The sequence below is a fragment of the Mesorhizobium newzealandense genome, assembly GCF_042682145.1.
Taxonomy (GTDB): Bacteria; Pseudomonadota; Alphaproteobacteria; order Rhizobiales; family Rhizobiaceae; genus Mesorhizobium; species Mesorhizobium newzealandense.
Genome location: NZ_JBHUGZ010000014.1, coordinates 1 through 112,782 on the forward strand (window position 1 = coordinate 1; position 112,782 = coordinate 112,782).

The 112,782-nt window shown below is 63.1% G+C and carries 102 protein-coding genes, 2 pseudogenes and 1 riboswitch (1 of these 105 only partly in view); of the genes and pseudogenes, 47 read left to right on the forward strand and 57 right to left on the reverse strand.

All coding sequences use genetic code 11. The features are described 5' to 3' along the window. Positions 1 to 1,450 precede the first annotated feature (1,450 nt). A complete protein-coding gene (locus tag ACFSOZ_RS20705; RefSeq protein ID WP_379101026.1) occupies positions 1,451 to 2,026 on the forward strand; it encodes a hypothetical protein in 576 nt (191 codons plus the stop codon). Positions 2,027 to 6,383: 4,357 nt separating this feature from the next. On the opposite strand, the pseudogene ACFSOZ_RS20710 reads toward ACFSOZ_RS20705, so the two are convergent. From ACFSOZ_RS20710 to ACFSOZ_RS20720, 3 genes and pseudogenes are all read right to left on the reverse strand, one after another. After that, a pseudogene (locus ACFSOZ_RS20710) lies at positions 6,384 to 7,157 on the reverse strand (ABC transporter permease); the annotation flags it as partial. A 98-nt stretch (positions 7,158 to 7,255) separates the two neighbouring features. After that, entirely contained in the window at positions 7,256 to 8,197 is a 942-nt protein-coding gene (locus tag ACFSOZ_RS20715) for a sugar ABC transporter substrate-binding protein (protein ID WP_379101028.1), read from the reverse strand. A gap of 345 nt (positions 8,198 to 8,542) precedes the next feature. Beyond that, a complete protein-coding gene (locus ACFSOZ_RS20720) occupies positions 8,543 to 9,574 on the reverse strand; it encodes a LacI family DNA-binding transcriptional regulator (protein WP_379101031.1) in 1,032 nt (343 codons plus the stop codon). A 167-nt stretch (positions 9,575 to 9,741) separates the two neighbouring features. Here ACFSOZ_RS20720 and ACFSOZ_RS20725 point away from each other — a divergent pair, with 167 nt between their 5' ends. From ACFSOZ_RS20725 to ACFSOZ_RS20735, 3 genes are read left to right on the forward strand one after another with little or no spacing between them, the layout of a single operon-like run. Beyond that, positions 9,742 to 10,833 carry a fatty acid desaturase family protein gene (locus tag ACFSOZ_RS20725; RefSeq protein WP_379101033.1) on the forward strand — a complete coding sequence of 364 codons (1,092 nt, stop codon included), beginning with the start codon at positions 9,742 to 9,744 and terminating at the stop codon, positions 10,831 to 10,833. A gap of 37 nt (positions 10,834 to 10,870) precedes the next feature. Beyond that, the gene (locus ACFSOZ_RS20730; protein WP_379101036.1) at positions 10,871 to 11,185 is read left to right on the forward strand and encodes a MocE family 2Fe-2S type ferredoxin; all 315 of its coding nucleotides are present in this window, start codon (positions 10,871 to 10,873) and stop codon (positions 11,183 to 11,185) included. After that, a complete protein-coding gene (locus tag ACFSOZ_RS20735) occupies positions 11,182 to 12,420 on the forward strand; it encodes an NAD(P)/FAD-dependent oxidoreductase (RefSeq protein WP_379101039.1) in 1,239 nt (412 codons plus the stop codon). Before ACFSOZ_RS20730 ends, ACFSOZ_RS20735 begins: the two co-directional genes overlap by 4 nt. A 70-nt stretch (positions 12,421 to 12,490) precedes the next feature. On the opposite strand, the gene ACFSOZ_RS20740 is transcribed toward ACFSOZ_RS20735, so the two are convergent. The 6 genes from ACFSOZ_RS20740 to hslV all read right to left on the reverse strand — a co-directional run bounded on the left by ACFSOZ_RS20740 (position 12,491) and on the right by hslV (position 17,861). Beyond that, positions 12,491 to 13,450: a DUF1402 family protein gene (locus tag ACFSOZ_RS20740; RefSeq protein WP_379101042.1), complete on the reverse strand. Its 960-nt coding sequence runs from the start codon at positions 13,448 to 13,450 to the stop codon at positions 12,491 to 12,493. A gap of 230 nt (positions 13,451 to 13,680) precedes the next feature. Continuing rightward, the gene (hslU, locus tag ACFSOZ_RS20745; protein WP_379101045.1) at positions 13,681 to 14,994 is read right to left on the reverse strand and encodes an ATP-dependent protease ATPase subunit HslU; all 1,314 of its coding nucleotides are present in this window, start codon (positions 14,992 to 14,994) and stop codon (positions 13,681 to 13,683) included. Positions 14,995 to 14,998: 4 nt separating this feature from the next. After that, positions 14,999 to 15,598 carry a DUF2585 domain-containing protein gene (locus ACFSOZ_RS20750; RefSeq protein WP_379101048.1) on the reverse strand — a complete coding sequence of 200 codons (600 nt, stop codon included), beginning with the start codon at positions 15,596 to 15,598 and terminating at the stop codon, positions 14,999 to 15,001. A gap of 49 nt (positions 15,599 to 15,647) precedes the next feature. Then, on the reverse strand, positions 15,648 to 16,808 hold the full coding sequence (locus ACFSOZ_RS20755) for a hypothetical protein (RefSeq protein ID WP_379101051.1): 1,161 nt from the start codon (positions 16,806 to 16,808) through the stop codon (positions 15,648 to 15,650). Then, entirely contained in the window at positions 16,805 to 17,320 is a 516-nt protein-coding gene (locus ACFSOZ_RS20760; RefSeq protein WP_379101054.1) for a GNAT family N-acetyltransferase, read from the reverse strand. The genes ACFSOZ_RS20755 and ACFSOZ_RS20760 overlap by 4 nt, the downstream gene beginning before the upstream one ends. Continuing rightward, positions 17,310 to 17,861, reverse strand: coding sequence for an ATP-dependent protease subunit HslV (gene hslV, locus ACFSOZ_RS20765; protein ID WP_111545071.1), 552 nt, complete (start codon positions 17,859 to 17,861; stop codon positions 17,310 to 17,312). Before hslV ends, ACFSOZ_RS20760 begins: the two co-directional genes overlap by 11 nt. Before the next feature lie 215 nt (positions 17,862 to 18,076). Between hslV and hisB the strand changes: the two genes are divergently transcribed. The 9 genes from hisB to coaA all read left to right on the forward strand — a co-directional run bounded on the left by hisB (position 18,077) and on the right by coaA (position 23,855). Beyond that, positions 18,077 to 18,676 (forward strand): imidazoleglycerol-phosphate dehydratase HisB, encoded by a 600-nt coding sequence (gene hisB, locus ACFSOZ_RS20770; protein ID WP_379101056.1) that lies wholly within the window; start codon positions 18,077 to 18,079, stop codon positions 18,674 to 18,676. A gap of 3 nt (positions 18,677 to 18,679) precedes the next feature. After that, positions 18,680 to 19,156: a DUF2628 domain-containing protein gene (locus ACFSOZ_RS20775; RefSeq protein WP_379101059.1), complete on the forward strand. Its 477-nt coding sequence runs from the start codon at positions 18,680 to 18,682 to the stop codon at positions 19,154 to 19,156. Position 19,157: 1 nt separating this feature from the next. After that, a complete protein-coding gene (hisH, locus tag ACFSOZ_RS20780) occupies positions 19,158 to 19,808 on the forward strand; it encodes an imidazole glycerol phosphate synthase subunit HisH (RefSeq protein WP_379101062.1) in 651 nt (216 codons plus the stop codon). Between the two features lie 6 nt (positions 19,809 to 19,814). After that, entirely contained in the window at positions 19,815 to 20,105 is a 291-nt protein-coding gene (locus tag ACFSOZ_RS20785) for a DUF1330 domain-containing protein (protein ID WP_379101065.1), read from the forward strand. A 4-nt stretch (positions 20,106 to 20,109) separates the two neighbouring features. Beyond that, positions 20,110 to 20,853: a 1-(5-phosphoribosyl)-5-[(5-phosphoribosylamino)methylideneamino]imidazole-4-carboxamide isomerase gene (gene hisA, locus ACFSOZ_RS20790; protein ID WP_379101068.1), complete on the forward strand. Its 744-nt coding sequence runs from the start codon at positions 20,110 to 20,112 to the stop codon at positions 20,851 to 20,853. Beyond that, entirely contained in the window at positions 20,850 to 21,686 is an 837-nt protein-coding gene (locus ACFSOZ_RS20795; RefSeq protein ID WP_379101071.1) for an arginase family protein, read from the forward strand. The genes hisA and ACFSOZ_RS20795 overlap by 4 nt, the downstream gene beginning before the upstream one ends. After that, positions 21,683 to 22,477, forward strand: a complete 795-nt coding sequence (hisF, locus tag ACFSOZ_RS20800) for an imidazole glycerol phosphate synthase subunit HisF (RefSeq protein ID WP_379101074.1) — start codon at positions 21,683 to 21,685, stop codon at positions 22,475 to 22,477. Before ACFSOZ_RS20795 ends, hisF begins: the two co-directional genes overlap by 4 nt. 70 nt (positions 22,478 to 22,547) lie before the next feature. After that, the gene (locus tag ACFSOZ_RS20805) at positions 22,548 to 22,871 is read left to right on the forward strand and encodes a phosphoribosyl-ATP diphosphatase (protein WP_379101076.1); all 324 of its coding nucleotides are present in this window, start codon (positions 22,548 to 22,550) and stop codon (positions 22,869 to 22,871) included. A 24-nt stretch (positions 22,872 to 22,895) separates the two neighbouring features. Beyond that, positions 22,896 to 23,855, forward strand: a complete 960-nt coding sequence (coaA, locus tag ACFSOZ_RS20810; protein WP_379101078.1) for a type I pantothenate kinase — start codon at positions 22,896 to 22,898, stop codon at positions 23,853 to 23,855. Between the two features lie 6 nt (positions 23,856 to 23,861). Here the strand turns inward: coaA and ACFSOZ_RS20815 are convergent, their stop codons facing one another. The 3 genes from ACFSOZ_RS20815 to ACFSOZ_RS20825 form a co-directional block, all read right to left on the reverse strand. Next, positions 23,862 to 24,512: an alpha-ketoglutarate-dependent dioxygenase AlkB family protein gene (locus ACFSOZ_RS20815; RefSeq protein WP_379101665.1), complete on the reverse strand. Its 651-nt coding sequence runs from the start codon at positions 24,510 to 24,512 to the stop codon at positions 23,862 to 23,864. A 92-nt stretch (positions 24,513 to 24,604) separates the two neighbouring features. Beyond that, complete coding sequence (gene arfB, locus ACFSOZ_RS20820; protein WP_379101080.1) at positions 24,605 to 25,042, reverse strand: alternative ribosome rescue aminoacyl-tRNA hydrolase ArfB; 438 nt, start codon at positions 25,040 to 25,042, stop codon at positions 24,605 to 24,607. Positions 25,043 to 25,128: 86 nt separating this feature from the next. Beyond that, positions 25,129 to 26,739, reverse strand: coding sequence for a phosphoenolpyruvate carboxykinase (locus ACFSOZ_RS20825; protein WP_379101082.1), 1,611 nt, complete (start codon positions 26,737 to 26,739; stop codon positions 25,129 to 25,131). A 341-nt stretch (positions 26,740 to 27,080) separates the two neighbouring features. On the opposite strand from ACFSOZ_RS20825, the gene ACFSOZ_RS20830 reads away from it, so the two are divergent. The 13 genes from ACFSOZ_RS20830 to ACFSOZ_RS20890 all read left to right on the forward strand — a co-directional run bounded on the left by ACFSOZ_RS20830 (position 27,081) and on the right by ACFSOZ_RS20890 (position 45,068). Then, positions 27,081 to 27,782 carry a response regulator transcription factor gene (locus tag ACFSOZ_RS20830; RefSeq protein ID WP_013528337.1) on the forward strand — a complete coding sequence of 234 codons (702 nt, stop codon included), beginning with the start codon at positions 27,081 to 27,083 and terminating at the stop codon, positions 27,780 to 27,782. A gap of 84 nt (positions 27,783 to 27,866) precedes the next feature. After that, on the forward strand, positions 27,867 to 29,651 hold the full coding sequence (locus ACFSOZ_RS20835; RefSeq protein ID WP_379101084.1) for a stimulus-sensing domain-containing protein: 1,785 nt from the start codon (positions 27,867 to 27,869) through the stop codon (positions 29,649 to 29,651). Between the two features lie 35 nt (positions 29,652 to 29,686). After that, entirely contained in the window at positions 29,687 to 30,175 is a 489-nt protein-coding gene (locus ACFSOZ_RS20840; RefSeq protein ID WP_379101086.1) for an HPr kinase/phosphorylase, read from the forward strand. Positions 30,176 to 30,339: 164 nt separating this feature from the next. After that, a complete protein-coding gene (locus ACFSOZ_RS20845) occupies positions 30,340 to 30,741 on the forward strand; it encodes a PTS sugar transporter subunit IIA (RefSeq protein ID WP_056589309.1) in 402 nt (133 codons plus the stop codon). Next, a complete protein-coding gene (locus ACFSOZ_RS20850; RefSeq protein WP_379101088.1) occupies positions 30,738 to 31,034 on the forward strand; it encodes an HPr family phosphocarrier protein in 297 nt (98 codons plus the stop codon). Before ACFSOZ_RS20845 ends, ACFSOZ_RS20850 begins: the two co-directional genes overlap by 4 nt. A 181-nt stretch (positions 31,035 to 31,215) precedes the next feature. Beyond that, on the forward strand, positions 31,216 to 32,616 hold the full coding sequence (ahcY, locus tag ACFSOZ_RS20855) for an adenosylhomocysteinase (protein ID WP_379101090.1): 1,401 nt from the start codon (positions 31,216 to 31,218) through the stop codon (positions 32,614 to 32,616). 198 nt (positions 32,617 to 32,814) lie between these two features. Next, positions 32,815 to 35,370, forward strand: a complete 2,556-nt coding sequence (locus ACFSOZ_RS20860) for a sensor histidine kinase (protein ID WP_379101092.1) — start codon at positions 32,815 to 32,817, stop codon at positions 35,368 to 35,370. A gap of 8 nt (positions 35,371 to 35,378) precedes the next feature. Beyond that, positions 35,379 to 36,890, forward strand: a complete 1,512-nt coding sequence (gene tsaE / locus ACFSOZ_RS20865) for a tRNA (adenosine(37)-N6)-threonylcarbamoyltransferase complex ATPase subunit type 1 TsaE (protein ID WP_379101094.1) — start codon at positions 35,379 to 35,381, stop codon at positions 36,888 to 36,890. Further along, positions 36,887 to 37,615: a nucleotidyltransferase family protein gene (locus tag ACFSOZ_RS20870; protein ID WP_379101096.1), complete on the forward strand. Its 729-nt coding sequence runs from the start codon at positions 36,887 to 36,889 to the stop codon at positions 37,613 to 37,615. The genes tsaE and ACFSOZ_RS20870 overlap by 4 nt, the downstream gene beginning before the upstream one ends. Further along, on the forward strand, positions 37,612 to 40,746 hold the full coding sequence (addB, locus tag ACFSOZ_RS20875) for a double-strand break repair protein AddB (protein ID WP_379101098.1): 3,135 nt from the start codon (positions 37,612 to 37,614) through the stop codon (positions 40,744 to 40,746). Before ACFSOZ_RS20870 ends, addB begins: the two co-directional genes overlap by 4 nt. Beyond that, a complete protein-coding gene (addA, locus tag ACFSOZ_RS20880; RefSeq protein ID WP_379101100.1) occupies positions 40,743 to 44,255 on the forward strand; it encodes a double-strand break repair helicase AddA in 3,513 nt (1,170 codons plus the stop codon). Before addB ends, addA begins: the two co-directional genes overlap by 4 nt. A 75-nt stretch (positions 44,256 to 44,330) precedes the next feature. Beyond that, entirely contained in the window at positions 44,331 to 44,654 is a 324-nt protein-coding gene (trxA, locus tag ACFSOZ_RS20885; RefSeq protein ID WP_111545430.1) for a thioredoxin, read from the forward strand. Between the two features lie 132 nt (positions 44,655 to 44,786). After that, positions 44,787 to 45,068 (forward strand): cupin domain-containing protein, encoded by a 282-nt coding sequence (locus ACFSOZ_RS20890; protein ID WP_095083181.1) that lies wholly within the window; start codon positions 44,787 to 44,789, stop codon positions 45,066 to 45,068. Between the two features lie 30 nt (positions 45,069 to 45,098). Here ACFSOZ_RS20890 and ACFSOZ_RS20895 read toward each other — a convergent pair whose 3' ends face one another. The 6 genes from ACFSOZ_RS20895 to ACFSOZ_RS20920 form a co-directional block, all read right to left on the reverse strand. Continuing rightward, positions 45,099 to 45,518: a VOC family protein gene (locus ACFSOZ_RS20895; protein ID WP_379101102.1), complete on the reverse strand. Its 420-nt coding sequence runs from the start codon at positions 45,516 to 45,518 to the stop codon at positions 45,099 to 45,101. 34 nt (positions 45,519 to 45,552) lie between these two features. Next, a complete protein-coding gene (locus ACFSOZ_RS20900) occupies positions 45,553 to 46,878 on the reverse strand; it encodes a bifunctional folylpolyglutamate synthase/dihydrofolate synthase (RefSeq protein WP_379101104.1) in 1,326 nt (441 codons plus the stop codon). A 124-nt stretch (positions 46,879 to 47,002) separates the two neighbouring features. Then, a complete protein-coding gene (gene accD, locus ACFSOZ_RS20905; RefSeq protein ID WP_379101106.1) occupies positions 47,003 to 47,929 on the reverse strand; it encodes an acetyl-CoA carboxylase, carboxyltransferase subunit beta in 927 nt (308 codons plus the stop codon). Between the two features lie 47 nt (positions 47,930 to 47,976). Further along, entirely contained in the window at positions 47,977 to 48,816 is an 840-nt protein-coding gene (trpA, locus tag ACFSOZ_RS20910) for a tryptophan synthase subunit alpha (RefSeq protein WP_379101108.1), read from the reverse strand. A gap of 2 nt (positions 48,817 to 48,818) precedes the next feature. Continuing rightward, positions 48,819 to 50,069, reverse strand: a complete 1,251-nt coding sequence (trpB, locus tag ACFSOZ_RS20915; RefSeq protein WP_379101110.1) for a tryptophan synthase subunit beta — start codon at positions 50,067 to 50,069, stop codon at positions 48,819 to 48,821. Positions 50,070 to 50,156: 87 nt separating this feature from the next. Continuing rightward, positions 50,157 to 50,816, reverse strand: coding sequence for a phosphoribosylanthranilate isomerase (locus ACFSOZ_RS20920; protein WP_379101112.1), 660 nt, complete (start codon positions 50,814 to 50,816; stop codon positions 50,157 to 50,159). 112 nt (positions 50,817 to 50,928) lie between these two features. On the opposite strand from ACFSOZ_RS20920, the gene ACFSOZ_RS20925 reads away from it, so the two are divergent. Next, the gene (locus tag ACFSOZ_RS20925) at positions 50,929 to 51,147 is read left to right on the forward strand and encodes a hypothetical protein (protein ID WP_379101114.1); all 219 of its coding nucleotides are present in this window, start codon (positions 50,929 to 50,931) and stop codon (positions 51,145 to 51,147) included. Positions 51,148 to 51,168: 21 nt separating this feature from the next. Here the strand turns inward: ACFSOZ_RS20925 and ACFSOZ_RS20930 are convergent, their stop codons facing one another. The 4 genes from ACFSOZ_RS20930 to ACFSOZ_RS20945 form a co-directional block, all read right to left on the reverse strand. Then, positions 51,169 to 51,636 (reverse strand): hypothetical protein, encoded by a 468-nt coding sequence (locus tag ACFSOZ_RS20930; protein WP_379101116.1) that lies wholly within the window; start codon positions 51,634 to 51,636, stop codon positions 51,169 to 51,171. Between the two features lie 3 nt (positions 51,637 to 51,639). Next, positions 51,640 to 52,398, reverse strand: coding sequence for a M48 family metallopeptidase (locus tag ACFSOZ_RS20935; RefSeq protein WP_379101119.1), 759 nt, complete (start codon positions 52,396 to 52,398; stop codon positions 51,640 to 51,642). 98 nt (positions 52,399 to 52,496) lie between these two features. Beyond that, positions 52,497 to 52,979 carry a DUF2852 domain-containing protein gene (locus ACFSOZ_RS20940; RefSeq protein WP_379101120.1) on the reverse strand — a complete coding sequence of 161 codons (483 nt, stop codon included), beginning with the start codon at positions 52,977 to 52,979 and terminating at the stop codon, positions 52,497 to 52,499. A gap of 226 nt (positions 52,980 to 53,205) precedes the next feature. Continuing rightward, positions 53,206 to 53,670: an Lrp/AsnC ligand binding domain-containing protein gene (locus ACFSOZ_RS20945; RefSeq protein ID WP_379101122.1), complete on the reverse strand. Its 465-nt coding sequence runs from the start codon at positions 53,668 to 53,670 to the stop codon at positions 53,206 to 53,208. Positions 53,671 to 53,832: 162 nt separating this feature from the next. Between ACFSOZ_RS20945 and ACFSOZ_RS20950 the strand changes: the two genes are divergently transcribed. After that, entirely contained in the window at positions 53,833 to 54,846 is a 1,014-nt protein-coding gene (locus ACFSOZ_RS20950; protein ID WP_379101124.1) for a 1-aminocyclopropane-1-carboxylate deaminase, read from the forward strand. Positions 54,847 to 54,934: 88 nt separating this feature from the next. Here ACFSOZ_RS20950 and ACFSOZ_RS20955 read toward each other — a convergent pair whose 3' ends face one another. Then, positions 54,935 to 56,119 (reverse strand): benzoate/H(+) symporter BenE family transporter, encoded by a 1,185-nt coding sequence (locus tag ACFSOZ_RS20955; protein WP_379101125.1) that lies wholly within the window; start codon positions 56,117 to 56,119, stop codon positions 54,935 to 54,937. A gap of 5 nt (positions 56,120 to 56,124) precedes the next feature. Then, positions 56,125 to 56,889, reverse strand: a complete 765-nt coding sequence (locus tag ACFSOZ_RS20960; RefSeq protein WP_379101127.1) for an alpha/beta hydrolase — start codon at positions 56,887 to 56,889, stop codon at positions 56,125 to 56,127. A 223-nt stretch (positions 56,890 to 57,112) separates the two neighbouring features. On the opposite strand from ACFSOZ_RS20960, the gene infC reads away from it, so the two are divergent. Further along, positions 57,113 to 57,649, forward strand: a complete 537-nt coding sequence (infC, locus tag ACFSOZ_RS20965; RefSeq protein ID WP_010912915.1) for a translation initiation factor IF-3 — start codon at positions 57,113 to 57,115, stop codon at positions 57,647 to 57,649. Positions 57,650 to 57,789: 140 nt separating this feature from the next. Further along, complete coding sequence (locus tag ACFSOZ_RS20970) at positions 57,790 to 58,416, forward strand: methyltransferase family protein (protein ID WP_379101129.1); 627 nt, start codon at positions 57,790 to 57,792, stop codon at positions 58,414 to 58,416. 303 nt (positions 58,417 to 58,719) lie between these two features. Here ACFSOZ_RS20970 and ACFSOZ_RS20975 read toward each other — a convergent pair whose 3' ends face one another. The 3 genes from ACFSOZ_RS20975 to ACFSOZ_RS20985 all read right to left on the reverse strand — a co-directional run bounded on the left by ACFSOZ_RS20975 (position 58,720) and on the right by ACFSOZ_RS20985 (position 60,904). Continuing rightward, on the reverse strand, positions 58,720 to 59,295 hold the full coding sequence (locus ACFSOZ_RS20975; RefSeq protein WP_379101131.1) for a YceI family protein: 576 nt from the start codon (positions 59,293 to 59,295) through the stop codon (positions 58,720 to 58,722). A 72-nt stretch (positions 59,296 to 59,367) separates the two neighbouring features. Beyond that, positions 59,368 to 59,940: a cytochrome b gene (locus tag ACFSOZ_RS20980; RefSeq protein ID WP_379101133.1), complete on the reverse strand. Its 573-nt coding sequence runs from the start codon at positions 59,938 to 59,940 to the stop codon at positions 59,368 to 59,370. 73 nt (positions 59,941 to 60,013) lie between these two features. Next, the gene (locus ACFSOZ_RS20985) at positions 60,014 to 60,904 is read right to left on the reverse strand and encodes a LysR family transcriptional regulator (protein WP_379101135.1); all 891 of its coding nucleotides are present in this window, start codon (positions 60,902 to 60,904) and stop codon (positions 60,014 to 60,016) included. 96 nt (positions 60,905 to 61,000) lie between these two features. On the opposite strand from ACFSOZ_RS20985, the gene ACFSOZ_RS20990 reads away from it, so the two are divergent. Then, the gene (locus ACFSOZ_RS20990) at positions 61,001 to 61,996 is read left to right on the forward strand and encodes an aldo/keto reductase (protein ID WP_379101137.1); all 996 of its coding nucleotides are present in this window, start codon (positions 61,001 to 61,003) and stop codon (positions 61,994 to 61,996) included. Positions 61,997 to 62,161: 165 nt separating this feature from the next. On the opposite strand, the gene ACFSOZ_RS20995 is transcribed toward ACFSOZ_RS20990, so the two are convergent. The 6 genes from ACFSOZ_RS20995 to rpmI form a co-directional block, all read right to left on the reverse strand. Then, positions 62,162 to 62,764: a nucleotidyltransferase family protein gene (locus tag ACFSOZ_RS20995; RefSeq protein WP_379101138.1), complete on the reverse strand. Its 603-nt coding sequence runs from the start codon at positions 62,762 to 62,764 to the stop codon at positions 62,162 to 62,164. A 39-nt stretch (positions 62,765 to 62,803) separates the two neighbouring features. After that, the gene (pheT, locus tag ACFSOZ_RS21000) at positions 62,804 to 65,212 is read right to left on the reverse strand and encodes a phenylalanine--tRNA ligase subunit beta (RefSeq protein ID WP_379101140.1); all 2,409 of its coding nucleotides are present in this window, start codon (positions 65,210 to 65,212) and stop codon (positions 62,804 to 62,806) included. Then, a complete protein-coding gene (locus ACFSOZ_RS21005; RefSeq protein ID WP_379101142.1) occupies positions 65,209 to 65,631 on the reverse strand; it encodes a GFA family protein in 423 nt (140 codons plus the stop codon). Before ACFSOZ_RS21005 ends, pheT begins: the two co-directional genes overlap by 4 nt. Next, on the reverse strand, positions 65,628 to 66,725 hold the full coding sequence (gene pheS / locus ACFSOZ_RS21010) for a phenylalanine--tRNA ligase subunit alpha (RefSeq protein WP_379101144.1): 1,098 nt from the start codon (positions 66,723 to 66,725) through the stop codon (positions 65,628 to 65,630). The genes ACFSOZ_RS21005 and pheS overlap by 4 nt, the downstream gene beginning before the upstream one ends. A gap of 144 nt (positions 66,726 to 66,869) precedes the next feature. After that, on the reverse strand, positions 66,870 to 67,271 hold the full coding sequence (rplT, locus tag ACFSOZ_RS21015) for a 50S ribosomal protein L20 (RefSeq protein ID WP_379101146.1): 402 nt from the start codon (positions 67,269 to 67,271) through the stop codon (positions 66,870 to 66,872). Between the two features lie 37 nt (positions 67,272 to 67,308). Further along, a complete protein-coding gene (rpmI, locus tag ACFSOZ_RS21020) occupies positions 67,309 to 67,512 on the reverse strand; it encodes a 50S ribosomal protein L35 (protein ID WP_006201248.1) in 204 nt (67 codons plus the stop codon). 263 nt (positions 67,513 to 67,775) lie between these two features. On the opposite strand from rpmI, the gene ACFSOZ_RS21025 reads away from it, so the two are divergent. Then, a complete protein-coding gene (locus tag ACFSOZ_RS21025; RefSeq protein ID WP_379101148.1) occupies positions 67,776 to 68,762 on the forward strand; it encodes a Gfo/Idh/MocA family protein in 987 nt (328 codons plus the stop codon). Positions 68,763 to 68,846: 84 nt separating this feature from the next. After that, on the forward strand, positions 68,847 to 70,505 hold the full coding sequence (locus tag ACFSOZ_RS21030; protein ID WP_379101150.1) for an FAD-binding dehydrogenase: 1,659 nt from the start codon (positions 68,847 to 68,849) through the stop codon (positions 70,503 to 70,505). Positions 70,506 to 70,536: 31 nt separating this feature from the next. Here ACFSOZ_RS21030 and ACFSOZ_RS21035 read toward each other — a convergent pair whose 3' ends face one another. From ACFSOZ_RS21035 to bcoG, 7 genes are all read right to left on the reverse strand, one after another. Continuing rightward, positions 70,537 to 71,472 (reverse strand): alpha/beta hydrolase, encoded by a 936-nt coding sequence (locus ACFSOZ_RS21035; protein ID WP_379101152.1) that lies wholly within the window; start codon positions 71,470 to 71,472, stop codon positions 70,537 to 70,539. 16 nt (positions 71,473 to 71,488) lie between these two features. Further along, a complete protein-coding gene (locus tag ACFSOZ_RS21040) occupies positions 71,489 to 72,271 on the reverse strand; it encodes a carnitinyl-CoA dehydratase (protein WP_379101154.1) in 783 nt (260 codons plus the stop codon). Beyond that, a complete protein-coding gene (locus ACFSOZ_RS21045) occupies positions 72,264 to 74,342 on the reverse strand; it encodes an acetate--CoA ligase family protein (protein ID WP_379101156.1) in 2,079 nt (692 codons plus the stop codon). The genes ACFSOZ_RS21040 and ACFSOZ_RS21045 overlap by 8 nt, the downstream gene beginning before the upstream one ends. 63 nt (positions 74,343 to 74,405) lie before the next feature. Then, positions 74,406 to 75,569 carry an acyl-CoA dehydrogenase family protein gene (locus ACFSOZ_RS21050; protein WP_379101158.1) on the reverse strand — a complete coding sequence of 388 codons (1,164 nt, stop codon included), beginning with the start codon at positions 75,567 to 75,569 and terminating at the stop codon, positions 74,406 to 74,408. Positions 75,570 to 75,573: 4 nt separating this feature from the next. After that, complete coding sequence (locus tag ACFSOZ_RS21055) at positions 75,574 to 76,677, reverse strand: carnitine 3-dehydrogenase (protein ID WP_379101160.1); 1,104 nt, start codon at positions 76,675 to 76,677, stop codon at positions 75,574 to 75,576. Next, positions 76,674 to 77,303 carry an HD domain-containing protein gene (locus ACFSOZ_RS21060; RefSeq protein ID WP_379101162.1) on the reverse strand — a complete coding sequence of 210 codons (630 nt, stop codon included), beginning with the start codon at positions 77,301 to 77,303 and terminating at the stop codon, positions 76,674 to 76,676. Before ACFSOZ_RS21060 ends, ACFSOZ_RS21055 begins: the two co-directional genes overlap by 4 nt. Positions 77,304 to 77,325: 22 nt before the next feature. Beyond that, complete coding sequence (gene bcoG / locus ACFSOZ_RS21065) at positions 77,326 to 78,243, reverse strand: 3-dehydrocarnitine:acetyl-CoA trimethylamine transferase BcoG (RefSeq protein ID WP_379101163.1); 918 nt, start codon at positions 78,241 to 78,243, stop codon at positions 77,326 to 77,328. 133 nt (positions 78,244 to 78,376) lie between these two features. Between bcoG and ACFSOZ_RS21070 the strand changes: the two genes are divergently transcribed. Continuing rightward, positions 78,377 to 79,357: a GlxA family transcriptional regulator gene (locus ACFSOZ_RS21070; RefSeq protein ID WP_379101165.1), complete on the forward strand. Its 981-nt coding sequence runs from the start codon at positions 78,377 to 78,379 to the stop codon at positions 79,355 to 79,357. Here the strand turns inward: ACFSOZ_RS21070 and ACFSOZ_RS21075 are convergent. From ACFSOZ_RS21075 to xylA, 4 genes are all read right to left on the reverse strand, one after another. Further along, positions 79,338 to 80,114, reverse strand: coding sequence for a TIGR01458 family HAD-type hydrolase (locus ACFSOZ_RS21075; RefSeq protein WP_379101167.1), 777 nt, complete (start codon positions 80,112 to 80,114; stop codon positions 79,338 to 79,340). The genes ACFSOZ_RS21070 and ACFSOZ_RS21075 overlap by 20 nt on opposite strands. A gap of 48 nt (positions 80,115 to 80,162) precedes the next feature. Next, positions 80,163 to 80,366, reverse strand: a complete 204-nt coding sequence (locus tag ACFSOZ_RS21080) for a hypothetical protein (protein ID WP_095083103.1) — start codon at positions 80,364 to 80,366, stop codon at positions 80,163 to 80,165. A gap of 173 nt (positions 80,367 to 80,539) precedes the next feature. Further along, positions 80,540 to 81,016, reverse strand: coding sequence for a GNAT family N-acetyltransferase (locus tag ACFSOZ_RS21085; protein ID WP_379101169.1), 477 nt, complete (start codon positions 81,014 to 81,016; stop codon positions 80,540 to 80,542). A 172-nt stretch (positions 81,017 to 81,188) separates the two neighbouring features. Beyond that, positions 81,189 to 82,514, reverse strand: coding sequence for a xylose isomerase (xylA, locus tag ACFSOZ_RS21090; protein WP_379101171.1), 1,326 nt, complete (start codon positions 82,512 to 82,514; stop codon positions 81,189 to 81,191). A gap of 113 nt (positions 82,515 to 82,627) precedes the next feature. On the opposite strand from xylA, the gene ACFSOZ_RS21095 reads away from it, so the two are divergent. Beyond that, the gene (locus tag ACFSOZ_RS21095) at positions 82,628 to 82,990 is read left to right on the forward strand and encodes a nuclear transport factor 2 family protein (RefSeq protein ID WP_379101173.1); all 363 of its coding nucleotides are present in this window, start codon (positions 82,628 to 82,630) and stop codon (positions 82,988 to 82,990) included. Positions 82,991 to 83,028: 38 nt separating this feature from the next. Here the strand turns inward: ACFSOZ_RS21095 and xylB are convergent, their stop codons facing one another. Together xylB and ACFSOZ_RS21105 are read right to left on the reverse strand one after the other, a co-directional pair. Next, complete coding sequence (gene xylB / locus ACFSOZ_RS21100; protein ID WP_379101175.1) at positions 83,029 to 84,483, reverse strand: xylulokinase; 1,455 nt, start codon at positions 84,481 to 84,483, stop codon at positions 83,029 to 83,031. An 82-nt stretch (positions 84,484 to 84,565) separates the two neighbouring features. Beyond that, complete coding sequence (locus ACFSOZ_RS21105) at positions 84,566 to 85,891, reverse strand: tetratricopeptide repeat protein (RefSeq protein WP_379101177.1); 1,326 nt, start codon at positions 85,889 to 85,891, stop codon at positions 84,566 to 84,568. A gap of 226 nt (positions 85,892 to 86,117) precedes the next feature. Between ACFSOZ_RS21105 and ACFSOZ_RS21110 the strand changes: the two are divergent. Further along, positions 86,118 to 88,984, forward strand: a pseudogene (locus ACFSOZ_RS21110) (autotransporter family protein). A gap of 249 nt (positions 88,985 to 89,233) precedes the next feature. Here the strand turns inward: ACFSOZ_RS21110 and ACFSOZ_RS21115 are convergent. Next, positions 89,234 to 89,857, reverse strand: a complete 624-nt coding sequence (locus ACFSOZ_RS21115; RefSeq protein ID WP_111545008.1) for a LysE family translocator — start codon at positions 89,855 to 89,857, stop codon at positions 89,234 to 89,236. Between the two features lie 460 nt (positions 89,858 to 90,317). Here ACFSOZ_RS21115 and ACFSOZ_RS21120 point away from each other — a divergent pair, with 460 nt between their 5' ends. From ACFSOZ_RS21120 to ACFSOZ_RS21145, 6 genes are all read left to right on the forward strand, one after another. After that, on the forward strand, positions 90,318 to 91,085 hold the full coding sequence (locus tag ACFSOZ_RS21120) for a L,D-transpeptidase (protein ID WP_379101179.1): 768 nt from the start codon (positions 90,318 to 90,320) through the stop codon (positions 91,083 to 91,085). A 157-nt stretch (positions 91,086 to 91,242) separates the two neighbouring features. Then, positions 91,243 to 92,409 (forward strand): diphosphate--fructose-6-phosphate 1-phosphotransferase, encoded by a 1,167-nt coding sequence (locus ACFSOZ_RS21125; protein ID WP_379101181.1) that lies wholly within the window; start codon positions 91,243 to 91,245, stop codon positions 92,407 to 92,409. Positions 92,410 to 92,443: 34 nt separating this feature from the next. After that, the gene (locus tag ACFSOZ_RS21130) at positions 92,444 to 93,163 is read left to right on the forward strand and encodes an MBL fold metallo-hydrolase (RefSeq protein WP_379101667.1); all 720 of its coding nucleotides are present in this window, start codon (positions 92,444 to 92,446) and stop codon (positions 93,161 to 93,163) included. Between the two features lie 257 nt (positions 93,164 to 93,420). Beyond that, positions 93,421 to 94,947 carry a DegQ family serine endoprotease gene (locus ACFSOZ_RS21135; RefSeq protein ID WP_379101183.1) on the forward strand — a complete coding sequence of 509 codons (1,527 nt, stop codon included), beginning with the start codon at positions 93,421 to 93,423 and terminating at the stop codon, positions 94,945 to 94,947. 151 nt (positions 94,948 to 95,098) lie between these two features. Next, a complete protein-coding gene (locus tag ACFSOZ_RS21140) occupies positions 95,099 to 95,710 on the forward strand; it encodes a molybdopterin-dependent oxidoreductase (RefSeq protein ID WP_379101185.1) in 612 nt (203 codons plus the stop codon). Next, on the forward strand, positions 95,707 to 96,453 hold the full coding sequence (locus ACFSOZ_RS21145) for an FAD-binding oxidoreductase (RefSeq protein ID WP_379101187.1): 747 nt from the start codon (positions 95,707 to 95,709) through the stop codon (positions 96,451 to 96,453). The genes ACFSOZ_RS21140 and ACFSOZ_RS21145 overlap by 4 nt, the downstream gene beginning before the upstream one ends. A 65-nt stretch (positions 96,454 to 96,518) precedes the next feature. On the opposite strand, the gene ACFSOZ_RS21150 is transcribed toward ACFSOZ_RS21145, so the two are convergent. Then, entirely contained in the window at positions 96,519 to 97,619 is a 1,101-nt protein-coding gene (locus ACFSOZ_RS21150; protein WP_379101189.1) for an FAD-binding oxidoreductase, read from the reverse strand. A 180-nt stretch (positions 97,620 to 97,799) separates the two neighbouring features. After that, positions 97,800 to 99,047: an aromatic ring-hydroxylating oxygenase subunit alpha gene (locus ACFSOZ_RS21155; RefSeq protein WP_379101191.1), complete on the reverse strand. Its 1,248-nt coding sequence runs from the start codon at positions 99,045 to 99,047 to the stop codon at positions 97,800 to 97,802. Positions 99,048 to 99,161: 114 nt separating this feature from the next. Beyond that, positions 99,162 to 99,362, reverse strand: a riboswitch (cobalamin riboswitch). A 505-nt stretch (positions 99,363 to 99,867) separates the two neighbouring features. Here ACFSOZ_RS21155 and ACFSOZ_RS21160 point away from each other — a divergent pair. The 3 genes from ACFSOZ_RS21160 to ACFSOZ_RS21170 all read left to right on the forward strand — a co-directional run bounded on the left by ACFSOZ_RS21160 (position 99,868) and on the right by ACFSOZ_RS21170 (position 100,662). Continuing rightward, on the forward strand, positions 99,868 to 100,065 hold the full coding sequence (locus ACFSOZ_RS21160) for a DUF680 domain-containing protein (protein WP_379101192.1): 198 nt from the start codon (positions 99,868 to 99,870) through the stop codon (positions 100,063 to 100,065). A gap of 76 nt (positions 100,066 to 100,141) precedes the next feature. Next, positions 100,142 to 100,348 (forward strand): DUF680 domain-containing protein, encoded by a 207-nt coding sequence (locus ACFSOZ_RS21165; RefSeq protein ID WP_379101193.1) that lies wholly within the window; start codon positions 100,142 to 100,144, stop codon positions 100,346 to 100,348. Positions 100,349 to 100,425: 77 nt separating this feature from the next. After that, positions 100,426 to 100,662, forward strand: a complete 237-nt coding sequence (locus ACFSOZ_RS21170) for a DUF680 domain-containing protein (RefSeq protein WP_379101195.1) — start codon at positions 100,426 to 100,428, stop codon at positions 100,660 to 100,662. An 87-nt stretch (positions 100,663 to 100,749) separates the two neighbouring features. Here the strand turns inward: ACFSOZ_RS21170 and ACFSOZ_RS21175 are convergent, their stop codons facing one another. The 5 genes from ACFSOZ_RS21175 to ACFSOZ_RS21195 all read right to left on the reverse strand — a co-directional run bounded on the left by ACFSOZ_RS21175 (position 100,750) and on the right by ACFSOZ_RS21195 (position 107,326). Next, entirely contained in the window at positions 100,750 to 101,862 is a 1,113-nt protein-coding gene (locus ACFSOZ_RS21175) for an ABC transporter ATP-binding protein (protein ID WP_379101197.1), read from the reverse strand. Positions 101,863 to 101,888: 26 nt separating this feature from the next. Further along, entirely contained in the window at positions 101,889 to 103,553 is a 1,665-nt protein-coding gene (gene bglA / locus ACFSOZ_RS21180; RefSeq protein ID WP_379101199.1) for a beta-galactosidase BglA, read from the reverse strand. Between the two features lie 4 nt (positions 103,554 to 103,557). After that, positions 103,558 to 104,712 carry a carbohydrate ABC transporter permease gene (locus ACFSOZ_RS21185; protein WP_379101201.1) on the reverse strand — a complete coding sequence of 385 codons (1,155 nt, stop codon included), beginning with the start codon at positions 104,710 to 104,712 and terminating at the stop codon, positions 103,558 to 103,560. Position 104,713: 1 nt separating this feature from the next. Next, entirely contained in the window at positions 104,714 to 105,727 is a 1,014-nt protein-coding gene (locus ACFSOZ_RS21190; RefSeq protein ID WP_056589496.1) for a carbohydrate ABC transporter permease, read from the reverse strand. Between the two features lie 243 nt (positions 105,728 to 105,970). Continuing rightward, the gene (locus ACFSOZ_RS21195; RefSeq protein ID WP_379101203.1) at positions 105,971 to 107,326 is read right to left on the reverse strand and encodes an ABC transporter substrate-binding protein; all 1,356 of its coding nucleotides are present in this window, start codon (positions 107,324 to 107,326) and stop codon (positions 105,971 to 105,973) included. A 363-nt stretch (positions 107,327 to 107,689) separates the two neighbouring features. Here ACFSOZ_RS21195 and ACFSOZ_RS21200 point away from each other — a divergent pair, with 363 nt between their 5' ends. Next, positions 107,690 to 108,727 carry a substrate-binding domain-containing protein gene (locus tag ACFSOZ_RS21200; protein ID WP_379101205.1) on the forward strand — a complete coding sequence of 346 codons (1,038 nt, stop codon included), beginning with the start codon at positions 107,690 to 107,692 and terminating at the stop codon, positions 108,725 to 108,727. A gap of 252 nt (positions 108,728 to 108,979) precedes the next feature. Here ACFSOZ_RS21200 and ACFSOZ_RS21205 read toward each other — a convergent pair whose 3' ends face one another. Together ACFSOZ_RS21205 and ACFSOZ_RS21210 are read right to left on the reverse strand one after the other, a co-directional pair. Next, positions 108,980 to 110,224: a flavin-containing monooxygenase gene (locus tag ACFSOZ_RS21205; protein WP_379101669.1), complete on the reverse strand. Its 1,245-nt coding sequence runs from the start codon at positions 110,222 to 110,224 to the stop codon at positions 108,980 to 108,982. 256 nt (positions 110,225 to 110,480) lie between these two features. Continuing rightward, positions 110,481 to 111,389 (reverse strand): LysR family transcriptional regulator, encoded by a 909-nt coding sequence (locus tag ACFSOZ_RS21210; protein ID WP_379101207.1) that lies wholly within the window; start codon positions 111,387 to 111,389, stop codon positions 110,481 to 110,483. Between the two features lie 201 nt (positions 111,390 to 111,590). Here ACFSOZ_RS21210 and ACFSOZ_RS21215 point away from each other — a divergent pair, with 201 nt between their 5' ends. Next, positions 111,591 to 112,085 carry a hypothetical protein gene (locus ACFSOZ_RS21215; protein ID WP_379101209.1) on the forward strand — a complete coding sequence of 165 codons (495 nt, stop codon included), beginning with the start codon at positions 111,591 to 111,593 and terminating at the stop codon, positions 112,083 to 112,085. A 12-nt stretch (positions 112,086 to 112,097) separates the two neighbouring features. Here ACFSOZ_RS21215 and ACFSOZ_RS21220 read toward each other — a convergent pair whose 3' ends face one another. Next, positions 112,098 to 112,782: the end of a S8 family serine peptidase gene (locus ACFSOZ_RS21220; protein WP_379101211.1), read on the reverse strand. Its footprint extends 761 nt past the window's final position; 685 of the gene's 1,446 nt are visible here — the last part of the coding sequence; the start codon falls outside the window, past its right edge; the stop codon is at positions 112,098 to 112,100.

The following is a 112,782-nucleotide window of genomic DNA, read 5'->3' on the forward strand; positions in this document are numbered from 1 at the left end:
GCCGTTGGCGAGCGGCACGCAAGTGCATATTTGAAAGTAGGGTGAAGTCGCCACGCGCGGGATTTGCCAGCTATTACAGTCAAGACCAGTAGTGCTCGACAAGGCAGACGTGCCGAACCTGGCAACCCGACGAGGGACGCAGTAACCGCTGATGACGCAACTGGGCTGTCGGAACTACGCGAAAAGCCGTCGAGATGCACGTTGCGTTCCAGTGCCTAACACTGACGAAAAGACCAGCCCTCGCCGCGGAGTGGCGCCATCCAGGTCGTGATGACCTAAGGTCCAGGCCAACATTCACATGAAGATCGGATCAGGGTTGGGGTCGGCGGTGGCCGTCTTCTACGATGCCACCCAGGACGCGTCAGATTAATCTGGTCCGCGATTTGCACCGGCTCGGACGACCTAATGACCGGACCTATACCCGTTTGTTCCAGGGAGACTTGTGCCGGCCGGCCCACGGGCCTGCGGGCAGCGCTGAAAGTTGGAGCTTGTGCGCGTGCACCATGAACTTGTCCCAAGGCGATGAAGGTCGAAACACAAGGTCTAGTCCCTTTTCCAGAAAACCTTCCATGGTGAACGCCGGGCGAACATCGACAAGTCGTCCTGGAGTAACGCAACTGCAACGGGCGGAACTATAGCGGGCGAGGCGGCGCAACAATAGCCCGCGCTCCCTCTTTTCCCTCTCGAAAAAGAGGGCCGGCCTCGCGCAAGGCGTGCGAAGGGGCGACCTTCGGCTTGACGGAGGATAGAAGATTTTGGCTAGCGTGTACATCTCATGGCGTCGCAAGCCTGGGGGTGCCGGCTATGACTGCGAAGAACGCGCGCCAATGGCCTGCCGAAATACGACAAGCGATCTTTCCGTGGCCGGCTGGGTAATCCATCGTCGTCTTTCTTCGAACTGATTCCGATGGCCGGATCATTTTCTCGGACGACAGCTTCCTGTTCATAGCACCCGCAGGACGTCAGGCTGGCGATCCTTCAACGTGAGGCGGCGCGCTCTTCAGCTAGATCTATCCATCCTGCAGGTGTCGGTGTCGTACCTGCTATCATCGAAACTATCGCGTCACGTCAACTGCATACATCAACCGCGATGCGTGAAGTCCGGCCAATCGCACACTGTCCTCTGGATGTTCTCTCGTGAATTCGTCGGGCGCGTACTACTTCAGCGATGATCGCCATGAGAGCTTACGCCCAGGGTGGCGATACCCTCCATCGGACAACGCCTCCAATACCCCCAGGCGGAATTGTTCCTGAAAGCGCAAGGCTAGAACCGGTCTGCCCGTTCCTTCTGTGCCGGTGCTGGTAGGCGATCCCGCTGCCGTTGCTCGTTCGCCGGCCTGGTCCAAGTCGGCGCTTGATTGACCTACACCCAGCATCCCAAGGTGCACTTTCTCAATGCGCCACGCTCCCCCGGCACTGATGGTCACCCGCGCGCCGGCATCGCCTCAACATGGTGGTCAACAGGGTCAGGCTGTATTTACGCTTTGGCCCCACCGAAGGTTTGCGCGCGCAATCGGCAAAGGCTGATCGGCTCTCATACATTTTTTCTTCCTGTTCTCGCTGCGGTGCTGTCCAGTTGACAATGCACCTAGCAACACCGGTGTTAATGGCAAGCCTGTTTTCGCGATCGGCTTCCAACGATGACTGCCGCGCGTCATGTCCAGCATTCAACTACATCTGCACAACCACTAAGTATCCTCTCTATGTCATCGGCCCGGCCGCTGTGACTGTGGGGCATGCACTCGGCCAGCCCTTGGTGCTGATTCCGAAGAAACCTCAAGCCGCGCAATCGGGACAAATGGGCGTGATGTACGAACTCGATGCGATCCCGCTCATGGTCGGTCATCGGCGGGTCTCTTTGTCGGGCGGGCTGTCGGCTCGGATCGTCCCGTGCACGGTGATATCTGGCTCGCTGGATCTTGCGGCGCATCATCTCCGGATTTCACACCCTTCCTGCGGCCTCGGACGCTCTCTACCAGGATATGGTCAGGGCGTGATCATCGGTCGGCGCAGTCGTTTTCTCTGATCCAGTGGCAGTCAGCCTGCGGGGCAATGGAGGCTTGATCATGGCATACATGTTTCTGAAGACCGTCGAAAACCTGAAGCCCCCCCAACGCGTCTAGTGGCGCTGTGCATGTCTCGCTGGAGTGCGCGAATCATTTACGTAGCTGCTCTAAGGGCGTTTTCTTACTGTTCCAAAGATGACGTTCGCCTCCGGCTTCACACGTCCGCCGGCGACTTGGGCCTTGACGGATTCTGTGAAGGCCTCCGAGCCGTCAACCACATGTGGGCCGCATGGCGAAGCCCATGGTCCTCCTTCGCTGACGTGCCTTTCGACGCAGTTCCTTGACGATGTCCCGCCTCGACGCCCTGGCGCGCCAGGCTGCAGGCCGATCGACAGGCCGGTCCAGAACTGTCTAGCACCCTGACGGCGCAGCGACCATTCGGGACATCCTCCACCTTCCTTTGACGATTGCAGCCAGCGGGCACGCCCCAGTCGCCGGACACGTCCGATGATTCGTCACCGGTCCCAGCGATATACCAACCGCCGTCAGGCGTATCGGATATATTTATCAACCATATTCTGCATCGCCTTGCGAGGCGATGAGCTTGAACATTTGGATCAACGTCCTCGTGTACGGACGTAAAGGCCGCCTTCGTAAAGCGCATTTCCTCGCCATAACGCGCGATGATACCTGGCGGCGCCACTCCTGGATGAAGTACTCGCCGGCGAACAGATGAGGTGCTGTTGCGGCGCGGACGTTCACGCCAGCGGCTCGGTCCATTGCCCTTGACCGCCGGTTCCCTCGTCGCGTCACATAGCATTCTCTGACCTCTCGTGGTCGAATGAACTCCATTTGCGGCGCTTCGATCAGGCCGAATCGGCATAGACTTGAAGGATTGGTAGTTGTTCGGTCCCCTTCGGGAGCTGAAGCCAGATGACAGCCTTTCTGCCACGGTCCTATGGTTCCGTTGACGCGACTTGTCGAAATAGTCAGCGCCGCGCCGCGCGTACGCTCGTAGGCAGCCGAAGCCGAGAAGTATTCGTTTGAGTGTAGATCTCGAGAATGCGATTCCTTGGGATAGGCCTGCTCCGAAATGCGGATAGAGCAGACGGATCATCTCCTGGATCTTGCGCTCGAATATGGTCTGGTCCGAGGGACAACTAGGAAGTTCTCGCCCACCTGGCTGGTGTAATCTGTCGAGGCGCGCGCACTTGGCGGCTTGCCCGATCCAAATTCTGCAGGTTGACGATGATGGTCGCGGCCAAGGCCGGTCACGTCCGATGCCGGGTGGTTGTAGAGAGTTCTTTGGGTTCTTCATACGACCGACAGGAAGGCCCGCTCGCCTTGACGGCGATCCGGTATGGCCCTGGATCGGCAGATAAAGGCGGCGTTCACGGGCATATTCGGCCATCAGCGGCGCCGACATCACTATGTAATAGGATCTCTCTTCACAACAACAACTTACGGGTATTGAGCGATAAGGGGAGGAGGAGGGAAAATGAGAGCAATAGAATCTATATCATAGTGAGTGTCCTGGCGCTGCTGATGGCCGAATATGAGCCACGTATCTAACGTTGGTGACTCCGCCTGGTATCTGCCGATCCAGGCCATGACCGGAATCGCGTCAAGGCGGCCTTCCTGTCTGCTGTAGTAACAGAACTTCTACAGACTCACCCCGTGGCATCGTAGTGATCCGGCCTTTCTTAGGCCTCGCGTCAGTCAGCGTCAACCGCAGAATTCTTGGCTTCGGGCATAGCTAGCCAATCGGGCGCGTCTCTCAAGACTATCTACCCAGCAGGTGGAGAAAGAACCTTTCCTGTTTGTCACTCATGCATCCCGGTAGCGCCTAATGAGGCGCAAGATCAATGTGAGATGATCCTCAGCCCTTGCACCCGCTATCGTGAGCGTTGGCCTATCCCAAGGATCGCTTTCCTCTGAGGATCTCTACCTCACATCTACCTAAATCTTCTTCGTTGCTTTCGGGCCTACGAGCGTCGCCGTGCGACGGCGCTTGAACCTATTTCGTGACAAGTCGGCTTCCATAACGAACTGACCGTGTGGGGCCAGGCTAGGCCTATCTGCTCCAGTCGCTCGGTAGAATCCGACGGGATAATCAGGACTGCGAACAACTACCCATCGGGTGCGCTTCACAACAGGCCATCGGCGCGCGAGTACGAGCGCCAGGTCGCAGACTGGGTCAATCGAGACCAGTACATGGTCTAGAGAATGTCGATGAGGTGAGTCGCGCGAGGAAAGGCGGCGGTGGCGCCGAAGTTGGTCACGAGTAGCAAGTACCGCGTGGGCGTGACGTCGCGCCGGTCGCAACGGCACCTTGTCTTTTGTCGGCCCGGCAAGTACTCACCTCGAGGGAGGTAGCGCCGCCAGTATTCATCTGCGGCCGCCGTATAGTGGCGAGTAATGCGCTTTATAAGGCTATTCATGCGATATACGGCGCCTTTTCTGTCACGTACGAGGGATGGTGAGTACCTTAACGCAATTTATGATCCAAAGGCCTTTCAAGACTCTACGCAAACGGCAAGGCGATGCGAAACCTGAGTAGTTGTAAAATATACGACTCAACCATACTGCTGCGCGGCTTATCGGCGGCTCGTGACGAAACAATCGACGTGTCCGTTCGAGACGTGGGGGCGTGGCCAGCTGGCGCATGATCGGAGTTCGAACATATGTCAAGGGGCTGAGAGGATGTCCCCGAATGTGTTCCGGCATCGGCACGCACAAAAGCCGTCGTGCTCGCAGTTTCGGAGACCGGCCTGGTGGTGGGCGATAATCGCTCCAGATGCGAGCCGGCGCGACTCTAGGCGTCGGGCGACACAAGATCGTCAAGGATACCAACCGTCTCAAGGACCGTCGCAAGCGGACCGTCATCAAGAGACAATGTGGCTTCCCGCAGAAATTTTGCACGCGCTTAGACCAATAAACCTGTGCGTAATCTGTGTTTGTTGTTTATTATGTACAAGCATTAACATATTACCATTTCACAAGTGACAACTAAAATGCCGAGCCGCAAATATAAGAACCATTCGTGTCGGTCGCAATTGTGATTCAATGGACTCTTCTTTTTCGTCTATAAATTAGTGTGTAGATCTCCCCTCAGTCATGCGTTACTACTTCTCATTAGTCCGTGTTTAATTGTATGGTATCTTCTTGTTTAGTCCTAGTGTAATACTCATTTTTTATTGCACATGTGACCTGTTTTTTGTTGTTCATTTCTGCGTATCCGAGCTCATGTGTTGCTACACCAGTTCATTAATGAGCCTAAAAAGACGGTATGACCTTGGACTTTATAATGTTTACGTCATTCGATAGGTTTGTTTGTGGTGTTTTAACTGCTTACTTCCAGGTAGTTGTCTGCAGATTTCTCTAGGAACTTATATGAATGGCGACTAAGATTGTCAATCATGTATTTACTTTCGTTGTACTATTATAACACTCCATCCTTCTAATTGCGACTTCACTACTGTATGTTTAAATACCGCTTGCCGTGTGCCGATGGAACTTCCGGACAATCTGCTCACGTACCTATCTATCTTTCCTCGCTCATGCCTGGTGCACAGGTAAGACCCATACATATCACATAAAAGTCCGTTTTTGATCAGAGACGTACCAAACCATAAGTTCCGGCTGACTCTTGTGGTGTCTAATCCATCTTGATCAATGCCGCAAAACAATTCATTTATACTCATCTACAGGGGTTTTATATATCTCCTCATCTGCAGTTTGCTGAGCTACCTCCTTCACTGTTCCTCATTAACGCACGCCGCCACTATCGCCCTTTGGTCCCTAGTTTTTCGCTCTTCATGAGAAATCTGATGTCTTACCATTATACAATCCCTCTTTTGCCTTCTTAGTCCCGCATAGGGCAGGCGCGTTGGACGTTAGATCTATCTCGCCCTGTAATAAGCCACTGGTCGAGAACGGTACTTGCGGCCGTAACGATGCATCACTTTGTAAATTGCCCCATTTTAATGGACCAATACTCCATGCGTAGTGACTCAGGCGTCGTGAGACGCAGGATATGTTGTATAGTCCTCCGGGAGATGATGACGCCGAAGATCAGGCGAGCAAAGATAAAGATCCTAGAATTCACTATGTGCCTGATCGTACTACTCGAGCCCGCGGATCCACTGGTTATCGCCCGACAAGAGACTGGTATTAGATCACTGCCCGCCGAATGAGCCCCATGGGCGATCGCATTTTCTGAGTATGGTTCGTAATTCTCTGCCAGCCCAATGCGTCCGATTATGCGACGAACATTGGCGTTTCTTTCGAACTCAGTCACCCAACGGCGGGTCCTGTGCTGACAATATTCACTACATCAAAAAAGTATTGTCAATTGGAGGACCTTCTTCATGTCGTACCGGCGATGACATAGACGAGGATCTTGTGGTTGGCGATCTTGATGCCGGACATGCGCGCGGCGTCCTCGTTGGAGCCGATCGCGTAACAGTGCTTGCCATACCGTGTGTAGGTCATGATCAACTGGAACAGCACCGCCAGCGACAGGAAGATGATGACCGGCATCAGGCCTTTGCCGATTGCCGCGAAACCTTCGGTGGGAAACGAAATCGGCTGACCCTTTGACCACCATTTGGCGATGCCGCGCGCGGTGACCATCATGCCGAGCGTGGCGATGAATGGCGGGATGCGGGTGTAGGCAATCAAGGCGCCGTTGACCAGGCCGGCGAACAGCCCGCAGCCGATCGCCACCAGCACCGGCACGATGACGGGCAGATCGGTCCAGCCTTGCGCCAGGAACATCGCCTTGGGGTTGGGGTTGCCGTTGACGGTCGCCACCTGGGCGAAGCTCATGGCGATCATCGCGGTCGCGCCGACGATCGAACCCGAGGACAGGTCGATGCCGCCGGTGATGATCACTTGCGTGACGCCGATGGCGATGATGCCGACGATCGACACCTGCAGGATGATGATCTGCAGGCGCGCCTCGTTGAAGATCGCGCTGACGTCGCTGCGGGTGTTGAACAGGAAGCTGTCGCCGAGAAAGATCCGGCCGATCAGTTCGAAGACGACGACGAGGATTACAAGCGCCAGGAAGACGTTGATTTCGGCAGGCCATGCGCGCTTCTTCGCGTCATAGCCGACCCCGCCGACGCCATGAGATGTCTGTGCCAAATCTTCTATCCTCCGTCAGCCGCGGTCGCCCCTCGCCGCCTTGCCGGCGCTGAGGGAAAGGGAGCGGCGCTCTTGGCGCCGCTCCGTATGTCCGCCGTTCAGTTCTTCTTCAGGAACTTGTCGATGTTCGCCGGCGTCACCAGTTGGAAGGGCACATAGACCTTGTGTTCGACCTTCTCGCCCTTGGACAGTTTCAGTGCCGCATCCAGCGCGCCCGCGCCCTGGCCGGCCGCGTCCTGGAACACGGTTGCGTCAAGGTCGCCGGCCTGCATCGCGGCAAGCGCGTCCTGGGTGGCGTCGACGCCGCCGACCACGACCGACTTCATGTCGATGTTGGCGGCCTTCATCGCCTGGATGGCGCCGATGGCGCTTTCGTCATTGTTGGCAATGACGCCATCGAACGGCTTGCCGGTCGACAGCCAGTTGGTCATCAGGTTCTGCGCCTCGTCGCGGTTCCAGTTCGACGTCTGCTTGTCGATGATCTTGATGAAGCTGCAATCCGGCGTGGCGATCACCTCTTCAATATCCTTGGTGCGCTGCACGGCGGCCTGGTTGGAAAGTTCGCCCATGATCACATAGACGTTGGCTTCCTTCTTGCCGGCTTCCTTGAACAGGCGGCAGACTTCCTTGGTCTCGAGCGTGCCGGAATCGGCCTCGTTCGAAGCGACGAAGGCCTGGTTGTCCGGCAGTGTGTCGACATTGACCGGTTCGCGATTGACGTAGACCAGCGGGATCTTGGCGGCCGCGGCAGCGTCCGACATGGCCTGCGTGGCCGAGGTATCGACCGGATTGACGATGATCGCATCGACGCCCGAGGCGGCGAAGTTCTTGATCTGGTCGAGCTGCTTGGCGACGTCGTTCTGCGCGTCCTCGACCTGCAACTCCACGCCGCTCATGCCCTTGGCCTGCTCGATCATGCCGTTGCGCAGCACGGTCAGGAAGTTGTCGTCGAACTTGGCCATCGACACACCGACCTTGGCGGCCATGGCGGATGAACTCATCAGCGCCGCGAAAGCGACGCCCAAAATCAGTTTCTTCATTGTGTTTCTCCTCCACATATTGGTGTCCGGTTGCACCGATCTATCCGGAATCCCCGATCTCCCCGGGGAATCTCTCCCGATTGTCATTTCTGTTCCATGTGGCGTTTCCCGTTTGCTGGAACGCCAAACCCTCTGTTTGAAACAGATGTTCCGGAACGAAAGAACCAAAATACACAGTTGGTGAAATATTTATTCCATTTTGCCTCGGGGCGTCAAGGGAGATTCCAAAACCGGATGCGCGATTTTCGGATGATGAGCGCTTGCTGTGTTTCTCCGGCGCCGACGATCAGCCGGGGCCTTCGGGGCATCGACGAAGGCGCTTCGGCCGACGCGAAGGTCGAGAGCCTAGATGTTCTCAGGCAGATAGATGTCGAACGGCAGGAACGTCTGGCCGGGCGCGTTCGCGGCGCCGGTTTCGATGGCATGTGCCATCAGGGCGACCAGTTCACGGCAAAGTGCTGCCAGCGGCGTCGAGATCACCATCGTCAGGACGCCGTCCGCCAGGGCGGAGCGCGATACCGCCGTGATCTCGTTGCAGATGACCGCGGGCATCTCGGCCGGCTTTGCTTGCCTGAGCGCCGCGACCGCGCCCTCCATGCCGCCGCCGGCGACATAGCAGCCGACGAGATCAGGGTGGTGGCCGAGGAGGTCGACGAGCGTGTCCTGCGTGATCTGGTTGGCTTCGAGATTGACCAATGTCTCAAGCAAGGTGAATTCCGGCGCCTGTTCGCGAAAGAAGGAGCGAAAGCCGATCTCGCGCAGCTCATGTCCGTGAAAGCGGTGGCTGCCGACGAACAGCGCGACCTTGCCCGGCCGCCTGGCGGCCTTCGAAATCATCCAGGCCGCGGTGCGGCCGACCTTGCGGTTGTCGAGGCCGACATAGCCTTCGCGAATGCCCGCCGCGAAGTCGGACAGCAGGGAAAACACCGGCAGCCCTTTCGCCTTCATCTCCTCGACGGCGACCGTCAGCGTCGGGTGATCCGGGCCCACCAGGGCGACGGCCCTGCATTTGGCTGCCAGCCTGCGCGCGCGCTCGACGATTTCATCGGGGGCCAGCGAGTCCGCGAAGTCGATGATGGCGACACCGCGGAAACGCGGCGATCGCGACACGGCGAGCTCAAGCTCGCGGGCGAATTCGCTGTAGAAGACATAATTGCCCTTGAGCAGCAGGAAACCGAGCCGGTACTCGGGCAATTCGTGGCGCATCCGCTGCTTGATCAGCCCGGCGGCGTGATAGCCGATCTCGGTCGCTGCCTCGTAGACGCGGCGCGCGGTGTCTTCGCGCACCGGCAGGCGGCTGTTGAGGACGCGGTCCACCGTGGCAACGCTGACCCCGGAGATGCGCGCCAGGTCGGTGATGGTCGGCCGTTTCGCCATGCTTGCCTCATCGGATTGCTTGGCCTCTTCTTACATCATTCTGATAGGAAATGATAGAAACTATCTTTGTGATGTTGAGTCTATCATGCGTCGGCGTTATTTTCAGGCTCGAAGCCGAGGGATATCGGGCATTCGCCTGGCGAATGCCTTTGCCAAGGGAGGCAACCATGCGTACTGCGCCGTCCCGGCGTGACTACAGCCTGATCGGCCGCGACGCCAAGCTCGCCGTCGAGACCGGCCTGTCGGCGGCCGAGTGGTATCATACCGACATCCCGCGCAAGCAGATGAAGGAGCTGATGCAGCGCTCCGACGCACCGGCGATCCGCGACACCATCATCTGGCTCGCCGCCCTGACCGTCAGTGGCGCCGGCGGCGCCTGGTTCTGGGGCACATGGTGGTGCGTGCCGTTCTTCTTCGTCTATGGCGTCCTCTACGGCTCATCCACCGATTCACGCTGGCACGAATGCGGCCACGGCACCGCATTCCGGACGCAATGGATGAATGACGCGATCTATCAGATCGCCTGCTTCATGATCATGCGCAATCCGGTGACCTGGCGCTGGAGCCACACGCGCCATCACACCGACACCATCATTGTTGGCCGCGACCCGGAAATCTCGGTCATGCGGCCGCCGGATCTGCTGCGCGTCGTCCTGGCCTTTGTCGGCGTGCTCGACGCCTGGCATGCGATGAGCGACATGCTGCGCAACGCCGTCGGCAACATCAGCGCGGCGGAAAAGACCTTCATTCTCGAGCAGGAGCAGCCGAAGGCGATCCGCATTGCCCGCATCTGGACAGCGATCTATGCCGCCACCATCGCGCTGGCGCTCTATACCGGTTCGTTCCTGCCTTTGATGCTGGTCGGCCTGCCCAGGCTCTATGGCGCCTGGCATCACGTCATGGTCGGGCTGCTGCAACATGGCGGCCTGGCCGACAACGTCACCGATCATCGCCTCAACAGCCGCACCGTCTACATGAACCCGATCAGCCGTTTCATCTATTGGAACATGAACTACCATGTCGAGCATCACATGTTCCCGATGGTGCCCTATCATGCGCTGCCGAGGCTGCATGCGCTGATCAAGCACGACCTGCCGGCGCCGACCCCGTCGATCCTGGCCGGCTATCGCGAAATGATCCCGGCCTTCCTGCGCCAGTTGCGCAACGAGGACTATTTCCTCAAGCGTGAGTTGCCGGCGACCGCCAGGCCATACCGCGACGAATTCCACAACGATGCAGTCGCCGCTGCCGCGGAATGACCGCGCGCTGGCTATCCGATTTCCACGGGAGGACCGAATGAGCGACTGGGTCGAGGCGTGTGCCGCCGGCGATATCGATGAAGAGGATGTGATGCGCTTCGACCATGGCGGCCGCACCTTCGCCATCTATCGCAGCCCCGATGATGACTATTTCGCCACCGATGGTCTCTGCACCCACGAAAAGGTGCATCTCGCAGACGGGCTGGTGATGGACGACATCATCGAATGCCCCAAGCACAATGGCCGCTTCAACTACAAGTCGGGGGACGCCCGTGGCGCGCCGGTCTGCGTCAACCTCAGGACCTATCCGGTCAAGGTCGACGCCGGCAAAGTCCTGATACAGATCGGATGACCGATATGACGCAAGGGATGGTCATCATAGGGGCCGGCGAATGCGGCGGACGGGCGGCATTGGCGTTGCGCGATCTCGGCTATGAGGGGCCGGTGACGCTGGTCGGCGACGAACCGCATCTGCCCTATGAACGGCCGCCTCTGTCCAAGGAGGCGATGACCAGCGATGCGCCCGAAATCAAGGCGATCGCCAGCGACGAGATGCTGGCCGTGAGGTCGATCCGGCATATCCATTCCGTTCAGGCCGTTGCGATCGATCGCGCGGCGCATACGGTGCGTCTGTCGGACGGTTCGGTCTTGCCCTACGACAAGCTCCTGCTGGCGACCGGTTCGACCCCGCGCAAACTGCCGATGCCCGGATTGGGTTCGCGCTGCGTCTATCTCCGCACCTTCGCCGATGCGCTGGCCATTCGCGCCCATCTCAGCGCGGGCAACCGTATCGCCATTGTCGGCGGTGGCTTCATCGGCCTCGAACTTGCCGCTGCGGCCCGCAACCTCGGCGCGGCGGTCACCGTCATCGAGGCGCAGCCACGCATTTTGATGCGTGGCGTACCGGCCGAGATCGCCGAAATCATCCATGATGCGCATGTTGCCGAGGGCGTGAATATCCTGTGCGGCGACGGCATCGCGTCCATCGCCGACGACGGCAAGGAGGTGCGCATCGCGCTTGCCGGCGGGCAGGAGATATCAGCCGATCTCGCCGTCATCGGCATCGGCGCCGTGCCGGTGACCGGACTTGCGGCCGAATCCGGACTGACGATCGACAACGGCATCGCTGTCGATGCCGAACTGCGCAGCAGCGATCCCGACATCTTCGCCGCCGGCGATTGCTGCTCGTTTCCGCTCACAGTCTATGATGGCCGCCGCGTGCGGCTGGAAGCCTGGCGTAACGCCCAGGAGCAGGGCGCACTGGCGGCGAAAAACATGCTCGGCGCCGGTGAGGCGCATGCGGCGGTGCCGTGGTTCTGGTCGGATCAATATGGTCTGTCCCTGCAGATCGCCGGGCTTTCCGACGAGGGCCGCAGTGTCGTGCGCCGCGATCTCGGCGACGGGGCTTTCATTCTCTTCCATCTGGCCGAAGACGGCAGGCTGGTGGCGGCCAGCGGCATCGGTCCCGGCAACGCGGTCGCCCGCGACATCCGACTGGCCGAAATGCTGATCGGCAAGCGGGCGAAGCCGGCGCCGGAAGCGCTGGGATCCCAGGCCGTCAAGCTGAAGTCGCTGCTGGCGGCCTGAGCCGTCATGCCGATTGTCGAAGTCGACGGCGACGAATTCAATATCGGCGCTGCTCGGCTCTCAACGTGCCCTAGAACAGCGCCTTCAGCTCCGTCAGCTTGTCGTTGACCAGCCAGCCGTAGTAATTCTCCTCGGGCAGCTTCTCCGGCTCGCCGGCAGCGCTGCGCCTGTCGTTCTCCGCCTTCAGCGCTTCGGCGCGCTGCTCCGGATTGCCGACATTGTAGAGCGTGGCGGTCAGCCCCGGATTGTCCGAAATGTCGAAACCGGCAATGTTCTTGTAGGCGTCGATCGATTTCCGGATCGTCGCGGCGACGTAAGGCAGCGTCAGGTCCGGATCCATGATGGTCTTGTAGACCGAATTGGGATCGGCGACGTCGAGCTTCGGCAGGCCCGAAACCTTGTGCACGAGATCGCTCATCTGCAAGGCCGTCAGCGGGTTCAACTGGCCGAGGCCGAAGGTCTGGCCGGCATAATAGGGCTGGAAGAAGGTGGCGCCGAAGCGGTCGTCGGGGAAACTCTCGCCACCGACGCTTTTGCCGCGAAACGAATGGTTCCACACCTGCTCGCGGCATTCCCACAGATCGTAGCTGTCCGACACCCCAGCGCATTTCTTGAATTCCGGCCGCTGCACGAAATCGGTGATGTCCTCGTCGTCATAGGCGAAGGACAACTTGCTCGAGAGATAGGAGATCGCCTTGACGTAGTAGGTCTGCAGCCGGTCATAGGCGTCGACATTGTAGGTGTGCTCGCCGACGATGGCGCCGACGATGTGCAGGGGATCGATGCCGTAGGCGGCCGCCGCCTTCTTGATCTTGCCGCGCAGATCGGCGTCGTTCTGCAGCAAGGCATAGACCTTGCGATACTTCGCCTGGAAGGTGGTGTTGGTGGCTTGCGTGCGCCGGCTCGAGGCGCCGGGTATATCGGGCTGCTCGGCATTGTGGTTTCCCGGCGGCACCAATGTCGCCGCGTCGGCGGCGAACAGCGTCGCCGCCAGCGTCAAGCCGAGAATGACCAGGATCAGTTTTTTCATGCGCCGCCGCCTGCAGATATTGCCGCGCAAACTAGGTAGTGCTCTTGGTCGAGTCGAGAGCGCCCCATCCACCGGCAAGACGAAAGGTGGCCAGATGGTGCCATCTGGCCACACATGATCTGTTTGCCGGACTGTGTTGCAACGCATCGGCCTAAAAATCGGAATCGATTTTTGGAAAGCACGCTGCTTCACTTTGAAGAGCCGGCGCCGGAATGACCCGGCGCCGTCGTTTAAAGGATGAATCGCGACAAATCTGTGTTTCTGGAGAGGTCGCCGACATGCTTTTCCACATAGGCGGCGTCGATGGTGACCGCCGTACCGTTGCGGTCGGGCGCGTCGTAGGAGATCTCGTCCAGCACCCGCTCCATCACCGTCTGCAGCCGCCGGGCGCCGATGTTCTCGACGCTGTCGTTGAGGTCGACGGCGATGCCGGCCAGCGAATCGATGGCGTCGTCGGTGAAGGTCAGGTCGACGCCCTCGGTCTTCATCAGCGCGATATACTGCTTGATCAGACTGGCTTCCGTCTCGGTCAAGATACGGACGAAATCGTCCTTCTCAAGCGCCCGCAATTCGACGCGGATCGGCAGGCGGCCCTGCAGCTCCGGCAGCAGGTCGGAAGGCTTCGAGACATGGAACGCACCGGAGGCGATGAACAGGATATGGTCGGTCTTCACCGGCCCATATTTGGTCGCAACCGTGGTGCCTTCGATCAGCGGCAGCAGGTCGCGCTGCACGCCTTCGCGAGAAACGCCGGCGCCCATGCCGCCTTCACGCGAGGCGATCTTGTCGATCTCGTCGAGGAAGACGATGCCGTCATTTTCCGTCGCATCGAGCGCCTGGCGCACCACCTCGTCCTGGTCGAGCAGCTTGTCGGACTCGTCGTTGACCAGCAGAGCGTAGGATTCCTTCACCGTCGTCTTGCGCGACTTGGTCTTCTTGCCGCCCATCGCTTTCGACAGCATGTCGTTGATGTTCAGCACGCCGATATTGGCGCCCGGCATGCCGGGAATCTCGAAGCCGGGCATGCCGCCACTGCCGGTGTCGGCCACTTCGATCTCGATCTCCTTGTCATCGAGTTCGCCGTCGCGCAGTTTCTTGCGGAAACTGTCGCGCGTCGCCGGGCTCGCCGTCTTGCCGACCAGCGCTTCCAGCACGCGTTCCTCGGCGTTGATGTGGGCGCGCGCCTTGACGTCCTCGCGCAACTTCTCGCGCACCAGGCCGATGGCGATCTCGACCAGGTCGCGGATGATCTGTTCGACATCGCGGCCGACATAGCCGACTTCGGTGAACTTGGTCGCCTCGACCTTGACGAAAGGCGCGCCGGCGAGGCGCGCCAGGCGGCGCGAGATCTCGGTCTTGCCGACGCCCGTCGGCCCGATCATCAGGATGTTCTTCGGCATCACCTCTTCGCGCATCTGGCCTTCCAGCTGCTGGCGGCGCCAGCGGTTGCGCAAGGCGATGGCCACGGCGCGTTTGGCGTCCTTCTGGCCGATGATGAAACGGTCGAGTTCCGAAACGATTTCGCGGGGAGAAAATGTGCTCATATCACTAAATTCCACTTTGCCACTGCTTGATGGCCTCGAACGGATGCAGCAGCATGATCACGTTGAGTGTCAGATTGTCCCGGATGAGATAGCCGGTACCCAGTTCGAACAGGATGGCGAGGCTGACGATCACCCATATAGGTAGCCTTCGCGCCATCACAAATCCCAGCACCATGGCCAGTGTGTCGGACACCGAATTGATGATGCTGTCGCCGTAGTAGTCGAGCGAGATGGTGCCGGCGCGGTAGCGGTCGATGATGAACGGGCTGTTTTCCAGCAGTTCCCAGCCGCCCTCGACGAGGACCGCGAATGCCAGCCTCAAGCCGATCGGCGAACGCGGGAACAGGAACCTCGCCAGCGCGTAGAACAGGAAGCCGTGGATGATGTGAGAGAACGTGTACCAGTCCGAAATGTGCTGGGAATTCTCGGAACTCTGCACGACACCATGCCAGAGCTTCACATAACCGCAGGTGCAGATAGGTGTCCGGCCCATCAGGTAGAGCGTCACGGCCTGGACAAGGATCAGGCCAAGCACGATCAGTAGCCCCATCCGCCAGCTGTTTTCATAGGCCGAGAGGTTTTTATCCTCGACAGATGCGATCATGCCCTATTGCCCCTCTTCCGCGTCGCCGTCTCGACCATCACAAAGCCCGTCACGCCTTCAGCGGCGGTAGCCGGCGGATCACGGCCGCCGGCAAAGTGGGTTTGACAACAATCCGCCGGATACGCTGCCAGCCAGCCCCGAACAGAATAATCAGCGCGCCGACAACGACCAGGATCAAGGCAAAAGGCGGGATACCCGTCGAATCGGAGGCGGAATTCACCAGATAATAGATGCCCAGCGAGCCGAAGTAAGCCAATGTAGGAACCAGAAGCGAACGGCGGTCTATGACGAGCGCGACATAGAGGAAGCCAAGGATCAGGATCGTCAGCATAATGGTTGCATTGGCGTCCGGCGCGATATGTCCGAATACGACGTTCTGGCCGGTTGCCATGATAAAGAGCGGATGCACCAGCATAGGTGCCGAGACGACATGCAGCCAGAAAGCGCAATCGGACCAGATCTTGCGTCGATCCCTATCGTAAATGTCAAAAGCTACACCCGTTGCGAACACGATCAGGCCGCAGATCAGCGGCATGTAGAGTGCCGCGCGGAGCAATTCGGGAACATCCTCAAGGCGCGGCGGCGCAATCGCGCCCGTTGTCACACTGTCATACAGGATTATCGCCGTTTGCAGGAAGGCAAGCAGTGTGAAGGCGATGGCGATAGCCCCGGCAATGATGGGGACGCGAAAGCGCCAGAAATAGATCGCCGCCGCAATTATTCCTCCGCCCAGGAACAGATATCCGGCCCGGGACGCCGGCTGGCGCAACGCCAATAGCTGCCAGATAGTCTCTGGCTTGCGTATGCCGAAGCTGGCCTCCACTTGTAGCGCCAGAGCGACCAGAATGGCGGCCATGAAAATCAGGGCAAGCACGGACGACGATAATTTCATCCGGTGCTGACGCGTGACAATTTCGGCGAGCCCCCAGGTGAAAACCGCGAGGATGCCAGCGATCCAGAATGTCTGGCCTGGAAGCAAGGTGGTGAGGACAAAGAAGAAGCCGGCGCTGAGCAGAACCGTTCCCACAGTGACAAACAGATCGTTGCCGCCGCCGACCAGCCGCAGGTTTTCCTCGTCACCCTCGTCATCGGCGCGCCTGGCCTCGGGGGCGAGAGCGACCGCGCGTTCCATGGCCTCCAACTGATCGCGCAGGGTCTGCGAGATCAAACCTTTCGCGACTGCCTTGTCGAGTGTTTCGGCGCTGATCAATTGGGCTCCTGCGGCGCGTCGCGCGCCATCATCAAGGCCGGCCCGTACTCCGATGTTCTGGTATCAAAGGCAACAAAGCCAGCCTTCTCATAGGCGCGGATGGCGCGACCGTTGGATGGATCCGGGTCGATGATGACGCGCGGCACGCCTTCCTCGAACAGTTGTTCGACGAACTGCCGCACGATCGCCGAGCCGTGGCCGAGGCCGACCAGCTCCGGCCGGCCGATCGACAGGTCGATGCCCAGCGTGCCGAACGGCTGGTCGGCATAGGGGTGGTCGTCTTCCAGATGCGGGTCGTAGCTCTGCAGATAGGCGATCGGCTTGCCGTCGAGCTCGACGATCGACGGCTCGACGGAAATGCTGTCGATATGGTCGCGAATCCCGGCGATTTCCGTCTCGGGGTCATCCCACCATTGCGCGACATGCGGCTCGGCGAGCCAGCCGGCGATCATCGGCAGGTCTTTTTCGGTCACCGGCCGAAAATCATACAGCACCGCCGGGTCAACCGGCATCGAGCGTTTCGATGACGAAGTTGTTGTTGGTGTAGACGCAGATGTCCGACGCGATCTGCATCGCCTTGCGGGCGATCTCTTCGGCATCCTTGTCGGTGTCCATCAGCGCGCGTGCGGCGGCCAGTGCGTAATTGCCGCCGGAACCGATGGCCATCACGCCATGTTCGGGTTCGAGCACGTCGCCGGTGCCGGTCAGCGCCAGCGAGATCGACTTGTCGGCAACCAGCATCATCGCCTCCAGCCGGCGCAGATAGCGGTCGGTGCGCCAGTCCTTGGCGAGTTCGACGCAGGCGCGCGTCAACTGGTCGGGATATTGTTCGAGCTTGGCTTCGAGCCGTTCCAGCAGCGTGAACGCGTCGGCGGTGGCGCCGGCGAAACCGGCAATCACATTGCCGCCCTTGCCGATGCGGCGCACTTTCCTGGCGTTGCCCTTCATGATGGTCTGGCCAAGGCTGACCTGGCCGTCGCCGGCAATGACCACCTTGTTGCCCTTGCGCACCGTCACGATGGTCGTGGCGTGCATGGTCAGTTCATTAGACATTTCCTGGCTCCGATTCGCGCGATCCCTTCAAAAGGCGATTGGCGCGGTACGAGTGACGTGACCGGCCATATGTATGCACAGGCCCGGTGATTGCAAACGGCTCGATACCGATCGGGATGGCAACTGGCAATCGCTGGATCATGCTGCTAGAAGGCTCTCGTTTTCAAGCCGGTGAAGGCTTGGAACGCGTGAAACCCTGGGACAAGGACAAGGTCATGTCGCCCCGTTCCGCCGAAGCAAGCCGCAAGACCAAGGAAACCGATATCGCCGTGTCGGTCCATGTCGACGGCTCGGGCAAGTCAGACATTTCGACGGGCGTCGGTTTCTTCGACCATATGCTGGACCAGCTGTCGCGCCATTCCTTGATCGACATGACGGTCAGGGCCAAGGGCGATCTGCACATCGACGACCACCACACCGTCGAGGACACCGGCATCGCGCTCGGCCAGGCGCTGGCCAAGGCACTCGGTGAACGGCGCGGCATCATGCGCTATGCCTCGATCGACCTTGCCATGGACGAGACGCTGACGCGCGCGGCGATCGACGTGTCCGGCCGGCCGTTCCTGGTCTGGAACGTTTCGTTCTCGTCGCCGAAGATCGGCACATTCGACACCGAACTGGTGCGTGAATTCTTCCAGGCGCTGGCACAGAACGCCGGGATCACGCTGCATGTCACCAATCACTATGGCGCCAACAACCACCATATCGCCGAGACCTGTTTCAAGGCGGTGGCGCGTGCGCTGCGCGCGGCGCTCGAACGCGACCCGCGCCAGCCGGACGCGGTTCCCTCCACCAAGGGATCGTTGAAGGGGTAAGTTATGGCCATCTATGTCGTGATGGAGCCACCCGGCCGCGGCGAGAAGGTCGACGCAACGGCCTTTGTCCGCGATGGCTTCGCCTGGCTGGGTTTTCTGGTGCCGCCACTATGGTTCGCCTGGCATCGGCTGTGGATCGAGGCGGGGCTCGCCTTCGTCCTCATGGGCCTGCTTTCGATGCTTGGCGAAAAGCTCGGCCTTGGGCTGGCCGGCTCCCTGTTGTCGCTGCTCGTCTCACTTTATGTCGGGTTGGAGGGGCAGGGGCTGCGGATCGCGGCGCTCCGCCGGCGCGGTTGGCATGAATGGGGCGTGGTCGAGGCTGGTTGGCTCGATGAAGCCGAGATGCGCTATGCGTTGGAAGCCGAGGCGCTTTCCGATCAAGCCGCACCGGCGCCGCGGATCGTCCCGGACGCCGCCCTCGCACGGCCCTCGCAGCCGGGCATGGCGCTGGGGCTGACCCACATTCCGGGAAGACCCTGACATGCGGGTTGCGATCATCGATTACGGCTCGGGCAATCTGCGCTCGGCCACCAAGGCCTTCGAGCGCGCCGCGCGTGAAGCCGGCATATCAGCTGACATCGACCTGACCGCCGACGCGGAACGGGTCCGCACCGCCGACCGCATCGTCCTGCCCGGTGTCGGCGCCTATGCCGACTGCGCGGCCGGCTTGCACGCCGTCGACGGCATGTGGGAAGCGGTGGAAGAAGTCGCCAACGTCAAGGGTCGGCCTTTCCTGGGCATCTGTGTCGGCATGCAGCTGATGTCCGAGCGCGGCCTGGAAAAGACCGTTACCAACGGTTTTGGCTGGATCGCCGGCGACGTCAAGGAGATCACGCCGGCCGATCCGGGGCTGAAGATCCCGCAGATCGGCTGGAACACGATCGAACTCAAGCGTGAGCATCCACTGTTTTCCGGTATCCCGACCGGGCCGGACGGTTTGCATGCCTATTTCGTCCACTCCTACCATCTCGATGCGCGCAAGCCCGACGAGGTTCTGGCGGTCGCCGACTATGGTGGCCCGGTGACGGCTACTGTCGCCCGCGACAATCTCGTCGGCACGCAGTTCCATCCCGAAAAGAGCCAGGCGCTGGGCCTGGCGTTGATCACCAATTTCCTGCGCTGGAGGCCTTGAGGCATCATGAGCAAGAAGGGCTACTGGATGGCGATGATCGATGTCCGCGATGCCGATGTGTACAAGCAATACATCGAGGCGAATGCCGTCGCCTTTGCAAAATATGGCGCAAAATTCCCCGTCCGGGCCGGCCGCTACGAGAATCCGGAAGGACCGACCGGAAACCGCCACGTGCTGGTCGAGTTCGAATCCTTCGACAAGGCGGTCGAATGCTATCACTCGCCCGAATATCAGCATGCCTCGAAGTTTCGGCTTGCCGCCTCTACCGGCCATTTCGTCATCGTTGAAGGCGCCTGAACGGATGATCCTGTTTCCAGCCATCGATCTCAAGGACGGCCAATGCGTGCGCCTGAAGCACGGCGACATGGCGACCGCGACCATTTACAATGACGACCCGGCCGCCCAGGCAAAAGCCTTCGAGCAACAGGGCTTCGAATGGCTCCATGTCGTCGACCTCAATGGCGCCTTCAAGGGCCAGAGCGTCAACAGCGCTGCGGTTGGCGCCATCCTCAAGGCGACGAAGAACCCGGTGCAGCTTGGCGGCGGTATCCGTACGCTGGAGCAGATCGAAGATTGGCTCGATCGCGGGCTGGCCCGCGTCATCCTCGGCACGGTTGCGGTGCGCGACCCCGATCTGGTCAAGCAGGCCTGCAAGGCGTTCCCGGGCAAAGTGGCCGTCGGAATCGATGCCAAGGGCGGCAAGGTGGCCGTCGAGGGCTGGGCCGAGGCATCGAGCCTCGGTGTCATCGAACTGGCTAAGAAATTCGAGGGCGCCGGCGTCGCCGCCATCATCTACACCGACATCGACCGCGACGGAGTGCTGACCGGCATCAACTGGGACGCCACCATCGACCTCGCCGAGGCCGTGTCTATCCCCGTCATCGCGTCCGGCGGGCTCGCCTCGATCGCCGACATAGTGCGCATGACCATGCCCGATGCGCAAAAGCTCGAAGGCGCGATCTCCGGCCGGGCGCTCTATGACGGCCGCATCGATCCGGCCGAGGCTCTGGCGATCCTGCAAGGCAGGCCGGAGACGCGGCCGTGAAGATCTCCATCATCCTGGCCCCCTATGACAGTGGTCATTACCATGGCGGCATGGGCCAAGGACCGGACGCGCTGATATCGGGCGGTCTCGTCGATGCCTTGACCATGGCCGGTCACGACGTCGCGGTCGAGGAGATCGGCAGGGTCGGAGATGCCCAGGAGCGCGAGATCGCCACCGGCTTTGCCGTCTGCAACGCGGTCGCGGCCGAGGTTCGCCTTGCCCGTGACAGCGGTCGCTTTCCCATTGTTCTCGCCGGAAATTGCCTGACCAGCGCCGGCGCCGTCGCCGGCGAGGGTGCCGATGCGATCATCTGGGCCGACCAGCACGGCGACCTCAACACGCCCGAGACATCCATATATGGCTTTCTCGACGGCATGGCGCTGGCGACTGTGCTCGGCCTGTGCTGGCGTCCGATGGCGGCAGCCATTCCCGGCTTCCAGCCGATCGATCCGTCGCGTTGCGTGCTCGTCAACGCACGCGATCTCGACCCGACGGAAAAACAGCTTCTCAAGACATTGCCGATCATTCGAACGGAGTGTCCCGGCGTGGCCCAGGCGACCGAAAGACTGAAGGCCGCCGGCGCCAAACGCGCGCACATGCATCTCGATCTGGACGTGCACAATCCGGAGGACCTGCAGGCGAACCGCTACATCAGCTCCGGCGGGCCGAGCCCGGAACAGTTGCGCGACGCGGCTTGTGCCATGGCGCTTGCGGTGCCGGTGGTCGGCATCACCGTTTCCGCCTACGATCCGGCTTTCGATGCGCAGGCCGATGTTCCGCCGCTGGTCGGCCTGTTGCTCAACGATCTCATCGCAACGATAGAGGGAAGGTGATGCTGAAAGCCCGTGTCATCCCCTGCCTCGACGTCAAGAACGGCCGTGTCGTCAAGGGCGTCAACTTCGTCGATCTCATCGACGCCGGCGATCCGGTCGAGGCGGCCAAGGCCTATGACGCTGCCGGCGCCGACGAACTCTGCTTCCTCGACATCACCGCTTCATCGGACAATCGCGAGACCATCTTCGACGTCGTCGCCCGCACCGCCGAACAATGTTTCATGCCGCTGACCGTCGGCGGCGGTGTGCGCCAGGTCACCGACATCAGGAAGCTGCTGCTGGCCGGCGCCGACAAGGTGTCGATCAACACGGCGGCGGTGAAGAACCCGGATTTCGTCGCCGAGGCAGCCGACAAGTTCGGCAACCAGTGCATCGTCGTCGCCATCGACGCCAAGAAAGTGTCCGGCGCCGGCGAAGCCGATCGCTGGGAGATCTTCACCCATGGCGGGCGCGAGAAGACCGGCATCGACGCGGTCGAATTCGCTCAGCTGATGGTCGATCGCGGCGCCGGTGAGATCCTGCTGACCTCGATGGACCGTGACGGCACCAAGGCCGGTTACGACATCGCGCTGACCCGCGCGATATCGGACGCGGTGCGCGCGCCGGTCATCGCTTCCGGCGGTGTCGGCACGCTCGATCACATGGTCGAAGGCATCCGCGACGGCCATGCCGGCGCGGTGTTGGCGGCCTCCATCTTCCATTTCGGCACCTACACGATAGGGCAGGCTAAGGCGCATATGGCCCAGGCCGGGCTGCCGATGCGGCTGGACTCCGCGAATAATCGGACCTAAAGCATGATCCCGAAAAGTGGGAACCGGTTTTCGGGAAAGATCATGCTTAAACAAGCAGATAGATGACGGCATGACCGATTTTTCGCTCTCTGATCTGGAAAAAATCGTCCGGGAACGCGCCCATTCCGATGATCCGGACTCGTGGACGGCGAAGCTGTTCGCGCGCGGCATCGACAAGGCGGCGCAGAAGCTCGGCGAAGAGGCGGTCGAGACGGTGATTGCCGCCGTCAAGGGCGACAAACAGGCCCTCGTTTCGGAAAGTGCCGATCTTATATATCATTGGCTCGTCGTTCTCGGCCTTTCAGGGGTTCCGCTGAGCGATGTGTTCAAGGAACTCGAAAGCCGCACCGGGCGTTCGGGCATTGCCGAGAAGGCGTCACGGCCCAAGGGCTGACCGCGAGGGAGGGCAGGTATCTCGATGGATCAGCTCGCGCCAACCGAGAAATATTCCCCCTTTCGTTTCTTCTCCGCCGAGCAATGGTCGCAATTCCGCGCCGACACGCCGCTGACGCTGAGCGAGGATGAATTCCGCCGCCTGCGTTCGCTCAACGATCCGGTCGACCTCGAAGAGGTCAAGCGCATCTATCTGTCGCTGTCGCGGCTCTTGTCCGCGCATGTCGAAGCAAGCCAGCTGCTGTTCAGGCAACGCCAGGCCTTCTTCAACGCGGTGGACGTGGTCAAGACGCCGTTCATCATCGGCATTGCCGGCTCGGTCGCGGTCGGCAAGTCGACCACCGCTCGCGTGTTGAAGGAGTTGCTGGCGCGCTGGCCGTCGAGCCCGAAGGTCGATCTCATCACCACCGACGGTTTTCTGCTGCCCAACGAGGTCCTGCGCCGCGAAAACCTTATGGAGCGCAAGGGCTTTCCCGACAGCTACGATGTCGGCGCGCTGCTGCGCTTCCTGTCGGGCATCAAGTCGGCGCAGCGCAATGTCCGCGCGCCGGTCTATTCGCACCTGACCTATGACGTCATTCCCGGCGAATTCGTTACCATCGACCGGCCGGACATCCTGATCTTCGAAGGCATCAATGTCCTGCAGCCGGGCAAGCTGCCGCAGGATGGCAAGATCGTGCCGTTCCTGTCGGACTTCTTCGACTTCGCCATCTATATCGATGCCGACGAGAAGCTGATCCACCAGTGGTACACCGCGCGCTTCATGCGGCTGCGCGAGACCGCCTTCCGCAATCCGGATTCCTTCTTCCACCGCTATTCGCAGCTCTCGGAGGATTCGGCCCGCGCCATCGCCGAAGGCCTGTGGACCAACATCAATCTGAAGAATTTGCGCGAGAACATCCTGCCGACGCGCGCCCGCGCCGACCTCATCCTGCGCAAGGGCGCCGACCACCTGATCGAGGAAGTGGCGCTCAGGAAGCTGTGAGGAGGTCTATCGGCCTTCCCCGGAGACTTCGTTCGGCGCGGGGATTGGTTTCGTCACCCGCCGCAGCGTCAGATTGATGCGCCCGCCGTTCGTCAGAAGCGACGAGGTCGAGGGGTAGATGCGGTCGACGCCGTGAAAGCTGAGGCGCCCTTCGCCGCCGAGCACCACGACGTCGCCGCTTTTCAGCCTGAACGACTTCGTGCCGCCCTCGCGCGTCGTCTGGCCGACCCTGAACAGGCAGTCGTCGCCCAGCGAAACGGAAACCACCGGCGCCGAAAAATCGGCCTCGTCGCGATCCTGATGCAGGCCCATTTTTGCTTCCGGCGTATAGAAATTGACCAGGCACGCTTGGGGCGGGTGCGGGTAGCCCGATACCTGCCGCCACAGGTCGAGCAGCCCGTCCGGAATTGGCGGCCATGGCGATCCGGTCACCGGGTGTGTCGGCTGGTAGCGGTAGCCGCCTTCCTTGTCGGTGACCCAGCCGAGCGGGCCGCAATTGGTCATGCGCACGCTCATCTCCTTGCCGGTGCGCGGCATGGCCGGTACGAACAGCGGCGCCTGCTGCACGATGCTTCTCACATCCTCGACCAGCGCTTCCTGTACGGTGCGTGACAGGTAGGCCGGTATGTGGCGGACGCCTTTGGGCAGGACGAGCATGAGGTCGGTCGACAATCCGGATTGATGCTTTGATCGCGAAGACTGCCATACAGGAGTGCTGATAACGACCCGAAAACGTTTTGGCGGGCGACTCAGTCGTCGCCGACGCGGCCGCGCAGTTTCTTGATCGTGCCGCGTCCGGCCTTGCTTTTCAGCCGCCGCTCCACCGCGCCTTTCGACGGCCGCGTCTTCTTGCGCGGCGGCGGCGGCGGTTCGGCGGCCTTGGCGACCAGTGCAGTGAGCCTTGCCCGGGCGTCCGCCCGGTTCTGCTCCTGGGTGCGGAAGCGGCCTGCCTCGATGACGATGACGCCGTCCTTGGTGGCACGCTGGCCGGCAAGCTTGATCGTCCGCTCGCGCACGCGCTCCGACAAGCCCGTTGCGTTGGCCGCGTCGAAGCGCAGCTGCACCGCCGTCGCCACCTTGTTGACGTTCTGGCCGCCAGGACCGGACGAGCGGATGAAGTCCTCGTGCAGGTCGCCCGGGTGGATCACCGCATCGTCGGCAATGATGATGTTGTCGTCGCTCGCCATGCCGCAGTCATGGCGCGGCGGACTGAAAAAGAAAAGGCCCGATCGAAACCGGGCCTTTCAACGACAGGCTGAGCTCAGCGGCGTGATTACTCCGCCGCTTCCTGCATGCGCGGCGCCGCACCCAGCACCACGGCGTCGACATGGCTTTCGAATTTCTCGAAGTTGACGGCGAACATGCCGACCAGCCTTGCTGCCTGCCGGTCATAACCAGCCTTGTCGGCCCAGGTTGACCGCGGGTCGAGAATGGCCCTGTCGACGCCCGGGACAGCCACCGGCACCTCGAAGCCGAAATTGGCGTCGGTGCGGAACTCGGTTGCCTTCAGCGAGCCGTCGAGTGCAGAGGCAAGCAATGCCCGCGTCGCCTTGATCGGCATCCGCTTGCCGGTGCCGTAGGCGCCGCCGGTCCAGCCGGTGTTGACCAGCCAGCAATCGGCGTCATGGCGGGCTATCAGCTCGCGCAGCAAATTGCCGTATTCCGATGGATGGCGCGGCATGAACGGCGCGCCGAAACAGGTCGAAAACGTCGCTTCGGGTTCGGTCACGCCCTTTTCGGTTCCGGCCACCTTGGCGGTATAGCCGGACAGGAAATGATACATCGCCTGCGCCGGGGTCAGTCGCGCGATCGGCGGCATCACGCCGAAGGCATCGGCGGTCAGCATGATGATGTTGTTCGGATGATTGGCGCGTCCCGTCTTGCTGGCATTGGGGATGAAGTGCAGCGGGTAGGCGCAACGCGTGTTTTCGGTGAGCCTTCCGTCGTTGAAATCCGGCACGCGGTTGGCGTCCAGCACGACATTCTCCAGCACCGTGCCGAAGCGTTGCGTGGTGGCGAAGATTTCCGGCTCGGCTTCCGCCGACAGCTTGATCGTCTTGGCGTAGCAGCCGCCTTCGAAATTGAAGATGCCGTGCGGCCCCCAGCCATGCTCGTCGTCGCCGATCAACGTGCGCGACGGATCGGCCGAAAGTGTCGTCTTGCCGGTTCCCGACAGTCCGAAGAAGACGGCTGCGTCGCCGGTCGGCCCTTCATTGGCCGAGCAATGCATCGGCATGACGCCCTTCGCCGGCAGCAGATAGTTGAGCATGGTGAAAACCGACTTCTTCATCTCGCCGGCATAGGAGGTGCCGCCGATCAGCACGATCTTGCGCGTCAGGTCGACGGCGATCACCGTTTCGGTGCGGCTGCCGTGACGGACGGGATCGGCGCGGAACGACGGCAGGTCGATGATCGTCATCTCGGGCACGAACTGCTCGAGTTCGGCGGCGTCCGGGCGGATGAGCAGATTGCGGATGAACAGCGAGTGCCAGGCAAATTCGGTGATCACCCGGGCAGGCAGCTTCAGCTCCTCATCGGCGCCGCCAACCAGGTCCTGCACGTAAAGATCCTTGTCCGCGGCATGGGTGCGGAAATCGGCAAGCAGCGTATCGAACTGGGCAGGCGAGATCGCCTTGTTGTTGTCCCACCAGACATGCGGCTCGGTGGCGCCGTCTCTGACGACGAACTTGTCCTTCGGCGAGCGGCCGGTGTGCTGGCCGGTCTCGGCGACCAGCGCGCCATGCGCAGTGAGCCGGGCTTCGCCGCGCCGGATCGATTCCTCATAAAGGGCAGCCGCACCGAAATTATAGCGCACCACGCCGGTGGTTTTCAGGCCGATATGATCGATCGCGCAGGCAGAATTGCGTTTGCCGACTTCCGACATCAGGTGTCCCTCTTCGATTTCCGCATCTTTGCCGGCAGGTTTCCGGCATGCTACGACGCAGGCTGAGATCGTCAGAACCAGAAAAGCCAAATGATATCAAATCATTAATCGATTTAAATATTTTGAAAGTTGTTTAAATCGTTTATATGTGCAAAAAGTTTCGCGGTTGCCCAAAGGATTGGCGGTGTTCGTTCGTCCAATCCATATCGAGGTAGGATTGTGGCCGCCGGCATGCCGCGCGTGACAGCGGACAAGGCCTATGCCACATTTTGTACCTAATTTGTCCTGCAAAAGCCCCTTCTCTACGAAAGAAGGGACAGCTCATGAGGGAGCCGCTTGAAATGGCAACAATCGCGCTTGTCGATGACGACCGCAACATTCTGACATCGGTGTCGATCGCCCTCGAATCCGAGGGTTATCGCGTCGAGACCTACACGGATGGTGCGTCTGCGCTGGAGGGGCTGGCGGCGCGCCCGCCGAATCTTGCCATCCTCGACATCAAGATGCCGCGCATGGACGGCATGGAACTGCTGCGCCGCATGCGCCAGAAGTCAGACCTTCCGGTCATCTTCCTGACCTCCAAGGATGACGAGATCGACGAATTGTTCGGCCTCAAGATGGGCGCCGACGATTTCATCCGCAAACCGTTCTCGCAGCGTCTGCTGGTCGAGCGCGTGCGCGCCGTGCTGCGCCGGGCCAGTGCCCGCGAGGCCGCGGCCAAGACGCCCAGCCAGCAGGCCCGTTCGCTCGAACGCGGCCAGCTTGTCATGGACCAGGAGCGCCACACCTGCACCTGGAAGGGCGAGCCGGTGACGCTGACTGTCACCGAGTTCCTGATCCTGCATTCGCTGGCGCAGCGTCCCGGTGTCGTAAAAAGCCGTGATGCGCTGATGGATTCGGCCTATGATGAACAGGTCTATGTCGACGACCGCACGATCGACAGCCACATCAAGCGGCTGCGCAAGAAGTTCAAGGCCGTCGACGACGACTTCGAGATGATCGAAACCCTTTACGGAGTCGGATATCGGTTCCGCGAAGCGTAAGCTGATGCATGTCGCCCAAAAGTGGTCCCGGTTTTGGGACAACGACATGCATCAAAGCAAAGACTAGGCGGGAGCTGCTATTCGATGGCAGTGGAAGCACAGCGAAGCAGACCGGCGGGCGCTGCCAGGCGGCCGTCGCGCATCATGCCGTCATTCGTGTCGAAAATCACGGTGCCGATGCGCCGCTTCCTCGGCCATCATATCTTTTCCAGCCTGACGCGGCGCATCCTCTTCCTAAACCTCGCCGGGCTGGCCGTCCTGGTCACCGGCATTCTCTATCTCAACACCTTCCGTGACGGGCTGATCGACGCCCGCGTCGAAAGCCTGATGACCCAGGGCGAGATCATCGCCGGCGCGATCGCCGCATCGGCGACGGTCGAGACGGATTCGATCAGCATCGACCCGGAAAAGCTGCTGGAGCTGCAGGCAGGCGAAAGCCTCGGGCCGGGCTCGGACCAGCTCGATAATCTCGACTTCCCGATCAACCCGGAGCGTGTCGCGCCGGTCCTGAGAAGGCTGATCTCGCCGACCCGGACCCGCGCCCGCATCTATGACCGCGACGCCAATCTGCTGCTCGATTCGCGCCATCTCTATTCGCGCGGCCAGATCCTGCGCTACGACCTGCCGCCGGTCGAAGAGGAAGAGCCCGACCTGGTCGAGCGTATCCAGAAGTTCGTCTTCGATTTCTTCCGCAACACCGAGCTGCCGGTCTATCACGAACAGCCGGGCGGCAATGGCGCCGCTTTCCCGGAAGTCGTCAAGGCGCTCACCGGCAGCCCGTCGACCATCGTGCGCGTCTCGGAACAGGGCGAGCAGATCGTTTCGGTGGCGGTGCCGATCCAGCGCTTCCGTGCCGTTCTCGGCGTGCTGATGCTGTCGACGGAAGGTGGCGATATCGACAAGATCGTCGCCGCCGAGCGCAAGGCGATCCTGCGCGTCTTCGGCATCGCGGCCCTCGTCACCGCCATCCTGTCTATGCTGCTGGCCTCCACCATCGCCAACCCGCTGCGCCGGCTGTCGGCGGCGGCGGTGCGGGTGCGGCGCGGCGTCAAGAGCCGCGAGGAAATCCCCGACTTTTCCGACCGCCAGGATGAGATCGGCAATCTGTCGATCGCCATACGCGACATGACCAACGCGCTCTACGCCCGCATCGAGGCGATCGAAAGCTTTGCCGCTGACGTCTCGCACGAATTGAAGAACCCGCTGACGTCGCTGCGCAGCGCGGTGGAAACCTTGCCGCTGGCCAAGAACGACAATTCGCGCGGCCGGCTGATGGACATCATCCAGCACGATGTCAGGCGGCTGGACCGGCTCATCACCGACATTTCCGACGCCTCCCGCCTCGATGCCGAACTGGCGCGTGAAGACGCAGGCACGGTCGACCTGAAGAAATTCATCACCGATCTCGTCGCCGTTTCGCGTGAAGCCACGCGCAACAAGAAGGCCGTCGAGATCGAATTCAAGGTCGCCAAGCTGCCGCAGGGCGTCAAAGGCTATGTGGTCGTCGGCCATGATCTGCGCATCGGTCAGGTCATCACCAACCTGATCGAGAACGCCCGCTCCTTCGTTCCCGAAGACCATGGCCATATCAGCCTGTCGCTGGCGCGCGCCGGCAAGTTCAACATCGTCACCGTTGACGACAACGGTCCCGGCATCCGCGCCGACAACATCGACCGCATCTTCGAACGCTTCTACACCGATCGGCCGGCCGGCGAGGCGTTCGGCCAGAATTCGGGCCTTGGCCTGTCGATATCCAGGCAGATCGTCGAGGCCCATGGCGGCACGCTGACGGCCGAAAACATCGCCGGCACCAAGCCCGGCGAAATCAAAGGTGCGCGCTTCGTCGTGACGCTGCCGGCCGAAGCATGATCCCGAAAAGTGGGAACCGGTTTTCGGACAGGACCATGCTTCATGCAAAAAGCATGATCGGCAAGCCTGATCCAGTTGCGCAGCCTGAAAACATTCACGGAAGCGCGATCCTGATCGGCGAGCGTGGCGTCCTTATCACCGGGTCGTCCGGCGCCGGCAAGACGACGCTGGCACTGACACTCTTGGACCATTGCCGCGCGCGCGGGCTGTTCTCGCGGCTGATCGGCGACGACAGGCTGCTTGCCGCTGCCCGCGCCGGGCGGCTGATCTGTCGCGTGCCGGCGACCATCGCCGGTCTCGCCGAAGTGCCTGGATTCATGCCGCGCCTGCTGCCGTTCGAGCCGGGGGGAGTGATCGACCTGCATGTGAGGCTGGTGCCAAAGGCAGACATGGCCCGTTTCCAGGAGGAAATCAGCGAGCCGGTCGCAGGCTGCCCGGTGCCGCGTATCGACCTTGCCGAGCGCAACGCCGCCACAGCCTTGCCCGCCGTGATGGCGCGGCTGTCGATCGCGCCTTTTCTATGATCCGCCCCGGATTTTTTGCTGCAATGCGTCAAAATGGCATGGGCCGGCGCAATTTTGGGCTTGTCAACGGGCCGCGCGTCGACAAGATAGCGCTCCCGCCGCCTGGAATGGCTGGCGAGCATAATATGCGCCTGTGAAGCGGCGATGACGGGAGCCACCAAAGAATGATCGGACTCGTGCTTGTAACGCACGGTCAACTGGCCGCCGAGTTCCGACATGCCGTGGAACATGTCGTCGGGCCACAAGACAATTTCGAAACCGTGGCGATCGGCGCCGATGACGATATGGAGCAGCGTCGCCGCGACATCGTCGACGCGGTTGCCCGTGTCGACACCGGAACGGGCGTCATCGTGCTGACCGACATGTTCGGCGGCACGCCCTCCAACCTTGCCATTTCGGTGATGGAGTCCGGCCGCACCGAGGTGATCGCCGGCATGAACCTGCCGATGCTGATCAAGCTCTCCTCGATCCGCAAGGGCGACAACATGGCGGCCGCACTCGACGAGGCGCAGGCGGCCGGCCGCAAGTACATCAACGTCGCCAGTCAGCTTTTGAGCAGCAAATGAACGCGCTGTCCCCGGAACAGGATCAGATCGTCCGGGACTTCCCCATCATCAACCAGCGCGGCCTGCACGCGCGCGCCTCGGCGAAGTTCGTCCAACTGGCCAGCGGCTTCGATGCCTCGGTGCATGTCGAGAAGGACGGCGTCAAGGTCGGCGGCACCTCGATCATGGGCCTGATGATGCTGGCGGCAAGCCCCGGCTACTCGATCCGTGTCACCGCCAGCGGGCCGGAGGCACTGCAGGTCATTGACGCGCTGGAGCAGCTGGTGGCGTCCCGTTTCGGCGAGGAAAGCTGATCCTCGCGTGCAGCGAACAAGCTCGCCGGGACATGCACGGATAAAGATTTCTTTATATCCCATTGTCGTCCAAGCGCCGATCTGCTAGTCAGGCCGGCAATTCGCGCCCTTCGACGCGCCGACCGGCGTGGGCGCATCCGCAACCAATTCGCAGCACAACCATTCGCATCGGAGCACTGCCATGACGGGTAGCAAGGACTATGTGGTCGCCGACATCTCGCTTGCCGGCTGGGGCCGCAAGGAAATCGAGATCGCCGAAACCGAAATGCCGGGCCTGATGGCCAGCCGCGAGGAATTCGGCGACAAGAAGCCGCTGAAGGGCGCGCGCATCACCGGCTCGTTGCACATGACCATCCAGACGGCGGTGCTGATCGAGACGCTGAAGGCGCTCGGCGCCGACATCCGCTGGGCTTCCTGCAACATCTTCTCGACCCAGGACCATGCGGCCGCGGCCATCGCCGAGTCCGGTATCCCGGTGTTCGCCGTCAAGGGCGAGTCGCTCGAGGAGTACTGGGACTACACCGACAAGATCTTCCAGTGGGCCGACGGCGGAACCTCCAACATGATCCTCGATGATGGTGGCGACGCCACCATGTACATCCTGATCGGCGCCCGCGCCGAGGCTGGCGAGGACGTGCTGTCCAACCCGCAGAGCGAGGAAGAGGAATATTTCTACGCCCAGGTCAAGAAGCGCCTGAAGGCTTCGCCCGGCTTCTTCACCAAGCAGAAGGCGGCGATCCGCGGCGTCACCGAAGAGACGACCACTGGCGTCAACCGGCTTTACCAGCTGCAGAAGAAGGGCTTGCTGCCCTTCCCAGCCATCAACGTCAATGACTCGGTCACCAAGTCGAAGTTCGACAACAAATACGGCTGCAAGGAATCGCTGGTCGACGGCATCCGTCGTGGCACCGACACCATGATGGCCGGCAAGGTCGCGGTCGTTTGCGGCTATGGCGACGTGGGCAAGGGCTCGTCGGCTTCGCTCAAGGGCGCCGGCGCCCGCGTCAAGGTCACCGAGGTCGATCCGATCTGCGCCCTGCAGGCGGCGATGGACGGTTTTGAAGTCGTCACCCTGGAAGATGCGGCACCCACCGCCGACATCGTCATCACCACCACCGGCAACAAGGATGTCGTCACCCTCGACCACATGCGCTCGATGAAGGACATGGTGATCGTCGGCAACATCGGTCACTTCGACAACGAGATCCAGGTGGCCTCGCTGCGCAACCTGAAATGGACCAACGTCAAGCCGCAGGTCGACATGATCACCTTCCCGGATGGCAAGCGGATGATCCTGCTGTCGGAAGGCCGGCTGCTCAATCTCGGCAACGCCACCGGCCACCCGAGCTTCGTCATGTCGGCTTCCTTCACCAACCAGGTGCTGGCCCAGATCGAGCTGTACACCAAGCCCGGCCAGTACGAGAACCAGGTCTATGTGCTGCCCAAGCATCTCGATGAAAAGGTCGCGCGCCTGCATCTCGACAAGCTTGGCGCCCGTCTGACCGAACTATCGGGCGAACAGGCCGCTTATATCGGCGTGACCCAGCAGGGGCCGTTCAAGCCGGAACACTACCGCTATTAACCAAAGCTAAAATTACTACCAGATATTGACGCCGGGCGATTGACTTTTCGCCCGGCTTTATTTTTGCGCGCCATCGCCTTCACGCCGATTCGGCGAGGGTTTATTGTCAGGTGATTCGCGACGCTTCCGGCCCGAGAGGGGATCAGAGAGGCACGCATCAGGGCGGTCTTGCATTCAGGCGGCGGAGAGGACCAAGACATGCCGGGGCAACACCCGCACAGAGCGGGACGGGCCGTTTCCGGCGGCCAAGACGATTCGGGGGTCACTGGCTCCGCCTTGCAAGGCGGAGGCCTGTCATTGCGCGCCCGCGCGGGGCTGTTTCTTGCCACGTCCGCGTTTACCGGCCCCCTGGCCAATGCGGTCGCGCATGCCGAAGCCGCTGGCGTGGCCACGGCCGGGTTGTCGATCAGCACGATCGAGGTCATGCAGCTTGCCGTGTTTGTCGGCGTGACCGGTGCCGCACTTCTGTCGGCCATCGTTCTCATCCGCGAAAGAGCCCGCACCTCGGCAGAAAATGTCGAACTCAGGAGCCGCCTCGCCGACATCAACGCGGCCCTGCGCCGCTCGGAGGCGCTGCTCAATCTGCGCGACCAGCGCGTGGTCGTCTGGGCCGCGGAAAACAAGAAGCCCGAACTCATCGGCACATTGCCCGTCGAAAGCGGCGCTCCCGAGGATCGCGCCGCCTTCCTCGCTTTCGGCCGCTGGCTGATGCCGCGTTCGGCGGCGGCGCTCGAACATGCCGTTGCGGGATTGCGCGAAAAGGCGAAACACTTCGACCTCGTCATCGAATCGCAGGCCGGCGCACCGCTCGAAGTGCATGGCCGCAAGAGCGCGGCACATGTGCTCGTGCGGTTCGTCTCGCTCTCGGAGACGCAGCGCAGCCAGGCCAGGCTGAAGATCGAGAACCAGCGGCTGGCCGCCGACCATGACACGATGATAGGCCTGCTCGACGCGCTGAACATGCCGACATGGCTTCGCAGCGAGGATGGGCGGCTGAAGTGGGTCAACCGGGCTTATGCCGATGCGGTCGAAGCCGAAAATGCCGAAGCCGCGGTTCGGGAGGCAAAGGAGTTCCTCGGCGGCCAGGCACGCGATGCGATTGCCGCCCAGCACAAGACGCATCCGGTCTTCGAGCAGTCGCTTTCCACAGTGATCGAAGGCGACCGCCGTGTGTTCGCGGTCACCGATTTCGCCGGCGCCGATGGCTCGGCCGGCCTGGCCTGCGACACCAGCGCCATCGAGACCGTCCGCGGCGAGTACGAACGTACCGTCAGGAGCCACGCCGACACGCTCGATCAACTCAATACGGCGGTCGCCATTTTCGACACTGACGAGAAGCTACGGTTCTTCAACCAGGCTTTCCAGAAACTATGGGGTCTCGACAGCGGCTTCCTGCACAGCGCTCCCGACAATGCCTTGCTGCTCGACCGGCTGCGCAGCTCGGGCAAGATCGCCGAGCAGCCGGAATGGCGCCGCTGGAAGGAAGGCCTGCTCGGCGCCTACCGCGCCGTCGAATCGCAGGAACATTGGTGGCATCTGCCGGACGGCAAGACCATCCGCGTTGTTGCCAACCCGCAGCCCAAGGGCGGCGTGACCTGGGTGTTCGAGAACCTGACCGAGAAGATGGACCTCGAAAGCCGCTACCAGACAGCGGTGCGGGTGCAGGGCGAGACGCTCGACAATCTTGCCGAAGGCGTGGCGGTGTTCGGCCCCGATGGCAGGCTTCGGCTGTCGAACCCTGCCTTTGCCAAGCTCTGGGGTTTGAGCGGCGAAGCGGCCAAGTCCAATGTGCACGTTTCCGCGATCCGCGACCTTTGCGATGGGCAGGCGGCGAACAGTCCCTGGCCGGGCTTCGTGGCCGCCATCACCGGGTTCGACGACGAGCGCCGCGACCGCCACGGCCAGACCGAACTCAACAACGGCAATGTGCTGAGCTACGCCATGATCCCGTTGCCCAACGGGCAGGTGATGATGACCTTCGTCGACGTCACCGACAGCGTCAACGTCGAGCGGGCGCTGAAGGACAAGAACGAGGCGCTGCAAAAATCCGACCAGCTCAAGAACGAATTCGTCCAGCACGTCTCCTACGAATTGCGCTCGCCGCTGACCAACATCATCGGCTTCACCGAGCTGCTGTCGCTGCCGACGACCGGCCCGCTGACGCAGAAGCAGCGCGAATATGTCGAGCATGTCAGCTCGTCCTCCTCGGTCCTGCTCACCATCGTCAACGACATCCTCGACCTGGCGACGGTGGACGCCGGCATCATGCAGCTCGACATTTCCGAGGTGCAGGTCGGTCGCACCATTGCGGCCGCGGCCGAACTGGTGGCCGACCGGCTGGAAGAGCATTCGATCAGGCTCGAGGTCGACGCCGCCGCGGCGCCGAAGACGTTCCATGGCGACGAGATCCGCGTCCGCCAGATCCTCTACAATCTGCTCAGCAACGCCGCCAACTACGCGCCGGAAGCCAGCACCATCCGGCTCACTTGCCGCCATCTGGCGGACGGGGTGGAATTCTCGGTTCATGACGACGGCCCCGGCATGCCGCCGGACCTGCTCGATTCGGTGTTCCGCCGTTTTGAGCCGCGCGCCAATGGCGGCCGACGGCGCGGCGCCGGTCTCGGCCTGTCGATCGTCAAGAGCTTTGTCGAGCTGCATGGCGGCAGCGTTCGCATCGAAACCGGCAAGGACAAGGGCACGACCGTCATCTGCACCTTCCCCGACATGCCGGGCATCCGCGCCGCGGCCGAGTAGCGCGCTCGATGACGGGATTGGTGCTGGAGCGTTTACTCGCCGACGAGACCCAGACAGCACGGCTGGGCGAGGATCTGGCGTTGTCATTGCGTCCAGGTGACGTCCTGGCGCTCAAGGGCGACCTCGGCGCCGGCAAGTCCACCTTGGCGCGGGCGTTGATCCGGGCTTTGGCCGACGATGCCGGTCTCGACGTTCCGAGCCCGACCTTCACGCTGGTGCAGAGCTACGACACCCGCGTCCCGGTCCATCATTTCGATCTCTACCGTCTGTCCTCGGCAGCTGAAATCGATGAGCTGGGTTTTGATGAAGCCCTGGCGCAAGGCGCTGCCCTGGTCGAATGGCCGGAACGGGCGGAAAGCTATCTGCCGAAAACCTCGGTTCTGATCGAACTGGTCCAGCATGGCGAGGGCCGGCTGGCCCAGCTGTCGGGCGAAGGTGCTGCCTTCGACCGCGCGGCGCGCTCGCTGGCCATGCGCGCCTTTCTCGAAAGTGCCGGCTGGGGCGAAGCAAGGCGGCGCCATTTCATCGGCGATGCCTCGGCCCGCTCCTACGAGATCGTCTCGCTTGAGGGCGCGGAGCCGCGTGTGCTGATGAATTCGCCGCGGCTGGTGCTCGGTCCGCCGGTCCGCGACGGCAGGCCCTATGCCGAGATCGCCCACCTGGCGCAATCCGTTACAGCCTTCGTCGCCATCGACCGCGCCTTGCTGGCTCAAGGTGTCAGCGTGCCCGTGATCCACGCCAAGGACCTCGAACAAGGTTTCCTGCTCACCGAGCATCTGGGTTCAGAGAGCTTTCTCGACAGCGATGGCCTGCCGGTGGCCAAACGCTACGCGGCTGCGGCCGAGCTGCTGGCCATGATGCATGGCAAGGCATGGCCGGAGCGGATTGAGGCAGCGCCCGGCGTCTTCCACGACGTGCCACCCTTCGACCGCGATGCCATGATGATCGAGGCCAGTCTTTTGGTCGACTGGTATGTGCCGATGATTACCGGAAAGCCGGCAAGCGAAGTCTTGCGGGTTGGCTATGACAGGGAATGGAACGCGCTCCTCGACCGGTTGAAGGGCCGCGAATACACGCTGATGCTGCGCGATTTCCATTCGCCCAACATCATCTGGCGTGGCGACCGCGCCAAGCATGATCGGCTGGGCATCGTCGATATCCAGGACGCACTGATCGGGCCGTCCGCCTATGATGTCGCCTCCCTCGCCATGGACGCGCGTGTGACGATATCGCCCGAGATCGAGAGAGAGACGCTCGACGCCTATGTCGCGGCGCGCCACGCAGCCGGCACCTTCGACGAAGCAAGCTTCCTGGAATCCTACGCAATCATGGCGGCGCAGCGAAATTCCAAGATCCTCGGTATCTTCGTCCGCCTCGAAAAGCGCGACGGCAAGCCCTATTATCTGAAGCACCTGCCGCGCATTCGTGACTATCTGCGCCGGGCGCTGTCTCATCCGGCGCTGGCCAGCCTGCGGGAGTTCTACAACGCCAACGGTTTGCTGGAGGAGCGGGCACTGTGACAGCAAGACCGGACACTGCGATCGTGCTCGCCGCCGGGCTTGGCAAGCGCATGCGGCCAATCACCGACACCATTCCCAAGCCGCTGGTCAAGATCGCCGGCAAGACGTTGCTCGACTGGGGCCTCGACAGCCTGGCCGCCGCCGGTGTCGGCAAGGCCGTGGTCAACGTCCATTATCTTCCCGAACAGATCATCGCCCATGTCGCCGCGCGCCGCGCGCCACGGATCACCATTTCCGACGAGAGCGAAAAACTGCTCGATTCTGCCGGCGGCATCGTCAAGGCGTTGCCGGAGCTGGGCGAGCGGCCCTTCTACATCCTCAACGCCGACACCTTCTGGATCGACCAGGGTCCACTCAATCTCGGCCGCCTTGCCCTTGCATGGGACGCGGCGAAAATGGATATTCTGCTGATGTTGGCGGATCTCCATCAGGCGACCGGACACTGCGGCAGCACCGATTTCCTGGTGGCGCCGGACGGCGCCTTGCGGCGCTCGAAGGGTGATCCGGCGGGCCTGATCTATGCCGGGGCGGCGATCGTCCATCCGCGGCTGTTCGAGAAGGCACCGGCCGGGCCGCACTCGCTCAATGCCTATTTCGACACAGCCATTGCTGCCGGCCGCCTGTTCGGCATGCCGATGCATGGCCATTGGATCACCGTCGGCACGCCCGATGCCATTCCGCTCGCGGAAGCGGCGGTCGCCGACGCGTTAACCGAGTCGCAATGAGCGGCTCGAGCCGCGTTTTCTCAATTCCCTCCGGAGCGCCGTTTCTGCCGACGCTTGCCGAGGCGCTGCTTGCCGGCCGTCTCGTTCCGGGGTTTCGATTCGATGGCGACCCGCTCGCTCTGGCCGATGTCACCATCTATGTGCCGACGCGCCGCGCGGCGCGCGCCTTGCGGGGTGTCTTCGTCGACAGCCTCGCGGCACGTGGCGGCGGCGGTTCGGCGATCCTGCCGGTCATCCGGCCACTCGGCGAATTCGACGAGGATGAGGCCGCTTTCGAGACCGAGGCGTCGGCGGCAATCGACCTTGCGCCGCCGATCGCGGCAACTGAACGCCTGTTGCTGCTGGCGCCACTGGTGCGCGCCTGGAAACGCCAGTTGCCAGCGCATGTCGCGGCACTGTTCGCCGAGGAGATTGTCATCCCGGCCTCTACCGCCGATGCGATCTGGCTGGCACGCGATCTTGCCCGGCTGATGGATGAAATCGAGACGGAAGGCACGGACTGGGCCAAGCTCACCGACCTGGTGACCGGCAACCTTGCCGGATGGTGGCAGGTGACGCTCGAATTCCTCGGCATCGTCACCGACGCCTGGCCGAAATTCCTTGCGGAGCGCGATCGCTCCAACCCGGCCGCGCATCGCAGCGCGCTGATCCGCGCCGAGGCCGCGCGGCTGCAACGCAATCCGCCTGCCGGGCCGGTCATCGCGGCGGGCTCGACTGGCTCTATACCCGCCACGGCCGAGCTGCTTGCCACGATCGCCCGCTTGCCCGGCGGCGCCATCGTGCTGCCCAGTCTCGACCGGACGCTGGACGAAGCGTCCTTCCAGGCAATCGCCGCGCCCGGCGCGCGTCCGGCCGTGCTCGGCCACCCGCAATACGGTCTCGCCAGGCTGATCGGCAAGATCGGCGTGCTGCGCGGCGATGTCGAGGAGATCGGCGCGGCCGAGCCGCAACTGGCCCTCCGCGCCACCCTTGTCGGTGAAGCGCTACGCCCTGCTGAAACCACAGAGCTGTGGGCCGAGACACGTGCCGGATTCTCAGTGCCCGATATCGCAGGCGCCTTCGGCGACGTGACCCTGCTCGAAGCGGCCAGCGAACGCGATGAAGCCGTCGCCATCGCCGTCGCGCTCAAGCGCGCGGTCGAAGAGCCCGGCCGGAGGGCGGCTCTCGTCACCGGCGATCGTGCACTGGCGCGCCGCGTTTCGGTCGAGCTCAAGCGCTTCGGCGTCGTCGCCGATGATTCCGGTGGCACGCCGCTCGCCAACACCCCGGCGGCCAGCCTGCTCAGGCTGGCGCTCGAGGCGGTGTTCCGCCCAGGCGATCCGGTTGGCCTGCTGTCGCTGCTCAAGCATCCGCTGCTCGGCCTCGGCCTGGAACGCGCTGATGTGCGCCATGCGGCGGAGCTGGTCGAACTGGTGGCGCTGCGCGGCGGCACTGGCCGCCCGGATATCGTTTCGCTGCCGGAACTGTTCGAAACCCGCCTCACCGGCCTGGGCAGCGACAGCCGGCGGCCCTTCTGGTTTTCCCGGCTGACCGTGCGCTCCATCGAAGGCGCGAAGAATTTGCTCGAACGTCTTGCCCAAGCGCTGGCGCCGCTCGCGGCGTTTCGCGGCCAGGGTGACGCCGACCTTGCCGCGCTGGTCAGGGCCAGCGTTGAGGCGCTCGAAAATCTCGGCCGTACCGCCGATGGCGGCCTTGGCGCGCTCTATGCGGGTGACGCCGGCGAAAAGCTTGCCGAACTGCTGCGCGGGCTGGTCGCGGCTTCGGCATCGCTGTCCTTCGCCGCCGGCGAGTGGCCTGACGTGATGGCGGCGCTGATCGCGCCTGAAACGGTCAAGCCGGCACAAGGCACCGACAGGAACATCGCCATTTGGGGCGCCCTGGAGGCACGATTGCAGGATGTCGACACGCTGGTCATTGGCGGGCTCAACGAAGGCGTGTGGCCGCGCAAGCCGGAGAGCGACCGCTTCATGTCGCGGCTGATGAAGACCGCCATCGATCTCGAGCCGCCGGAACGGCGCATCGGCCTTGCCGCGCACGACTTCCAGATGGCGATGGGCGCGAAGAAGGTGGTGCTGGCCCGCTCGGCGCGTGCCGGCGACGCACCGGCCGTGCCGTCACGCTGGCTGCAGCGCCTGCTCACCTTCATCGGCAACGATCAGGCGGCTGAACTGCGCCGACGCGGCGACGAGCTGCTCGCCTGGGCACGCGCGCTCGATACCGGCCCGAGGCAGGATTTCGCGCCACGGCCGCAGCCGAAGCCGCCTTTGTCGGTGCGCCCAAGCCATTTCTCGGTCACTGAGATCGAGACCCTGCGCCGCGATCCATACGCTGTCTATGCACGAAAAATCCTCGGCCTGATGCCGCTCGATCCGGTCATCCGCGACCCCGGTGCCGCCGAGCGCGGCACGCTGTTTCATGCCATCCTGCACCTGTTCTCGGCGCGCGTTGCCGATCCGCGCGCACCCGACGCGCTCGCCGGCCTCATCGCCGCCGGCCGCGCCTGTTTTGCCGAAGCATCACTTCCGGCCGATGTCGAGGCCGTGTGGTGGCCGCGTTTCGAAAAGCTCGCCGCCAACATCATCGAGTGGGAGCGCACGCGCGCCGACGCGGTGATGCGGCGTCATGCCGAGGAGCGCGCCGGCAAGACCGTCGTCGGCCAGTCCGGCGTGACACTGTCCGGCTACGCCGACCGGGTCGACCTGCTGGCCGGCGGCATGGCCGACATACTGGACTACAAGACAGGCTCCTCGCCGTCCAAGGCGCAGGCGCACACGCTGCTTGCGCCGCAACTGGCGCTGGAAGGCGCGCTGCTCAGGCGCGGCGCCTTCAAGGATCTGGGCGTACGCGAACCCTCGCAACTGGCCTTCGTGCGGCTGAAGCCGAATGGCGAAGTGTTCGAGGAATCCATCCTCGAACACAACCGCCAGCCGAAAACCGCGACCGATCTTGCCGAAGACGCCTGGGCGAGGCTGGAAAAGCTTCTGATCCACTATGCCGATCCGGCGACCGGTTATCTGTCGCGCGCGCTGCCGTTTCGCGAAGGCGAGACCGACGGCGACTACGACCATCTCGCCCGCGTGCTCGAATGGTCGGCCGGCGGCGACGCCGGCGACGAGGGAGGGGAGGCGTGAAGAAAGCCTATCCCATCCCCAGCGACACCGCGTCCAGCCAGGCCCGCGCCGCTGATCCCGGGAATTCCGCCTGGGTGTCGGCCAATGCCGGCTCCGGCAAGACCCATGTCCTGGCCCAGCGTGTCATCCGGCTGCTGCTGCGCGGCACCGATCCGTCGAAGATCCTGTGCCTGACCTATACGCGCGCCGCGGCCGCCAACATGTCGAACCGGGTCTTTTCGACACTGTCGGAATGGACGACGCTGGGTGATACGGATCTGGCCTCCAAGGTCGAGGCGCTGGAAGGGCGTCGGCCCGATCTTGAGACCATGCGCCGGGCGCGGCGCCTGTTCGCCGAGGCGTTGGAAACGCCCGGCGGGCTGAAGATCCAGACCATCCACGCCTTCTGCGAATCGGTGCTTCACCAATTCCCGCTGGAGGCCAACATCCCCGCCCATTTCGAATTGCTCGATCCGCAGATGGAAGCGTCGCTGTTTGCCGCCGCGCGCCGCGACATGATTTCCGGCACGGCCGCCGGCGACATGGATCTGGCCGAGGCCTTTGCCACCATTCTCGATCGTGGCGGCGAGGCCGGGCTCGACGCCTTGCTGGGCGAGATCGTGCGCAAGCGCGACGGCTTGCGCAATTTCATCGACGCCGTCGGACGCGACGGCACGCGGTTCCAGGCGCTGTTCGACGAATTCCATTTCCGCCCTGGCCAGACCACCGAAGGGATAGCGGCATCGGTCTGGCCGCTGCCGGGCTTCCTGCCCGACTATTTTGCCGGCTTTGCCCAGGCCGCCGATACCACCGACGCCAGGACGGTGCTGAACAACATCCTGCCCTATGCTCGTCAGGCTTTCGCTGAGGCCGACCCGGTTCGTCGGCTGCAACTGCTTGCGAGGGCCTTCCTCAAGACCGATGGCGATGCCTACGATCCGGCAAAGGCCTTCAAGAAGGCGCTGGTCGACCGGCTGCCGGATCTGGCGGAACGCTACCTTTCGGCGGCCAAGGCCATCGTCGAAACCGTCGACAGGTTGGCCCTGTTCCGTATGCTGGAAGGCACACGCGCCGCGCTAACCATCGCCGACTGGCTGATCGCCCGCTACGAAGTGCTGAAGCGCAGCCGCGGCTTCCTCGATTTCAACGACCTGATCACCCGCACGGTCAACCTGCTGGCGCGCCCCGATGCCGGCCCCTGGGTGCAATACAAGCTCGACCAGGGCATCGACCACATCCTGCTCGATGAGGCGCAGGACACCAGCCCGGATCAATGGGAGGTGGTGAAGCGGCTGGCGGAAGAATTCTTTGCCGGCTTCGGCGCCCGCGACAGGGTCCATCGCACGGTCTTTGCCGTCGGTGACGAGAAGCAGTCGATCTATTCCTTTCAGGGTGCCGCCCCGGACTCCTTCGCCGACAGCCGGCTGTTGTTTGCCGGACGGGTGCGCGACGCCGAGGCATCCTTCGCCGACCTCAAGCTGACCTGGTCGTTTCGCTCGACTGACGACGTTCTGACCGCGGTCGACCGCGTCTTTGCCGATCCCATCGTGCGGCGCGGCATCAGCCATGATCCCGATCCGCTGCGTCACCAGGCGATCCGCACCGACGCGCCGGGCTATGTCGAGGTGTGGCCGTCGGTCGGCGCCGACGTCGTCGACGAGCCCGATGACTGGACTCAGGCCATCGACCATGCCCATGCGCCGGCGGTGCGCGTTGCCGAGAATGTCGCGGCCACCATTGCCGGCTGGATCAGCAATGGCGAGATCATCGAGGGCCGCGGCAAGCGGCTGCGGCCGGGCGACGTGCTGGTGCTGGTGCGCAAGCGCGACCGCTTCGTCCACGCGCTGACCCGGGCGCTCAAACGCCGTGACATTCCGGTCGCCGGCGCCGACCGGCTGAGCCTGCCCGGCCACATCGCGGTCAAGGACCTGATCGCGCTCGGCCATCTCCTCATCCAGCCGCAGGACGATCTGTCGCTCGCCGCCGTCCTGCGCAGCCCGATCTTCGATCTGTCGGAGGAGACGCTGTTCACGCTCGCCGCGGACAGGCCGCTCGGCCTGTCGCTGATCGCGTCGCTGCGCGCCCACGCCGGCGAAAGCGAGGCCTTGGCGGCGATTATCGCCCAGCTCGATTCCTGGGCGAACGAGGCCGCCTTCAAGCCGGTGTTCGAGTTCTATGCCGGGCTGCTGGCGCGCGATGGCGTGCGCCGGAAGATGATCGCGCGGCTCGGGCCCGAAGCCGGCGATATTCTCGATGAATTCCTGAGTTTCTGCCTGGCTGAGGAACGAACCGGCCTGCCGGGGCTGGAAGCCTTCCTGTCGACGCTGGAGAATGCCGGCCCCGAGATCAAGCGTGAGATGGACCAGACGCGCGACGAGGTTCGCGTCATGACCGTGCATGCCGCCAAGGGCCTGGAAGCGCCGGTCGTGTTCCTGGTCGATGGCGGCTCGGCGCCATTCAGCGACCAGCATCTGCCGCGCCTGATGCCTTTCGACGGCTCAGGCTGGGATGGCAAGGGCTACCTCTGGCGCTCGGCCAGCGATGTCGCCAACGGCTTTTCCAAGGCTGCGGCGATGCGGGCCCGAGAGCTTGCCGATGACGAATATCGCCGCCTGCTCTATGTCGGCATGACCCGGGCCGAGGACCGGCTGATCGTCTGCGGCTATCACGGCAAGCGTGCGCCGAACGCCGGCACCTGGCATTCGATCGTCAGCCGCGCGCTGATCGCCGCTCTTGAGAGCGAGGAGCGTCCGCACCCCGCCGGCGGCGACCCGGTGCATCGTTTTCACGTCACCAAGCTGCCGCCCGTCGCTTTGGTCTCCGGCGAGCAGGCACGGCAGGCGCACACTTTCGGGCCCTTGCCGGCGACCTTGTTCCGGCCCTTGCCGCCGTTCGAGGACCTGCCGCGCCCGCTGTCGCCATCCGGCGCTTCGGCGCTCATCGACGAAGGCAAGGAAGCGGTGGTCGACAAGGCTTCGCCGGTGCTCGACGCCGATGCCGAGCCGGGCTTTGCCGTGCTGCGTGGGCTCGCCCTGCACAAACTGCTGCAGATGTTGCCCGGCATTGCCGAGGACGAACGCGAGGGCGCCGCGGAACGGTATCTCGCCCGAACGGGTGCAGACTGGCCTCCGTCAGAGCGTGAAAAGGCCTTGGGGTCGGTCACCGCCATCCTCGCCGACCCGCGCTTCGGTCGGCTGTTTGCGCCATCGTCGCGTGCCGAGGTCGCCATCATGGGCAGCCTGGAGGTCAAGGGCAAAAAGCGCTCGATTTCCGGCAAGATCGACCGGTTGGCGGTGACGCCGGACACGGTCTCGATCGTCGACTACAAGACCAACCGGCCGGCGCCCGGCTCTCTGGCCGAGATCCCGCCGGCCTATGTCCTGCAGCTCGCGCTCTATCGCGCCCTGCTGCAGCCGCTTTACCCCGGACGCGTGGTCCAGGCGGCCCTGCTGTTCACCGAAGCGCCGCGGCTGATCGAACTGCCGGCCGGCACCATGGATGACGCCCTTGCTCGACTCACAGGAGCGTGACACAACACCTGCTTGAAGAAGGGCGCGATCACCACCACATTTGGTGCGACGAAAACTTTCGAAAGGATTTTCCGCATGACCACCGTCAAGGTCGACAAGAGCAATTTCCAGGCCGATGTGCTTAACGCCAGCGTACCGGTCGTCGTCGATTTCTGGGCGGAATGGTGCGGTCCCTGCAAGATGATCGCGCCGGCGCTCGAAGACATCGCCACCGAACTCGGCGCCAAGGTGAAGATCGCCAAGCTGAACATCGACGAAAATCCCGAGCTGGCCGCGCAGTTCGGTGTGCGCTCGATTCCGACGCTGATGATCTTCAAGGGCGGCGAAGTGGCCGACATGAAGGTTGGCGCAGCACCCAAGACCGCGCTGTCGCACTGGATCAATGGTAGCCTCGCCTGATCCTTCTGAAATTCCTGATATCAAGCCCGGCCTCGCGCCGGGCTTTTTGTTGGCGTCATCGGTGAGCCGCTCTGGCCCTCACATTGAGCCACTCCATGTCTTCTGTTGGCAGCAGAAGCAGGGAGAAACGTTATGACCGGATCCGCCAAGGCCACCGTCTTCATCGACAATGAGCGTGTCATCGTCACCGAGTACCGCTTCGCGCCCGGGGACAACACCGGCTGGCACCGCCATGGCCACGACTATGTCGTCGTGCCGCTGATGGACGGCAAGGTGAAGCTTTTGACCAAGGACGGTGAATCCTTTGCCGAGATGAAGAAGGGCGCGCCCTATTTCCGCAAGGAGGGCGTCGAACACGACGTCATCAACGCCAATGAGGGCGAATACGCCTTCATCGAGATCGAGTTGAAATAACCCGCGAAAGCCATCAGGCGCCAGGTGCGATTACCAGTCGGCGACACGATCGCCTCCAGCGAACTGCGCACTTTTTCCGGTATACTCGAACAGCTCGATCTTCACGCCGTTGGGGTCGCGAATCCAGCCCTGGTAGGTGTCATCACAGGCCAGTTTCTTTGCCGTGACGTCGACGCCCCTTGACCTGATGTGGGCGATCGCTGCGTCGATGTTTTCCACTTCAAGGCAGAAGTGGTTGATCTGGTTGAACTCGTCGTAGCTGGTGCCGTCCTTCTGGAACACCTCGATATGGCTGCGACCGCCGCAATCGAGGTAAAACCCGAAAATCTTGCCGTCACGCAGGAAATTGAACTGGGTGTCCATGCCGAGGACGTCGCGGTAGAAGCCTCGCGTCGCCTCCAGATCATTCGCGAAGATGCAGACGTGAGCGACCTGCTTCACCTTGATCATGGCTGCTCCTTGCGGTGATCGCCGAAATCCGACCTCAGGTCGGGGGCGTGCCGTTCTCCGCCAGGACGGCGCCGGCCAGATAAAGCGAACCGCCGATCAGGATGCGCGGCGGCGGGCCATCCCAGGTGTCGCGCAGCAGCATCAGCGCGCTGGCGACGGAACTCACCGGTTCGGCCGTCAGTCCGGCTTCCGTCGCTCGGATCGCCAGTTCATCGTTCGGCACGCCGGCGTCGCTAAGGCTCACCGGCACCGTGTAGACATGCCGGGCGAGGCCCTTGAAGGCGCGGAAATAGCCGCTCTGGTCCTTGGTGTTGATCATGCCCGAGATGAGGAAGAGCGGACGCGGGTTCTTTTCTTCCTGCTCGGCCAGCGCCTCGGCAACGACCACGCCGGCGCCCGGATTGTGGCCGCCGTCGAGCCAGATGTCGGCGCCCTTCGGCGCCAGCTCCGCCAGCCGGCCCTGCGCCAGCTTCTGCATCCGGCCGGGCCAGGCGACATTGATCATCGCCTTCTCGGCGGCGCGATGGCTGATCTCGAAGCCGGCTGCCTTGACCGCGGCTATCGCCGCCGCCGCGTTGGCGAACTGGTGGCGTCCGGGCAGCCGTGGCGGCGGCAGGTCCATCAGGCCGTCTTCGTCCTGGTAGACCATGCGGCCGTTCTCCTCGAAGGCGAGGAAATCCTGGCCGTAGACGAAGGCCGGACACTCAAGCCGCTCGGCGGTCTCGATCAGCACCTGCAGCGCCGTCTCGCTTTCCTGCGCGCCGATGACCACCGGGCAGCCGCGCTTGATGATGCCGGCCTTTTCGGCGGCGATCAGTTCGACACGGTCGCCGAGATAGGCTTCGTGGTCGAGCGACACCGGCATGATCACCGATACTGCCGGTTCCTTGACGACATTGGTGGCGTCGAAACGGCCACCGAGCCCGACCTCGATGATGGCCACATCGGCCGGATACTCGGAAAACAGCAGGAAGGTGACGGCGGTCAGGATCTCGAAGACGGTGATCGTCTCGCCTTCATTGGCCCTGGCGACGCGGGCGATGGCATCGGCGAACACCCTGTCGTCGACCAAACGGCCGCCGCCATCGGCGGCCAGCCGGTAGCGCTCGTGCCAGTTGACCAGGTGCGGCGAGGTGTGGACGTGGACGCGGTAGTCCGCCGCTTCGAGCAGTGCGCGCGAAAATGCGGCACACGAGCCCTTGCCGTTGGTGCCGGCGATGTGGATGACCGGCGGCAGTCGGTCCTGCGGGTTATCAAGCCGCTCCAGAAGCCGCGAGATGCGGTCGAGCGAAAGGTCGAAACCCTTCGGGTGAAGCGCCATCAGGGCTTCGATTTCGCGGTCGGCAGCAAGCGTCGTCATAATGGGAATCCTAGCGCATGACCCCGAAAATCGGAATCGATTTCGGAAAGGATCACGTGCAATCAAGAAGCTATAGCGCGCGATGGATCGCGCGCAATCGCGGTTCGCGGCGAAGAATGTCGCGTCAGGCCTGTGGACGTGCCTCCGCCGGAATTGTTGCCGGCGGCAGGATTTCCGGCTCCAGCGGCTTTTGCTCCTCCGGCATCTTGAGCAGCATCTTCAGCAGCCTTGCGATGGTCTGGCGCATCTCCAGGCGCGACACCACCATGTCGACCATGCCGTGTTCCATCAGGTACTCGGAGCGCTGGAAGCCGTCGGGCAGTTTTTCGCGGATGGTCTGTTCGATGACGCGCGGTCCAGCAAAGCCGATCAGCGCGCCGGGCTCGGCGATGTGCACGTCGCCCAGCATGGCATAGGAAGCGGTGACGCCGCCGGTGGTCGGGTTGGTCAAAACGACGATGTAGGGCAGGCCGGCTTCCTTCAGCCGATCGACGCCGACCGTGGTGCGCGGCAGCTGCATCAGTGACAGGATGCCTTCCTGCATGCGGGCACCGCCGGAGGCGGCGAACAGGATCAGCGGCCGCTTGCGCTGCAAAGCGACTTCGAAGCCGCGCACGATGGCGTCACCGGCGGCCATGCCGAGCGAGCCGCCCATGAAGGCGAAGTCCTGCACCGTCACCACCACCGGCAGGCCTTCGACGGTTCCCAGCGCATTGATGATCGCGTCTTCGAGGCCGGTCTTGGCCTTGGCGTCCTTCAGCCGATCGACATAGCGCTTCTCGTCGCGGAACTTCAGCGGATCCTGCACGACCTTGGGGTTGTCTAGGGTCTCGTACTTGCCGTCGTCGAAGAAGAATCTCAGCCGCTCCTTGGCCGAGATCTTCATGTGATGGCCGGAAGACGGGATGACGAACTGGTTGGATTCCAGATCCTTGTGGAACACCATCTCGCCGGTCTCCGGATCCTTGATCCAGAGATTTTCGGGCATGTCGGTGCGCCGGCCGAGCATCGAATTGATCTTCGGGCGAACGTAGTTGGTGATCCAGTTCATCGCTTCGGCTCCTGTCCTGACGAAGAGTTGGGAAAGAGGTAGGCGAACTATTCGGCAGCAGCAAGGCGGGCCGAGCGCACGCCTTGCGCAAGGCCGCTGACCAGCGTGGCGACGGCCTCGGCCGGGTCGGCGGTCTTTTCGCCCTTCGGTCCCAGCACATTGGCCACCGCATTGACGATCGCGGTGCCGACGACGACGCCATCGGCATTGGCGCCGATCACCCGCGCCTGCTCGGCGGTCTTGACGCCGAAGCCGACGCAGACCGGCAGGTCGGTATGACCCTTGATGCGTTTCACCGCCGCCGCCACCTTGCCGGTATCAGCCAGCGCCGAGCCGGTGATACCGGTCATCGACACGTAATAGACGAAGCCCGACGTGTTCTGCAGCACCTTGGGCAGGCGCTTGTCGTCGGTGGTCGGCGTCGCCAGCCGGATGAAGTTGATGCCGGCCTTGAGCGCTGGAATGCACAGCTCCTCGTCCATTTCCGGCGGCAGGTCGACGACGATCAAGCCGTCTATGCCGCTCGCGATCGCATCCTTGAGGAAGCGGTCGACGCCGTAGATGTAGATCGGATTGTAGTAGCCCATCAGCACGATCGGCGTTTCATTGTCGCCGGAGCGGAATTCCGCCGCCATCTTCAGCGTCTTGACCAGTGTCTGGCCGCCTTTCAGCGCCCTCAAGCCCGCCGCCTGGATCGCCGGGCCGTCGGCCATCGGATCGGAGAAAGGCATGCCGAGCTCGATGATGTCGGCGCCTGCTCCAGGCAGCGCCTTCATGATCGACAGCGAGGTGTCGTAGTCGGGGTCGCCGCCCATGAAATAGGTGACGAGTGCCGGGCGGCCTTCAGTCTTCAGCTTCGCCATGCGGCGGTCGATGCGCGTGGTCATGATCAGATCTCCATGCCCAGCATGCTGGCCACCGTGTGCACGTCCTTGTCGCCACGGCCGGACAGGTTGACGATGACGATCTGGTCCTTGTCCATGTCAGGCACGATCTTCACCGCATGTGCGATGGCGTGTGCCGATTCCAGCGCCGGGATGATGCCTTCGACGCGCGTCGTCAGCTTGAAGGCTTCCAGCGCTTCGTCGTCGAGGATCGGCACATATTCGACGCGGCCGGAATCGCGCAGCCACGAATGCTCCGGCCCGACGCCCGGGTAGTCCAGTCCGGCCGAGATCGAATGGCCGTCCATGATCTGGCCGTCGGAATTCTGCAAGAGATAGGTGCGGTTGCCGTGCAGCACGCCCGGCGCGCCGGCGTTCATCGAGGCGCAATGCTCGATGCCGTCGAGACCACGGCCGCCGGCCTCGATGCCAATGATGCGAACCTCCTTGTCGTCGAGGAAGGGATGGAAAAGGCCGATGGCGTTCGAACCACCGCCGACGCAGGCGATGATGGTGTCCGGCAGCCGGCCTTCCTGCTCGAGGATCTGCGCGCGCGCCTCGGTGCCGATCACCGACTGGAAGTCGCGCACCAGTTCCGGATAGGGGTGCGGCCCGGCGGCGGTGCCGATCAGGTAATAAGTGTCCTCGACATTGGTCACCCAGTCGCGCAGCGCCTCGTTCATGGCGTCCTTCAGCGTGCCGTGGCCCGCGGTCACCGGCCGCACTTCGGCGCCGAGCAGCTTCATGCGAAAGACGTTCGGGCTTTGGCGGGCGACGTCGGTGGCGCCCATATAGACGACGCAGGGAAAGCCGAAGCGGGCCGCGACCGTGGCCGACGCGACGCCATGCTGTCCCGCACCCGTCTCGGCGATGATGCGCTTCTTGCCCATGCGCTTGGCGAGCAGGATCTGGCCGAGGCAGTTGTTGATCTTGTGCGAGCCGGTGTGGTTCAGGTCCTCGCGCTTGAAATAGACCTTGGCGCCGCCCCCGAGGCCTTTCGCCGAGGAAACCTCACGAAGATGTTTGGTCAGGCCTTCCGCGAAATAGAGCTTCGATGGCCGCCCGGCATAGTGGGTCGAGAGGTCCGCGAGTTCAGCCCTGAAATCCGGATCGTTCTTGACCTCGTTCCAGTGCCGTTCCAGGTCGAGGATCAGCGGCATCAGCGTTTCGGCAACGAAACGACCGCCGAAGATGCCGAACATGCCCTGTTCGTCGGGTCCGGTGCGGAAGGAATTGGGTGTCGCCGGCTTGTCCATCGCCGATCTCCTGGTCTCGATGTGGGAGCATGTCCTTGTCGGAAAACCGGTTTCCACTTTTCCGGGACATGCTCTGGTTTGAACCGGTCAGGCGGCGCGGTTGTCGCGCGCTGCCCTGACGGCCCGGAAAAATAGTTCGATCAGCGCCGGATCCTTGACGCCCGGCGCGCTTTCCACGCCTGAGGAAATGTCTATTCCGGGCGGGTTGGCAAGCCGAAGGGCATCGCCGATGTTGGCGGCGTTGAGCCCACCGGAAAGCATGTAATCGACGCCCGCGTCAAGGCCGGCGAGGATGTGCCAGTCGAAGGCGACGCCATTGCCGCCCGGCAGCTCAGAGCCCTTTGGTGGCTTGGCGTCGAACAGGAAGTGGTCGGCAATGCCGATAAACGGCTTTACCCGCTCCAGGTCGGCTGCCTCGCTGACCGAGAGCGCCTTCATGGCCGGCAGGTTGTAGCGGGCCTTAAGCTCGGCCACCCGGTCGGGCGTCTCCGAGCCGTGCAATTGCAACATATCAGGCTGCATCGCCGCCACGATCTCGTCCAGGAACGCGTCGCTGGCATCCACGGTGACGGCGACCGCTTTTGCCTTGCCGCGCGCCGCCTCACGCAGGCGGCCGGCCTCGGCAGGTTCGACATAGCGTGGGCTTTTGGCGAAGAAAATAAAGCCGACATGGCTGGCGCCCCCGGCCAGCGCCGCGGCCAGTGCCCCGTCGGTCTTCAATCCGCAGATCTTGATGTCCAGCGCCATGGCGCGGGAATTGGCACGAAAAGCGAAAAGAGTCGAGAAAAAGCATGCTGTTTGCCGGCGCGGCCAAAGGCGCTACCTATTGATGGACAGGATACAAGGCGGGAGCAAGATCATGGTCGACAGAACCGTTGCCGAACTCAGGCAAAAGATCGCGCAGGCGCGCGAGGTCATCACCCATCTGATGGACAAGGCCGCCTTCAACGGCGCCGAAGCGCATCGCGCGCTCGACTATTTCGGCGGCGATGAATTCGACGGCAACTTCCTGCCCTGGCCGCATCACGGTGATGAGGGGCTGCGGCCGGAGGAGCTCAACGCGGCGAACGACGATTGAGCGCAATGCCGAGGTCAGATGTCAGTGAAGGGTCTCTCCTTGCAGTGCGCGGCGCAACCCATGCACGGCTTCTGATGGAAAGTCGTGGCGAACCCATTTTTCCTTGTACCCTTCCAGCCCATGGGTATTGAGAACCTGACTCGCTGCTGCCAAAACCGCCTCAGCGAACTCCTGCAATGGACATACCGCCTCAAGTCTTACAATGCCTGCTTCATCCGGCACTTCTGACCAGGTTTCCCCAAACTCCAGTATGCGAACCCTGATCGTGTCGCCTTGTGGCTCAAGGACAAAGCGGCATTCTCCCGGCTCGTCGTAGAAGTGAGCAACTGAATAGTTCGCACCGTCGACGATAGCGCGTGTAGCCTCGATCAGCTCGAGCAAGGCATCGCCCAAATAGGACGCTTCAACGCTGGCCGCGCTGCCGTCGATAGCTACATCGCAGTCGGCCCAGCCTGCGTCAGCCACCCGATAGTCGATCTTAACGGCCATGCCCTACTCGAACGCAATCGCTTGCAGCGCGCCGCCATTGCGCTTCAGCCATGCCTTGCAGCGCTCGGTGTCCGGGCAAAGCTGTTCGCACAGTTTCCAGAATTTCGGACCGTGGTTCATCTCCTTGAGATGCGCCACTTCATGCGCGACGAGGTAGTTTATGATAGGCGACGGCGCCATCATGATGCGCCAGGAAAACGACAGATTGCCGTCGGAGGTGCAGGAGCCCCAGCGGCTCGACGTGTCCTTGAAGCGGATCGCCTTGGCGCGCTTGCCCAGCGCCAGCGTGTGTTTGCCCACCAGCTTCTCGATCTCGCGCTTGGCCTCGCGCTTGAGGAAATCGGCGATGCGGCGCGGCAGGTGCACGCGGTCGCCATGCACGATCAACAACGGACCGCGCTCGTCGCTCGATATGGTCACCGTGCCGCGCTTCGAAGGCTCATGGACGATGCGGTGCGGCACGCCGCGTACGGGGATCTTGATGCCCGGCCGCACCTGCGGCCGGGCCGGCACCTTGGCCAGACGCTGCTCCAGCCAGTCCTGGTGACGGTCGAGGAACTTTTCTACCTCGCCGCGGCGCAGGCCTGGCGGCACGGTGATGCGCAGGCCCTTACCGCCCGAATCGATGCGCAGCGTCAGCCGCCTTGCGCGGTCGTTCTCGACGATCTTGAGCGGCAAGGTACGGCCGGCGACGCAATATTCGCGCTCCACGACGGGAGTGGGCTTGGGCTTTGTCAGATTGCGGAAGAATCCGAGGGTCATGGCGGGACGATACGCGATTCGAGAAAAACGAATAGAACAAAAAAGAAACGGCGCCGCTCGCGCGACGCCGTCATCATACCTTGGGCTGTCGCCGGGCCTCAGTCGTCAAGCAGGTTCGAGCCCTTGCCACGCTTGGTGGTGGTCGTCCCGGTGCTCGGGTCGGTCTTCGTCGGAGCCGTCGACTTGTTGCGGTTGGCCATGAAGCGGTCGAACTCGTCCTGGTCCTTTGCACGGCGCAATTCGCGGGCGTAGTCGTCGAACTGGGTCAGCATTTCGTCGAGCTTGCGGCGTTCCTCAGCGAGGCGCTCAAGCTCCTTTTCGCGCCAATCGTCGAAAGCGACGTTGCCGGTGCGGGTGGAGCCGTGACCCCAGCGCGCCGCCTTGTCGGAACCGCGGCGGCAGCCGGCGAAGATGCCGTCGGTGGCGCGGTTGACGTCACGCTTGAAACCATCAAGGCGGTCGCCCCAGATGATGTAGGCAAGCATGGCGAAGCCGAGTGGCCAGAACACCATGAAACCGATCACCATCAACGCGATGGTCGCCGGCGTCCAGGCCGGGCGGATCAATGCAGATGTGTTCATTTTCTCCCATTCCTTCGGTTGGAGACAGCCAAAATCCGGCTGCGTGGAATCGAGATGGGAAGGAGAAAACGGCGTTTCAAGACAATGTCCGCCAAAACCGGACAACAGGCTGAAATGATTATCGCTTTTCGAGCATATCGAAGAAAAGCACGACCAGGCATGAGGAACAGTGGCAATGCCGCCGGCGGTGCAATGGTTTGATGCATCGGCGGGGAACCCACTCCTTTCAAAAATCCAGTGGCGCGTTGTCGACGACCTCCTTCATGACGAAGAACGTCCTCGTCTGGCGAACGCCGGGCAATGCGATCAACTGATCTCCGTGGATCCGGTTGAAGTCCGCCATGTCGCCGACCCTGATCTTCAGAAAATAATCGAAGTCGCCTGCCACCAGATGGCAATCAAGAATGAACTTCAGTTTCGCGACTGCCTTCTCGAATTCCGCGAAACTTTCCGGGGTCGAGCGGTCGAGGACGACGCCAACCATCACCAGCGCGCCTCTGTCGACCTTCTGCGGTGTCACCACTGCCCTGACATGGCTGATGTAGCCTTCATCGAACAAGCGTTGCGTGCGGCGGTGGCACGTCGCCGGGCTGACAACAACCGACTGCGCCAGCTCCGCATTGGTCAGTCGCCCATTGTCCTGGAGCAGGCGCAACATTTTGAAGTCGATCCGGTCGAGTGATGCTCTCATGGAAGATTCTTCCGTTATCAAGGCGAGTCATCGAAGAAATATAGCATTTTGTCGTCAGAAAGTTGGATTTCTGGCATTTTCCGCTCGATCTTTGAGAGCACCTTTCAAGCGAAAACTGATAGTGTTTCCAGCATCAAAATCACAATCAGAGGAGGATCTCTCATGTTGGAGAAGTTCGAACGCTATCCGCTCACATTTGGACCGACCCATATCGAGAAACTGGATCGGCTCAGCGCTCATCTCGGCGGCAAGGTCGATCTCTACGCCAAGCGGGAAGATTGCAATTCCGGCCTCGCCTTCGGCGGCAACAAGTTGCGCAAGCTCGAATACATCATCCCGGACGCGATCGCCTCAAACGCCGACACGCTGGTTTCGATCGGCGGCGTACAATCCAACCATACGCGCATGGTGGCAGCCGTGGCGGCGAAAATCGGCATGAAATGCCGCCTCGTGCAAGAAAGCTGGGTGCCCCACGAGGACGCCGTCTATGACCGCGTCGGCAACATCCTTTTGAGCCGGATCATGGGCGCCGATGTCCAGATGGTCGATGAGGGCTTCGACATCGGAATCAGGGAAAGCTGGGAACAGGCGATCGCCGATGTGAAAGCCAAAGGCGGCAAACCTTATCCGATTCCGGCCGGGGCTTCGGTGCATAAATATGGCGGCCTGGGCTATGTTGGCTTCGCCGAAGAGGTGCGCGCGCAGGAGAAGGAACTCGGCCTTGCCTTCGACTACATCGTCGTCTGTACCGTCACCGGCTCGACCCATGCCGGCATGGTGGTCGGCTTCGCCAAGGACGGTCGCGAGCGCAAGGTGATCGGCATCGACGCATCCTGCACCCCGGCGCAGACCAAGGCGCAAGTGCTGGACATCGTGCGGACCACGGCGACGCTGGTCGAACTCGGCAAGGAACTCAGTGAAGACGATGTGATCCTCATCGAGGATTATGCCTACCCGGTCTACGGCGTGCCCTCGCAGGAGACGAAGGAAGCGATCCGTCTCTGCGCGCGCCTTGAAGGCATGATAACCGATCCTGTCTACGAGGGAAAATCCATGCAGGGCATGATCGACCTCGTTAGGAAGGGCTATTTCCCCGAAGGGTCGAAGGTGCTTTACGCCCACCTTGGCGGCGCTCCAGCCATCAACGGCTATGCTTATACGTTTCGTAATGGCTGAATGCCCGCAGGGCGTGGCAGGTGACCTCGGACGACTATCCCGCCTGCCGAAGCATGTTGCGGTGGATGGGAAGGGGAAAGGCGGCGATTCAGGACAATGTCCGCCAAATCCGGACAAGCGGCTGAAACGATTGCCGCATTTTGAGTTCTTCGAGGAAAAGCACGACAACCCCGGCGACCAGGCCCCAGAATGCCGCGCCGACGCCGAACAGCGTCAAACCCGAAGCGGTGACGGCAAAGGTGACGGTGGCGGCCATACGGTGACCTTCGTCCTTGAGCGCGATCGACAGGGCGTTGGCAAGCGGCGCCATCAACGCGAGACCCGCCACCAGCACGATCAGGCTCTGTGGCAGAACGGCGAAGATCGCCACCAGCGACGCACCGAAGATAGCGAAGACAAGATAGGCGAGCGCATAGAATGGGCCGGTCTTCCAGCGTTCGGCGGGGTTGGGGTGGACGTCTGGCCCGGTGCAGATCGCCGCAGAAATCGCCGCCAGATTGGTGGTCGAGCCGCCAAACGGCGCCGACAGCAGCGAAAGCAGGCCGGTGACGCTGATCAGCGGGCCGGGCTCCGGGTGATAGCCGGCGGCGCGCAGCACGGCGAGGCCGGACAGGTTTTGGGAAGCCATGGTGACGAGGTAGAGCGGTAGCGCCAGGCCGATGATCGCGGCGATGCTGAAGTGTGGCGCGATCAGCGTCAGCGTCGACAGTTCCGGTGTCGGCAAGCCGCCGACGCGGCCGGTCAAGAAAGCGGCGAGGCCGCCGCCGATCAGCACCACCAGCACCGACACCGCCGGATTGAACAGGCGAATGACGAAGAAGGTCGCGATCAGCGGCAGGATCAGCCAGGGATCGGCGGGGATAGCCTTGACCGCGTTGATGGCGAAGCTGACGAGGATGCCGGCCAGCATGCCCGATGCCACCGACGGCGGTATCCTGGCGATCAGCCGCGTCAGCGGTCCGAACAGGCCGGTGGCGATCAAGAGGATGCCGGTGACGATGAAGGCGCCGACCGCTTCGCCCATCGAGAAGCTGCTCGACGCGGCGATCAGCGCCAGGCCCGGTGTCGACCACGCGGTGATGACCGGCATCTTCGTGCGCCAGGACAGCCACAGGCACTCGATTGCCATCGCTAGGCAGATCGCCGTTACCCAGCTCGCGGTCTCGATCTGTGTCGCGCCGACCGCCTTGGCGGCGGCGATGACGATGGCCAACGTGCCGCCGAAGCCGACGATTGCCGCGACAAAAGCGGATATCGGAATGGAAATGCGCATCAGTTTCACCTCTGTGCCATGGCGTCGACGGCCCGCACCAGCATGTCGAGGTCCTGCGGACGCGACAGGCGGTGGTCGCCGTCTGATATCAGCGACAAGGTCACATCGTCGGCCGGCAACAGGCTGACCAGCTTCAGCGCGTGGCTTGCCGGCACGTCCGCATCGGCCAGTCCCTGCAGGATGTGGACTGGGCAATGCGTGTCGATCGGGCCGGTCATTGTCAGGTTGTTGCGGCCGTCCTCGATCAGCGCGCTTGTGTAGATGTAAGGCTCGGTGGAATAGTCCGATGGCTCTGCGAAGAAGCCATTTTCGGCGAGGTCGCGCTTCTGCGCCTTGGTCAGCGCCGGCTCGACCAGATCGTGGGTAAAATCCGGCGCCGGCGCCAGCAGCACCAGGCCGGCGACGTTTGTGTCGCCCGCCTTGCGCAGCTCCTGCACCATGCGCAGCGCGATCCAGGCGCCCATCGAGGAGCCGACCAGGATCTGCTTGCCCTGGGTGAAATGCCGGAACACGGCGAGGCTCTGCGAAAGCCATTTCGAAATGGTGCCGTCCGCAAAGGCGCCACCGGATTCGCCATGACCGGAATAGTCGTGGCGCAGGAAGGCGCGGCCTTCTCTTGCCGCCCAGTCCGACAGCGTCTGCGCCTTCGTGCCCAGCATGTCGGACTTGTAGCCGCCGAGCCAGACGATGCCGGGCGCGGCACCTGTCGTATGGCGCACCGCGATGCTCGATCCGTCGACATCCAGAAAGACAGGAGGCGTGTCGGTCATGGTTTCTTCCTCACGCCCGTCTTTTGGCGCACGGCGTCTTGTGGCACAGCCAGTGGCGTGGCGAAAAGTGCTCGCGATGGTTCTTTGTTTGGTGCAGGGCAGCGATCAGGGTGATTTCCTGTCAATGCTGTGCTATTGACTTCGCCCGCGCGCTTACCACATTGGCGCGTCCACGCATCAACACTGACAAACCCTGAACGAAACGGCCAAGGAGACCACGACCATTCGCAGACCTTTCAAAGCAGCGGCGCCGACCAAGGATGGCCCGCGCTCCAACCGTGACATCCGGGTTCCCCGGGTCCAGCTTATCGACGCCGAAGGCCAGAACCGCGGCGATGTTTCCATCAACGACGCATTGCTGCTCGCCGAAGAGGCTGGGCTCGATCTCGTCGAGATATCGCCCAATGCGGTGCCCCCCGTCGTCAAGATCCTCGATCTCGGCAAGCTGAAATACGCCAACCAGAAGAAGGCGGCCGAGGCGCGCAAGAACCAGAAGGTCATCGAGATCAAGGAGATCAAGATGCGCCCGAACATCGACAGCCATGACTACGAGACCAAGATGAAGGCGGTTCGCCGCTTCTTCGAGGAAGGCGACAAGGTCAAGTTGACGCTGCGTTTCCGTGGCCGCGAGATGGCGCATATGGAACTCGGCATGCAACTTCTGAACAAGGTGCGCGAGGAAGTGGCGACCATCGCCAAGGTCGAAGCGGAACCGAAGCTCGAAGGCCGCCAGATGATGATGGTGCTGGCGCCGCGCTAGATCACGATGACGTCAGGTCCGTCATCGCGCTCTAAATCCGCCTGAATTGTGCCACAGGGCGTCCCGGCGATCGGCGGGACGCCTGTTTCTTGGCCAAGCTGCGATCGCCGGCTAAGCTCTTCGACGATCGGATTCCTCCCTTGGACAAAGAACTGAAATACGGGCTGGGTCACTACCAGCGCACGCGCAGGATAGTGCTTGCCGTGCTCGTGGTGGTGCTGTTTGCAGCGCTGCTGTTCGGGCAATCGACCTTCCCGCCCGACACGCCGATGCATGAGTCGATCGAGATGTTCGGCGTGCTGCTGATTTTCCTGGGTATCTGCGGTCGCCTTTGGGCGACGCTCTACATCGGCGGGCGCAAATCTTCCGAGGTGGTGACAGGCGGGCCCTACTCGATCACCCGCAACCCGCTCTATGTGTTCTCGACCGTGGCCGCGGCCGGCGTCGGCGCACAGATCGGCTCGTTCTCCGGCATCCTTCTCTTCGCTGTTCTGTGCGCGGGCGCCTTCCACATCGTCATCCTGCGCGAGGAGAAATTCCTCAAGGAGGCGCTCGGCGCGCCGTATCAGGCCTATCTGGCGCGGGTGCCGCGCTTCTTCCCGAAGCTGTCGCTCTACCAGGAAGGCGACACAGGCAGCTTCAAGCCGCGCCTGCTGTTGACCACGCTGCTCGACGGCCTCGTGTTCCTCGTCGCGCTGCCGGCCTTCGAACTGATCGACGGCGCCCAGCAGTCGGGCATGTTGCCGGTATTGTTTACGCTCCCCTGATCGGGGACGGAGCCTTAGCATCCCAGGCGCATGACCCCGAAAATCGCGATCGATTTTCGGGAAGGATCCGCGCAGAAATCAAGTGCCACTGCGTCCTTTGCTCGTCGAGTGGTGGCCGGGCGAAGCCGGGACGGAGAGGGTTTCGTGGCGGGCTAGCATTGCTGCCAAAGGTGCCTGACAGGCTTTGTGTCGCGGCCCGTCTCGCGCCCTGTTCTTGCAGGCGCTCCTGGCTTCGCGGCCCCGGCTACGCCGGGGCACCTCTTCCCCGCTTTGCGGGGGGAGGAACCCAGGCCCTGCAACCGTTCAGCCCTTTTTACCGGTCAGCGTCATGTCGAAGTCGACGATGTTCGAATAGATCGGTGTGCCGACATCCATGCCGTAGCGTGACCTGAGCACCTTGCCGGTGACATGGAATTTTATGGTGCCGGCCTTGAGGCCGCCAAGCTCGGCGGAGAATTTTTCCGGAAACGTCTTGCCGCGCGCCGTCAGCCGGCCGCTGACGAGGGCCGTGGTGTCGCTGGTGCGGGTCACGCTGGTCGAGCGAAACTGGATTTCCGGACTGTTGGCGGCGTCGAACACGGCGTCGGAGCGCAGGAAGGCATCGATGCGGGCCTGGCCGGTGCCGACGCTTTCGGGGAAGATGGTGAAGTTGACCTGCGAGCGGGCGACATCGCTGTTGTCGATGCGGATCGAGCCGTTGAAGCGGACGAAGGCGCCATCAAGGCCGCCACCACCGACCTTGCCGATGGAAAAGCGGATGCTGGAGCTGGCCGGGCTGATCGCGTAGCTGCCGGCGGCATCGCTAAGTGCTATGGCCGCCGAGGCAGGCATGGCAAGGCAAGCGGCGACCGCCGCAAATCCGAGGATGCGCGTGTACATGGGGGTGTTCCTTGTTGGAGGCAGCGCATTTCCTGCGCGCCCTTCACCTCATGAACGAATGACCCGGTCGCTCTATTCCCGATCTAACGAAGGCGTGATCATGCGCGTGAGCACACCATCCCTGAGCTGGAAATGATGACGCAGCGCTGCCGCGACATGCAGCACGACCAGGGCGATGCCGGCATAGGCAAGATACCAGTGCGCTGACGCCCAGAAGCTTTCGGCCGCATCCGATTCAGCCAGCGGCAGGTTAGGCATGACGAAAAGATTGAACGGCATCGAGGGAATCTCCAGCATCGACACCGACACCAGCGCCCAGCCGGACAAAGGCAGGGCGAGCTGAAACGCATAGAGCGCAACGTGAGCGAGCGGCGCGGCCCGGCGCTCCAAGGTTCCGACCGAGCGCGGTAGCGCCGGAGCCGCATTGCCGAGGCGCCAGGCGACGCGCAGGATCACCAGCCCAAGCAGCAGAAAGCCGAAGGACTTGTGCAGCTGGATCAGTTCGAAGGCGGTGCGCTGGCTGGTGAGCCGCACCATGATGAAGCCGAGCCCGAACTGGCCGACGAAGATCAGTGCAATCAGCCAGTGAAGAATGATCGAGCCCCAGCCGTAGCGGGTCGTGCTGTTGGTGATTGTTGCCTGCATGGGAGGTGAACGAATACCAGGTCGGCTTTCTTCCAGCGCACTTTACCCTTCCCACAAGGGGGGTGGTCGCGCTTCATCCACTCACCTTGAAAAAGTCGACGAAGGCCCTGAGCGCCGGCCGCATCTGGCGCCGGCTGGGATAGTAGACGAAGAAGCCGTCGAAGGGCGGGCACCAGTCTTCCAGCACGCGCACAAGCCTGCCGTCGGCGATCGCCTCGCTGACATAGCCTTCGAACACAAAGGTCAGGCCGGCACCGTTGATCGCCGCTTCGACATTCAGGCGATCCTCGCCGACGATCAGCGGGCCTTCGACAGCGATCTCCAACTCCTCGCCATCCTTCTCGAACTCCCAGCGGTAAAGCACGCCGCTCGAGAAGCGGAAACGGACGCAGCGATGCCCTGCCAGGTCGCGTGGATGGAGCGGGCGCGGCATGGTCTCAAAATAGGAAAGGGCGGCAACAACGGCGCCACGGATCGACGGCCCGATCCTCACCGCGATCATGTCGCGCTGCAGGCTTTCGCCGAGCCGCACTCCGGCATCGAAGCCGCCCTCGACCACATCGGTGAAGCGATCCTCGACGACGATTTCCAGCACGATATCTGGAAACGCCTGGGCAAAAGCGCCGAGCCGTGGTGCCAGCGTGAGCTGGGCGGCAGTGCGCGGTACGGTCAGCCTCAGATTGCCGGCCGGCCGGTCGCGTGCCTCGATCGCCGTTTCCAGCGCCAGGTCGATCTCCGACAGGGCCGGCCGCAGGCGCTCCAGCAATTGCGCGCCTTCTTCGGTGGGCGCGACGCTGCGCGTGCTGCGCGACAGGAGGCGAACGCCAAGCCGCGCTTCGAGGCTGGAAACCGCATGACTGACCGCCGAAGGCGCGATGGCCAGTTCCCTGGCCGCGCCGCGAAAGCTGCCGCATTGGGCGACGGTCGCCAGCACCGCGAGTTGTGAAAGATGGGTTCGGTTCATTGATCTATTATTTAGAACAGGCCGTACGCAGAAGAGACGATTATCGAACATAAGGCAACGCGTTATCTCTGTCGCATCACAACAAGGAGACGCGTGATGCAAACCCGCAAGCTAGGAACTGAATTGAACGTCTATCCCGTCGGCCTCGGCTGCATGGGCATGAGCTTCGGCTATGGTGGCCAGGCGGAAGCCGACGCGATCGCCACCCTGCACCGCGCCGTCGACATCGGCGTCAATTTCTTCGACACGGCCGAAGTCTACGGCCCTTATGAGAACGAGATCCTGCTCGGCAAGGCGCTGAAGTCGGTGCGTCATCATCTGACCATCGCCACCAAGTTCGGCTTCAGGATCTTGGAGGAAGGCACCGGCACCGAGCGCATGGCCGGCGTCGACAGCCGCCCGGAGCACGTCAAGGCGGTCGCCGAGGCGTCGCTGAAGCGGCTGGGTACCGATGTCATCGACCTCTACTACCAGCACCGCGTCGACCCCAACGTGCCGATCGAGGACACGGTCGGCGCCATGGCCGAGCTGGTGCGCGAAGGCAAGGTGCGGGCGCTCGGCCTGTCGGAAGCGAGTGCGGCGACCATCCGCCGGGCGCATGCCGTGCATCCGATATCAGCCGTGCAGAGCGAATACTCGCTGTGGAGCCGCGATCCGGAAGACGAGGTGTTCGCGGTCTGCCGCGAGCTTGGCATCGGCTTTGTCCCCTACAGCCCACTCGGCCGCGGCCTTTTGACCGGCACCATCGCCAAACCCGAGGCTTTGAATGACGACGACTGGCGCCGCGGCCTGCCGCGCTTCCAGGCCGATGCCATGGCCGCCAATGCTGCAGTGATCGCCACGCTGGAGAAGATGGCGGCTGACAAGGGCGTCACCTCGGCGCAACTGGCGCTCGCCTGGGTGCTGCACCAGGGCGATTTCATCGTGCCGATCCCCGGCGCGCGGAAAATCCACCACCTCGAACAGAACACGGCGGCGGCCGGGATCGAACTGAGCGCGGCCGAGGTGCAAGCCATCGGCGATGCACTGTCGCCCGACAAGGTCACTGGCAAGCGCTACACCGAGGAGTTGCTGGCGCTGGTGAATGGGTGAGCCTTCACCCTCCCCCTTGTGGGGAGGGTCGGCTCGCTGTCGCAGCGAAGTGGAGACAGCGATACGGGGTGGGGCTAGCGCCCTACGAGAACCCCCACCCCGCTTCGCAAAAGCCGCCTTGCGGCCTTTGCTTCGCGACCCTCCCCACAAGGGGAGGGTGAACACTCACCACGGCACGACCGTAATCTCCGGCCAATTGGCCTTCGCACGCGCGCCCTTGGCCTCGTGCGTCTGCCGGTTGTCCATTGACCGGTTCGGGGTGATGCGAAACGAGAAGATGTCGTCGAGGCCAAACGGCGCCACGAGGTCAAGCTGCCCATCCGCATCGAAACGGACGCCGACCGCGTGGGTTTTGGAGGCGAAGTGGCGGACCGAGTCGCTGGAACTCGTATGGCGCGGGCACGGTTGTCCGAACTTCAGGGGATACCAGAGATGAACACGGGCCTGATTGCGCACCTCGACCGGTAGCGGCAGCCCGGCGAAGATCGGGGCGGCAGTGGCAATCACGCCATCCTCGGCTTCATAGGAGAGATCGCTCTCATCGAAATAGAACAGGTCGACATCCTTGATGCCGTAACCAGACGGTTTTCCGGTCAACCGGTTCCAGACGGTGTTGTAGAGCGCGCCGGAGACCAGCAGCCAGTCGGGTAAGGCAAGACGCCGCGCCCGAACCAGGGCGTCATTCAGCAACGCATCTGTCGACACGATGTCGAGAAACGCCGCGCGTTGCGCGTCGAACGGGAGCCCTGAATAGCGCAAATGGTCCATCACCCTTTGGAGGGCGATTCGCCACTTGCCCGCAATCCCTCAAGTCCTCAGCACGCCACCGGTCTGCTTGCCGACATTCTCGACGATGCGCTTGGCCAAGGCCTCGAAATCCTCGTCGGTCAGGGTCTTTTCGACCGGCTGGATCGACACTTCGATGGCGATCGACTTCTTGCCCTCGCCGAGCGATGCGCCTTCGAAGATATCGAAGACCGAAACGCCTGATATCAGCTTCTTGTCGGCGGCCAACGCGGCACGGATCAGCGTTCCGGCCTCGACCGTCCTGTCGACGACGAAGGCGAAATCGCGCTTCACCGCCTGGAAGGCGGAGAGTTCCAGCCTCGGCTTGGTTTTCGTCGGCTTGGCTTTCGGCTCCGGCACGGCATCGACGAACACCTCGAAGCCGCAGAGCGGTCCGGAGACATCGAGCCCTTCCAGCGTCTTCGGATGGAACTCGCCGAAGGTGCCGAGCACGGTTTTCGGGCCGAGCTTGATGGTGCCGGAACGGCCGGGATGATACCAGGCCGGACCGCCGGCCTCGACCTGCAATCGGTCGACCGGCGCACCGCAAGCTTCGAGTGCGGCGATCGCATCGGCCTTGGCGTCGAACACGCCCACGGCGCCTGAATTGCCGGCCCAATTGCGGCCCGAGCCGTCGAGTTTGGCCGTGCCGCGCCGCACGCCGGCGGCCACGCGCCGCTGCTGGTCGGCGCCGTCGCCCTCATAGGTGCCCGACACTTCGAACAGGGCGACGTCGCCGATGCCCCTGTCGGCATTGCGCTGGGTAGCGGCGATCAGCCCCGGCAGCAGCGACGGCCGCATGTCGGACATGTCGGCGGCGATCGGGTTGGCGAGCTTCAGCGCCGTCTGGCCGCCGCCGAACAGTTCGGCGTGCCTGGCCGGGATGAACGACCAGGTGACGGCCTCCATCATGCCACGCACGGCGAGCGCGCGCTTGGCCGTGCGGGTGCGGACCTGCAGCGTGGTGAGAATTTTTGCATTGACCGCGTCATGCGCACCGAGCGGCTGCGGCGCGATGTTATCGACGCCGTGGATGCGCATGACCTCCTCGACCAAGTCGGCCTTGCCATCCACATCGGGACGCCATGACGGAACCTTCACATCGACGACATCGCCCGAGCCCTGCGGCTCGAAGCCGAGGCGCGACAGGATGTCGAGGCTTTCCGCCCGTGGCACCTCGATGCCGGTCAGCCGCTTCACTTCCGAAAGCGGGAAGGAAACGATCTTCCCGATATGGCCGGCATAGCCAGCCACCTCGATTTCCGTCGGCGTGCCGCCGCAGAAATCGAGCACCAGCCTGGTCGCCAGTTCGACGCCGGGCACCATGAATTCGGGGTCCACGCCGCGCTCGAAACGGTAGCGTGCGTCGGTGATGATGCCGAGCGTGCGGCCGGTGCGGGCGGTGGTGATCGGATCCCAAAGGGCCGATTCGATCAGCACGTCTGACGTGTTCTCGTCGCAGCCCGAATGCTCGCCGCCCATGATGCCGGCAATCGACTCGACGCCGTCCTCGTCTGATATGACGCACATCTCCGGCGTCAGCGTGTATTCGCGGCCGTCGAGCGCCTGCACCTTTTCGCCATCGCGCGCCCGCCGCACGGTCAGATTGCCGGCAACCTTCCCGGCGTCGAACACATGCAGCGGCCGGCCGCGGTCGAAGGCGACGTAGTTGGTGATGTCGACCAGTGCGCTGATCGGCCGAAGCCCAATGGCGATCAGCCGCTGCTGCAGCCATTTCGGTGACGGGCCGTTCTTGACGCCGCGCACCAACCGCAGCGCAAAGCCGGGGCACAGTTCCGGCGCTTCGATCGTCACCTTGACCGGCGTCTCGCCGGTGCCGGAGATCGCTCCGATCGCAGCGCTCTTCAACTTGCCAAGCCCGCTCGCCGCCAGATCCCTGGCGATGCCGAAAACGCTAGTCGCGTCCGGCCGATTGGGCGTCAGGTTGATCTCGATGAGCGGATCGTCGAGATGCGCATAGCTGGCGAAGCTGGTGCCGACAGGTGCGTCGGCCGGCAGGTCGATGATGCCGTTGTGCTCGTCGGAAAGTTCCAGCTCGCGCTCGGAACACATCATGCCATGGCTTTCGACGCCTCTGATCTTGCCGACCGTCAGCGTCACGTCGATGCCGGGCACATAGGTGCCGGGCGCGGCAAAGGCGCCGATCAGGCCCGCGCGCGCGTTGGGTGCCCCGCACACCACTTGCACCGGCGCCTTGCCGTCGCCGGTGTCGACGGTGAGCACCCGCAGCCGGTCGGCATCAGGGTGCTGCACGGCGGTCAGCACCTTGGCGATGACGAACGGTTTGAGACTCGACTTGTCGTCGACATGCTCGACTTCGAGGCCGATCGAGGTCAGCCGCTCGACGATCTCGTTGAGCGAGGCGTCGGTCTCGAGGTGGTCCTTGAGCCAGGAGAGGGTGAATTTCATTGGACTGTTCCGTCTGGTCTTTTGACGCTTGTTTTCAGATGTCTCGGCAGATCGTCGGACATGTGCACGAAGGGAAGCTGCTCGCTCACATAGGCATGCAGGGTCGGCCTGAAATCGGCCGGCATGTCCATGGCGCCGAGCATGAAATAGATGTCGTCCTCCAGCCGCTCGTCGACATAGGCGATGGGCGAGCCGCAGACTCCGCAGAACGAGCGCGTCACCGGCCCGTTCTCGTACATCTTCAGCGCCTTGCCGGTGAACGCGACCTGATCGACCAGGAAGCCGACAAAGGCCGATACCGGCGCGCCGCTGGCCCGCCGGCAATCGCCGCAATGGCAATAGCTGACGTGGTGCGGTTCGGCCGAGGCCTCGAACCGCACGGCGCCGCAGCGGCAGCCGCCGGCGTGGGGCGCTGTCATGCGCTCAGGCCTCCGAACAGCGTCGGCATGTCGAGCGGCCTGAAACCGTAATGCGACAGCCAGCGGACGTCGGCGTCGAAGAAAGCGCGCAGGTCCGGCATGCCGTATTTCAGCATGGCGATGCGGTCGATGCCCATGCCCCAGGCAAAGCCCTGATATTCGTCGGGGTCGAGCCCGCCATGGCGCAGCACATTGGGATGCACCATGCCGCAGCCGAGGATCTCCATCCAGTCGGAGCCTTCGCCGAAGCGCACTTCGCCGGGCCTGGAGCGGTCGCACTGGATGTCGACCTCGAGGCTGGGTTCGGTGAACGGGAAGAAGGACGGCCGGAAGCGCATCTTGACCGAGGGCACTTCGAAGAAGGCCTTGCAGAATTCCTCAAGCACCCACTTCATGTTGGCGACATTGGCCGTCTTGTCGATCACCAGCCCCTCGACCTGGTGGAACATCGGCGAATGGGTGGCGTCCGAATCCTGCCGGTAGGTTTTTCCAGGAATGACGATCCGGATCGGCGGCTTCTTCGTCTCCATGGTACGGATCTGCACCGGCGACGTGTGGGTGCGCAAAAGCTTGCGCTCGCCCTTCTCGTCCGGCTGGAAGAAGAAGGTGTCGTGCATCTCGCGCGCTGGATGGCCTTCCGGGAAATTCAGCGCGGTGAAGTTGTAGTAATCGCTCTCGATATCCGGACCTTCGGCGATCGAGAAACCGAGGTCGCCGAAGATCGCCGCGATCTCGTCGATGACCTGGCTGATCGGATGGATGCGGCCGCGCTCGGCCGGCGACTGCCGCACCGGCAGCGTCACGTCGACCTTTTCGGCGGCCAGGCGGGCGGTGATCGACACGTCCTTCAGCTCGACCTTGCGGGCCGTCAGCGCCTCGGTGACCCGGTTCTTGAGGCCGTTGATAACAGGGCCCTTGAGCTGGCGCTCCTCGGCGGTCATGGCGCCAAGCGTTTTCAGCATCTCGGACACGGTGCCCTTCTTGCCGAAGGCAGCGATGCGCACGGCCTCGATGGCCGGTTCATCGGCGGCCGACGCGATGTCGGCAAGCAACGAGGCTTCCAGGGCTTCAAGATTTCCAGCAGTGGCGTTCACGGCGAAGCTCTCTCGATCGGGCGACCGACACCATTTGGGTTCGTCGTCACCATTTTGGTTACATCAGGCATAAGAAAACCCGCGCCAGCCGTGCCAGCGCGGGTTCCCCAAATCAGAATTTCGAATGCTTGGGAAGCGCTGGTCTTAGGCGACAGCGCTTTCAAAAGCGTTCGGCGTGGTGTTCTTCAGATATTCGAGCGCGACCTTGGCCTTGGCCACCAGTGCGGCGAAAGCCTGCGGCTCATGGATGGCCATGTCCGACAGGATCTTGCGATCGATCTCGATGCCCGACTTGTTGAGGCCGTCGATGAAGCGGCCATAGGTCAGGCCGTGCTCGTGCGTCGCGGCGTTGATGCGCTGGATCCACAGCGCGCGGAACGAGCGCTTGCGGTTCTTGCGGTCGCGATACGCGTACTGCATCGACTTTTCCACCGCCTGCTTGGCGATGCGGATGGTGTTCTTGCGGCGGCCGTAGAAGCCTTTCGCGGCTCTCAGGACCTTCTTGTGCTTGGCGTGCGAGGTGACGCCTCTCTTTACGCGTGCCATGTCATGATCTCCTTAAAACGTGTCCGGACCGAATGCCTTAGAGGCCGTTCGGCAGAAAATTCTTGATGACCTTCTTGCCATCCGGTTCAGCCAGAACCATCGTGCCGCGGGCATTTCGAATGAACTTGTTGGAACGCTTGATCATGCCGTGACGCTTGCCGGCCGCAGCCGACAGGACTTTACCCGTACCTGTGATCTTGAACCGCTTTTTGGCGGCGGATTTGGTCTTCATCTTGGGCATTTTGCTACTCCGTATTGTTGGCGCACTATCGCGCTTCTTGTTCGCTTCGGGCCGACCAAAGCCCGAAAAGCAAATGAAACCGCCACGGCATGCCCTGCCGGGCGGTTTTCTTGAACGGCGGTCCTATACGTCAAAGCAGACGGCTGTGCAACACCCACTGCGCGGCTCCACACTTCGTGGGGCGAGGAGACCTGGCACCCGCATTGGCTTTTCCGCCGATTTCGGGCAAACCTCGTCGCCTGTAATCGCGATGGAGAAGCCTGATGTTCCGATGGGGTGTGTTGTCGACGGCCAAGATCGGCCGCGAGCATTTGTTGCCGGCAATGGTCGAGGCGGAGAACGGCGTTCTGTCGGCGATCGCCAGCCGCGACCTGTCGAAGGCCAAGGCACTGGCCGAACGCTTCGGCGCGCGCCACGCCTTCGGCTCCTATGAGGACCTGCTCGCCTCCAGCGAGGTCGACGGCATCTACATCCCGCTGCCGACCTCGCAGCACGTCGAATGGACGGCCAAGGCGATCGAGGCCGGCAAGCATGTGCTGGTCGAAAAGCCGCTGGCGCTCGACGCCAAGGACATTCTCCCCCTGATCAAGCTGCGCGATGCCAAAAAAGTGCTGGTCTGCGAGGCCTTCATGGTCGTCTACCACCCGCAATGGATCAAGGTGCGCGACCTCATCGCCAGCGGCGCCATCGGCCGGCTGCGGCATGTGCAGGGCGCGTTCTCCTATTACAATGTCGACCCCAACAACATGCGCAACCAGCTCGATCTCGGCGGCGGCGCGCTGCCCGATATCGGCGTCTATCCGACTGTCTCGACGCGCTTTTCCACGGGCAAGGAGCCGCTGCGCGTGCAGGCGACGATCGAGCGCGACAAGAAATTCGGCACCGACATCTACTCCTCGATCCGCGCCGATTTCGGCGACTTCGAGCTGTCCTTCTACCTGTCGACGCAGATGGCGGCGCGCCAGGGGATGGTGTTCCATGGCGAGAAGGGTTTCATCGAAGTGTTCTCGCCCTTCAACGCCGGGCTCTACGACCATCACCGCGTCGAACTGCACAACCAGAACCACACCGACGCGCAAGTGTTCCGCTTCCCCGGCACGCAGCAATACCGTCTGGAGGTCGAGACCTTTGCGCGGGCGGCGCAGGGCGGCAAGGAACGCGTCTTCACGCTGGAGGAGTCCGTGCTCAACCAGAAGGTCATCGACGCCATCTTCCGCGCCGGCGGCAAGGACGGTTGGGAGGCCGTCTAGCCCTTTGTTTGACGCAATTCCGGACGGAAAGCCATTTCACACGTTTTCTGGAATTGATTCAGCCGGCTAATGGGGGAGTAAAAGATGGCTGAAGATGCGGACGTGATCATTGTCGGCGCCGGCCTTGCCGGGCTGGTTGCCGCCGCCGAGCTTGCCGAGGCCGGCAAGAAAATCATCATCGTCGACCAGGAGCCGGAACAGTCGCTGGGCGGTCAGGCGTTCTGGTCGTTCGGTGGCCTCTTCCTCGTCGATTCGCCCGAGCAGCGGCGGATGCGCATCCGCGATTCGCATGATCTGGCGCTCGAGGACTGGCTGGGCACCGCTGCTTTCGACCGCCCGGAGGATTTCTGGCCGCGTCGATGGGCCGAGGCCTATGTCGGATTTGCCGCCGGCGAGAAACGCTCCTGGCTCATGCAGCGCGGCCTGAAATTCTTTCCCGTCGTCGGTTGGGCCGAGCGCGGCGGCGGCAATGCCGTCGGCCACGGCAATTCGGTGCCGCGCTTCCACATCACCTGGGGCACCGGGCCCGGTGTGCTGGAACCCTTCGTCCAGCGCGTCCGCGAAGCCGAGAAAAGCGGGCTGATCCGCTTCAAATTCCGCCACCGCGTCAACGAATTGACCCGCTCGGGTGCCACCGTCAACGGCGTGCGCGGTAACATATTGCAGCCGAGCACGGTCGAGCGCGGCCAGAAGAGCTCGCGCGACATATCAGGCGATTTCGAGCTCAAGGCGCAAGCGGTGATCGTCGCCTCCGGCGGCATCGGCGCCAACCATCAACTTGTCCGGGAAAACTGGCCGCAGCGGCTGGGCGCGGCACCGAAGCGCATGATCACCGGCGTGCCCGACCATGTCGACGGCCGCATGCTGGCGATTACCGAAGCGGCTGGCGGCAACATTATCAACCGCGACCGCATGTGGCACTATGTCGAGGGCATCAAGAACTGGGCGCCGATCTGGACCGACCATGCAATCCGCATCCTGCCCGGCCCGTCATCGCTGTGGCTCGATGCCAGGGGCAGGCGCCTGCCGGTGCCGCTCTATCCCGGCTTCGACACGCTGGGCACGCTCAGCCACATCATGAGCACCGGCTTCGACTATTCCTGGTTCATCCTGACCAAAAAGATCATCCAGAAGGAGTTCGCCCTGTCGGGTTCCGAGCAGAACCCCGACCTGACCGGCAAGAGCTGGCGCCAGGTGCTTGGCCGCGCCACATCGGGCATTCCGGGTCCGGTGAAGGCGTTCATGGAGAAGGGTGAGGATTTTATCGTCGAGTCGGACCTGCTGACACTGGTCGCCCGCATGAACGCGCTGGCCGGCGGCGAGCCGCTGCTTGAACTTGCCCAGGTCGAGCGCGAGATCCGTGCCCGCGACCGGCAGCTCGACAATCCGTTCTCCAAGGACATGCAGATCACCGCGTTGCGCGGCGCCCGCGCCTATCTCGGCGACCGGCTGATCCGCACGGCAAAACCGCACAAGATGCTCGACCCTGCAAGTGGCCCGCTGATTGCGGTGCGCCTCAATATCCTGACCCGCAAGACGCTGGGCGGCCTGCAGACCGATCTCGACAGCCGCGTGCTGGGTGCCGACGGCCAGCCGGTCGCGGGGCTCTATGCCGTCGGCGAAGCCGCCGGCTTCGGTGGCGGCGGCGTGCATGGCTATGCGGCGCTCGAAGGCACGTTCCTCGGCGGCTGCATCTTTTCCGGCCGCAGCGCCGGCCGGGCGGCGGCCGCCTCGGTGCAATAAGGCTCGAACCGTCAGGCGATGAAATCGCTCGTCAGAGCCAGATACCCTGCCCAAGGGCGGATACCGCCTCAGTGATGCGGGTGAAGCTCGCGCGGGCGCGGCCGACCATGTGCCGGCCTCTCAGATAGCCATGCACCAGCCCAGCTTCCTCGAACCAATATGCCCATCCGCCCGCGGCGATGACGCGGTCGCGATAGGCTGCGCCATCGGACGACAGCGGGTCGCACTCGGCAGTGATCAGCACCGTCGGCGGCAGGTTGGAAAAGTCGCTGTCGGCAAGCGGGGCCAGTGTCGTGTCGCCGCTGCGATCCTGACCGCCGGTGCGGATGTACTTGTAGAATTCGAGATCGCGCATGGTCAGCATCGGTGCTTCGGCATGCCTAACATAAGATCCCTTCGAGCGGTCGCCGCCGAGGCCGGGATAGATCAGCATTTGGCCGATCGGTCTTTTCGCGTGGTGGCGCGTCGCATGGCTGACGGCAGCGGCAAGATTGCCCCCGGCGCTGTCGCCGCAAAGCACGATAGGGTGCGAGCGGGTGGTAGTGGCCCATTCGAAGGCGCTCATCACGTCGTCGAAAGCCGCCGGATGCAGGTGTTCCGGCGCCAGCCGGTAGTCGACCGAGACCACCTCAAAGCCGGTGCGTGCGCACAGCTCGGCGCAGACATCGTCGTGGCTGTCCAGCCCGCCGAGGATGAAACCGCCGCCATGGAAATAGAGCACCGTCGTCTCTGCCTGCGACGCGCTTCGGTAGATGCGGATCGGGATGTCGTGCGTGGGCGTTGCAATGGCGGAGGTTTCAACCGCAACGCCGTCGGGATAGCCGGCGAAGAACTCGCGGCACATGCGGTCATAGATCTCGCGCTGCTGTGCGATCGTGTAGTCGATCGTATCGGGCGGATAATAAGAATTGGTCCGATCGATGAACGCCCAGGTCTCGGCGTCGATGAGGGTTCTGTAGTCGGTCATGGGAGCCGGGCTGCCGCTACTTCCCCTTCCACACCGGGTCGCGCTTCTCGGCAAAGGCGCGAAAACCTTCCATATTGTCGTCGGAGCCGTAAAGGGCATCGACGGTCGGCAACTGGCGTCGCGTTACCTTGTTCATCGCGTCCTGGAAGGTGAGCGCTTCGGCCACCCGCGCCGTCTCCTTGATGGCGGCAAACACGAGCGGCGGGCCGCCGGCGAGCAGCCGGGCGATCTCCCAGACGCGGTCTTCGAGCTTCTCCTTGGGCAGCACTTCGTTGACCAGGCCCCAGCGATGCGCTTCCGCGACATCCATCCAGCGGCCGGTGAGCAAAAGGTCCATGGCAACATGATAGGGGATGCGCTTCGGCAGTTTGATCGTCGCCGCGTCTGCCAGGGTGCCGGCGCGGATTTCGGGCAGCGCGAAGGAGGAATGATCGGAGGCATAGATGAGGTCGCAAGACAACGCCAATTCGAAGCCACCGCCGACCGCCATGCCGTTGACGCAGGCGATGACCGGCTTGTTGAGGTCGCGCAGTTCCTGCAGGCCGGCGAAGCCACCGACGCCATAGTCGCCGTCGACCGCATCGCCGCCGGCAGCCGCCTTCAAATCCCAGCCGGCGCAGAAGAACTTGTCGCCGGCGGTCTTGACGATGGCGACGCGCAAGCCAGGATCGTCGCGGAAGGCCTTGAAGGTTTCGCCCATCAGCCGCGAGGTCTTCAGGTCGATGGCGTTGGCCTTGGGCCGGTCGAGCGTCACCTCGAGGATGGTGCCCTCGCGGCGGGTCGAAATGACGTCAGACATTCTTCTTGTCTCCCAGCACCAGCAGCGCGTCAGCGATCCAGGCGCCCTTGCCCTCGGTGCAGACGATCAGCGGGTTGATGTCGAGTTCCTCGATCTCGCCGGCATTCGTCTGCACGAAGGCGGCAATGCCCGAGATGGCGTCGATAGCCGCCGCGACATCGGCTTTCGGCCGGCCGCGATAGCCTTCGAGCAGCGGGAACAGTTTGAGGCCGCGCAACGCCGCCTCGATGTCGTCGCGGGTTGCCGGCAGCATCAGCGTGACGCTGTCGCGCAACAGCTCGACCAGCACGCCGCCGGTGCCCAGCGTCATCACCGCACCGAACATCGGATCGCGGGTGAAGCCGACGATCAGTTCGGCGACACCGTCGCGTACCATGCGCTCGACATAAAGGCCGGTGCCGAGCGGCAGCAGGTCATGCGCCGCCGTGCTGACGGATTCGGCGTCCTTGAGGTTGAGCCTGACAGCACCAACCTCGGATTTGTGAGTGACGCCCAGCGCCTTCAGCGCCACCGGAAAGCCGAGCGCCATCGACGAGATCACCGCCTCGACCGCGTTGGCGGCGCGTTCGCCCTTGGGCACCGGCAGGCCGGCCTTGATCAGCCGCGATTTTGCCTCGGCCTCGTCTGGCGTGATGTGGTCGCCGCCGGGCGCGCCGGAGGCGGACGTGTCGATCGGCTGCGCCTGCGGCTCGCGCCACGCCCAGCCAATGAAGGCAGCCGCCTGGGCTGCGTCCATGGCTTCGGAAATGCCAAACAGCGGCACCATGCCGCGCGCCATCAGCCCGGCAGTGTATTCCTCAGGCAGGTTTTCCGGCAGCGAGGAGACGATGGCGCCCTGCGCCTTGTTGGTATTCAGCGCCGATTCGAAGGCGCGCAGCGTCGCCCACCAGTCGGTGTCCGAGCAGCGGTCGGGGCGCGGGAAGTCGAGCACCAGCATGTTGAGGTCGAAGCCGCCCGACACCATGGCGGTGAAGGTGGCGGTCATCGCCGGCTCGTTGTTCCAGATGAAGGTGTGGTAGTCGAGCGGATTGGCCACCGCGACCAGCGGCCCGAGCGTCGATTTGACATGGGCGCGGTGCTTGCCGGTCAGTTCAGGGAAATTGACCCAGCGGCCCTCGGCGCTGTCGGCCATGACCGACGCCTCGCCGCCCGAGCAGCTCATCGACGACAGACGATAGCCGGGCAAGGGTCCGGTGACGTGCAGCAGCTTCAGCGCCTCGATGAAGGCGGGGATCGAATCGACGCGGGCGATGCCAAGCCGCCTCAGGAAGGCGCCCGACGCCGCGTCCGAGCCGGCCAGCGAGGCGGTGTGCGAGACCGTCGCCTGTCTGGCCTGTTCCGAGCGGCCGACCTTCATGGCGATGATCGGCTTCTTCAGCTCGCGGGCTCGCGCCGCCAATCGCTCGAAGCCGGCCACCGAATCGAAAGCCTCGATATGCAGGCCGAGCGACGTGACCCGCTCGTCCTCGATCAGGCCGAGCGCCATTTCGGACAGGCCGGTCTGCGCCTGGTTGCCGGCGGTCATCAGAAAGGCGATCGGCAGGCCGCGCTTCTGCATCGTCATGTTGATGGCGATGTTGGACGACTGGGTGATGATGGCGACGCCTTTGCCACCCTCGGCCAGCCTGATGCCGCCATGCTGGTCCGGCCACAGGAGCGCGCCGTCGGCATAGTTGATCAGGCCATAGCAGTTCGGCCCGATGATCGGCATCGAGCCGGCAGCAGCGACCAACTCAGCCTGCAGCCGCTCGCCATCGTCGTCATAGGCCTCGGTTTCGAGGAACCCCGCGGCAAAGCAGACGGCGCCACCGGCGCCACGCTCGGCCAGCGCCTTGATCACCTCGATGGTCAGGTGGCGGTTGACACCGACAAAGGTAGCGTCCGGCGCACCGGGCAGATCGGCCACTGAACGATAGGCCTTGCGGCCGGCGACCTCATCCTTGGTCGGGTGCACCGGCCAGATTTCGCCGGCAAAGCCCATCTTGATCGACTGCGCGACGACGGCCGCAGCCTGCGCACCGCCGAAGACAGCGATCGACTTCGGCCGCAGGAGACGTTCGAGTTTATGCATAATGGTCTTCTCGTTGGAGCATGGTCTCTAGCAAAAACCGGATACCACTTTTCGGGATCATGCTCAGGCTCCAAACGGGCGCAGCAGCGCCCGTGAAATGATATGGCGCTGTATCTCGGACGTGCCTTCCCAGATACGCTCGACGCGCGCGTCGCGCCAGATGCGCTCCAGCGGCAGGTCGTCCATCAGCCCCATGCCGCCATGGACCTGGATCGCTTCATCGGCGACAAAGGCGAGCATTTCGGTGGCCTTCAGCTTGGCCATGGCCATGTCCTGATCGGTGACGGTGCCCTGATCGTACTTCCAGCCGGCCTCGAACACCATCAGGTCAGCGGCCTTCAGTTCGGTCGCCATGTCGGCGAGCTTGAACGACACGCCCTGGAACTTGCCGATCTGCTGGCCGAACTGCTGACGCTGCGCGGCATATTCGACGGCATGGCCTAGTGCCCGCTCGGCGCGGCCGAGACAGGTCGCACCGACCTGCAGGCGGGTGGCGCCGAGCCAGGAATTGGCGACGTCAAATCCCTTGTGAACCTCGCCAAGGACCTGGCTTGCGGGAAGCCGGCAATCGTCGAATTCGAGGATGGCGTTGGTGTAGCCGCGATGCGAGACGTTGCGATAGCCGTCGCGCACGGCAAAGCCCTTGGTCCCCTTGTCGACGAAGAAGGCGGTGATCTTCTTGCGTTTGCCACGCGGCGAATCCTCCTCGCCCGAGGCCATGAAGACGATGGCGAAGTCGGCGAGATCGGCATGGCTGATGAAATGCTTGGTGCCGTTCAGGACCCAGTCGTCGCCGTCCTGCACGGCGGTCGCCTTCATGCCGCGCAGGTCGGAACCGGCAGCCGGCTCGGTCATCGCCAGGCAGTCCCATTTCTCGCCACGGATGCAAGGGAACAGATATTTTTCGCGCTGCTCCGGCGTTCCGGCCAAAAGGATGTTGGAGGGCCGCGCCACGCAGGTCCAGTGCAGGGCATAGTTGGCGCGGCCGAGTTCCTTTTCGTAGAGCAGCCAAGTCACCGTATCCAAGCCCGCGCCACCGACGTCCGCCGGCATGTTGGCGGCGTACAGGCCGGCTTCGATCGCCTTGGCCTTGATCTCCTCGATCAGCTCGCGGCGCAGCACGCCGGTGCGTTCCACCTCGCGTTCATGCGGGTAAAGCTCGTTCTCGACGAAGGCACGCGTCGTCTCGACAATGAGCTTCTGTTCCTCCGACAGCCCGAAATCCATGGTCTCAGCCTTTCTTCTTGCCGGTTTTTTTCTTCGGCTTTTCGGCTTTCTTCACCGGCTTGCTCGCCTTGGCCTTCTCGGCCGCCTTGGAGGCGGTCGGCTTCTTGGCCGCCAGCTTGGCCAGTTGCTTGGTGTAGTCCTTGTGCAGGGCACCGGCGCCCCAGCCCTTGCCTTTGTTCTGTTTCGACAGCGCGTCCATGATGGCGACCAGATTGTCGTCGCGGATCTTTTCCAGTTCGCGGATCGACAGGCCATGCGCCTGGTCGTCGGACTGCGTGGCGATCAGGTCGACCAGCTCGTCGTTGAACTCCGGCACATCCATCAGCTTGGTCCATGGCCACTTCAGGCACGGACCGAACTGCGCCATGAAGTGGCGCATGCCGGCCTCGCCGCCGGCGACGCGATAGACCTGGAACATGCCCATCTGCGCCCAGCGCAGGCCGAAGCCGTAGCGCATGATGTCGTCGAGTTCCTCGACCGTGCAGATGCCGTCCTTGATCAGCCACAGCGCCTCGCGCCATGCGGCTTCGAGCAGGCGGTCGCCGACGAAAGCCTCGATCTCCTTGCGGATGACGACAGGCTTCATGCCGATCGAGGCATAGATCTCCTTGGCGACCTCGATCGCCTCGGGAAAGGTCTGCTCGCCGCCGACGATCTCGACCAGCGGCAGGAGATAGACCGGGTTGAACGGATGGCCGACGACCAGCCGCTCCGGATGCTTCTTCATCGCCACCTGCATGTCTGTCGGCTTGATGCCGGAGGTCGACGAACCGACAATGGCGTTGGCCGGCGCATGGGCGTCGATCTCGGCCAGCACGCGGTGCTTGAGATCGAGCCGTTCCGGCACGCTCTCCTGGATGAAGTCGGCATCGGCCACCGCCTCGGCGATGGTCTTGGCAAAGGTCAGCTTGCCCTCTTTCGGCAGGCCGCCAGGCACCATCTGCTTGTAGGCGCGGCGCGCGCCCTTCATCACTTCGCTGACCTTGCGCGACGCCTCGGGATCGGGGTCGAAGATCGACACGTCGATGCCGTTGAGCAGCAGCCGCGCCACCCAGCCGGCGCCGATGACACCGCCACCGATGGCGGCTGCCTTGTTGATGATGCTCATGCGGAAGCTCCGGTTCTTGTCGTGGCGGTTGTGGGATCGATGAGGGGCACGCGCTCGCCGGCGCGGATCACAGTAGGGTCGTAGGCCTTGCGGGCAAAGACTTCGAGCACGAAGGGCCGGAAGAATTCGATCGGCAGCGTGTCATAGTCGGGGTCGAAGCTCGACTGGTCCCAGCGCTCGCAGAACTGGTCGCAGTCGCCGAAATAGGCGTGGCCGGCGAAGCGGTCGCGGGCATGGCGGTTGCCGCCGAGGTGATGGGCATAATAGAGCCGCTGGAAGTCGCCATGCTTCTCCACCACCCAGGTGCATTGCTCGCGCACGAAGGGCTTCAGGATTGAAGCCGCATACTCATCGTGATTGTAGGGTGCGTAGATGTCGCCGATGTCGTGCAAAAGCGCGCAGGCGATCCAGTCGGTGTCGGCGCCATCGCGCCAGGCGCGCGTCGCCGCCTGCAGCGAATGGCCGAGCCGGGTGATCTTGTAGCCGGACAGGCCCTCATCGAGTTGGACCAGCGCGGCGAGCAGCCGCTCGCCGGTCCGAGCCGCGTAGTCGATTTCATGCGCGGTCAGGAACTCGTAGTCGTCCCGGTCGCCATCCTTCATCGCGGTGAATTTTACTGTTGCCATGCCGACCTCCCAGCACTTCGGCCTAAGCGGCGATGGGCGCCCGCTTGGTCAGGTTCAGCTTCTTGCGCACTTCCTCGGGTCCAAGGATCCTGGCGCCCAGATTGGTGACGATGCTGGCGGCACGCTCGACCAATTGCGCATTGGTCGCCAGCACGCCCTTGTCGAGCCACAGATTGTCTTCCAGCCCGACGCGGACATTGCCGCCGGCCAGCACTGCGGCGGCGGCATAGGCCATCTGGTTGCGGCCGATGGCGAAGGCCGACCAGTTCCAGGTCGACGGCACATTGTTGACCATCGCCATGAAGGTGTTGAGGTCGTCAGGCGCCCCCCACGGCACGCCCATGCAGAGCTGCACCAAGGCATCCGGGTTGAGCACCTTTTCCTCGACCAGCTGCTTGGCGAACCACAAATGGCCGGTGTCGAAGGCCTCGATCTCCGGCTTGACGCCGAGTGCCGTCATCATGCCGCCCATGGCCCGCAGCATGCCCGGCGTGTTGGTCATGACATAGTCGGCTTCGGCAAAATTCATGGTGCCGCAGTCGAGCGTGCAGATTTCCGGCAGGCACTGGCGCACATGTTCCATGCGGTTGGTGGCGCCGCCCATGTCGGTGCCTTTTTCATTCAGCGGCAGCGGCGCTTCCGGCGAGCCGAACACCATGTCGCCGCCCATGCCGGCGGTCAGGTTCAGGATGACGTCGACGTCTGCCGCGCGGATGCGCTCGGTCACCTCGCGGTAGAGATGCACGTCGCGCCTGGGCTTGCCGGTTTCGGGCTCACGGACATGGCAGTGGACGATCGCGGCACCCGCCTTGGCCGCATCGATCGCCGAATCGGCGATCTGCTTGGGCGAACGCGGCACATGCGGGCTGCGATCCTGCGAACCGCCGGAACCGGTCACGGCACAGGTAATGAAAACCTCACGGTTCATCGCAAGCGGCATCGAAATCCTCCCAATCAAGATTGCCACGCATGTCGCCCAAAAGTGGGAACCGGTTTGGGACAACGACATGCACAAGAGCTGCCCCAACAATGCCTGACTTGTCGGAAACTGTTTTGCGTTTTACGAAGGGCATATGATCAAAAGCGAAAAACCAACGATCTTTCGCGCCGAGCGCTCGCCGCTCAAGGTGACGCTGCTGGTGTTTTCCGGCTCGTCCATCATGTGTGTGGCGTCGGCCGTTGATCCCTTGCGCGCCGCCAACCGCATCTCCGGCGAGACCCTGTTCGATTTCAGGCTGGTCTCGGTAACTGGCGAGGCTCCGGTCACCACCTGCGGCCTGCCGGTGGCGGTCAGTGGCAGGTTCGACGCGGCTGAGCCAACCGACGTTCTTGTCGTCGTCGCCGGTTTCGGCACCCAGAATTACGCGACATCGGCGCTGCTTTCAGGCTTGCGGCGCGCCGCACGGACGGCGCGCGCTTGCGGCGGCGTCGAGGCCGGCACCTGGCTGGTGGCGCGGGCCGGCCTGCTGGAAGGGCGCAGCGCCACCACCCATTGGGAAGACATGGAGGATTTTTCGTCGGCCTTCCCCGGCGTCGATGTCCGCCCGGATCGCTATGTCATCGATGGGCCGGTCTTCACCTCGGGCGGTGCCTCGCCGACCTTCGACCTGATGCTGCATCTCATTCGCACCCGCCTTGGCATGGCGGTGGCGCTCGATGTCGCCAGCGTCTTCATCTACGACCAGGCACGCGCCGCCACCGACGCGCAGCCTCTGGTCTCGCTCGGCCGGCTCGACGGCTACGATCCGCGGCTGGCGCAAGCCATCCGATTGATGGAATCGCATGTCGACCAGCCGCTGACCATAGAAGCGGTGGCAAAGCGCGCCGGCGTGACGGCGCGGACGCTGGAGAGCATCTTTCGCAAATCGATCGGCGAGACGCCGGGTGCCTATTATCTCAGGCTTCGCCTTGGTGCAGCCCGCAGGCTGGTGGTCGATACGCGGGTGGCGATGGCCGATATTGCCGGGCGGACCGGATTTTCGTCCGCCGCCGCGTTTTCCAGAGCGTTTTCGAGAGCTTTTGGCGAGGCGCCAGTCAGACTACGGCGCGGTTAGTGAGTATCCAGTCGGTCGCAGCGGCGAGGTCATCTACCACAGCCGTGGGGGCCGGACTGAAACGTGTTTCGTCGTTTGGACGATACTTGCCTGTCCGCACAAGCAGCGCCGCACCAAGCCCGGCGCGCAGCGCGCCGGCGACATCGCTCTCGGCATCGTCGCCGACCATGACCGCATCGGCGGCCGAGCAGTTCATATTGGCAAGCGCCGAAAGAAAGAAGTCCGGTGACGGCTTGCCGAGCACGACAGGGCTTCGGCCACTGGCGAATTCGAGGGCGGCAACGAAGGCGCCCGTGTCGAGGCTGAGCAGACCGTCTGCATCCTTGAAGGTGCGATTGGTGGCGAGCGCCACAAAATCGGCGCCGGCCACCAGCTCGCGGAACGCCCGGTTGAGCCTGGCATGATCGAAGGCTTCGCCTGCATCTCCGACGATGACGGCCCGCCCATTTGCGCCGTCCAGTCCGGAAAACTCAGGCTCCAGGTTGGGGTGGACGAGCAGATGCGGTGTGAGGCCGTGCCTGCGCAGCCATTCAACGGCGGCACGCGCCGGCGTCAGCAATTCCTCTTCTCCAACCTCGACGCCGAAGGCGGTAAGTTGCGCGATGATTGCCTTGTGTGGTGAGCGAGTTGTGTTGCTGACAAAGCGGAGCGGCAAGCCCGCATTGCGTAGGCGCTCGGTTGCCGAGACAGCGCCCGCTATCGGGGTGTCGCCATTGTAGACGACACCCAAAAGGTCCAGAAGCACCGCGCGTACCATCGGTGAAGGATGACGAAACAGCCTCCGTTCGTCAAACCACAGGGACCATCAAGCGACATCGCGGCTTTCGTGGACAATGCGCGAGCGCATGCTCTTGGCCAGCACCGTTTCAAGTCGCGCTGCAACCGCGCGATCCCATTCGTTTGTGCGCTGCGTGCCGTCTTTCGGATGCGGCATTGCCATCAACCGGTCGATGATCGATCCGGCCTCGCCAGGTGAGAGCAGGGCGTCGATTTCACGTTCGTTTTGCATATCGGTTCGCCTCCTTCTTCCTCTCCGCCACGAGCCAGTCTTATACGAGATACGTGACGGCTGTTTGAAGGCAAGAGCGAGGTTATTGAGGGGCGGCAAAGGGCAAAACCGTGTCGTCGGAGCCGGCCTTGCGCAAAGCCGTTCCCGCGCCTGGCCAGGCCGGGTCGGAGCTTCTACAGCCGCTTCTCGAACAGCACGGTGGTGAAACCGCTGTCCCATTCGTCGTCGGGGTAGCGATCCCTCTCGACATAGCCGACCGCTCTGTAGAGCGTCTGGCTGCGCAGGTTGAACGTGTCGGTTTCCAGCCGCGCCTGCCCAAATCCGGCAGTGCCGATCGCCCGTTCGGCATGGGAAAGCAGCTTGCGGCCGACGCCTTGCCCCTGGCGCGACGCTATCACATGTAGGGCTTCGATGAAGTCTGCGCGCCAATGGATCAGCCCGGCGACGTCGCCGTCGATCTCGGCAACGGCAAATTCCGGCCAGCTCTGGTCGACATAGCGACCGCCAGTATCCGATTCGATGTAGCGCTGCGCCGATTCGTCAGTGATGTGCGGCAGCCATGTGCCTTCGAACGTTTCCTGCAGCACCCGCTTCAACGCCGGGATATCGCTTGCATGCGCCCGACGCACGATGAATCGATCCTCTGCCACTTTCGTCTCCTGCCAGCCGCCGCGTGGCCTTTTCGGCGGCGCGGCACCTTGAACTCGCGCAGGCTGACAAAGACGTGCGATCTTGGCGGCCTGCGCGAAGTGGCTGACTAGCAGAAGGCTCTTGCCGCGGCTTTCAGCCAGAGGTGGTGGATGTCGGTCCAGGGATCGGGTTTCACACGTACCGGTTGACGATGTTTTCCAGCAGTTCTTGGCGGCCCGACCTTGGCTGCGGCTCGATCTTCTTCTTGACCACGCGCTCGGCGATGTCTTCCAGCATGCGCTTTCCGGCAAGCATCGCCTTGCCTTCGGCAGTGCTCCAACCGGCATAACGCTCGGCCAGCGGACCCGACAGCGCCTTGTCCTCGACCATGCGGGCCGCGGCCTTCAGGCCACGTGCACAGGAATCCATGCCGCCGATATGACCGATTAGCAGATCCTGCGGATCGAGCGACTGGCGGCGCAGCTTGGCGTCGAAATTGGTGCCGCCGGTCTTGAAGCCGCCGGCCTGCAGAACCTGATAATAGGCCAGCGCCATTTCCGGCACGTTGTTGGGGAACTGGTCGGTGTCCCAACCCGACTGGTAGTCGTTGCGGTTCATGTCGATCGAACCGAAGACGCCGAGCGCATTGGCCAGCGCCAGTTCGTGCTCGAAGGAATGGCCGGCCAGGATGGCGTGGCCCTGCTCGATGTTGAGCTTGACCTCCTTCTCCAGTCCGAAGCGCTTGAGGAAGCCGTAGACGGTGGCGACATCGTAGTCGTACTGGTGTTTTGTCGGCTCCTGCGGCTTCGGCTCGATCAGGATGGTGCCCTTGAAACCAATCTTGTGCTTGTAGTCGACGACGAGGCTGAGGAACCGGCCCGCCTGTTCCTGCTCACGCGCAAGGTCGGTGTTGAGCAGCGTCTCATAGCCCTCGCGCCCGCCCCACAGCACATAGTTCTCGCCCTTCAGCCGCTTGGTGACGTCGATGCAGTGCTTCACCGTGGCCGCCGCATAGGCAAAGACATCCGGATCGGGATTGGTGGCCGCCCCCGACATGAAGCGGCGATTGGAGAACAGATTGGCCGTGCCCCACAAAAGCTTAACGCCGGTCTGCTTCATTTTTCCGGCGAAGTAGTCGGCGATCTCATCGAGGCGCGCTGCGCTTTCGGAAAAATCCTTGCCCTCTGGCCGCACGTCGGCGTCGTGGAAGCAGAAATAGGGTGCGCCGAGCAGCGAGAACATTTCGAAGGCGACATCGGCCTTCAGCTTTGCCAGCTCCATCGTGTCGGTGCCGCCCGCCTTCGGGAACCACGGCCGGTCGAAGGTCTGGCCGCCGAAAGGATCGCCACCCGGCCAGGCGAAGGAATGCCAGTAGGCGACGGCAAAGCGCAGATGATCTTCCAGCCGCTTGCCGGCCACCACCTCATCGGGATTGTAGAACCGGTAGGCCAGCGGATTGGTCGAATCCGGCCCCTCGTATTTGATCTCTTTGATGTCGCCGAAAAAACCGCTGCTCATGATCTTTGTCCTCTTTCGAATAGATCGCCCTGATTACCTCAGGCGTAATTGGTTTCGCTCTTCCGCTGGCCGAAAAGGCTCATGTCAAAACCGTCAAACGAAGGAGACAGACCATGACCGACCTCAACACGATTGCCAAAAACTACATCATCGCCTGGAACGAGAGCGACGCGGAACGCCGGGCCGAATTGCTCAAGGCGACCTTCACCGAGGACGTAAGCTATCGCGATCCGCTGATGCAGGGCGACGGCCATGAAGGGGTCGCGGCTCTGATTGACGGCGTGCAGCAGCGTTTCGCCGGCTTCCGGTTCTCGCTGAAGGGCACGCCGGACGGTTTTGCCGACAAGATCCGCTTCTCGTGGAATCTCGGCCCGGAGGGCACTCCCTCGATCATCGAAGGCACCGACATCGGCATCATCGAGAACGGTCGCCTCAAGAGCGTTACCGGCTTTCTCGACAAGGTGCCGGCACAATAACGCCGTCCTGATGGGCCGCGACGAGGGTGGGAAACCGCTCACGCCGTGGCTCCTTTGATGGCCGGATACAGCGCCCGGTAGCGTTGATAGGCATCCGCATAGGCGCCGCCCAGGGCTGCGTCCGGTTCGATCGTCGCATCGGTTGCTGGTGCCGTGCAGATGCTGAGCGGATCCGCACCCGTCGCCGCGATCAGGCCAAGCCGGGCCGCGCCGAAGGCGGCGCCGAAATCGCCGTCGGCGGGAATGTAGACGGGCAGGCCAAGGGCGGTGGCGATCGCTTTCAGCCAGTAGCGCGAGCGCGAACCGCCGCCGATCGCCGTCACCCGCGTCAAGGTCGTGCCGGCTGTGGCCAAGGCTTCGAGGCTGTCACGGAAGGCAAAGGCGACGCCTTCGAGCACGGCCTGCGTCAGCACGGCGCGGCTCGATTCATGTGCCAAGCCTGTGAACGCGCCACGAATGGCGGAATCATTGTAAGGCGTGCGCTCGCCCGAGAGATAAGGCAGGAAGGACACGCCGCTCGGGGCCTTCAGCGTATCGCCGAGTTCGGCGGTCAGTTCGCCGGCGCCTTTGCCCGTGATCTCCGCCAGCCAGTTCAGTGAATCGGTCGCCGACAGGATGACGCCCATCTGATGCCAGGTGTTCGGGAGCGCGTGGCAGAAGGTGTGGACGGCGCTTGCCGGGTTGGGCAGGTAGGAAGCATTGGCGGCAAACAGCACGCCCGAGGTGCCGAGCGAGACGAAGGCGTGGCCCGCGCCCACCGTGCCCATGCCGCAGGCTGACGCGGCATTGTCGCCGGCGCCGCCGGCGATCGGGATGCCGGCCGGCATGCCCCATTTTGCGGCAAGTTCGGCGCGCAAGGCGCCGGCCTTCTCGGTGCCCTCGACCAACGACGGCATCTGCTTTTCATCGAGCGATGTCGCGGCGAGCAGGTCTGCGCTCCAGTGCCGCTTGCCGACATCGAGCCAGGAGGTGCCGGCCGAATCCGACATTTCCGAAATGTGTTCGCCCGAAAGCCAGAGCCGCAGGAAATCCTTCGGCAGCAGCACTTTTGCGACCTTGGCGAAGACAGCGGGCTCGTTGTTCTTCACCCAGGCAAGCTTCGGCGCGGTGAAGCCGGGAAACACGATGTTGCCGGTCAACTGGCGAAAGCGTGGGTCGGCGTCAAGTGCGGCCGCCTCGGCATGGCTGCGCGTGTCGTTCCACAGGATGCAGGCCCGCAGCACCTTGTCGGCGGAATCGAGCAGGGTCGCGCCATGCATTTGACCCGACAGGCCGATGCCTTTCACGGCGGCAAGCTGCCCTGGATGGGAAGCCTTCAGTTCGGCGATTGCTTCTTCGCAGGCGCGTATCCAGTGAGACGGATCTTGTTCCGACCAGCCCGGATGCGGCCGCGATACGTCGAGCGATGCATGGCCGGAGCCGATGACGGTCTGGCCGGCATCGATCAGCAGCGCCTTGACGCCCGACGTGCCCAGATCGAGGCCGAGATACATGTTTTCCTCCCCATGCCATTAATTTTTTCGGATCTCGAAAAAATCTGGCTTGGCCAGTTTTTAAGACAAGATCCGCTTCGGGTCAATTCTCTGACAAATCAGCGGCGCGTCGCGAAAGCAGCGCTGACAGCGGACTGTCGGGACGCGCCATCGAACGTTCTGCCGCAAGCGCCCTGGCCAGCCCACCGTCACCGGCCCGCAGGGCAGCTTCGATCAGTGTCAGGTCGATGACGTCGCGCTGGGCATGGCTGCCGCCGAAACGATGGGCGATCGCTCGGATCGGCCGGATCAGGCGAACGGTCTCGGCATAGTTCCCGGCGCCGAATGCCTTGATGGCGAGCGTCAGCGGATGGCCGACATCCCGGGTGAAAACGGCGTTGTCGTCGCTGCCGCGCATGGCCTCGCGCTGTGCCTCTAGAAGGATTTGGGCAGGCGCGTCGAGCCCGGCGCCGACAAAGGCCATCATCGCGTGGGCATCGTTGAAGGCATAATTGCCGGCGCCGGCCTTGGGGGCCCAGTTGGCGGCGAGCGCTGCCCAGCGGTCGCTGGCATCGGCGCCGCCGAGATAGAGCCGCCACAGGATCGCCGAGGCATCGACCATGTTGAGCGCCAGTGCCGATCGCTCGCCATAGATCGGGCCGTCATAGAGTGACAGCACCTCGTCGGCCTCGCCGAGGTCATAGTGGAACAGCGCCAGGTGCCACCAATTGTGCACTTTGAGGAAGCTCTCCTTCGTCCATGCTTCGGGATTGGCGCGCATCCAGGCAATGCCGTCGCTTTGCCGGCTTTGCATCTCCATGACATGGGCGACGGCATGCTGGGCCCAGCCGTCGCGCGGCTCCAGATCGACCGCGGCGCGGCCAAGCTTCTCGGCTCGTGCATAGTCACCCATCTCCTCCAACCCGAAAGCCTGCATGCCGAGGATGGCGTGGTAGCCCGGCATGCCGCTTTGCCAGGATGGCAGGGCGCCGGCGATGCGGTCGCGCAGCATGCGGGCATTGCCTGTGAAAAAATCGATCTGATGCCCGGTCTGCAGCGCCACCGCGTCAAGCGGGAAGTCGATGCCGATATCCGTGAGAATGCCGCCGGCATGATGCCAGCGCCCGTTGGCGAGATGACCAAGGGCTGTGACATGCGCCTGCTCGCGCGTGGTCGCGGCAAGCGGCAGTGCCGCCTCATGGCAAGCCTTGGCCACGGCCGTCGCCTCTCGCTCGGTGGCGAGGCCGAAGAGATAACCCTTGAAGACATGCGCCATGACGAAGCCGGGATCTTCCGCAATGGCGCGGTCGACGGAGGCTACGGGATCGCCGATAAAGCACTGCAGTTCTCGTACAGCCTGGCTGTAGGGCGTGAACCCCGCCTCCGTTGCGCCCGACAGTGTCAGGCCGAATTCGTCCCTGATTGCCATGCAATGTCCTCCGATCGAGCCGCGATGGGCCCTCGATCCTTCGGCCCAGCGCGATCCTAAAGCATGGGCCACAGACACGCCAACCACGCACTGTGCTGTTCTATTCCAGTGGGTTTTGCAGTTTATCAACCATGAGGCACAGATTAGCCTTTGTAAAATCGAACGAATTGTGGCTTCATTACGGCGCGGGCAAAGGGCTTGAAATCGCGATCTGAGAGGGGACGCGATGCGGCACTTAGAAATGAAGCTTCCAAACAGATGTTTGGAAGACATGTGTGAAACGATTGCTTTGCTGCAGCGAAGGCCTCGCCAGATACATCCATGGTTTATTAGCGTTCTTGCAACTACGGCGCTGGCGTTTCTGCCCAATTCCGCGGCCTTCGCCGCATGCGTACTCGTTCCGTCTCCCGGAAACGACACCTTCACGTGCGACAGCGGGGATTCGGGCGGCAGCCTCACCGACAATGGCGGCGACAACGCGCTGAATTTTCCCGCCGGCGGGACCGGGCAGATATCAGGCAATGTCACCTTTGGCGTCGGCACGGACCGCATCGACATGCAGTCCGGCACCATCACCGGCACCGTCGATCAGGGCGGCGGCACGGATTTCTTCACCATTGGCGCCGGCACCGTCGCCGGCAATGTCCAGCAAGGCGCCGGTATCGACGACTTCAACATGAGTGGCGGCCAGGTAGGTTCGCTCAACCAGGGCGACGGCCTCGACACCTTCACCTGACGGGTGGGCGCATCGTCGATTTCTTCGACGATGGCGACCGTGCTGTCATGACCGGCGGCCGCATCGGCCGCGTCAACATGAAACTCGACAAGAACTATTTCAACATGTCGGGCGGCACCATCGACCGCAACCTTGTCACCGGCTTCGACCAGGACACGATCATCCTGTCGGGCGGTACCATTGGCGGCAACATCAGCGTCAGCGGCGGCAATGACAGCGTCACGGTCACCGGCGTCACGGTCGGTGGCGATATCCTGATGAGCTTTGGCGTCGACAGCTTCGTCTGGAACGATGGCGGCATCATATACGGTGCTGTCGATCTCGGCGGCGACAACGACACCGCCAGGCTGAGCAACCTCACCAACGCCAATCTCGGCGCCACGGATACAATAACCGGGGGCCTCGGCACCGACGCGCTGACCCTCGACAACGTCAAGCTCGACGGCATCAGCCGGCTGCAGAACTGGGAAAGCATCGGCGCCAGCAACGATACCGAGCTGACGCTGGACGGCAATCTGGTGCTTGGCGACAGCGGCACCGGCACCGGCGCACTCAGCGTCGACGCCTCGAGCACGCTGTTTGGCGGCGGCGGCTTCAACGCCTCGATCCAGGCCTTTACGGCAGGCCAGTTGGCGCAGGTCACCAATGCCGGACGCATCGACCTGACCAATGGCGGCTCCGGCGCGACCGACCGTCTGACGATTTCCGGCAACTATACCGGCATCGGTGGCCTGCTGTTCATCCAGACCGAGCTTGGCGATGATTCCTCCGCATCCGACAGGCTGGTGCTGTCGGGCGGGACGGCGTCCGGCTCGACCGGCATCTCGGTGATCAATCTCGGCGGCGCCGGCGCCGAGACCACGCAGGACGGCATCATGGTCGTCCAGGCGGTCAACGGCGCCACCTCCGGCGCCACCACTTTCGCCCTCGACACGCAGGTCGCCGCCGGTGCCTTCGAATATTATCTGTTCAAGGGCGGCGTCAGCGCCGGCAGCGCCGGCAGTGAAGAGAACTGGTATCTGCGCTCGACAGTGACGCCGCCGACCCCGCCGGCACCGGCACCGGCGCCGCCGGCGGTCGAACCGACGCCGCCGCCGGAACCTGAACCGCCTGCGGTCGAGCCGCCGCCGCCGCCGGCGTCCGCGCTGCCGCCGACGCCGCCGCCGACCGAGGGCGACATCAACACCCCACCGGTCGACCCGACGCCGCCGGTGCAGGCCAGCGATCCGGAACCGGCGCCGCCGCCTCCGCCGCAAGCGGCGCCGCCGGCGGACCCACCACCGCCCCCGCCGGTGGTGCCAACCGCAGCGCCCGCTCTTCCAGTGCCGACGCCGCCTGTTGGCCCGCCGCCTGTGCAGCCGGCGCCGCCAACACCAGGAGCGACCGCGGTGCAAGCAGCTGAGATCCCGCTCTATCGCATCGAGGTCCCGGTCTATTCGGCCTTGCCGCCGGTGGCAGAGCATCTGGCGATGACGACGCTCGGCACCTTCCATGAACGGCGTGGCGAGCAGAGTCTGTTGTCGGACACCGAGCTGTCGCCGGTCTGGGGCCGCGTTTTCGGCCAGGACACTGAGATGGGCTGGACGGGAACGGTGTCGCCGTCCTTCGATGGCACTCTGTTCGGCTTCCAGGCGGGTTTCGACCTGTTCGGCCGCGAGACGGCGTCAGGCCAGATCGATCGCGCCGGCCTGTTCGTCGCCTATGCCATCATGAAAGGTGACGTGCGCGGCCAAGCACTGGGATGGAACAATCTGTCCGTCGGCAGCATCGATCTCGACGGCACCAGCGTCGGCGGCTACTGGACCCGTATTGGCCAGGGCGGCTGGTACCTGGACGGCGTCGTCATGGCCACCTTCTTCGGCGGCAACGCAACCTCTTCGCGCGACGTCGGCATCGACGTCGACGGCACCGGCGTCACCGCTTCGCTGGAGGGCGGCTATACCATTGCGCTGGCGCAAGGTTGGACGCTTGAACCGCAGGCGCAACTGGTCTGGCAGCATTTGTCGCTCGACGACACCACGGACCGCTTCTCGTCGATTTCCTTCGATCCCGACGACAGCGTCGCCGGCCGGCTGGGCGTGCGGCTGCAGGGCGAGACTGTTATCAACGGCACGGCGCTGCAGCCTTACCTCAAAGCCAATATCTGGCATGATTTCGGCGGCACCAGCCACGTCAATTTCGACACCACCGACATCTCGACTGAGGGCGGATCGACCTCGTTCGAGTTCGGCGGCGGCCTCGTTGCCAAGGTGACGGACAAGGTCAGCATCTTCGCCACCGGCGATTACACCACCAATCTCGGCGGCGACAAGCGCCGCATTCTCGAGGGCAATCTCGGCGTCAGCGTCAAATGGTGAGCAGGCCAAGATCTTCAGGTGACGCCGATTTGCGACGGCTGTATTCGTGCAGACCGCCGAAGTTTTCGCCGCCTCTCATCGCCCAGCCGGCCGTGCCCTCGGAGCTCTTCTTGCGACGCTGGTGATTGGCGAAATCGTCGACGAGCGCGCCTTTCTCCCCGTCCCTTCACGGGGAAAAGATGGCGGTAGCCAGATGAGCGGCAGCGCCAGCGCCTAACCCTGACCGCCGGTGTTCAGTTCTGAAAACCCTCAATTGCCCGAACGCATCGCCACCGTGGCGATGCCGGCGCCGACCAGCAGCGTGCCACCGGTGCGGTTGAAGATGCGGATCGCCTTGGGATTGCGCACGACGTTGCGGGCGCGCGCCGCGATCAGCGCATAGCCGAAGGCATTGGCGAAGGCGAGTGCCAGGAAGGTCGTCTCGAAGATCAGCATCTGCGTCCAGAAATCGGCGTGCCGGTCGAGGAACTGCGGCAGGAAGGCGACGAAGAAGGTGATGCTTTTCGGGTTGAGCGCGGTGACCAGCCAGGCATGAGCCATCATCTTTGCAGACGACACCGCGTCGGTACGCGGTTCGGCTTTCAGCGCCCCACCGGCGCGAAACAGTTTCACGCCGAGATAGATCAGATAGCCGGCGCCGATCAGCTTCAGGATGGTGAAGACGGTCGCCGAAGCGGCCAGCAGCGCGCCGATGCCCAGCATCGACAATGTCATCGCGGTGAAGTCGCCCAGCGCCACGCCGACAGCCATCGGCAGGGCGGTGCGCCAGCCCTGGCCCAGTGCGTAGGACACGACCAGAAGGATGGTCGGACCCGGAATGATGAGAAGGATTGTCGATGCGGCAGCGAAGGCGGCCCAGTTTTCGAAGGACATGCTCGTCTCCTTTGAGCGTAAAGAAGAGGATAAATCCTTGGCGCCGGGAGAATGTAAAGGGGCGATTTCCCTAATTTCGCCAACGGCAGATCGGTGTCAGTTCGCTCCGCTCAGCGTGCTCACGATATCGGCCAGGCTGACATTGGCGCCGAGAACGATTGCCGCAGCGACAATGGCCGCGGCAAAAAGCTTGATGTCGGTTTTTTAAGGTCTTGCACATGGATCCCCCTCGGTAGCTGCCTGAGAGGGGTAGGAAACGCCGGCGCCTTGAATATGACCCGACGGAAGTCTTTTTGTGCTGCAGCGCTTTGGTCGACGGCCGGGCGGCAGGTCGAACGCCAGCAAGGCAACGCGCAAACGCAGGCAGTACAAGGCCTTCACGCTTTATCAACCATGAATGATGAAAATGCGTTCCATCCGGCCGGACTGTGCTTCCCGCCGACAGCGTAGGGTTGGGTATATGCGTGAGTTGCCGCCAGGTCTGACGCCGCCGCGAAACGGCGACGCAATCGAAACCGATCATCAACTTTCCCGCCGCGCCATCCTGTCCGGGGCAGGGGCGCTGGCGCTGCTCGGCGCCGCCGGTTGTTCGACCTCGGGCGGCGGCCTGCCGGCGCTGGAACTCGACGACACGGTCACCAGTTCATTGCGGCCTATCCGGCCGAGCATCAGCGTCGACAAGCACATCACCAGCCCGGACCTTATGTATGCCTCGCTGACGGATGGCGGCTTCAACGTGCCGGAAGTGCCCTATCTCAAGGTCAAGCCGGAATTCCGCCGCCAGATCGTCGTCGACACGACGGGCGAGGCGCCCGGCACCATCGTCGTCCATCTGCAGGAGCGCATGCTCTATCTCGTCCAGCCGGGTGGTGATGCCATCCGCTACGGCGTCGGCATCGGCAAGGACGGTTTCCGCTGGTCCGGCCGCGCCAACATCCAGTACGGCAGGGAATGGCCGACCTGGACACCGCCGCCCGAGATGATCGCCCGCAAGCCGGAACTGGTGAAATGGCAGGCCGGCCAGCCCGGCGGCCTCACCAACCCGCTTGGTGCCCGCGCGCTCTACATCTACCAGGACGGCAAGGACACCGGCTATCGCATCCATGGTTCGCCCGAATGGTGGAGCATCGGCCAGGCGATGTCGTCGGGCTGCGTGCGCCTTATCAACCAGGACATCATCGACCTCTACAGCCGCGTCACCAAGAAGAACCCGGTCGTCGTCGTCTGATCGTGGCCGCGGTGCGGCCACCTGATCTTTTGCCCGAGCATGATCTCTGGCGAAAACCGGTTGCCACTTTTCGCGATCATGCTCTGGTTCTCCCGTTGCGCCATGCCGCAAGACAGGCGAATGTGCCTGCGAATTCATCGCTCGGGAGACGTCAGGAATGGCCGGAACTTTTGTTATCGCGCAGGGCGGCGGCCCAACCGCCGTCATCAACCAGACGGTGGTCGGGGCGACGCTGGAGATCCGCAAGCGGCATCCTGGCGCCAAGGTGCTGGGCTCCATCCACGGCGTGCGCGGCATTCGTGACGGCAATTATGTCGACCTCTCCGCCATTCCCGAAGACCGGCTGCGGCTGATTGCCGGGACGCCAAGTGCAGCACTTGGCTCGACGCGCGACAAGCCGGATGCCGCCTATTGTGACGTGATCCTCAACGGCCTCAAGAAGGCCGGCGCCGACGCCTTCATCTATATCGGCGGCAACGACACGTCGGGCACGCAACAGATCCTGACCGACGCCGCCGGCGGCAAGATCGCCTTCGTCCATGCGCCGAAAACCATCGACAATGATCTTGAGGAAAACGACCACACGCCGGGCTTCATCTCGGCGGCCGAGTTCGTCGCCGGCGCCTTCCTGTCCGTCGACCTCGATTTCCGCGCTCTGCCCGGCATCTATGTCGGCATCGTCATGGGCCGGCACGCCGGCTTCCTCACGGCAGCCGCCGCGGCCTGGCAACTCGACCCCGACAGCGGCCCGCACCTCGTCTATGTGCCGGAACGGCCGTTCTCGGCCGCCGGCTTCATCGACGACGTGCGCGCCACGCTCGATCGCCACAAGCGCTGCATCGTCGCGGTGTCGGAAGGTGTCAGCACCGCCGACGGCAAGGCGCTGGTCGAAAGCCTGGTGCCGCCAGAGAAGCTGGAGCGCGACGCGCATGGTAACGTCAAGCTGTCGGGCAGCGACCTGCCGGCCGCTCTCGAACGTGCGCTGGCCGAAGGCCTGCCCGGCAAGCGGGCCCGCGTCGATGCGCTCGGCTATATGCCGCGCGGCTATATCGGCGCCATCAGCGCGGTCGACGCGCAGGAGGCGTTCGATGCCGGCGCCTTCGCTGTCACCGTCGCCGAACAGGGCGGCGGCTCGGTGGCGCTGCAATATGACGGCACAAAGACGGTGTTGAAGAAGGTCCCCTTGAAGAACGTCGCCGGCAAGACCCGCCACATGCCCGACGATTTCATGAAGCCCGACGTCAATCAGCTGTCCGATGCCGGCATGGCCTACCTCAGGCGGCTGGTGCCGGAAAAGTACAAGGTCGGGAAGCCGTTCGTCTGATGCAGGCTCACAGGTGATGCCTGGCTCACACGTGATGCCGGGCTGGTTCAGCAAGAGTATCGTCGACGAAAAGACGACGATGCTGACCGAGCCGTTCGTGCATGACTACGTCCGCGCCAACATCTGGCATTTGCGCGGCCGCGATGTCGACCTGCTGGTCGATACCGGCATGGGCATTTGTCCGCTGGCGCCGGAGATCGAAACGCCGGCCGGCAAGCCGCTGCTGGTCGTCGCCACCCACATCCATCTCGACCATGTCGGCTCGCTGCACGAATTCCCGTTGCGGGCCGGGCCAAGGATGAGTGCCGCTCAGTTCGAGAGCATGGATGACACCGCGACCTACGCCTACATGTTCCACGATCTCGACGGTGCCGTCTCCAAACTGCCTGCGCCGGGCTGGAAGGCCGCCGACTATGCGATACCACCCGCGCCGCTGACACGGACGCTTGACGAGGGCGATGTGGTCGATCTCGGCGATCGTCGGTTTCGCGTGCTGCACCTGCCCGGTCATTCGCCGGATTCGATCGCGCTGTTCGACGAGGCCGATGGCCTGTTCTTCAGCGGCGACGCCATCTACGACGACACGCTGATCGACGACCTGCCGGATTCGGACCGAACAGCCTATCGCCGCACGATGCAACGCCTGCTCGACCTGCCGGTCCGCATCGGCCACGGCGGTCACGGGCCGAGCTTCGACGGCAAGCGCATGCACGAGATTGCAACGGCCTATCTCGGGCGAACCGGCGCGGTCTGATGCCTCCGCGAGGCTGGGAAGACGCCTGGCCCGTCGCTTGACGACATTGTGACCGGCCGCCGTCCGGAAATTAAATCTTCGTAAGGTCGCCTGAAAACCCTAAATCGGGCCAATACGCACCCTAGATGCAGGGCTGTCGATCCGGTCGGTTGCCGTGCCAGGCGAGACGGGCAATCGCGACCCTCGACACGCCGGATGGTCAGTTTCCAACGGAGGCGGCCACAGCGCAGGATCAACTCTCGCCCGGACAAACGACCATGTCAGATATCCTTCGCAGACATCGCGTCGCGGCCTTGCTGGGCGCTGCGCTGATCATATCCCCCTTTGTCATCTCTTTCGCCCAAAGTGCGGGCAACGCCGTTCCCACGACCCAGACACCTGTCGCCGGCATCACGGCACCCAACGGCTCGTTCGCCCCCATCGTGGCTGCCGACAAACCGGCGGTGGTGACGGTCACCACCGTCATGAAGGCACAGCCGGAAAGCACGGACGACGGCATGCCGCTCGAGAATTCGCCGTTCGACGAATATTTTCGCCAGTTCTTCGGCGACCAGGGCATGCCCTCGCCAAGGACACCGCCGCAGGAACAGGCGCAGCGCGCCGAGGCACTTGGCTCCGGCTTCATCGTCGCTGCCGATGGCACCATCGTCACCAACAACCACGTCATCGATGGCGCCTCTTCGATCAAGGTGACGCTCGACGACGGCACCGAGCTTCCCGCCAAGCTCGTCGGCCGAGACGCCAAGAACGATCTCGCCGTGCTCAAGGTCAAAGCCGACAAGCCGTTGCCGACCGTCAAATGGGGTGACTCCGACAGGCTGATGACCGGCGACCAGGTGCTGGCGATCGGTAATCCGTTCGGCATCGGCACCACCGTCACCGCGGGCATTGTCTCAGCGCGCGGCCGTGATCTGCACAGCGGCCCGTTCGACGACTTCATCCAGATCGACGCGCCGATCAATCATGGCAATTCCGGCGGTCCGCTGGTCGATGTGAACGGCAATGTCGTCGGCATCAACGCGGCGATCTATTCGCCCAATGGCGGCAGCGTCGGCGTCGGCTTCGCCATTCCATCCGACCAGGCCCAGAAGGTGGTCGCCAAGCTGATGAAGGACGGTTCCATCCAGTACGGCTATCTCGGCGTCGAGATCCAGCCGGTGACGCCGGATGTGGCGAGCGCCATCGGGCTCGATCATCCTGGCGGCGCGCTGGTTTCGCAGGTCAATGACGGCTCGCCGGCCGCCAGCGCCGGGGTCGAGACCGGCGACGTCATCACCAGCTTCGCCGGACAGGATGTGAAGGATCCCAAGGACCTGTCGCGGGCCGTCGCCGACGTGGCGCCCGGCGCCCGGGAATCGCTTGAGGTCTGGCGCAAGGGCAAGGCGGTGCAGATTTCCGTCGATGTCGGCCGCAACAGCGACGATGTGAAGACCGCGTCGGTGACCGACGGGTCCGGTGCGCCCAGCGCCGGGCAAGGCAATCGAGTCCCCGCGATGGGCCTTGGCCTGATGGACATCACGCCCGACATTCGCCAGCAGATGAGCCTTGCCGACAATCAGCACGGCGCGGTGGTTGCCAGCGTCAATCCCGACAAGGCGGCCGCGGCTTCCGGAATCCAGGCCGGCGACATCATTATCGCCGTCAATCAGGTGCCGGTGAAGAGCGCCAGGCAGGTTACCCAGGCGATTGCCCAGGCCGGCAAATCCGGCAGGAAATCGGTGCTGTTGCTGTTGGAGCGCGACGGCGGCCAGATTTATGTCGCGGTGCCGTTTGCCAATGGCTGACACTTAGCGCTCAATCGAGTGCAGGATCGGCGGCCTCGGCGACGAACGAGCCCGCCGATCCCGTTCGTCAAGATTTCGGTTGCCCGCCACGGTATCTTCGAGAAAACTGCATGAGGGCTGACAGATGGCCCGATACAGGGGGATTGCCGCAATGGTCACCCGAGGTTTCCTTTCCGGACGGCGCCCGCCGACCGACGGCGACGCGCGCATCCCTCCCGGGCAATATCTCGAGCAGGGATTTCCGGTCCTGTCAGCCGGCCCGACGCTGCGGGTGCGCACCGAGGAGTGGTCGTTCACGCTGAAGCACGGGCCGCGGCCGATCAAGAAATGGAACTGGGCCGAGTTCAACGCCCTGCCCTTGACCAAGATGACACGCGACATCCATTGCGTGACCGCGTGGACCAAGTTCGACACGCCATGGCAAGGCGTGCTGATCGACGATATTCTCGCCGATGCCGGCATCGAGCCGCCGACCGCCTTCACGCTGGCGCATTCGTTCGACGGTTACACCACCAATGTACCGACCAAGGACCTCACCGCCGGCAAGGCGATGGTCGCGCTGTATTACGAAGGCAAGTCGATCACGTCGGACCATGGCGGCCCGGCGCGGTTGCTGGTGCCGCATCTCTATTTCTGGAAATCGGCCAAATGGCTGAACGGCCTCCAGTTCACCGAGCGCGATGAGCCGGGTTTCTGGGAATTGCGCGGCTATCATATCTATGGCGATCCATGGCGTGAGCAGCGCTACACGAACGATCCATGAGCGACGAACAAGTGCCGCAGTCGCCATGGCAAACGGCCGGGATCGTCCGTATCGAAAAGCGCACGCCGCGCGTCACCAGCTTCTTTTTCCAGCCATCGCGGCCGTTCACCTACCGGGCCGGTCAGCATGTCGACGTCAGGTTGACAGCGCCGGACGGCTATCAGGCGCGCCGCTCCTATTCGATTGCCTCTGCGCCCAAGACGGACGGGGTGATCGAACTGGCGATCGAGAAACTCGACGATGGCGAGGTCTCTCCATTCTTCCACGAGATCGCGGCAGTTGGCGACGAAATCGAACTGCGCGGACCGCTCGGCGGGCACTTCATCTGGCCCGATGACGATGGCGGGCCACTTCTGTTGGTCGGCGGTGGCTCTGGCGTCGTGCCCTTGATGTCGATGGTCCGTCATCGCGTCGCGCGCAATTCGACGGTGCCCGTCGCTCTGGTCTTTTCAGCCCGGATCTGGGACGAAGTGATCTTTCGTGACGAGCTGATCGCCCTCGACGATCGCAAGGACGGCTTCGACCTGGTGCTGACGCTGACGCGCGAAGCCGCGCGCCGTCCAGCCGATTATTCGCGGCGGGTGGATGTCGCCATGATGGTACAATCCATGGCGCGGTTGCCCGGACCGCCTGATGTCGCCTTCGTCTGCGGCTCCAACGCCTTCGTTTCGGCCGCCGCCCGGGCGCTGATCGATGCCGGCGTTGCGGCGGAAATCATCCGCACCGAACGCTACGGAGTTTGAACGGACACGGTCCTTCCGAGAAGTTTCTCGTAGCCGCCGTTCCGAGGCTCGGCATCGCCCATCGGTCACGCCTCGATTTCGAGCGCCGAAAGCGGCTTTGAGCAACAGGCGAGGATGAAGCCGTCGTCGATCTCGTGGTCGAGGATGCCGCCATTGTGGCTCATCTCGACGGCGCCTGCGACCTTCTTCACCTTGCAGGTTCCGCACAGGCCGAACTCGCATGCGGCGGGAATCCGCACGCCGGAAGCCCGCGCCGTCTGCAGCACGGTCTGGCCGGCGACGCATTCGGCATCGACATCCGAAAGCGCGAAGCGGATCGGCGTCGCGGCTTCGACGATGACGGCGGCGCCGTCTTCCGCCGGCGACGTGAACGGTGCCGGGATCTCCTCCACGACAGGCGCCGCAAAGCTCTCCTGATGGTACTTCGTCATGTCGAAGCCGGCAGAGTCCAGCATGCCGCGCACGGCGCGCATGAAGGGATCAGGGCCGCAGCAGAAGATTTCGCGCTCGCGGAAATCGGGCGCCAGCAATGGCAGCCGGATCGCGTCGATGCGGCCCATATGTCCGAACCAGCCCTCGCGGCTCGACCGCTCCTCGATCATGAAGCCGAGCGACAGGCCGGGCATGCGGCTGCCCAGCAGTTCGAGCTCCTTGCGGAAAATGATTTCTTCGGGGCGCCGGGCGCAATTGACGAAGCCGACATCGGTCCATGGCGCGCAGTCGTTCAGCCAGCGCAGCATCGACATCATCGGCGTCACGCCGGAGCCGGCCGAAATGAACAGATACTTGGCCGCCGGGTGGCTGTGCAGCGAAAAGTCACCGGTCGGCCCATAGGCCTTCACATGCGAACCGGGCGTCAGATGGTCGAACATCCAGCGTGTGCCGATGCTGCCCGCTTGCGCCTTGATCGTCACCGCGATCGAGAACGGCCGCGATGGCGAAGACGACAGCGTGTAGGTGCGCATCAGCGGCCCATCGGCGGTCGGCAGTTCCAGCGTCACGAACTGGCCCGGCTTGTAGCGGAACCAGGTCTGGTTGTCGGAGCGGAAGGTGAAGGTCTTCACATCAGGCGCTTCGTCACTGACGCCGATCACTTCCAGCACCTGGAGCCTGTCGTTCCAGGGCGTCATCTGGTCGAGATGGCGATAGAGGCCAAGGTCCGTCATCGCATTCATCCTCTTGTCCCTTTTATTCCGTGCATGTCGTGATCCCAAAACCGCTGCGCACTCTTGGGCGACATGCACCAAAGCGCGTCGCTTCGAAACGGATTCATGCGACGCGCTTCAGGTCTTGTTTCCTTGCATGTCGTTGTCTCAAAACCAGGGGCCATTTTTGAGCGCCATGCACTAGGCAACGCTGCGCAGCGCCGGCCGGCCGCCTTCGGCAAGCCGCGGACCGATGAACGACGCGTACCATTCGACGAACTGGATTACGCCGCCCTCATGCAGCTCCGAATAGGGCCCTGGTTCGTAGGCGGGCGACAGGATGCCGAAGGCGTTTTCCTCGACGATGCGGCGGTCCTGGTCGTTGGTCTCGGTCCAGACATGGGTGAGTTCGGCGAGATCGTAGTCGACGCCTTCGACCGCATCCTTGTGGACGAGCCATTTGGTCGTCACTGCCGTTTCCGTGGCGCTGATCGGCAGCACGCGGAACGTCACCGCGTGGTCGATGAGGATGTGGTTCCATGTCGTCGGATAGTGATAGTGCATCAAGGTGCCGATCCGGTCGGCAGAGACGGTGTCGGAGAGGTTCTTCTTCACCGCCCGCTTGCCGTTCATGGTGTAGCTGACGGCGTCGCGCAGCAGCGGCGCGCGGGTGGCGCGGTACTGTCCGGCCGCATCGATGCGGAATTTGCTCGGCAGGCCGGCCGCTTCGCATTTCGCCCAGTGCGCAAGCATTTCCGGGTCGCTGTCGGCGCCCTGCACGCCGGTCACCGTCGGTGCCTCCGGGAACGTCTTGCAAAGCTCCGGGTGATTGCCGGCGCAATGGTAGCACTCGCGGTTGTTTTCCCAGACCAGCTTCCAGTTGCCCTTCTCGACAATGGTCGACTCGAACGCCACCTTGGCCTCGCGCAGCCGGTGCGGCAAAAGGTAGGGCTCGATCATCGCCCGCATCGGTGCGAAATCCGCCGGCTCCTTGGCCAGGCAGATGAAGATGTAGCCGCCGACACTTTCACAGGCGATCGGCTTCAGGCCGAACTGGCTCTTGTCGAACCCGTCTGCCATCTGCCGGGCAAACAACAGCCTTCCGTCCAGCTCATAGGTCCACTGGTGATAGGGGCAGACCAGCTTTGCCGCCGTGCCCTTGTCTGAATTGCAGACTCGGCTGCCGCGATGGCGGCAGGAATTGTGAAAGGCGTTGATATTGCCCTTCTGGTCGCGAACAAGCACGACCGGATAGTCGCCGATCTGCGCGGTAATGTAGCTGCCCGGCTTCGGCAGCTCGCAATCATGGCCGATGAACAGCCAGTCGCGATACCAGATCAGCTCCATGTCGAGCTTGAAATAGTCGGGATCGGTGTAAAAGGGCTGCTCGAGCGAGAAGCCGTTCCTGCGGCCCTGCAGCAGCCTCAGCATGTCGTTGCGCGCGTCCATGTCCTGTCCTCATAGCCAAGGACTGAACTGGTGGTGATGGAGGAAGGATCGGACGCAGGCCGGCGAAGCGCCGGACATGCACTATCCACCTCTTGACCGCCCACCGCGATCAGTCGAGTTCAAATATCTCGGGCTGGTTTCCGGGCTCTGGAGTGTCCTTGCGGACGGTCGCGACACCTTCCCAGGCGTTTGCCCAGTGGTCTCCCGTTGCGACTTGAACTCCACCACCGTTGCGGGGGCAGCGCCGGATTCTGACCGGCTTCCCAATTCTCCGCTTCGTCGTCACGAAGCGGCACCTGAGATGACATGATCTAATCACGATCGCGGGCGCGCCATCGGCATGAAAACGACATCGTATCCATGCGGCGCGACACGCATGCGAAATGCTCCGGCTGGCGATTGCGGAGCCGAAATCCGATCTCTTCGGCAGCCATAGCCGGCTGCAATCTCCTCGAATCCGACCCCTTGCCAGGGCCCAAGAAAGGTTAACGGTTTCGAAAAGTGACTATTAGCAGTCTCTAAAATCGAACCGAACGGTTCGTTTCTGTTGACGGTGCGTGCAGGACGGTGTGAACGCTGGGCCTCCGACACAGTTGGTGATCGGGGTGCCGATTTTACATAACTAATTGATATTACGAAGAAAAACAACTGGTGTAGACGCTCTTGGCACAATTTCAAGTGGCAGATTCTTGGTCCACGCGGAACAACTTCGTGATTGGAAATGGCTGGATGGCTTTCCCACATCGGGGCGGTCCGAACGACGCGATTTCATCCCAAGACACGCCGCTAGACGGACGGAAAGATACTGGAGTACCAAAAAATGAAAAAGATCATTCTCACTGCCGCCGCCCTTCTGGCCATTTCCGGCAGCGCCTTCGCTAGCGGTAGCGACCACTATGGTTCGAACGCCGCGGCGGCCACTGCTGTCGACAGCTCGCGCACCGCTTCGATCAAGAAGTCGGAACCGGCTGCTCAGACGCCTGTCCAGGGTAGCGACCGTAACCTCTTCGGCCACTAACGCCGATTCCCAGGAGGTGGCGGGCTCGCCCGCCGCCCTGGCAAAATCCAGAAATTCAAAATTCAGGAGAGCTGAAATGAACAAGATCCTTATTGCTGCCGCCGCCGTTCTGGCCATTTCCGGCAGCGCTTTCGCCGGAAGCGACAACTTTGGCTCCAACGGCGCCAACCAGCCTGCCGCCTCGGTCGACAACTCGTACACGGCTTCCACCAAGAAGTCCGAGCCGGCTGCGCAGACGCCTGTCACCCATGGCAGTGACCGCAACCTGTTCGGCAACAACTGACATCCGAAACTAGCATCCGACGGCGAGGCGGCGGGTCAACCTGCCGCCTCGAATTCGAAAATACCGGAGTATCAAAAATGAAAAAGATTGCTCTTACTGCCGCCGCTCTTCTGATTGCCGCCGGCAGCGCCTATGCCGGCAACGACAATGTTGGCGGCACCGACATCAACAAGCAGGCGACCGTCAACGTCGACGTCTCGAATACGGGCTCGATCCGCAACAGCGAATCGCCCGTCTACAAGTTGCTCAACTCGTCGGGCGACGTACAGAAGTCCGCCCCTCAGGGCAGCGACCGGAACCTCTTCGGCCGCTAACCAACAGCCGAAGCTGATCTCCAAACAGAGAGCGGCGGGCCCGTGCCCGCCGCTTTTTGCTTTTTATGCGCCTCCGATGTCCTGACCTCAGGCCGCCTTTGCTTCCGGCTGACGGAGCGAGAAGGAGTGCCCGTCGGCGTCGAAGATGTGAAGGTCGCTGGCGTCCGCGCTCAGCCGCAGCGTCGCCCCGCGCTTGACCTCGACATTGCCTGGCATCTTGGTCACCAGCGGCAGGTCGGCGCGGCCGATGTCGACATAGACAAGTTGGACCTCGCCGAGCTGCTCGACATAGTCCACCGTTCCCTCGAACAGATAGTCCGCGCCGCTGGCGATCGTCAGGTCCTCCGGCCTGACGCCGAAGCTCACCGAAGCACCGTTTGCCGATGCCGGCGTGGCGATCGGTACCGTCGCCTTGCGGCCGCCGACATGGCTGACGACGGTCGGGTTTCCAGTCTTGTCGATGGTCGCCGGCAGGATGTTCATGGCCGGCGAGCCGATGAACTGGGCGACGAACAGATTGCCGGGCTTCTTGTAGAGATCCATCGGGGTGCCGACCTGCTCGATATGGCCTTCCTTGAGCACCACGATGCGGTCGGCTAGCGTCATCGCCTCGACCTGGTCGTGGGTGACGTAGATCATGGTCGTGTTGGGCATCGATTCCTTGAGCTTGGCGATCTCGATGCGGGTGGCGACGCGCAACGCCGCGTCAAGGTTCGACAACGGCTCGTCGAACAGGAACACTTTCGGATTGCGCACGATGGCGCGGCCGATGGCGACGCGTTGGCGCTGGCCGCCCGACATCGCCTTGGGCAGGCGGTCGAGATATTTGGTCAGCTGCAGGATTTCGGCCGCCTGCTTCACGCGGCGGTCGATCTCGGCCTTGTTCTCTTTGCCGATCTTCATCGAGAACGCCATGTTGTCGTAGACGGTCATGTGCGGGTAGAGCGCGTAGGACTGAAACACCATGGCGATGCCGCGCTTCGACGGCGGCACGTCGTTCACGACCTCGCCGGCGATCTTGAGTTCGCCGGAGGTGATTTCCTCGAGCCCGGCGATCGACCGCAGCAAAGTCGACTTGCCGCAACCCGACGGGCCGACAAAGACGATGAACTCGCCCGACTTTATATCGAGGTCGATGCCGTGGAGAATGTTCAGATTGCCGTAGGACTTCTTCACTTGTCTTAGCGTGACATCGGCCATTGGTTTCCTCCCAGTGATTTTGAAATTCAGTCGATGCGTCCGAACCAGGCGCCGTAGCCGCCGAGCTGTATGGAGCCGGTGCTCGCCTGCCCCGAAAATCCGTGCCCGGGCAAAGGTTGCAGCGATCGGTTGCCAAGGTCAACCTTGGTTGGCTCAGCTCCCAGATTGAAGGCGCAGACGATCTGCTCGTTGCCTGCGCGGCGTGTGAAGGCGACCGTGTCGCCCGCACTTTCGATGAATGTGATGTCGCCCTTGGCCAGCGCCGGATGGGCGCGGCGGAAGGTGAGAAAGCGCCGGTAGTGCTCGAGCAGCGAGGTCTCGTCGCCCTGCTGGACATTGACCGCTTGCGACAGATGCTTGGCCGGCACCGGCAGCCAGGGCTTTGCTGAGGAGAAGCCGCCATTCGTGGCGCTGCCGTCCCACACCATCGGCGTGCGGCAGCCGTCACGGCCCTTGAATTCCGGCCAGAAGCGGATGCCGTAGGGGTCCTGCAGATCCTCGAAGCGGAGGTCGGCTTCGCCGAGCCCAAGCTCCTCGCCCTGGTAGATGCAGACCGAGCCGCGCAAGGACATCAGCAGCGCCGAGATGACCTTGAGATAGGCGGTCGGATCGGCTTCGCCAGCCGCCCAGCGCGAGGCCGGGCGCATCACGTCATGATTGGAAAAAGCCCAGCACGACCAGCCGTCGCTGGCGACCTTGCCGAAGGATTCCAGCACCGAGCGGACCTTGGCCGCACTGATCTTTTCCGGCGCCAGGAAGTCGAACGAGTAGCACATGTGCACGCGCTTGCCGCCGGCCGTATAGGCCGCCACCACTTCCAGCCCGCGCTGCGAATCGCCGACTTCGCCGACCGCGGCGGTTGCCGGATATTCATCGAGCAGGGCGCGGAAACGTTCGAGGAAGCCGAGGTTCTCGGGGCGGCTCTTGTCGTAGATATGGTCCTGATAGTTGTAGGGGTTGACCGCGGGTGCGGTCTGGTCGTTGCGCTGCTCCGGCGGCAGCGGTGGGTTGTTTTCCAGGCCTTGGCTGTGGAAGTAGAAATTGATGGTATCGAGCCGGAAGCCGTCGACGCCGCGCTCCAGCCAGAAGCGGGTGACGTCGAGCAGCGCGTTCTGGACCTCGTGATTGTGGAAGTTGAGGTCGGGCTGTTCGGCCAGGAAGTTGTGCAGATAATATTGCTGGCGGCTGGTGTCCCATTGCCACGCCGATCCGCCGAAGATCGACAGCCAGTTGTTGGGTGGCGTGCCGTCCGGCCTGGAGTTCGCCCAGACATACCAGTCGGCTTTCGGGTTGCTGCGGCTCGACCGGCTCTCCTTGAACCAGGGATGGTTGTCGGCGGTGTGCGACAGCACCTCGTCGATCATCACCTTCAAGCCCAGCCTGTGTGCTTCGGCGGTCAACTCATCGAAGTCGGCCAGCGTGCCGAACATCGGATCGACGTCGCAATAGTCGGTGACGTCGTAGCCGAAATCCTTCATCGGCGACTTGAAGAACGGCGAGATCCAGATGGCGTCCGCACCGAGCCCTGCAATGTAGGGGAGCCGGCCGATGATGCCCTTCAGGTCGCCGATGCCGTCGCCGTTCGAGTCCTGGTAGCTGCGCGGATAGATCTGGTAGATCACCGCACCTCGCCACCAGTCACGATCGACGGCGAGGTCAGGCTTCGAACTGGCCTTCAAAGCGGATTGCATCGTCTCAGCCTCCTTTCACCGAGCCGGCAAGCAGCCCGCGGACAAAATAGCGCTGCAGCGAGAAGAACACGATCAGCGGCACGATGATGGTCACGAAAGCCGATGTCGTCAGGATCTCCCAATCGCCGCCGCGTGAGCCCAGCAGCGCGTTGAGCTTGGCGGTCAGCACGATCTGGTCTGCCTCCGTACCCAGGAAAACCATCGCCACCAGCAGATCGTTCCATACCCACAGGAATTGGAAGATGGCAAACGAAGCCAGCACCGGGAACGACAGCGGCAGCACGATCTTGACGAAGATCTCGAAATCGCTGGCGCCGTCGATGCGCGCCGATTCCATGATTTCGCGCGGCAGGCCGGCAATGTAGCTGCGCAGCAGGTAGATGGCGAAGGGCAGGCCGAAGCCGGTATGCGCCAGCCAGATGCCGAGATAGGTCTTCGACGGCATGCCGAAGAAAGCGCCGACACCGTTGTAGAGCTTCAACAGCGGAATCAGCGACATCTGCAGCGGCACCACCAGCAGGCCAATGATGACTGCAATCAAGAGCGCCCGGCCGGGAAAGCGCATCCAAGCCAGCGCATAGGCTGCAAAGGCGGCGATCAGGATCGGGATGACCGTCGCCGGGATGGTGACGGTCAGCGAATTCATGAACGACCGTCCGATGCCTTCCGAAAACAGCACCGTCTTGTAGTTGTCGGTGGTAAATTTCGGTGGTGCCGACGAGGCATAGTAGACGCGCTGGCCGCGATCGCCTTCGAAAGCCTTCGGCGACTGCATGACGAAACTGCCGTCGGCGTTAAGCTGCAGGGTCACGCCGTCGCCGAGATCGGCTGACGTGCCGGCGGGATATTGCGTCGGTGCCGCCGATTTGACGCCGAAGGCGCTGATGTTGCGGTGAGCACCGTCGCCGAAGATGTTGCCTTGAAGGACGAACTTGCCGTCCTTTTCGACTTGCGTCGAGGCGGCCGGCAGCCGGCCGGCTTCCGTCTGGGTAGAACTGGAGAACGAATTCCACCAGCCCGAGGCGATGATCTGGTCCTTGTCGCGCAGCGACGACACCAGGATGCCGAGCGTCGGCATGGTCCAGATGGCGACGAAGATGAAGACGGCAATGTGGACGCCAAAGCGGCTGGCGAAGGAATTTCCGGTCGCAACGGCCATCTCAATGTCCTCCCGTCTCTTTGTTCGCCTGGCGGATGTTCCAGACCATGATCGGAATGACCGCGATCATGATGATGATGGCGATGGTGGCACCGCGGCCGAAATCGCCGCCGCCACGGAACATCCAGTCGAACATCAGATTGGCCAACACCTGGCTGTTCCACTGGCCGTTGGTCATGGTCAGCACGATGTCGAACACTTTGAGCACCAGAATGGTGATCGTCGTCCAGACGACGGCGATCGTGCCCCAGATCTGCGGCACCATGATCTTCCAGAAGATCTGGAACGGATTGGCGCCGTCGATGACGGCGGCTTCCAGCGTCTCTTCCGGGATGCCGCGCAAGGCGGAAGACAGGATGACCATGGCAAAGCCGGTCTGGATCCAGATCAGGATCACCATCAGGAAGAAATTGTTCCAGAACGGCAGCGATATCCAGACCTGCGGCTGGCCGCCGAAATGCTGGATGATGGCGTTGAGGATGCCGATCTGGGTCTGGCCCTCGCCGCGATACTCGTAGATGAATTTCCAGATCACGCTGGCGCCGACGAAGGAGATCGCCAACGGCAGGAAGATCAGGCTCTTGGCGATCGTGCCCCACCAGATCTTGTCGGTGAGCACGGCGATGATCAGACCGAGGAAGGTGCAGGCGGCCGGCACCACCGCCAGCCAGATGATGTTGTTGAGGATCGAGTTGCGGAACTCGCGATCGCCGAACGCCCATTCATAATTGGCGAAGCCGACGAAGTTTATGCCGCCGCGATCGAGGAACGACAGCCTCAGCGTCTCGACCACCGGATAGATCAGGTAGATGGTCAGGATGATCATTGCCGGACCGACGAACAGCCATGGCCGGACCAGTCCTTGCCGGCGCAGATTGTCGATGGCCGCCGCGCCGGCGACGCCGCGCGACGGGAATATCAGGTCGACCAGCTTGTTGGCGCCCCAGAAATAGGCGACGCAACCGCCGACCCCGACGATGATGACGAATATGGCCGAGAAAATCTGAGCCGCCACGGGTCCCTCCCCCTGCGCATGATCCGCCAAGGAATGACCTTGGTGACGGGACCAGGCGCCGATTCAGTTGTTTGGAGCGTCATCGGCAGCGGAAACCTGTTCACATGCCGATCGCGCTTCATGTCTATGCGCTCATGGACGAAAGGCTGCGGCGCGGGCCGCCGTCGGATCCGGGCCGGCAGGGCCCGGATCCAGTGCGAGAATGAAGCACTCGGCCGTTCAGTCGCCGAGCCGGCCGGCTGCCTACTTGATGGCGTCCCAGCTCTTCTGGATGTCGGTGGCGACATCCTGCGCGGACTTGCCGCCGACCAGGTCGATCATGCCGGTCCAGAAGGCGCCGGCGCCGATCTTGCCCGGCATCAGGTCGGAACCGTCGAAGCGGAAGGTCGATGCATTGGCGAGGATTTCGCCCTGTTTCCGCAGCGCGTCGCTGGCATAGGCAGCCTTGTTGACACCCTTGAACGGCGTCACGAAACCGCCCTCGGCCATCCAGATCTCGTGAGCGAGCGGCATCTTCAGGAATTCGATGAAGGCGCGCGCGGACTTTGAGTCCTTGGTGATCATCGCCAGCGTACCGGCGCCGAGCACGGGCGTGCCCAGTTCAGGCTTGGAGGCGTAGGGCGGGAAGTAGAAGAAGTCAGCGTCCTGGCCGACCTTGGTGCCTTCCGGGAAGAAGGTCGGGATGAACGACGCCTGATGGTGCAGGTAGCATTTCGGCGGCACCGCGAAGAGGCCCTTCGGGCTGTCGCGGAAATCGGTCGCCGCAACCGCCTTGGCGCCGCCATCGACCATCTTGTCGTCGGTCGCGATCTTACCGAAGATATCGATGGCGTTGACCACCGCCGGATCGTTGAACGGGATCTCGTTCTTCACCCACTTGTCGTAGACTTCCGGAGGCTGGGTACGCAGCATCAGGTCTTCGACCCAGTCGGTCGCCGGCCAGCCGGTGGCGCCGCCGGAGCCGAGGCCGATGCACCACGGCTTGCCGCCGTCGGCGACGATCTTCTTTTCGAGATCGGCGAGCTCTTCCTGCGTCTTCGGCACCTTGTAGCCGGCTTCCTCGAAATTATCCGGCGAGTACCACACCAGCGACTTCACGTCGGCCTTGTAGGGGAAGGCGAAGAAGCCAGGCTTGCCGTCCTTGTCCTTGAAGGTGCCGAGATCGACCCATGACTGGCCGGCGCCGTAATTGTCCTTGACCCATTTGGCGGTGTCGTCGCCGAGCGGCGTCAGCAGGCCCTTCGATGCGAGGTCCTGGATCAGGCCCGGCTGCGGCAGCACGGCGATGTTGGGCGGGCTGCCAGCCTGCGTGTCGATGACGATCTGCTGCTCGTAATTCTCCGAGGAGGAGTATTTGATCTCGACGCCGGTGGCTTCCGAGAAATAGTCGAGAACGCCGCGCACGAGACCTTCGTCCTCACCGCGCCACGGACCGAAGATCGTCAGCGTCTCGCCCTTGAGGTCGACTTTCTTGAGCTCTTCGTAATTCGCCCAGTTGAAGCGCGGGTCCTCGCCCGGCTTGAACTTCAGTTCGGCCTGCGCGGGCGCGTTCAGGGCGAGCGTGGCAAACGCAGCACCCAGCAAAAGCATTTTCTTCATCGGTATTCCTCCCAGTGGGGTCACAAACACCGGACGGAACCTCCATTCCGCCCGCCGACGCTGCAGGACTGTGACTCAGTCAGAAAGGAACCGCAACCTTTCGAAGAGTCTTCCAAAGCGCTTTGGCTTTTTTGATCTCGCCATTGAATCGCTCGGAAGTCAAGAGGGTGACTGGCTAATCGATTTAATTTTTGGCTTTCGACGCGCAAAAAGTGCGCTGCAGCATGCTTTTGTGGCAGTGCAGCAGCAATTTTTGTTTCAAACTCGTCCAAAGCGCGCCTATGCTCATCTTCATGTCGCTGCGTCTCTCGTGACGCCCAGATCCACTCGAATTAAAAGCGCTTTGAGGCGTGGAGGCCTCCTTTGAACCTCAAGCAGCTCGCCCATATGCTGGCGCTTTCGCAGACCACGGTAAGCCGTGCGCTGAACGGCTATCCCGAGGTCAACGAGGAAACGCGTCGGCGGGTGGTGGACGCCGCCAAGCGTCACGGCTATCGGCCCAACCCGAGCGCGCGCCGGCTGGCGACAGGCAAGACCGGCATGATCGGTTATGTCCTGCCGACCGGTGCGTCGGTCGACATCGATCCGCATTTCGTCGAGTTCCTGTCCGGGCTCGGCGACTATGCCCGATCGCATGAACTCGACCTGGTGTTGTCGCCGGCCGACGCCGACGACCAGGAAACGACCTACCGGCGTATCGTCGCCAACCGCCAGGTCGACGCCGTCTACATCTCCTCGCCGAGGCCCGCCGACCGCCGCGTGGCGCTGGTCAACGCGCTCGGCATTCCCTTCATCGTCCATGGCCGCAGCGAAGGCCTCGATTTCGACTATCCCTTCACCGACATCGACAATGAGGGCGCCTTCCACGAGGCCGCCCGGCTGCTGATCCAGCTCGGCCACCGGCGGCTGGCGCTGATCAACGGTGACGACCGCGAGACCTTTGCCATCCATCGCGAGCGCGGCGTGCGCCGAGCGCTGGTGGCAAGCGGGCTGGCACTGGGCGACCGCCATGTCTGCTCGGTGGTCATGACCGAGGAGAACGGCTATCGCGCCACTAGGCGTTTGCTGGAGGAGGGCGACCCGCCGACGGCGATCGCCTGCTCCAGCCTGATCATGGCGCTCGGCGTCGTGCGCGCGGTGCGCGACCTCGGCCTGACCATTCCGGGCGACGTGTCGCTGATCGCCCATGACGACGTCTTCCCCTGGCTGCGGCCGGAGAATTTTTCGGTGCCGCTGTCGACGACGCGCTCGTCGATCCGTCTGGCCGGCGCGCGTGTCGCCGAGCGGCTGGCGGCACGGATTTCGGGGCTGGAAGAGGGCGCTCGTGGCGAGGTCTGGCCCGTCGACCTTGTGGTCAGGGGTTCGGTCGCCGGCGCGAAAGCAATTCCAGGAAAAGTGTGAGACGGTTTTCCGTCCGGAATTGCGTCAAAACAAAGAGATAGAAGCCGTTCGCAGTTTCCGTGGAACGCTCCAGGAATCAAAACCCGATCGCTTCGAACGACCGAAGTCGACCCCTGCAAATGCGAATGCACGTGCCAAATGCCATGTGTTCCGCGGGAACCGAATCGCGGCACTCGGGATATCCCGTCGGTGGCGGTGCAAAGACGTTGCTGGTCTGGGCGGTTTAGAAGCTTCTCGACTGTGTCCAGCCCGTCATGAGCGCCCCACGATATGTTCGACAAGGCGATGTGCCTCCTCGGCAATCGCCAATATTGTGCCTGATTTGCGCGTGGAGGCGAAATCCAGCCCGGCGAAGTAGATACCCGGCAGCGCGGCCACGCCATCCTCGTGAATGGGCTGTCCACCCGAGTCGATGATCCCGGGGAGACTCACCCAACTGAAATCGCCCCGGAAGCCAGTGCACCACACCACGGTCGTGATGACGGACTCGGCAACATAGAGATAACGGACAGTCGGATTTGGCAGATGCGCTGCGACAGTCTCCGCTGGGTCGGGTTCCGAAACGGGGGCATCTATCCCGGAGCGGCTGATATACTCGTCGATATAGCGTTTGACGTTGGCGGAGGCTTCGTCCGCAAAGCGAACATGCGCTTCGAGATCGTCGGCGAACGAGAGACGGCCGCCTTCCTCGACGCCCGTGAACCGCCCAAGCAGCACGATACCTCGGGCGCTGAGGGCCTGGAGACTTAGCGTGTATTCTGCCCCCAGCAAACCACGAGGCGGAATGCGTTCCGCAAGACGGATGATCTCCTCTCGACGCACGTCGAGAAACCCGCTTTCGACGAGCCACATCATGATGTCGCGTCCTCGGTAGCGGCGTGAGAGCCGTCCGACCCGGCTGGTGGCAAGGAAGACTGTTCGGCCTGCTGTTGCCAAGTCCTCCGCGATCTGGGCACCCGACTGGCCGCTTCCGACAACCAGCGCCGCGCCACCAGGGAGATCGGCTGCGCTGCGGTAATCGGAAGCGTCGATCTGGCGAAGACCGGGCGTCAACGAAGCGGCCCAAATCGGGCGCACCGGACGATTCAAGTGACCGCTTGCGATCACCACGTTCCGCGCCAAAACCGTGCCACGCGAGGTTGTTAGCCGATACTCGCCATTCTCGTGCCCACGGGCGAGCTCGGTCACCGCAGTGTCCGGTTCGACCGGGAGCCCGTTGCGCCTGGCGAAGTCCTCAAGGAGGGCGACGAACTCGCTGCATGGCAGGGCACCGGATGGATCTGGGCCGTCATAGGAGTCGCCTGGCATTACGGTCTGCACGTTGGGGGTATTCATCCGGAAAGAATCCCACCGCTGTGTGCGCCAGGTCTCCCCAATACGGCCTCTCTCCAGTATGCTATGGCGCAGACCTCGCCGTGCCAGCGAATGGCTCACGCCCAGGCCGGCCCAGCCGGCCCCGACGACCACCGCATCAAGGACATTGGCGTTACTCGTCATTTGCCGCACGCCCTGATGCCAGGACTGTTGAAGCGCTTCGAGGCGGGCGCGGTGCACGATGAACTTGACGCCTTCGCCAGCAGCCAACCGTCGAGACAGCGGTCGATGCCGCCTGAACCGATCACCGCGATCCGCATGGTCTCCCCCCGGGGTACGAGGGCAAGATAGCATCGCTGTCGGCTCACGCCACGATCAAAATCTCGCCGCCACCGGCAGTGGCGAGACCAACGCAAGCAAGAGACGGGGTTCTGACATCTCAGGCCGCGGATTTGAGGTGTTCGATGAAGGCGCGCAGCTTCGGCAACACCTGGCGCTTACCGGGATGATAGAGGAAGACGCCCGGCGTCGTGGCGGCGACGCCGTCCAGCACCGGCTCGAGTTTCCCTTCGGCGATCGGACGTTCGGCGACGGGCCGAGGCGTCTGCGCCAGCCCGACGCCCTGCATGGCAGCCCCGAGCAATGTCGGATAGTCGTGTGCGATCAGCGGGCCCGAGACCATCGCCTCGATCGCGCCGTTGCCGTCGACGAAGGCCCAGGGCGCGATGGCGCCGTTCGAACGGCGCAAGCGCAAGCAGGCGTGGTGGCGCAAGTCTTCGACACGTTCGGGGCGGCCGTGGCGCTCGAGATAATCGGGGCTGCCGACGACCACGAACGAGAACGGCGGAGTGAGCCGCACCGCGACCATGTCAGTCGCGATGAACTGGCCGAGGCGGATGCCGGCATCGAATCCGCCGGTCGCGAGATCGACCATCTCGTCGCTCGCGGCGATCTCCAGTTCGATCTCGGGATAGGCTCGGCAGAACGATGCGATCATCGGCTCCAGGATCAACGGCACGACGGCGCGCGGCACGGACAGGCGTAGCAGGCCGGCCGGCCGTTGGCCGACGTTACGCACGGCCTCCCCGGCCGCGACGAGCTCCTCGAAAGCAGGGCCGGCACGGTCGAGGAAGCGCTGGCCAGGCTCGGTCAAGCCGACGCTCCGCGTCGTGCGGACGAACAGCGCCGTGCCCATGCGTGCTTCCAGCGCGCGCACCGCCTGGCTCACGGCGGACGGCGTCACGCCGAGATCCGCGGCGGCGCGGCGGAAGTTGCGATGCCTGGCGACAGCCAGGAACGCCTCGACGCCCTCCAGCGCACCGTGACGGACTGTGTAGTTCTGCTTCATGGGTCGTTGTGATTACAGCGGATAGTCGAATTAAGGAAGCGGGCTTAGGTAACCGATTGAAAGCTCGCAGACACCTTGCAGTGATCGATGGAGTTGACGGTGTGCGCGACCACCAATCGCGCGACCGGCGTGCCAGAGCGGCTGCCTGCGTCCCGAGCGCGGTGTTCGAGGCCGCGTAGCCAACTGTCGAGAGGAGGCCAAATGTCCACGGAAATCCTGTTCGAAACCCACCTCGTTCTGGGCTATGTCGCGTGGCTGCTTTGCCTCAGTGCATACGGTCTGCCATGGCTGAGCTCTATGGACCGGGTCGCGGCGCATCGCGCCATCGCTACACTGCACAGCTTCCGCTTCTTCGGGCTCGTCTTCATCCTTCCGGGCGTCGTGAGCCCCGATCTGCCCGCCGGCTTCGCCGTATTCGCCGCCTATGGCGACTTCGCAACAGGGGTGCTGGCCATGCTGGCGCTGCTCACGGTGAGGATACGCCAGCTCTTCTGGCCGTTCGTCGTCGCCTTCAATCTCGTCGGGACGGTCGACCTCATCCTCGACTACTACCACGCCATCCAGGTAGGCCTTCCCCAACGCGCTGGGGAACTGGGCGCCACCTACGCGATCCCGATCATCTACGTACCTCTGTTGATGATCACGCACATCGTCGCGCTCTATTTTCTGGTGCGTCCTCGGCCAACCGCGACGTGAGCCGTCGCTGACCTACTCCTTCGCAGACTCCGCGGCCTTGATGTCCAGCAGCCCAAAGCCGAAATCATTGTCGCGCCCCTTGGGGCCGAGATCTTTCGCCGTTGCTGCCAGCGCCTTCTCGATCTCGTCGGCCGTACGATCCGGCGCGGCATGGATGAGATTGGCGATGGCGCCGGTCACGATCGCCGCCGCAAACGAGGTGCCGGTGACTACGTCCGAGCCGGCGCCGCTCGGCGCCACCATCTCGACGCCGGGCGCTGAGATGAAGACATAGGCGCCGCGATTGGCCTGCGGCATCAGCCCGTCCCTGGCATCGGTGGCGGTCACCGCAATGACGCCGTCGAAGGCGGCTGGGTAACCGTAGGGTGCCTTCGGCCCGTTGTTGCCGGCGGCGGCGACCAGCACGATACCGAGCGCCCTTGCATTGCGGCAGGCGACACCGAGCAGGTCGTTCTTCGGCCCGACGAAGCTCATGTTGATGATGCGGACATCCTGCTCCGCCGCCCAGTCGAGCGCCGACAGGATGACGTCCCTGGTCGATTTGCCGCCCTCGAAGGCGCGGGCGTGGTAGATTCTGGCGCCCGGCGCCATGCCCTCCAGCGCACCGACGCCGGCGATCAGCCCGTCGACCGACGTGCCGTGATCGCGCTTTTCGATCGGCACGTCGGGCATGGCATCGAACTGCCCGGCGATGACG

Excerpts from the sequence above, each read along its gene's own strand:
- ACFSOZ_RS20705 (WP_379101026.1), top strand. The coding sequence starts at position 1,451 with ATGGTGGTCAACAGGGTCAGGCTGTATTTACGCTTTGGCCCCACCGAA.
- ACFSOZ_RS20715 (WP_379101028.1), bottom strand. The coding sequence starts at position 8,197 with ATGAAGAAACTGATTTTGGGCGTCGCTTTCGCGGCGCTGATGAGTTCA.
- ACFSOZ_RS20720 (WP_379101031.1), bottom strand. The coding sequence starts at position 9,574 with ATGGCGAAACGGCCGACCATCACCGACCTGGCGCGCATCTCCGGGGTC.
- ACFSOZ_RS20725 (WP_379101033.1), top strand. The coding sequence starts at position 9,742 with ATGCGTACTGCGCCGTCCCGGCGTGACTACAGCCTGATCGGCCGCGAC.
- ACFSOZ_RS20730 (WP_379101036.1), top strand. The coding sequence starts at position 10,871 with ATGAGCGACTGGGTCGAGGCGTGTGCCGCCGGCGATATCGATGAAGAG.
- ACFSOZ_RS20735 (WP_379101039.1), top strand. The coding sequence starts at position 11,182 with ATGACCGATATGACGCAAGGGATGGTCATCATAGGGGCCGGCGAATGC.
- ACFSOZ_RS20740 (WP_379101042.1), bottom strand. The coding sequence starts at position 13,450 with ATGAAAAAACTGATCCTGGTCATTCTCGGCTTGACGCTGGCGGCGACG.
- hslU (WP_379101045.1), bottom strand. The coding sequence starts at position 14,994 with ATGAGCACATTTTCTCCCCGCGAAATCGTTTCGGAACTCGACCGTTTC.
- ACFSOZ_RS20750 (WP_379101048.1), bottom strand. The coding sequence starts at position 15,598 with ATGATCGCATCTGTCGAGGATAAAAACCTCTCGGCCTATGAAAACAGC.
- ACFSOZ_RS20760 (WP_379101054.1), bottom strand. The coding sequence starts at position 17,320 with ATGCCGGTTGACCCGGCGGTGCTGTATGATTTTCGGCCGGTGACCGAA.
- hslV (WP_111545071.1), bottom strand. The coding sequence starts at position 17,861 with ATGTCTAATGAACTGACCATGCACGCCACGACCATCGTGACGGTGCGC.
- hisB (WP_379101056.1), top strand. The coding sequence starts at position 18,077 with ATGTCGCCCCGTTCCGCCGAAGCAAGCCGCAAGACCAAGGAAACCGAT.
- ACFSOZ_RS20775 (WP_379101059.1), top strand. The coding sequence starts at position 18,680 with ATGGCCATCTATGTCGTGATGGAGCCACCCGGCCGCGGCGAGAAGGTC.
- hisH (WP_379101062.1), top strand. The coding sequence starts at position 19,158 with ATGCGGGTTGCGATCATCGATTACGGCTCGGGCAATCTGCGCTCGGCC.
- ACFSOZ_RS20785 (WP_379101065.1), top strand. The coding sequence starts at position 19,815 with ATGAGCAAGAAGGGCTACTGGATGGCGATGATCGATGTCCGCGATGCC.
- hisA (WP_379101068.1), top strand. The coding sequence starts at position 20,110 with ATGATCCTGTTTCCAGCCATCGATCTCAAGGACGGCCAATGCGTGCGC.
- ACFSOZ_RS20805 (WP_379101076.1), top strand. The coding sequence starts at position 22,548 with ATGACCGATTTTTCGCTCTCTGATCTGGAAAAAATCGTCCGGGAACGC.
- coaA (WP_379101078.1), top strand. The coding sequence starts at position 22,896 with ATGGATCAGCTCGCGCCAACCGAGAAATATTCCCCCTTTCGTTTCTTC.
- ACFSOZ_RS20815 (WP_379101665.1), bottom strand. The coding sequence starts at position 24,512 with ATGCTCGTCCTGCCCAAAGGCGTCCGCCACATACCGGCCTACCTGTCA.
- arfB (WP_379101080.1), bottom strand. The coding sequence starts at position 25,042 with ATGGCGAGCGACGACAACATCATCATTGCCGACGATGCGGTGATCCAC.
- ACFSOZ_RS20825 (WP_379101082.1), bottom strand. The coding sequence starts at position 26,739 with ATGTCGGAAGTCGGCAAACGCAATTCTGCCTGCGCGATCGATCATATC.
- ACFSOZ_RS20830 (WP_013528337.1), top strand. The coding sequence starts at position 27,081 with ATGGCAACAATCGCGCTTGTCGATGACGACCGCAACATTCTGACATCG.
- ACFSOZ_RS20835 (WP_379101084.1), top strand. The coding sequence starts at position 27,867 with ATGGCAGTGGAAGCACAGCGAAGCAGACCGGCGGGCGCTGCCAGGCGG.
- ACFSOZ_RS20840 (WP_379101086.1), top strand. The coding sequence starts at position 29,687 with ATGCTTCATGCAAAAAGCATGATCGGCAAGCCTGATCCAGTTGCGCAG.
- ACFSOZ_RS20845 (WP_056589309.1), top strand. The coding sequence starts at position 30,340 with ATGATCGGACTCGTGCTTGTAACGCACGGTCAACTGGCCGCCGAGTTC.
- ACFSOZ_RS20850 (WP_379101088.1), top strand. The coding sequence starts at position 30,738 with ATGAACGCGCTGTCCCCGGAACAGGATCAGATCGTCCGGGACTTCCCC.
- ahcY (WP_379101090.1), top strand. The coding sequence starts at position 31,216 with ATGACGGGTAGCAAGGACTATGTGGTCGCCGACATCTCGCTTGCCGGC.
- ACFSOZ_RS20860 (WP_379101092.1), top strand. The coding sequence starts at position 32,815 with ATGCCGGGGCAACACCCGCACAGAGCGGGACGGGCCGTTTCCGGCGGC.
- tsaE (WP_379101094.1), top strand. The coding sequence starts at position 35,379 with ATGACGGGATTGGTGCTGGAGCGTTTACTCGCCGACGAGACCCAGACA.
- addB (WP_379101098.1), top strand. The coding sequence starts at position 37,612 with ATGAGCGGCTCGAGCCGCGTTTTCTCAATTCCCTCCGGAGCGCCGTTT.
- trxA (WP_111545430.1), top strand. The coding sequence starts at position 44,331 with ATGACCACCGTCAAGGTCGACAAGAGCAATTTCCAGGCCGATGTGCTT.
- ACFSOZ_RS20890 (WP_095083181.1), top strand. The coding sequence starts at position 44,787 with ATGACCGGATCCGCCAAGGCCACCGTCTTCATCGACAATGAGCGTGTC.
- ACFSOZ_RS20895 (WP_379101102.1), bottom strand. The coding sequence starts at position 45,518 with ATGATCAAGGTGAAGCAGGTCGCTCACGTCTGCATCTTCGCGAATGAT.
- ACFSOZ_RS20900 (WP_379101104.1), bottom strand. The coding sequence starts at position 46,878 with ATGACGACGCTTGCTGCCGACCGCGAAATCGAAGCCCTGATGGCGCTT.
- accD (WP_379101106.1), bottom strand. The coding sequence starts at position 47,929 with ATGAACTGGATCACCAACTACGTTCGCCCGAAGATCAATTCGATGCTC.
- trpA (WP_379101108.1), bottom strand. The coding sequence starts at position 48,816 with ATGACCACGCGCATCGACCGCCGCATGGCGAAGCTGAAGACTGAAGGC.
- trpB (WP_379101110.1), bottom strand. The coding sequence starts at position 50,069 with ATGGACAAGCCGGCGACACCCAATTCCTTCCGCACCGGACCCGACGAA.
- ACFSOZ_RS20920 (WP_379101112.1), bottom strand. The coding sequence starts at position 50,816 with ATGGCGCTGGACATCAAGATCTGCGGATTGAAGACCGACGGGGCACTG.
- ACFSOZ_RS20925 (WP_379101114.1), top strand. The coding sequence starts at position 50,929 with ATGGTCGACAGAACCGTTGCCGAACTCAGGCAAAAGATCGCGCAGGCG.
- ACFSOZ_RS20930 (WP_379101116.1), bottom strand. The coding sequence starts at position 51,636 with ATGGCCGTTAAGATCGACTATCGGGTGGCTGACGCAGGCTGGGCCGAC.
- ACFSOZ_RS20935 (WP_379101119.1), bottom strand. The coding sequence starts at position 52,398 with ATGACCCTCGGATTCTTCCGCAATCTGACAAAGCCCAAGCCCACTCCC.
- ACFSOZ_RS20940 (WP_379101120.1), bottom strand. The coding sequence starts at position 52,979 with ATGAACACATCTGCATTGATCCGCCCGGCCTGGACGCCGGCGACCATC.
- ACFSOZ_RS20945 (WP_379101122.1), bottom strand. The coding sequence starts at position 53,670 with ATGAGAGCATCACTCGACCGGATCGACTTCAAAATGTTGCGCCTGCTC.
- ACFSOZ_RS20950 (WP_379101124.1), top strand. The coding sequence starts at position 53,833 with ATGTTGGAGAAGTTCGAACGCTATCCGCTCACATTTGGACCGACCCAT.
- ACFSOZ_RS20955 (WP_379101125.1), bottom strand. The coding sequence starts at position 56,119 with ATGCGCATTTCCATTCCGATATCCGCTTTTGTCGCGGCAATCGTCGGC.
- ACFSOZ_RS20960 (WP_379101127.1), bottom strand. The coding sequence starts at position 56,889 with ATGACCGACACGCCTCCTGTCTTTCTGGATGTCGACGGATCGAGCATC.
- ACFSOZ_RS20975 (WP_379101131.1), bottom strand. The coding sequence starts at position 59,295 with ATGTACACGCGCATCCTCGGATTTGCGGCGGTCGCCGCTTGCCTTGCC.
- ACFSOZ_RS20980 (WP_379101133.1), bottom strand. The coding sequence starts at position 59,940 with ATGCAGGCAACAATCACCAACAGCACGACCCGCTACGGCTGGGGCTCG.
- ACFSOZ_RS20985 (WP_379101135.1), bottom strand. The coding sequence starts at position 60,904 with ATGAACCGAACCCATCTTTCACAACTCGCGGTGCTGGCGACCGTCGCC.
- ACFSOZ_RS20990 (WP_379101137.1), top strand. The coding sequence starts at position 61,001 with ATGCAAACCCGCAAGCTAGGAACTGAATTGAACGTCTATCCCGTCGGC.
- ACFSOZ_RS20995 (WP_379101138.1), bottom strand. The coding sequence starts at position 62,764 with ATGGACCATTTGCGCTATTCAGGGCTCCCGTTCGACGCGCAACGCGCG.
- pheT (WP_379101140.1), bottom strand. The coding sequence starts at position 65,212 with ATGAAATTCACCCTCTCCTGGCTCAAGGACCACCTCGAGACCGACGCC.
- ACFSOZ_RS21005 (WP_379101142.1), bottom strand. The coding sequence starts at position 65,631 with ATGACAGCGCCCCACGCCGGCGGCTGCCGCTGCGGCGCCGTGCGGTTC.
- rplT (WP_379101146.1), bottom strand. The coding sequence starts at position 67,271 with ATGGCACGCGTAAAGAGAGGCGTCACCTCGCACGCCAAGCACAAGAAG.
- rpmI (WP_006201248.1), bottom strand. The coding sequence starts at position 67,512 with ATGCCCAAGATGAAGACCAAATCCGCCGCCAAAAAGCGGTTCAAGATC.
- ACFSOZ_RS21025 (WP_379101148.1), top strand. The coding sequence starts at position 67,776 with ATGTTCCGATGGGGTGTGTTGTCGACGGCCAAGATCGGCCGCGAGCAT.
- ACFSOZ_RS21030 (WP_379101150.1), top strand. The coding sequence starts at position 68,847 with ATGGCTGAAGATGCGGACGTGATCATTGTCGGCGCCGGCCTTGCCGGG.
- ACFSOZ_RS21035 (WP_379101152.1), bottom strand. The coding sequence starts at position 71,472 with ATGACCGACTACAGAACCCTCATCGACGCCGAGACCTGGGCGTTCATC.
- ACFSOZ_RS21040 (WP_379101154.1), bottom strand. The coding sequence starts at position 72,271 with ATGTCTGACGTCATTTCGACCCGCCGCGAGGGCACCATCCTCGAGGTG.
- ACFSOZ_RS21045 (WP_379101156.1), bottom strand. The coding sequence starts at position 74,342 with ATGCATAAACTCGAACGTCTCCTGCGGCCGAAGTCGATCGCTGTCTTC.
- ACFSOZ_RS21050 (WP_379101158.1), bottom strand. The coding sequence starts at position 75,569 with ATGGATTTCGGGCTGTCGGAGGAACAGAAGCTCATTGTCGAGACGACG.
- ACFSOZ_RS21055 (WP_379101160.1), bottom strand. The coding sequence starts at position 76,677 with ATGAGCATCATCAACAAGGCAGCCGCCATCGGTGGCGGTGTCATCGGC.
- ACFSOZ_RS21060 (WP_379101162.1), bottom strand. The coding sequence starts at position 77,303 with ATGGCAACAGTAAAATTCACCGCGATGAAGGATGGCGACCGGGACGAC.
- bcoG (WP_379101163.1), bottom strand. The coding sequence starts at position 78,243 with ATGCCGCTTGCGATGAACCGTGAGGTTTTCATTACCTGTGCCGTGACC.
- ACFSOZ_RS21070 (WP_379101165.1), top strand. The coding sequence starts at position 78,377 with ATGATCAAAAGCGAAAAACCAACGATCTTTCGCGCCGAGCGCTCGCCG.
- ACFSOZ_RS21075 (WP_379101167.1), bottom strand. The coding sequence starts at position 80,114 with ATGGTACGCGCGGTGCTTCTGGACCTTTTGGGTGTCGTCTACAATGGC.
- ACFSOZ_RS21080 (WP_095083103.1), bottom strand. The coding sequence starts at position 80,366 with ATGCAAAACGAACGTGAAATCGACGCCCTGCTCTCACCTGGCGAGGCC.
- xylA (WP_379101171.1), bottom strand. The coding sequence starts at position 82,514 with ATGAGCAGCGGTTTTTTCGGCGACATCAAAGAGATCAAATACGAGGGG.
- ACFSOZ_RS21095 (WP_379101173.1), top strand. The coding sequence starts at position 82,628 with ATGACCGACCTCAACACGATTGCCAAAAACTACATCATCGCCTGGAAC.
- xylB (WP_379101175.1), bottom strand. The coding sequence starts at position 84,483 with ATGTATCTCGGCCTCGATCTGGGCACGTCGGGCGTCAAGGCGCTGCTG.
- ACFSOZ_RS21105 (WP_379101177.1), bottom strand. The coding sequence starts at position 85,891 with ATGGCAATCAGGGACGAATTCGGCCTGACACTGTCGGGCGCAACGGAG.
- ACFSOZ_RS21115 (WP_111545008.1), bottom strand. The coding sequence starts at position 89,857 with ATGTCCTTCGAAAACTGGGCCGCCTTCGCTGCCGCATCGACAATCCTT.
- ACFSOZ_RS21120 (WP_379101179.1), top strand. The coding sequence starts at position 90,318 with ATGCGTGAGTTGCCGCCAGGTCTGACGCCGCCGCGAAACGGCGACGCA.
- ACFSOZ_RS21125 (WP_379101181.1), top strand. The coding sequence starts at position 91,243 with ATGGCCGGAACTTTTGTTATCGCGCAGGGCGGCGGCCCAACCGCCGTC.
- ACFSOZ_RS21130 (WP_379101667.1), top strand. The coding sequence starts at position 92,444 with ATGCCGGGCTGGTTCAGCAAGAGTATCGTCGACGAAAAGACGACGATG.
- ACFSOZ_RS21135 (WP_379101183.1), top strand. The coding sequence starts at position 93,421 with ATGTCAGATATCCTTCGCAGACATCGCGTCGCGGCCTTGCTGGGCGCT.
- ACFSOZ_RS21140 (WP_379101185.1), top strand. The coding sequence starts at position 95,099 with ATGGTCACCCGAGGTTTCCTTTCCGGACGGCGCCCGCCGACCGACGGC.
- ACFSOZ_RS21145 (WP_379101187.1), top strand. The coding sequence starts at position 95,707 with ATGAGCGACGAACAAGTGCCGCAGTCGCCATGGCAAACGGCCGGGATC.
- ACFSOZ_RS21150 (WP_379101189.1), bottom strand. The coding sequence starts at position 97,619 with ATGACGGACCTTGGCCTCTATCGCCATCTCGACCAGATGACGCCCTGG.
- ACFSOZ_RS21155 (WP_379101191.1), bottom strand. The coding sequence starts at position 99,047 with ATGGACGCGCGCAACGACATGCTGAGGCTGCTGCAGGGCCGCAGGAAC.
- ACFSOZ_RS21160 (WP_379101192.1), top strand. The coding sequence starts at position 99,868 with ATGAAAAAGATCATTCTCACTGCCGCCGCCCTTCTGGCCATTTCCGGC.
- ACFSOZ_RS21165 (WP_379101193.1), top strand. The coding sequence starts at position 100,142 with ATGAACAAGATCCTTATTGCTGCCGCCGCCGTTCTGGCCATTTCCGGC.
- ACFSOZ_RS21170 (WP_379101195.1), top strand. The coding sequence starts at position 100,426 with ATGAAAAAGATTGCTCTTACTGCCGCCGCTCTTCTGATTGCCGCCGGC.
- ACFSOZ_RS21175 (WP_379101197.1), bottom strand. The coding sequence starts at position 101,862 with ATGGCCGATGTCACGCTAAGACAAGTGAAGAAGTCCTACGGCAATCTG.
- bglA (WP_379101199.1), bottom strand. The coding sequence starts at position 103,553 with ATGCAATCCGCTTTGAAGGCCAGTTCGAAGCCTGACCTCGCCGTCGAT.
- ACFSOZ_RS21185 (WP_379101201.1), bottom strand. The coding sequence starts at position 104,712 with ATGGCCGTTGCGACCGGAAATTCCTTCGCCAGCCGCTTTGGCGTCCAC.
- ACFSOZ_RS21195 (WP_379101203.1), bottom strand. The coding sequence starts at position 107,326 with ATGAAGAAAATGCTTTTGCTGGGTGCTGCGTTTGCCACGCTCGCCCTG.
- ACFSOZ_RS21205 (WP_379101669.1), bottom strand. The coding sequence starts at position 110,224 with ATGACGAGTAACGCCAATGTCCTTGATGCGGTGGTCGTCGGGGCCGGC.
- ACFSOZ_RS21210 (WP_379101207.1), bottom strand. The coding sequence starts at position 111,389 with ATGAAGCAGAACTACACAGTCCGTCACGGTGCGCTGGAGGGCGTCGAG.
- ACFSOZ_RS21215 (WP_379101209.1), top strand. The coding sequence starts at position 111,591 with ATGTCCACGGAAATCCTGTTCGAAACCCACCTCGTTCTGGGCTATGTC.